Below are 111,335 nucleotides of genomic sequence, written 5' to 3' on the forward strand. Positions count from 1 at the left end.
GATGCCCTGACAGCGCCACGCAATTGTGCAGGATCTCGGTGACGCCAGCCCGGTCGAAGGGGATCGACATACGCAGCCGCTCCAGCCCGCTGAAAAAGCGCTCGATATGCAGGTCGAGCCGGAAGAAGGCGCCGTTCCAGACATGGACAGTGTCGTAGGTCGCGTCCGAATGCAGGAAGCCCCAATCGAGTACCGAGATCTTGGCTTCCGACATCGGCAGATATTGGCCGTCGAGGAAGGCGACGCCTTGGGGATAGGCATACGGATCCACGTGGCGGGGTTCGATCGCCGGCAATTGCTGTGGCTTGACGTCCATTGTCGCTGGTTCTCCGCGTCCAGGATGATCGACCGGAGTATGCCGCCTCGCGATACGCCATTTCGGTCAAAATGCCGGGCCAGATGACGCAGGCCGATCAAAATCCCGGCCTTGCTGAAACAAGATCAATGCAATCGAGCCGTTTGAAGAGCGAATGCAGTTATACGGCGACGCGCGGTTCGAACTTGACGCGGTCCAGCATGATCATCGAGCGGAACTTGCGTATGTTGGGATTGGAGTAGAGCCACTTGCGGGTAAATGCCTCATAGGCGTCGATGTCTTCGACGTTGACGATCACCACGAAATCGGCGCCGCCCGTCACCATGTAGCATTGGGTCACTTCGGGCGCTGCGCGCATCTGCCGCTTGAACGCTTCGACAAGATCGCGCTGCTCGGCCTCGAGGTCGATGTTGACCACCGCTGTCAGCGATTTGCCGACGGCTACAGGATCGAGGATCGAAACGTCGGCGATGATGACACCGGCATCGCGCAGACGCTTGACCCGTCGCATGCAGGAGGCTGCCGACGAGGCGACCCGCTCGGCAAGTTCGGCGAAGGACAGCCGGTTGTCCTGTTGCAGAGCGGCCAGGATACGGCGGTCGAGCTCGTCGAGCGGCACAGCACTTCTGCTGTTGGGTTGCGTTCCGGTCATTCCAAATCCTCGTCGGCGTCGAGCAGGCGGGTGGCGCGCCAGCGGGTGAGGGTGGCGTTGACCTGGTCGATGACGAAGAAGCGGGCGGAATCGCGGTCGTAACCCTCCGACAGCAGCTTCTCGTAGTCGGTATGGGCATGGCGGACATGGGCGACGGTCGCCAGCCACACGGCGATCGACGGCGGCAGCGTCTTCAGATGCACAGCGAGCGCGTCGGTGCGGATGGCTTCCGTGTCGGCATAGGGCGCGAGTGGCAGGAGCGCGGTCAGCGATTTGGCCACTGCACGTTGGCGGCCAGTGGAGGCTGGCATGCTCAGGCTTCCTTGTTCGGACGCGTCGCGTCGGGAATGGCGTCGACTGAAGCGAAGTAGGGTTTCAGGTCGATGACCGGTGTGCCATCCAACGCATCGATGGCATCGAGCTCGATCACGCCGTTTTCCATGTCAAGCGAGACGATCGCCGCGACGTGAAGGCCGATAGGGTTCGGTCGGGCAGGCGAGCGCAGGGCAAAAACGCCTTTCGCGTCAGAGGCATGGCGCGGTTTCTGGACAATCAGATTCCGCGGCGCCTGTTCGAACCAGCTAAGCACGACGACATGGCTGAAGCCGGCAAGACCGGCGAGCCCGGCACGGTAGGGGACGTCGACGGTGACGGTCGCGCCACCGCCACGCTCGCGGGCGGCGTTCATGTTCTTGGGGCAGTGCTCGCGCTGCTTCCAGGGCGAGGCGATGCGGCCGACATAGGCGAGGCGGGCGTCGTCGGCGTCAGCCGCCGGATCGCCGGCGAGCGGGATTTCGCCCTCGCGCTGTTCGAACATCTTCATGCCGCCTCCCACGGTCGCGCCATTTTCTTGCCCGCATGCGACATTGGGCGTTGCAATCATTCGCTGCGTCACATAAAGATATGTTTATGTCTTTTGGCGAGAACCAAAGCCGATGCATGTGACGCTCGACACCATGGTAGATACCTTGAAGGCGGCGGCCGAATCCAGCCGGCTTCGCATCCTGACGCTGCTTTCACGTGGCGACCTGACGGTCTCCGACCTGACCGAGATCCTCGGCCAGTCGCAGCCGCGCGTTTCGCGTCATCTCAAGCTGTTGCTCGAGGCGGGGCTGATCGATCGCTACCAGGAAGGATCCTGGGCGTTCTTCCGGCTTTCCGACGCCGACCAGGCGCGCGGTTTCGTGCAGGGGCTGGTATCAAGCATCGATACATCAGATAGCCAGGTGGTGCGCGATTTCGAGCGTCTTGATGACGTCAAGCACAAGCGCCAGGAGCGCGCGGCCCGTTACTTCAGCGCCAATGCCGCGAGCTGGGACGAATTGCGCTCGCTGCATGCACCTGATCGCGCCGTGGAAGCCGCACTCGTCAAGCTGGTCGGCAAGCGGCCGTTCCAGTCGATGCTCGACCTCGGTACCGGCACGGGGCGCCTGCTCGAAATTTTCGCCCCGATCTATCGCCGCGGCGTCGGCATCGATCAGTCGCGGGAAATGCTGGCCGTTGCCCGCGCCAATCTCGACAAGGCAGGAATTGCCAACGCGCAGGTGCGCCAGGGCGACATCTTCTCGCCGCCGGTCGAGCGCGATGCCTTCGACCTCGTGACCATCCACCAGGTGCTGCACTATCTCGACGATCCCGCCCGCGCCATCCAGGAGGCGGCGCGGCTCCTGCGCCCTTCGGGCCGGTTGGTGATCGTCGACTTCGCCCCGCACGGGCTCGACTTCCTGCGCTCCGAGCATGCGCATGCGCGCCTCGGCTTCTCCGATCGGCAGATCGAGGAGTGGCTGTCCGAGGCCGGGCTCGAACTCGAGGAGACTCAGGAATTCGAACCACGCGGCTCGGCCAAGGCCAGCCTGACCGTCAAACTCTGGCTGGCGCGCGACAAGCGCCTGCTGGTCGCCGATCCCAATCCTGAACTGCAAGCCCAAAGGGAAACTGCCTGATGAACCAATTTCCGCTCTCCAGGCGTTCCGACATCGGCAACAAGATCCGTGTTTCCTTCGAGTTCTTCCCGCCCAAGAACGACGACATGGAGGCGCGTCTCTGGGAGACTGTGACCCGGCTCGAGCCGCTGCGTCCGCAGTTCGTTTCGGTAACTTACGGTGCCGGTGGCTCGACCCGCGAGCGTACCGCCCGCACGGTCAAGCGCATCCTTGAGGAATCGACGCTGACGCCCGCCGCGCACATGACCTGCGTCGACGCGACCCGCGAGGAAGTCGACCAGGTGATCGCAGAGTTCGCCGCCATGGGCGTGAAGCGCTTCGTGGCGCTGCGCGGCGATCCCAAGGAGGGCGTAGGTGCTGCCTATCAGCCGCATCCCGGCGGCTACGCCAACGGCGCCGAGCTGGTCGGCGCGCTGAAGGCGCAGGGCGATTTCGACATCTCGGTTTCGGCTTACCCGGAAAAGCATCCGGAAAGCCCTGATTTCGTCACCGATTTCGACATGCTGAAGCGCAAGGTCGACAATGGCGCGACACGCGCGGTGACCCAGTTCTTCTTCGACAACGATCTGTACGAGCGTTACGTCGAGCGCGCCCGCAAGGCCGGCATCTACATTCCGATCGTGCCGGGTGTGCTGCCGATCCACAGCTTCACCCAGGTTGCCAACTTTGCCTCGCGCTGCGGCGCCCATGTGCCGGGCTGGCTGGCCGAGCGCTTCGAAGGCCTCGACAAGGATCCTCAGACCCATGCGCTGGTGGCGTCGGCCGTGGCGGTGGAACAGGTGCTCGACCTGGTCGAGCGCGGCGTCAACGACTTCCATTTCTACACCATGAACCGCGCCGACCTGGTGGTGGCGGTGTGCCACATGATCGGCATCCGGCCGCAGCCGGTTGTGCAGGGATCGGCAGCCGCCTGACGGCAAGTTGCAACCGACTGGGCGGAATCAAAAAAGGCCGGGAGGGTGATCCCGGCCTTTTCGAAGCTTCCACCTTGGAGGTGCTTTGGTCTTCCGCCGTTGAACGGCCTATGGAAGAACTCCGACAATAAGCGCGCCGATGAAGGCAAAGGCAGCGCAAATCATGACTGCATTGATTGACCTAGTCAGTCCCATGCATAGCCTCCTGTTTGCAAGCCACAGGCCGGAATCTAGGGTCATTTCGGTCACACACAAGCGAAAAATGTGCTGCATTGCGACAAGATTGTGGAAAATGCGACGCGTTTCTCACGCTTAGCCGTTGGATTTGCTTGGTAAACACACCGGCAAGGGTTGTGGAGAAATTGTGGCAAATCGATTAGCCACGACAGTGCCCAATCACCTTCGGAAGGCGAAAGACGGCGCTGCAGCAATCCCGAGCTGAGCATTGCTCTCCCCAATGGCGACCCGATTTCGCTCACGCGCCCGCCGGCTGGCGCCGCTTGAACAGACGTCCGTCGATGGTGACGAGCCCGAGCGCGATCAGCGCCATGCCGCCCAGTTCGAAGGCCTCGAGCCGCTCGCCGAGGAAACTTACCGACAAGAGCATGGCGCTCGCCGGCACGATCAGTGTCACCAGCGAGGTGTTGGTGGCGCCGGCCGAAGCCACCAGCTTGAAGAACAGGATGTAGGCGAAGGCGGTGGCGACCAGCGCCAAGGCAAACGTTGCCAGCCACGCATTGGTGCTGGCGGCAAACAGGCCAGAGGTGCCGTACAGTATCAGCACCAGCGGGATCATGATGACCGATGAGGCCGTCAACTGGCCGGTGGCGATGATTGCCGGCGGCACGCCCCTCAGCCGGCGCGCCACCATCAGCGCGAAGGCGTAGGAGAGAGAGGCGCCGACAAGGGCGAACTTGGCCCAGACCGGGCCGCCGAGCCCGGCGACGATGCCCGGGCCGACCATGATGGCGGTGCCGGCGATGCCCAGTCCTATACCGGCCAGCTTGTTCCAGTTCAATTTCTCGTCGTTGGTGACGATGTTGGCGATGACCAGCGTCCAGAATGGCGTCGTGGCGTTGAGCACCGAGGCCAGGCCCGCGCCGATCTCGGTCTGGCCGAGGCAGATCAGCGTGAACGGGATGACGTTGTTGAGCACTGCGAGCACGAACAGCGTACCGAGGTGGGGGAAAGCAAGGCGGAAGGAGGGGCCGCGGAGCAGCAGGAACAGCTGCAGTGCCGCTCCCGCGATGAGCACCCGGAACAGCACCAGTTTCAGCGGCGCGATCTCGGCGACCGCGATGTGCACGCAGAAGAACGACCCGCCCCAGATCGCCCCCAGGAGCAACAGCCTGGCCCAGTCGCGTGCACTCATGTCCGCTTCCTTCTTCGCTTCGTCACATTCGACAGCTACGCGCGATTCCTGGGTAGGGCCACCCGATTCCTTTGGCTGACGCAACACTCCTGCCAAGCCCTGTCGGGTTGCATCGCGGACCGCTTGGTTTAAATTTTGGCCGGCAAACGAGGAGCTTCCATGCAGCGATTCGAGAATGCACGCGAGGCAGCCCTCGCTCTTCGCCCTGATGCACCGGTCTATTGTTTCCGACCGGAAGTGCTGAAGACCGATGCACGCGCCTTCATGGAGATGTTCCCCGGCAGAACCGCCTATGCGGTGAAGACCAATGGCGAACTGATCGTGCTCAAGGCGCTTGTCGAGGCCGGCGTGACCATGTTCGACGTGGCTTCTCCAGGCGAATTCGCCGCGGTGAGGGAAGTCTCCACTGAGGCCGAGATGATCTACATGCATCCGGTCAAGGCGCAGTCCGACATCCGCCTGGCGCTTGAGACCTATGGCATCAGAGTGATCGCGGTCGACCACGAAGACGAGATCAACAAGCTGAACCGTGTCGTGCGGGCGCTCGACATCGACCCCGGCGCGATCACCGTCTTCGTGCGCGTCCAGACCAAGGGCTCGGCGGCATATGAGCTGTCGAAGAAGTTCGGCGCCGGGCCGGCCAATGCGGTCGAGCTGTGCGAGCGGCTCAACCGCAACGGCTACAAGGTCGGCCTGTGTTTCCATGTCGGCAGCCAGATCGAGGACCCCGATACCTATGAGCGGGCGCTCGCCTCGGTCGACTGGGTGCGTAATCGTGTGTCATTTGACCTCGCCGGACTCGATGTCGGCGGCGGCTTCCCGGCCGAATACGGCCACGATCCGAATTCCAAGAAGCCGGCCATGCCTTCGATCGGGCAGATCATGTCGCGCTTGCGCGGCGACCTCAAGGAATACAATTTCGACGAAATGCCGCTCGTTGCCGAGCCGGGTCGGGTGATCGTGGCGCGGTGCCTATCGCTGATCGTGCGGGTGCTGTTGCGCAAGGGCAGGCGGCTCTACATCAATGACGGCATCTGGGCGTCGCTGTCGGATTCATGGACGGGCAAGATCACGCTGCCGGCGCGCTTCATCCCCGATCCCGCGATACGCGCCCGCAACGGTGACGCCGATAAGATCGTTCCGTTCAAGGTCTGCGGCGCGACCTGCGATTCCGTCGACATCCTGTCACGGCCGTTCTGGCTGCCCGAGACCATCGACTCCGGCGACTGGATCGAAATCGGCCATATCGGCGCCTACTCTTTGTCGCTGCGCACCCGTTTCAACGGCTTCTATCCCGACACCTTCGTCGAGGTGACGACGCCGTTCGACGAAGGCGACGCGCCGCAAGGCTTCGCCAGCCTGGAGACGATGGCGGCGGAGTGAGGGAAGGGAAGAGCGAACAGGGAAACAATGATCGTGGCTTGAATAGCCTTGGGCGCGTTCCGATCTACGCATCTCACCACTCGTTGCCCACCATGCGCTAAGTGACTATTCCCATGGATGTTTTCCTTCTCGGCGGCACCGGCTTCATCGGTCGCCATATCCTGCAGCGCCTGGTCGAGGGCGGCCACGATGTGATCGGCCTCGCTCGTTCCCAAGCGTCGGCTGAACGCCTCAAGTCTGCAGGTGCCACGCCGCTGCTCGGCGACCTGCGCACTCCGCGCGAATGGGCCGGCAAGCTTCCACCGGTCGATGCCGTGATCCATGCCGCTGCCGACTTTGGCGACGACATGGGCGAGGTCGAGACGACCTTGCTTGACGCGCTGCTGCCGGTGCTCGGTGCGATGCCGAACCGGCCGCGCTTCGTCTATACCGGCGGCTGCTGGCTGTTCGGTGCGACTGGGGAGCGGGCCGCGACTGAAGACAGTCCATTCGATCCGCTGCCGGCCTTCGGCTGGATGATCGAGAACATGAACCGCGTGCTCTTGGCGCCGGAGGTGGAAGGCACCGTGGTTCATCCGGCGATGGTCTATTCCGGCGAGGGCGGGGTGTTCTCGTCCTACATGGATGCTCTGAGAAAGGACGGCACCGTCGATGTCATCGGATCGACAGATGTCGTCTGGCCGCTCGTCCATGCCGAGGACCTTGCCGACCTCTATATTCGGGTCATGGAGAAAGCGCGGCCGGGGTCCATCTACAACGGTTCGGCTATTGAAGGCATGAGCGTGGGCGACATCGCCTCAGCCGTGGCGCAGCACCTGGGAATGGGGCAGCCGGCAGTCCGCGCTACTGCCGTCGATGAGGCTGCGGAGCGGCTCGGCGAGTGGGCACGCGGCTATGCCATCAGCCAGCGGCTGGGCGGCGACAAGGCGCGAGCCGAGCTTGGCTGGAAACCAAGGCACGGCAGCGTGGCGGAGTTGTTTGGAAGCGACTAGCGAATAGAGAGGTTCCAACGGCAAGGCGTTGGTATCCCTCCCTATTCCCTTACAGGTCCGCCAGCAGCTCGTCGGTCGGCCAACCGTCGACGGGCAGCTTGAGGCGCATCTGCTCCTGGCGGATGGCTTCACGGGTGTTGGTGCCCAAAATGCCGTCGATGCCGCCGACGTCGTAGCCTCTGTCGTGAAGCTTCTGCTGTAACGCCTTCATGGCGTCGCCGGTCAGGCCGGCGTCGGGATTGCCGCGGTCGAAGGCCGGCTGGCCGGCGAGGCGGGCGGCGAGGTGGGCTGCCGTCAGCGTGTAGGTCGCCGACTGGTTCCACTCGAGATAGACGTCGTAATTGTCATAGGTCAGGAAGGCTGGGCCCTTGCGGCCCATCGGCAGCACGATGCCTGCCTTGAGGCCAGTGTCCTTGAGCGGCGTGCCGTCGCGCATTGTGACACCCATAGCCGCCCATTTCGACAGCGGCTGTTTGTTGGTGCGGCCGGTTTCTTCCCAGGCCATTTCGGCCGGTACCCGAACCTCTTCGATCCACGGCTCGCCGCGCTTCCAGCCGCGCGACTGAATCTTCTTGCCGGTCGTCAGGATGACGTCGGCGGGGGTGTTGCGCAGGTCGACGATGCCGTCGCCGTCACCGTCGACACCGCGCGCCAGATAGTCGGACGGCAGGATCTGAGTCTGGCCGATTTCGCCGGCCCAGGCGCCCTGGACGTCGGCCGGCAGCACGTTGCGGTCGATCAGCGTGATCAGCGGGATGACCTGCGGCCGGAACAGGTCCGGGCGGCGGCAGTCATGCGCCAGCGTCACCAGCGCGTTGAGCGAGTTGAAGTTGCCCTGCACCGCGCCGAAATCGGTCTCCAGCGCCCAGAAGGCGGCAATGACCGGGCCTGGCACGCCGAATTCCTGTTCGGCCATGGTGAAATACTGGCCGTACTTCTGCAGGTTGGCGGCACCATGCTTCAGTCGGTAGTCGCTGATCATGCGCTCGGAGAACTGGGTGAAGGTCTGGGCGAAGACGCCCTGGGCGCGGTCGCGCTCGAGCACCTTGGGGTCGAGGGTGGCATTCGCCAGAGCCGAAAGACCCTTTTCACCAACGCCTGCGGCCCGGGCTTCGTTGGCAAGGTTCTGTTTCCAGGTGGCGAAGTCGTCGCCGCATTCCAGTGTCGCTGCCGGCGCGGCAGGGGTGACGGCAGCGGTATTCTGCGCGTTTGCCGGCATAACGACGGTGGCGAAAAGGGCGGCGACCAGCGCCTTGCTCAGCAACTTCATGGGCAGCTCTCCTGCTTGACCGATCAGGCCTTCGCGGAACGGCGAAAGCAGGCAGACGGCCAGCTCAATGTCTTGCCGCGCCTTCTACAGAAACCGGGCGAGGGCCGCACCCCCTCTTCTTGTCGCATCTGCCATGCGAAATGCGCAGCCCGGAGGTGCAGTCCGGACTATCTGGTGTTGGCGGCGAGCCACTTCTTCCAGTGTGCTTCGCTGCCGTTGAAGACGTTGATGTCGGCGTCTCCCCTGATCCCAGGCACGACACCGGTGCCGGTGTACTGCCAGAAGGTGAAGGGGTGGCTGCCATAACGCGACGTCGGGTGACCGGCGACCGAGCGCAGCCAGTAGGGATAACCGCGGAACGTCGACAGGTTGTTGTCGTCGAAGAAATCGATCGAGGTGTAGATGATCGGCTTTTTGCCGTAGTGGTTCTCGACCATTTCGAGGAAGATCTTCATCTCGCTGCGCACGGTAGACGCGGGCGGACGCAGCTTGCAGCTCGGCGACTGCGGGTTCCATTCCATGTCAAGGATCGGCGGCAGCGACGAGCGCTCATTGGGTACGTTCTGGATGAACCAGCGCGCCTGCTCGGCGGCCGGCCGGCAGAAATAATAGAAATGATAGGCACCGCGCGGCACGCCGGCGGATTTTGTCTCGCGCCAGTGCTCGGCGAAATAGTCGTCGACGCGGTCGCCGCCCTCGGTGGCCTTGATGAAGGCAAACGAAATGCCGCTGCCCTTGGCCTGCTGCCAGTCGATCGAGGTCTGGTACTTGGAGACATCGGTGCCATGGATGGCGTAGGTCCACGGGGCGCCGCTTTCCCACTGGTGCGGATCGCTGTCGCTGAAGCGTGGGTTCTTGACCGAAACGGAGGCCATGTTGCCGGCATTGCCGACGGGGCCAAGCGACAGGGTGTCGGAGGTCGAGCAAGCGCCGAGGAAGGCGAGCAGCACAAGAGCCGAAGCGCGGCGCATTACTTCTCCTTGCGGCCGGCAGGAACCGGCCAGAGCATATCGTTCATGGGGCAGGCCCTGCGGCCCGGATACTATTCCGATGGATCAGCGGTTTCCCCGAGACACCGCACATCCCCCTCTGTGATCGCCGATCATGGTTGATAAACCGTTGATCGCGCTCGACAGCCTCAAAGATTTGGCGGAGGAATGACGGCAATTCCATGGCGGACGCATGACGTCGGGGGGCGGGGAAAGCTATGCGCATCATCGGCAAGATCCTGAAATGGCTGGTCGCCCTCATTGTCCTTGTGGTCGCCGGCTTGTCGGCCTGGTTGTACTTTGCGCCCCCGGCGCTGATCCGTGTCGGCTCCGGCTATGCCGCCAAGATCGTCTGTTCCAATGTCTTCCTCGCCGGCCGCGACGCCAATCAGGTGCTGGCCGACGATGTCCAGGCACCGGGTCATCCATTGCTCCGGCTGATGTCGGTGAGCGTCGACCAGAGCGCCGGCACGGTGCGCGCGGGCCTGTTCGGCGTCTTCGGCAGAGGACTTGCCGTTGCCCATGACGGCGCCGGTTGCAGCAACGTGCCGGACGGTGACATTGCCGCCGCTGCGCTGGGTTCCGTACCGGTCGCACCCGCGGCCGATGCCGAGGCGCTGTGGCCGGAGGGCGAGAAGGTCGATGCCTCGCAGAACCCGGCGATCACGGCCGTACTTGACGATGCGGCACTGGCCGGCCCCGGCATGCGCGCCATCGTCGTCGTGCAGAACGGCCGGATCGTCGGCGAACGTTATGGCGAGGGTTTTGCTTCTTCGACCCCGCTGCTCGGCTGGTCGATGACCAAGACTGTGACGGCCGCGATCATCGGCACGCTCGTCGCCGACGGCAAGATGTCGGTCGACAAGACGGATCTGTTCGAGCCGTGGAAGGCCGATGGCCGCGCCGAAATCAGCCTGGCCGACCTCATGGCAATGTCGAGCGGGCTGGAGTTCAACGAGGATTACGGCGACGTCACCGACGTCACGCGCATGCTCTATCTCGAGCCAGACATGGCAAGCTTCGCCGCGGCCAAGCCTCTGGCCGCCGAAGTCGGCAAGAAATTCTCCTATTCCAGCGGCACGACCTTGCTTTTGTCGCGCCTCTGGCAGGACGCCGTCGGCGATCCGGCCAAGGCCCTGTCCTGGCCACGCGAAAAACTGTTCGGTCCGCTCGGCATGACCAGTGCGGTGCTGGAGGCCGATGCGCGCGGCACCTTCGCCGGATCGTCCTATCTCTACGCCTCGGCGCATGATTGGGCGCGCTTCGGCCAGTTCCTGCTGCAGGATGGTGTCTGGAACGGCGCGCGCATCCTGCCCGAAGGCTATGTCGCATGGATGCGCGAGAAGGCGCCGGCAGCCCCGATTGGCGAGTACGGCCGCGGCCAGTTGTGGCTGCAGGGGCCGGAGGGCGGCACGCCGGAAGGCGAGGATCCCGATGTCGGCTTCGGCCTGCCCGAGGACATCTTCTGGATGCAGGGCCATGACGGCCAGACGGTGGCAATGGTGCCGTCGGCCAATCTGGTGGTTGTCCGGCTCGGCCTGACCCCGTCCAAACTGCGCTACAAGCCGCAGGCGATGCTGTCGGCTTTGGTGGCAGCACTCAGATAGGCTTGGCGCCGCCGACGACGATGAGCCAGGCATAACCGCGGTAGAGCGAGGTGAAGCGGCAGCTCTTTCCGGCGACGCGGGCCTGCGCGGCGATGTCGGAGGCGAGCGTCTCGCGCGGCGTGACGTGGAAACGCGCCAGCCAGCGACGCAGCAGCTTGCGGAACCAGCCGGGCAACCCTTCTTGCTGGCCGAAGTCGACGACATGGACGGAACCCGTGGAAGCGGCGAGGGCCGCCGACACCGAGCGCTCCCAGCCAGGGATCATCGACAGTGAATAGGAAACGAAGACGCGGTCGAAGCCGGCTCGACCGAACAGGGATGCGGCGTCGAACGAGGTCGCGTCGCCCTGCGCCAGCGAAATGCGATCCGACAGGCCGGCACGGGCGATCGATGCTCTGGCGGTGACCAGCATCTCGGCTGAAATGTCGAGGCCGTAGAAGTGGGCATCGGGAAACCGCCTCGCGGCAAGGATCAGGTTGCGTCCGGTGCCGCAACCGAGTTCGAGCACGGTGCCGCCCTTGGGCGGAGCAAGCTCCGAAATCATGCGGTCGCGGCCGAGCAGGTAGTATTTGCGCGTCAGGTCGTAGATGTGGCGTTGATGCCGGTAGACGCTGTCCATCAGCCCGGAATGGCCGGCCGAAAGCTCGGGCGTGCTCATCAGGATTTCTTCACATAAAGGTGGAAGCCGCCATAGATCGCCGAGCGGTCGCGGGCGGTGTAATCGCGCGAGGCCCGTTCCTCGTAGGTCCACTGGTCGAGCAATGCCGGCGACAGGCGGCCTGGCAGCAGGCTGGGTTCCGCCGCGGTGCGGAAGATGACGCGGGCGCCCGGCGCGGCCGTGCGCGTAATTTCGGTCCACAGCGCGTTGAGTTGCTCGTCGCTCATCCAGTCCTGGGCGTCGAGCAGGATGTAGCGGTCGACGGAACCGGCATCCTTGTCGGCCAGAAGTTCGGTGAAGTTGGCATGGTGGACGGTGACACGATCGACGCTCGCGCGGATCGTGGCGTAATTGTCCTGCTCGAGATAGGCGGGCAGGGCGGCTTCGCCGGGCTTGGGGTAGCGGCGAGCGAAGGCCTGCCAGGCGAAATAGTTGCTTTCGAGCGGGAAGTCGCAGGCGAGCTTTTCCAACCGCGCCTTGAGCACGCCGGCCATCGAGCCGTCGCCCGAAGTCAGAAGCGAGTCGTATTGCGCCGGCGGGATGCCGAGACCGAACAGCGAGGATTTGCGCGACGTGATGAAGCGCAGCATGCGGCGCTCGAACACCGGCGCGATCTTCTCGTCGAAGAAGCGGCGCTGCTCCTGCTGGCTGCCGGTGGCCATGATGGCGGCCGGGTCGACGCCGTAGAGTTTGGCGACGCGGTGACCGGCAGCGATGAACAGGCCAAGCAGGCCGGTCTTGTAGAAATTACCGTCGAAGGTGGCGATGCGGCGCTTGCCGCGCCAGCTGCGGCGCTCCCAATAGGCGCGGCTCGAAGCATCGAGATGTGGCGCGATGAAGCGGTCATAGGCATGTGAGTTGTGCTCGACATCGGTTTCGCCGAAGAAGCGGAACAGGTCGCCCTGCGTTGGCAGGTGGCGTACCGCGGCCAGCTTCATTCGGTTCAGCGCAATGTGGGCACCGTTGAGATCGACGGCGTCGATCCTGGTCGGCGAGCGAGTAAGATAGGCGAGAATGTTACAGCCGCCCGAGGCGATAGTGACGATCCTGTGGCCCTCGCCAAGCTGCATGGCCTCCATGTCGACGTCGGGATCTTCCCAGATCTGCGGATAGACGAGGCCCGAAAACAGCAGCGCAAACAGCCGCTCGGACAGGCCTTCCTTCGAAAGTGCGCGGTTCTGGTAAACCGCCTTTCCAACTTTCTTGCCGCGACGAAAGACAAGTTCTCCGGAAACGTCGGTCATGGAAATGCGATTCCCCGCTTCGTTGTTGGGCGCAGCGGGTAGCCTACCGGCGTGACAGCGCGGTGACGGTGCGATGACGGCGGCACGACAGGCGCTTATGTGTCAGGGCGCAACCGAACGTTACGAAACCGTGCGGGACCTCGCGCATTTCATCTCCGACGCCCGTTCAACGGGCCGTTCTCGAAAGGAGATTGTTATGAAGAAGTTCATTCTCGCGTCGGTTTCCGCCATTGCGCTGTTCGGCGTCGCCGCCTGTAGTGACAGCGGCACCGACAGCACGACCACTGAAAGCGTGAAACCGCCTGTGACCGAACAGCCGGCTCCTGTGAACCCGGCACCGGCCACGCCCGAGGCCTCGCCGCCGGCGACCGACAACACCACGACCAAGAGCATTACGCCGGCACCGGAGAGCGGCACGAGCGGCGAGATGCAGAACACCGATCCGATGCAGCCCAAGCCCGTCGAGCCGGCTGCACCCGCGCAGTAAAGTTGCGGGAGGAGGCAAGCCCGGAGCATCGCTCCGGGCTTTTCTTTTGTGTCGAGGTTAGCGCGTCACCCGGGCCCGGCGGCCAAGCGCCACGATCGCGATGACGGCGAGCGCGAAGATGAGAGTTCTTGCGCCGACATGTTCGCCAAGCAGGAAGGCGGAGACGGCGAGGGTGACGAAGGTCTGCAGCATCTGGACTTGGCTGACGCGGGCGATGCCGCCCATGCCGAGACCGACATTCCAGGCGAAGAAGCCGAGGAACATCGAGCCGAAGCAAAGATAGAAGAAGGCAGATGTCTGCGCCGAGGAGGCGGAGGCGAACTCCGGATGCCAGCTCAGCAGGGCTCCTGTTATGGAGATCGGCGCGGTCAGGATCAGCGACCAGCAGATGACCTCCCAGCCCGGCATGCGGCGGGACAGCTTGCCAGACACGACGTAGCCGAGGCTCGCCGAGAGGGCAGCGAGGAACAGGAACAGGTCGCCTGACGACAGCTGCATGCCGCTGTCGCTGATGGCGAAGGTGACGACGAGAGCGGCGCCCGCGACGCCGCAGGCCCAGAAAAACGAGGATGGCCGCTCGCCGCCGATGAGGGCGGCAAAGATGCCGGTGGTCAGCGGCAGTACGCCGAGAACCACCCCGCCATGGGACGCCGGTACCGTTTGCATGGCGATGGAGGAGAAGATCGGGAAGCCGAAGACCAGAAGCAGGCCGGCGAGTAACAATGCGGGCGCATCGTCCTTGGGGAACCGCTTGCGCAGGACGAGCAGCAGCGCGGCCGCAGCAAGCGAGGCCATTGCCGCGCGGCCGTTGGTGACGAACCAGGGCGAAAAGGTTGCAAGAGCCACGCGCGTCGCCGGCAGGGTGCCGCCGAAGATGACGACGCCGAGCGTGCCCAAGGCAAGGCCAATCGTCTCGCGGGAGACCGTGCGTGCCGGCTGGGTGGTGTTGCGTGCATCCATGACGCAGATCGATAGCGGCAGCTGGCTTTTGCGTCGTGAAATTCCATTGGGCCAGAATTTTGGTCCAGATGCCGGACTGTTGCCGACAAAGTTATGCGCGCGGCACCAAGGCATCTCGCATTTGCGAATGTTTCATCCTAAGAAGCGGCCATGTCGATTTGGGACCGTCTCGGCGACTTCATCGCGCGTATCTCTGCGTCGGCGGCAAATGGCGTCGCGGACGTCGTCGAGGCCGTGCGCACCGTCTTTTCCGGAGACGCGGAAACCCGCCGCCGCGTGGCGTTTTCAGTGGCGATGATCGCGCTGTCGGCGAAGATGGCCAAGGCCGATGGGGTTGTTTCCCAGGCCGAGGTGCGCGCCTTCTACGAAATATTTGCGGTCCCGCCCGAGCATGCGCGCGACGTCGCGCGGCTCTACGACATTGCCCAGCAGGACGTCGCCGGCTTCGAGTTTTACGCCGAACGCATGGCCAAGCTGTGCGGGTCCGGCCATTCCAATTGCGGAATGCTGGAGGACATCCTCGACGGCCTGTTTCACATCGCCAAGGCCGACGGCATGATGCACCAGTGCGAGGGCAGCTTCCTGCATCGGGTCTCCGAGATCTTCCGCATCGACGAGGTGCACTACCAGACCATCGTGGCGCGCCATCTCGATCTCGGCGACACCGATCCCTATCGTGTGCTCGGCATCGAGCGCGGCAAGCCGTTCGAAGATGTGCGCAAACACTACCGCAAGCTTGTCGCCAGCAATCATCCCGATAAGCTGATCGCGCGCGGCCTGCCGGAAGAGTTCATCAGGATCGCCACCACCCGCATCGCCGCGATCAATGCGGCCTACGAGATGATCGAAAGGGGACTCCGGCACGCATGAGCGGTTTTCAACCCGACCAACCGCATGCCGAGGTACGGCTTTCGCCCAATTTCGGGCAGCGGCGCGACGGGATGAAGCCCGACATGATCGTGCTGCACTACACCGGTATGGAAACCGGCGATGGTGCGGAGTCCTGGCTGTGCAATCCCGAAAGCGAAGTGTCGTCGCACTATCTGGTGCATGAGGACGGACGCATCGTTCAGATGGTGCGCGAAGGCGACCGCGCCTGGCATGCCGGCAAGAGCTCCTGGCGCGGCGAAACCGACATCAACTCCTGCTCGGTCGGCATCGAGATCGTCAATCCGGGCCATGCGCTCGGCTACCGCGCGTTTCCCAGGCGTCAGATGCGGGCGGTGATCGAGCTCTGCCTCGGCATCGCCGAGCGCCACAATGTGGCGCCGGAGCGCGTCCTGGCGCATTCCGACGTCGCCCTGGGACGCAAGGTCGACCCCGGCGAGAAGTTTTCGTGGCGGATGCTGGCCCAGTCCGGCATAGGTCATTGGGTCGCACCTTCGCCGCGCAAAGGGGGCGCGCTGCTGCAACCGGGCGACGGCGGGGCGGCTGTCGAGGAGCTGCAATCGATGCTCGCGCTCTATGGTTACGGCGTCGAGATCACCGGCCGCCTCGACGCGCAAACGGTTGTAACTGTTCAGGCTTTTCAACGTCACTTCCGCACCAGCTGCGTCGACGGCGTGGTCGATTCATCGACCGTGTCGACGCTGCGGCGGCTACTTGCGGCGCTTCCCGGCGGGCTTGACTAGCCCTGGGTTGGTGATTCGCCAGATTACAACCTGTCACGCATTGTGACTTGTCCGGTCATTTTTCCCGCCAGTTCCCCCGTCACATGCATTTCCGTGCAAGGCGCCGGCTAAGTCTGCCATGCCCCGTAAGAGGGCCCTCCGGCGTTTAGGAAGGGATGCTGCGCGACGGCTTTCGGCTGTCGTTCGGCCTGTTCGAGAACAAGGATAATATGAAGAATTTGACCGTTTTAGCGGTGGCATGTGCCGCCGGCCTGACCTCTTTTGCCGCTCACGCCCAGGACGGCGCAGTCAGGGCCTCGAAGGCGATCATCGAAACCAGCAAGAAAGCCAGTGCAGCCAAGGCAAACAAGATCGGCGACGATTGCCCATATCTGTTCGGCTGCAGCGCCAAAAAGGAAACCGCCGTCGACAATTTCACGACCGCCTCGATCGGCGCCAAGGGCGCGAAGTCGCTGAAGGAGCAGGCTGGCAAGTCGGCCAAGGCCGCCAAGGCGAACGCACCTTACGGTGAGATCGTCGCGCGCTACGCTTCGTCCTACGGCGTTCCGGTTTCGCTCGCCCATGCCGTGATCAGCGTCGAAAGCAACTACCGCCCCAACGTCCGCGGCAGCGCCGGCGAAATCGGACTGATGCAGATCAAGCCGTCGACTGCCCGCATGATGGGTTACAGCGGTTCGGCCAAGGGCCTGTTCAACCCCGAGACCAATATCAAGTTCGGCATGAAGTACCTTGCCAAGGCTCACGAGCTTTCCGGCGGCACGACTTGCGGCACAATCCTGAAGTACAATGCCGGCCACGGTGCCAAGCGCATGAACCCGGTTTCCGCCGCCTACTGCAAGAAAGTCCAGGCCCGCATCGGCGGATAACCGCTCGGGGATCCCGCCGCATCGGCTCGAAAATCGTTTGCGATTTTCGGAAAGCACGATGCGCAGATGTAGCGAGTTGGAGCGTCCGGGGTGCGTCCATTCGGACGCACAGTGCGCTGAAGGCGAATGTTTTCATTTGCCTTTTGCCGTGTGAACCATTCTATACGCCTTGCCAGCTGGCCGGGCGGCCGCACCCGCAATTGCCGAAAGGCAGCGGGTGAGGAAAGTCCGGGCTCCATGGATACACGGTGCCGGTTAATGGCCGGCGGGGGCGACCCCAGGGAAAGTGCCACAGAAAGCAAACCGCCGCGATTTTCGCGGTAAGGGTGAAAGGGTGGGGTAAGAGCCCACCGCGCGACTGGCAACAGGAGCGGCAAGGTAAACCCCACCGGGAGCAAAACCGAATAGGGGTGGTGCGAGGGGAAACCCTCAGGGCTGTTTCCGGCTCACCGCCCGGGTAGGTTGCGTGAGGCGCATGGCAACATGCGCCCAAGAAGAATGGTCGCCACGTTCCCGTGCTGCAAGGCGCGGGGGCCATACAGAACCCGGCTTACAGGCCAGCTGGCGCTTGCCTCTTTGCCCATGCCTTCAATCGCTTGTGGCCGATCTCGCGTGTCTTGATTCAAGGGCGCGGAGGCCGCGCCCCTGGGCATGTGATTGGCCGAGGTCGATCATGTCATTTTCTGTCGTGTTGGAGGCGGACGCGTAGACATCCTGTGCGTCCTTCATGGCCATAGCGGTATCTCGGTCGACGACGTTTCGTCGTCCTGACTGCCGTCAACCGTCCAGCCTGTCCAGCGATGCCTTCATCGCGGTCCACAGCTCCTCCACCGGCTCGCAGCCGACCGACAGCCTGACGAAGCCCGGCGTAACCGCGTCGCCGCGGCGCAGCCTGCGCTCGGCGACGGTGTGCACGCCACCGAAAGAGGTGGCAGCATGCATCAGTTCGCAGCCATTGATGAAGGCTTCCGCCCGCTCCTCGGAGCCGAGATCGAAGCTGATCAGGAAGCCGAAGCGGTCCATCTGGACACGGGCCAGATTGTGCGACGGGTCGCCTTCCAGTCCTGGGAAGCGCAAGCCGCTGACGGCCGGGTGCGCATTGAGGCGCGGCGCGATGATTTCGGCTGTCGAACACATGCGGTCGAAGCGCAACTCGAGCGTTTCCAGGCCGCGATGCACCAGCCAGGCCTCGAACGGGCCGGGAATGCCGCCGGCATTCTGCCGCCATTCGGTGACGGCGGCGACGATGTCCGGATCGCGGCTGGCGACATGGCCGAACAGCACGTCGGAATGGCCGTTGGGCGCCTTGGTGTCGGCGGCGACGACGATGTCGGCGCCGAGGTCGAGCGGGCGCTGGCCGAAGGGCGTCATCGTGGTGTTGTCGACGATAAGCAGGCCGCCGGCCTTGTGCACGGCATCCGCCACGGCCGCGATGTCGCAGATGTCGAGCGTCGGGTTGGACGGGCTTTCGATGAAGACGAGGCGGTAGCCTTGGAAGCCGCCATCGAGAAAGCTTGCCGTCGGCCGCACGTCGGTCTTGACGCCGAAGGCGCCGAGGAAGCGATCGGCCAGGATGCGCGTCGTGTGGTAGCCGTCCGAGGCGACGAGGATACGGTCGCCGGTCTTGAGCAAGGCGAAGAAGGCGGCCGAAATGGCCCCCATGCCTGAGGGAAATGCCACGCAAGGCGCCCCCTCCAGATGGCCGAGCATCTCTTCGGTGGCCGACCAGTTGGCGTTGCTGAAGCGGCCATACTGGTTGAAGCCCGTCGCGTCGCCGGGCGCGTGATAGATCGAGGCCATGGTCAGCGGCACCGGGATCGGGTCGCCGACGCCGAGTTTCGAACGGCGCAGATGGGCGAGGCTGGCAGCGCGGGCTTTCATGGTCTCGGACATGATTTGCTGTCTCTCCCTGGCAATGCAGATGACACCTCAACGCTAGGGGCTAGGTCCTTGCGCGGCAAGACGGAAACCGGGCCGCAGCGTTGGGCCACGTAAGACTTCGTTAGCCTTAAGGGATCATAAAAATCAGGAAGCCGCGAAAGGGTCCGAAAGGGCGCTGGTGACGGCCAAGTGTGCCCAGTTCCCGTTGACGCCCATATCACCCCATGTTATCCCAAATCGGTAACCATGATTTCGTTCCAGTAAAGGGTAAGGCGTTCGCCGATCCGGCAGCCGCGGCGGCTGCAGGTAGAAGTGCGCTGGCCCTGCGACGGAGGCATTTTTTGGGATTGATCCGGGCCATCGGGGCTCGGGTGGCATGACGAAGAGGGGCGCGGCCACGGAAGTGGCCGGATCAGTCGATGGATCGGTTTCTGTCAAACGCGGTGAACAGGATCGATGCGAAGGGGCGGGTCTCCGTTCCGGCGCATTTCCGTGCCGTATTGCAGAAGCGCGGCTACGCCGAGCTCTATGCGCTCAGGGCACTCGACGTGCCGGCGCTGGATGTTGGCGGCCTCGACCTGCTCGACCGTTACGAGCAGCGCATCGCCCAAGAAGATCCGTTCCTGCAGACGGCGGACGATATGTCCTTTTTCATCCATGGCGACAGCACCTTCCTCAAGCTCGATCAGGACGGGCGCATTTCGGTGTCGGATTTCCTGCGCGAGCATACGGGGATCACCACCGACGTGGCCTTTGTCGGGCGGGGGCAGTTTTTTCAGATGTGGGAGCCGGAGCGGCTGCGCAGCCATGGCGCGGACGTGCGCGCCCGGCTCCTGAAGCTTCGGCAGGGGACGAAGCCTGGGGAGCGACCGGAATGACGGCTGGCCACGGCGATGACCATCTTGCAGTCGGCGGACCGGCCCGCCACATTCCGGTCCTCCTCGCCGAAGTTCTGAAGGCGCTTCATCCGCAGCCGGGCGACGTGGTCGTCGACGGCACGTTCGGTGCCGGCGGCTATACCAGGGCTATTCTCGCGGCCGGCGCGTCGGTGGTGGCAATCGACCGCGATCCTGATGCCATTGCAGCCGGGCGCGAGCTCGAAGCGCAGTCGAGCGGCAAGCTCCGTCTCGTCCAGGCGCCATTCTCCAGCCTCGACGAGCATGTCGAGCTCGTCGACGGTGTCGTGCTCGATATCGGCGTGTCGTCAATGCAGCTCGACCAGGCGCAGCGCGGCTTTTCCTTTCGCGCCGACGGTCCGCTCGACATGCGCATGGCCCAGGCCGGTGCCAGCGCCGCCGACGTCGTCAACCGCTTCAAATCAGGCGATCTTGCCCGCATCTTCGGTTTCCTCGGTGAGGAGCGCCACGCCGGGCGTATCGCCCGTATGATCGAAAGCCGCCGCGAGCGCCGCCCGTTCGAGCGCACGCTCGACCTGGCAGACGCCATCGAGACCCATATCGGTCGCGCGCCGAAGGACAAGATTCATCCGGCGACGCGCGTGTTCCAGGCGCTGCGCATCTATGTCAACGACGAGCTTGGCGAACTGGCGCGGGCGTTGTTCGCAGCCGAGCGTGCACTGAAGCCCGGCGGGCGGCTTGTGGTCGTCACCTTCCATTCGCTCGAAGACCGCATCGTCAAGCGCTTCATCACCGACCGCTCGTCGAGCCCGTCGCGGTCGCGCTACATGCCGGAACTCGAAACCATCGCCACGACCTTCGACAAGGCCGGCGGTGCTGTCGGTCCGAGCGACGCCGAGACGGCAATCAATCCGCGTTCGCGTTCGGCCAAACTCAGGGCTGCCGTTCGCACGACGGCTGCACCGCGCGCCGAAGACTTTTCCATTTTCGGGCTTCCGAAGCTTCCCGACGTCAGCCAGTCGGGAGAAAGGTGAACCATGTTCCGCACCAGTGACATCGTGCTGATCGCCGTCATGGTTGGCGCAGCGGCGTTCACCTACAAGACCAAGGATGAGGCCGAGAACCAGCTCAAGGCCGTCAACAAGATCGAGGCGCAGATTCGCTTCGAGGAAGACACGATCGACCTGTTGAAAGCGGACTGGAGCCTGCTCACCCAGCCCGCGCGCCTGCAGAAGCTGTCACAGGTCTATGAGGCCGAACTCAAGCTGCAGCCGGTGGATGCGCGCCAGATTGTTGGCCTGAACGATCTGCCGGAACGCCAGTTGACCATCGAAGACATCACATCGGAGCGTTTCGGCGGCGTTGCCGAAGCCGCACCCGACCAGACCGTGACCGGAGGGATTGCCCGATGATCGGCTTGCTTGGCAGGAAGCGCGGCAAGGGTGAAGGCAAGCCCTCGATCGTCGTCGACAGCGCGCGCAAGGCGACCGGCGGCCGCACGCGCAACCGCGTCGTCATGACCATGGCGGTGTTCTTCGGCATCTATGCGACGATTGCCGGACGTCTCGTCTATCTCGGCATGCAGGACCCCGAGACGTCTTCGGGACCTGAATCGCGCGTCACGGCGTCGCGTCCCGATATCGTCGATCGCAACGGGGAGGTGCTTGCCACCGACATCAAGACGTCGTCGCTGTTCGCCGAGCCGCGTCGCATCGTCGATGCCGACGAGGCGATTGAGAAGCTCACCACCGTGCTGCCCGACCTTGAGGTCGAGCAGACCTATCTCAAGCTCAAGAGCGGCACCGGCTTTGTCTGGCTCAAGCGCCAGCTCACACCCAAGCAGCAGGCCGAGATCATGGCGCTGGGCATTCCCGGCATCGGCTTCCGAACTGAAAAGCGCCGCTTCTATCCCGGCGGTGAAACGGCTTCGCACATCGTCGGCCTGACCAACATCGACAACAAGGGCATTTCCGGCCTCGAGAAATACATCGACGATCAGGGTCTCGCCGACCTCCAGGCTTCGGGCCTGGCAATCGCCAAGGACCTCAAGCCGGTCAAGCTGTCCATCGACCTGCGTGTCCAGCACATCGTGCGCGACGAACTCGTCAGCGCCCTGGAGAAGTACAAGGCCATCGCCGCCGGCGCCGTCGTGCTCGACGTCAAGACAGGCGAGGTGCTGGCCATGGGCTCGGTGCCCGATTTCGATCCCAACAATCCCTACAACGCCCAGGACAAGGATCGACTGAACCGCATGTCGGCGGGCCTGTTCGAGATGGGTTCGACGATCAAGAGCTTCACCACCGCGATGGCACTCGATTCCGGCAAGGTGACGATGGACAGCACCTTCGACGCGCGCCGGCCGATCACCATCGGACGCCAGACCATCCGCGACTTCCACGGCAAGGGCAGGGTGCTGACCGTGCCTGAGGTGTTCATCTATTCGTCCAACATCGGCTCGGCGCGTGAAGCCGATGTTGTCGGCATCGAAGGCCACCGCGAGTTCCTGAAGCGCATGGGTCTGCTCGACCGCATGCAGACGGAGCTGCCCGAAGTTGCCCGTCCGACCGAGCCGAAGGTGTGGAAGAAGGTGCATTCGATCACGATCTCCTTCGGCCACGGCATGTCGACGACGCCGCTACAGACAGCGGTTGGCGCCGCCGCCTTGATGAATGGCGGCAAGCTGATACCGCCGACTTTCCTGACGCGGACCGAGGCCGAGGCCGACGCGGTTGCGACGCAGGTCATCAAGCCGCAGACCAGCGAGGATATGAGGTATCTCTACAAGCTCAACGCGACCAAGGGGTCGGGCGGTTCAGGCGCGCGAGCGCAGGTCGAGGGCTACCGTGTCGGCGGCAAGACCGGTACCGCCGAGAAGGTCGTCAACGGCCGCTACTCCTCCGACGTCCGTTTCAACGCCTTTCTTGCGGCATTTCCGATGGACAATCCGAAATACGTCGTGTTGACCATCGTCGACGAACCCAAGCGTGAACATCCGGGCGTGGGCGCAACGGCGGGCTTCAACGCGGCACCCATGGTCGCCAACATTATCCGCCGTTCGGCGTCTCTGCTTGGCGTGAAGCCAGAATTCGGCCAAGAAGCTGGGGCAACGCTGGCTTCCTACCCTTGATTCTGGGCGCGCAGAAGCGTCCTGCTTGTTTGTGACGAACGGAACTCGATGAAAATAGAAGACCTTGCTGGTGTCCTGCCCGTCGACGGGGTTCTGCCCCGGGATGTCGAGGTGAGCGGGGTTTCGTCGGATTCGCGGCAGGTAACGCCGGGGATCCTTTTCTTTGCCGTCTCCGGCAGCAAGGCGGACGGCGCGACCTATGCAGGCGATGCGGCCAGGCGCGGTGCAATTGCTGTCGTCGCGGCCAAGGGCGTCGATCTTTCTTCCGCCGGCCTGCCGGTGATCACGGTGGACGATCCGCGGCGGGCATTGGCGCTCGCGGCAGCGAAATTCTACGGCAGCCAGCCCGAAACCATGGTTGCCGTTACCGGCACCAGCGGCAAGACCTCGGTCGCGGCCTTCACTCGCCAGGTCTGGAAACATGCCGGCCTGGCCGCGGCCAGCATAGGTACGACAGGCGTCGTCGCGCCCGGTCGGGTCGAATACGGCCAGTTGACCACGCCCGATCCGGTCGCCTTGCACAAGCTGCTCGCTGAACTCGCCGCTTCAGGCGTGACCCACGCCTCGATGGAGGCTTCCAGCCATGGTCTCGACCAGCGCCGCCTCGATGGCGTGCGCCTCGCCGCCGCCGGCTTCACCAATCTTGGTCGCGACCACATGGATTACCATCCGACGGTCGAGGACTATCACCGCGCCAAGCTGCGCCTGTTCGACACGCTGTTGCCCAAAGGCGCGCCGGCGATCGTCTTCGCCGACGATGCCTGGTCCGCGCCGACGATCGGAGCGGCCCGCGCCGCGGGCCTCGACGTCTTGACCGTCGGCCGTAACGGCCAGTTCCTGGCGCTCAAGCGCGTCGAGCACGAACGCCACCGCCAGCGCGCCGAAATCGAATGCGGCGGCACCATCTATGAGATCGACCTGCCGCTGGCCGGCGATTTCCAAGTCTCCAACTCGCTCGTTGCCGCGGGGCTCGCGATCGCTACCGGCACCGACGTTGCCAAGGCGCTGGCAGCCCTCGAACATCTCGAAGGCGCGCCGGGCCGTCTCGACCTCGTCGGCACAACGGCGCAAGGTGCGCCCGTTTATGTCGATTACGCCCACAAGCCCGACGCGCTCGAAAACGTGCTGGCGGCTGTCAGGCCGTTCACCACCGGCCGCGTCATCGTCGTGTTCGGTTGCGGCGGCGACCGCGATCGCGGCAAGCGCCCGATCATGGGCGAGATCGCGACGCGACTGGCCGACGTCACCATCGTCACCGACGACAATCCACGTTCGGAGGTTCCTGAGACCATCCGCGCGGCCATCATGGCTGCGGCTCCCGGCGCCATTGAGATCGGTGACCGCCGCCGGGCGATCCACGAGGCCGTCGGCATGCTGCATGCGGGCGATACGCTGATCGTCGCCGGCAAGGGCCACGAGGAAGGCCAGACCATCGGCGCCGATACACTGCACTTCTCGGATCACGAGGAAGTCCGCAACGCGCTTGCCGGAGTAGCGGCATGAGTCTGTTGTGGACCTCCGAGGCGCTCGTTGAGGCGACAGGCGGCCGCCCGCTCGGCCAGATGCCGGAAGGCATTTCGGGCATTTCCATCGACAGCCGCAGCCTAAAACCCGGCGAGGCCTTTTTCGCCATCAAGGGCGACGCGATGGACGGCCACGACTTCGCCACCGCGGCGATCAAGGCCGGTGCCGGCCTGCTGGTCGTCGCCGAAGGCAAGCTGCCCGCCCTGGGGCGCCTGACGGCGCCCATGATCGTCGTGCCCGACGTGCTCGTTGCACTGGAGAAGGCCGGTATTGCGGCGCGTGCCCGCTCGCGGGCACGGATCATCGCGGTGACCGGTTCCGTCGGCAAGACCTCGACCAAGGAAGCCCTGCGCCACGCTTTGTCGTCGGTCGGCAAGGTCCATGCCTCGGCCGCATCCTTCAACAACCACTGGGGTGTGCCGTTGACGCTCGCCCGCATGCCCGAGGATTGCGACTACGCGGTCTTCGAAATCGGCATGAACCATCCCGGCGAGATCAGCCCGCTGGTGCGCATGGTCCGCCCGCACATCGCCATCGTCACCCTGATCGCGGCGGCCCATCTCGGCTTCTTTCGCAATCTCGACGAGATCGCCAAGGCCAAGGCCGAGATCTTCGAAGGCGTCGAGCCGGGCGGGGCGGTGCTGCTCAACCGCGACGACGGCCGCTTCAAGCTGTTGGAAAAGTTCGCTCGCGCTGCCGGCATCGACAATGTCATGAGCTATGGCGAGAACGCCCGTGCCAATTTCCGCCTGCTGAAATGCACGCTGGAAGCCGATCATTCGATGATCATGGCGCGCATCGGCGGCCGTGACGTGCCGGCCCGCATCGGTGCGCCAGGACGCCACATCGTCCAGAATGCGCTCGCCGTGCTGGGGGCAGCCCATCTCTGCGGCGCCGACGTTCCGACGGTCGCTACGGCGCTCGCCTCGATGACGGCCGAGAGCGGACGCGGCCAGCGCCACATTTTGCAGCTGCCGAACGGGCCGATCACGCTGATCGACGAGAGCTACAACGCCAATCCGGCCTCGATGAAGGCAGCGATCGAGCTGCTTGACGCGACGCCGATCCATGGCGCCGGCCGCCGCATCGCCGTGCTCGGTGATATGCTGGAGCTCGGCAGCCATTCGGCCAAGCTGCATCAGGCACTTGCCGAACTGATCGACTCGACCAGGACCGACATGGTGCTGATGGCGGGACCGGAAATGAAGGCGCTTGCCGATACGCTGCCCGAGGGGTTCAGGGCCGAATATCGCAGCGGCGTCGAGGAGCTGAAACCCGTGCTCCTCACCACGCTGCGGCCCGGCGACGCGGTCATGATCAAGTCGTCGAAAGGCATTGGCTTCAATCGCCTGGTTGAAGCGCTCATCAAGACATTCCCGGCTGAGGCCGGCAACACCACACCGACCTGACGAGGTCTCGGGGGACCGATACGCATGCTAACTTTGCTTGTCGACTTTGCGGACAAGGTGTCGTTCTTCAACGTCTTCCGCTACATCACCTTTCGCACCGGCGGCGCGTTGATCACGTCGGCGCTGATCGTCTTCATCTTCGGGCCGGCGATCATCAACGCCCTGCGCCTGAGGCAAGGAAAGGGCCAGCCGATCCGCGCCGACGGTCCGCAAACCCATTTCAAGAAGGCCGGCACGCCGACCATGGGCGGCCTGATGATCCTCAGCGGCATCGTCGGGTCGACGCTTTTGTGGGCCAACATCACCTCCGTCTATGTCTGGGTGGTGCTGTTCGTCACCCTCGGCTTCGGCGCCATCGGCTTCTATGACGACTATCTCAAGGTGACCAAGCAGTCGCATCTCGGCCTGTCAGGCAAGGCGCGCCTCGGCATCGAATTCGTCATCGCCGGCATCGCTGCATGGGTCATCATGCACAATGGCCAGGCGCCGTTCTCGTCGTCGCTGACATTCCCGTTCATCAAGGATTTCCTGCTCAATCTCGGCTGGTTCTTCATTCCCTTCGCCTGCTTCGTGGTCGTCGGTGCCGGCAATGCCGTGAACCTGACCGACGGCCTCGACGGTCTTGCCATCGTTCCGATCATGATCGCGGCGGCTTCCTTTGGCGTCATCGCCTATCTCTCGGGCAACGCGGTCTTCGCCGAGTATCTGCAGATTCACTTCGTGCCCGGCACCGGCGAACTCGCCGTCATCCTGGGCGCCGTCATCGGCGCCGGCCTCGGCTTCCTCTGGTTCAACGCGCCGCCCGCCGCCATTTTCATGGGGGACACCGGCTCGCTGGCGCTTGGTGGCCTGATCGGAACGGTTGCTGTCGCCACCAAGCACGAGATCGTCATGGCGATCGTCGGCGGTCTGTTCGTCATGGAGGCGCTTTCGGTCATCATCCAGGTCGGCTTCTTCAAGATGACCGGGAAGAGGGTGTTCCTGATGGCGCCGATCCACCACCATTTCGAAAAACTTGGCTGGACCGAAAGCCAGGTTGTCATCCGCTTCTGGATCATTGCTGTTATCCTGGCGCTGATCGGCCTTTCCACCCTCAAGCTGCGCTGAGGCTCCCATGATCCCCGCGACGTCATTTCAGGGAAAGCGAGTGGCGCTCTTCGGCCTCGGCGGCTCCGGGATCGCGACCGCGCGCGCGCTCGCGGAGGGTGGGGCCGACGTGCTTGCCTGGGACGACAATCCCGAAAGCGTGGCGCGGGCCGCTGCCGAGGGCATTTCGACCGGCGACCTGCGCGGCGCCGACTGGGCAGGCGTCGCGTCCTTCGTGCTGTCGCCGGGCGTGCCGCTGACGCACCCCAAACCGCACTGGACCGTGGAATTGGCGCGTGGCGCCGGCGTCGAGATCATCGGCGACATCGAACTTTTCGCGCGCGAACGCCTGGCGACGGCGCCGACCGCGCCCTTCATCGCCATCACCGGCACCAACGGCAAGTCGACGACGACGGCGCTGACAGCGCACATCCTGCAGTCGGCCGGTCGTGATACGCAGATGGGCGGCAATATCGGTCGCGCCGTGATGACGCTGGATGCGCCGCGGCCTGACCGCCACTACGTCGTCGAGTGCTCGTCCTACCAGATCGACCTCGCGCCATCGATCAACCCGACTGCCGGTGTCCTGCTCAACCTGACGCCCGACCATCTCGACCGCCACGGCACCATGCAGCACTACGCGTCGATCAAGGAGCGCCTGGTCGCCGGCAGCGACACCGCCATCATCGGCGTCGACGACATCTACTGCGCCCAGATCGCCGACAGGCTCGAACGCGCCGGCAAGGAAGTCGTGCGTATTTCGAAGCGTCTTCCTTTGACCGACGGCTATTTCGCCGACGGCAGCGACCTGATGGAAGCAATCGACGGCCGCTACAGCCGCATCGCCTTCCTCGAAGGCATCGGTTCGCTGCGCGGCCAACACAACGCCCAGAATGCGCTTGCGGCTGTAGCTGCCTGTCTCAAGGTCGGGCTCGACCTCGGCGAGATCCAGGCCGGTCTCGAAAGCTTCCCCGGCCTTGCCCACCGCATGGAGCAGGTTGGCCGCAAGGGGCATGTGTTGTTCGTCAACGATTCCAAGGCGACCAACGCTGATGCCGCGGCACCCGCTCTGTCGAGCTTCCCGCGCATCTACTGGATTGCCGGCGGCTTGCCCAAGGAGGGAGGCATCGAGCCGCTGCGCAGCCTGTTCCCGCGCATCGCCAAGGCCTATCTGATTGGCGAAGCGGCTCCGGCGTTTTCCGCGACGCTTGGCGAAGCGGTGCCCTATGAAATCTCGGGCACGTTGGCGGCAGCCGTCGAGCACGCGGCCGAGGATGCCGCCAGGGACGATACGAGCGAGGCCGTGGTGCTGCTGTCGCCAGCCTGCGCCAGCTTCGATCAGTTCAAGAATTTCGAAATTCGCGGCGAAGCCTTCAGGCAAGCTGTGAATGCTATTGATGGCGTCAGCGCTATCGGAGGGGCAAGATAATGGCCAGCCGTCTCGACAGAAGTCCCGTCGCCTTGTGGTGGTGGACGGTCGATCGATGGTTCCTCGCGGCATTCCTGTCGCTGATGGGACTGGGCATCGTGCTTTCATTCGCCGCAAGCCCGGCGGTTGCCGAGCGCATCGGCCTGGACGGGTTCCACTTCGCCACCCGCCAGATCATCTTCACCATCCCCGCCTTGGCGGTGATGATCGCGGTGTCGTTCCTCGACACCAGGCAGATCAGGCGCATGGCGCTGGTGATGCTCTGCATCATGCTGGTGATGATGGTGGCCGTGCTGTTCATCGGCGTCGAGGTCAAGGGCGCCAGGCGCTGGCTGTCGCTGGCCGGTGTCTCGATCCAGCCCTCCGAGTTTCTCAAGCCGGCCTTCGTGGTCATCTGCGCCTGGCTGTTCGCCGAGCACGAGCGCCAGCCCGACATCCCCGGCAACCTGTTTGCCATGATCCTGCTCGGCCTCGTCGTGGCATTGCTTGTGGCGCAGCCAGACCTTGGCCAGACCATGCTGGTGCTGGGCACCTGGGGCGTGATGTTCTTCATGGCCGGCATGTCATGGTTCTGGATCATCGCGCTTGGATGCGTGGGCGCCGGCGGCCTGTTTGCCGCCTATACGATTTTCCCGCACGTCGCCGGACGTATCGACCGCTTCATGACCGGCGAGGGCGACACCTTCCAGGTCGACATGGGCCGCGACGCCATCATCAATGGCGGCTGGTTCGGCGTCGGACCGGGCGAGGGCACCGTCAAGCGGGTCATCCCCGACAGCCACGCCGACTTCGTCTTCTCCGTCGCCGGCGAGGAGTTCGGCATCATCCTGTGCCTGATCATCATGGCGATCTTTGCCTTCATCGTGCTGCGCGGCCTGCGCACCGCGCTCAGGGAGCATGATGACTTCACCCGCTATGCTGTTGCCGGCCTCGTCGTCGTTTTCGGCTTCCAGTCGGTCATCAACATGGGTGTGAACCTGCAACTGATGCCGGCCAAGGGCATGACGCTGCCCTTCATCTCTTATGGCGGCTCGTCGCTGATCGCGATCGCCATGTCGATGGGCATGGTGCTGTCCTTGACCCGCAAGAAGCCGGAAAAACTCAGGCCGGGTGGTTTCTCCGCCATGCCGCGCCATGTGGTTGCGGCCGAATAACATGGCCAAGGGAACTGTCATGCTTGCCGCCGGCGGGACCGGCGGCCATCTCTTTCCGGCCGAGGCGCTGGCACATGAACTGACCGCGCGCGGCTGGCAGGTGCATCTCGCCACCGACGACCGCGCCGAACGTTTCGCCGGCAAGTTTCCGGCTGCGGCCATTCATCCGATTTCATCGTCGACCATCGGCTCGAAGAACCCGATTGCGCTCTTGCGCGCCTTCTGGAGCATCTGGCGCGGCGTGCGCCAGGCCTCGAAGGTCATTGCCCAGATCAAGCCCTCCGTCGTCATCGGATTCGGCGGTTATCCGACTCTGCCGCCGCTCTATGCCGCGACGCGGCGTTCCGTGCCGTCGATGGTGCATGAGCAGAACGCCGTGATGGGGCGCGCCAACAAGGCGCTTGCAGCCAGGGTCGATGCGGTCGCCGGCGGCTTCCTGCCCGAGAATGCCGGCGCCAATAGCGCCAAGGTCGTCGTGACAGGCAATCCGGTGCGCCCGGCTGTCATCGAGGCGGCGAAGACGCCTTACATTGCGTCGACCGGCGCGGATGCCTTCAATCTGCTGGTCTTCGGCGGCAGCCAGGGCGCGCAGTTCTTTTCCGACGCGGTTCCTGGTGCAATCGCGCTATTGAGCGAAGCGCAGCGCAAGCGCCTGTGTGTTACCCAGCAGGCACGCGTCGAGGATGCCGACAAGGTCAAGGCGGCCTATGCCAAGCTCGGCATCGCCGCCGACGTGTCGCCGTTCTTCGGCGACATGGCGCAGCGCATGGCGGCAGCGCATCTGGTGATCTCGCGCTCGGGTGCCTCGACGGTTTCCGAGATTGCGGTCATCGGCCGCCCGGCATTTCTGGTGCCTTATCCCTACGCGCTCGACCACGACCAGGCGGCGAACGCCGCGCGACTGGCTGCAGCCGGCGGCGGCGAAGTGCACCCGCAGGCAACGCTTTCGCCTGAGCGCATTGCCGGGCTGATCGGGGGTGCGATGGAGGATCCGGCGCGCATGGTGACGATGGCGGCTGCCGCCAAGTCAGTCGGCAAAGCGGACGCCACACGGTTGCTCGCCGACCTCGCAGAGGCTATTGCGTCCAAAACGCCCGTTTCGGAATTCAAGAAGGGAGTGCGGTCATGAAGATGCCGCAGACCATCGGCCTCGTGCATTTCATCGGCATCGGCGGCATCGGCATGAGCGGCATCGCCGAGGTGCTGCACAATCTCGGCTACAAGGTGCAAGGCTCCGACCAGTCCGAGAGCGCCAACGTCCAGCGCCTGCGCGACAAGGGCATCGAGTGCTTCGTCGGTCACAAGGCCGAGAACCTTGGCGACGCCGAGGTGATCGTCGTTTCGACCGCGATCAAGAAGACCAATCCCGAACTGCAGGCGGCACGCGAGAAGCTTCTGCCCGTCGTACGCCGCGCCGAAATGCTGGCCGAGCTGATGCGCTTCCGCAACGCGGTCGCCATCGGCGGCACCCACGGCAAGACCACGACGACCTCGATGGTGGCGACGCTGCTCGATGCAGGCGGGCTCGACCCGACCGTCATAAATGGCGGCATCATCAATGCCTATGGCACCAACGCCCGCATGGGCGAAGGCGAGTGGATGGTGGTCGAGGCCGACGAGAGCGACGGCACCTTCCTCAAGCTTCCGGCCGACGTCGCCGTCGTCACCAACATCGACCCCGAGCATCTCGACCACTACGGCACCTTCGACAAGGTGCGCGAGGCGTTCCGCCAGTTCGTCGAGAATGTGCCGTTCTACGGTTTTGGGGTGATGTGCACCGACCATCCCGAGGTGCAGGCGCTGGTCAGCCACATCGAGGATCGCCGCGTCATCACCTATGGCGAGAATGCCCAGGCCGACGTGCGTTTCACCAATCACCACATGGAAGGTGCCGTTTCGGTCTTCGACGTTGTCATCCGCAACCGCAAGTCGGCGACTTCGACCACCATCGAGGGCCTGCGCCTGCCGATGCCAGGCCGCCACAACGTCTCGAACGCCACAGCTGCCATCGCGGTTGCCACCGAACTCGGCCTTTCTGCCGAAGCGGTGAAGCGCGGGCTGTCGTCGTTCGGCGGCGTCAAGCGCCGCTTTACCCATACCGGCACCTGGAATGGCGTCGAGGTGTTCGACGACTACGGCCACCACCCGGTCGAGATCAAGGCCGTGCTGCGCGCGGCGCGCGAAGCCACCGCCGGCCGCGTCATCGCCATTGCCCAGCCGCACCGCTTCACCCGCCTGCGCGACCTGTTCGACGATTTCTCGGCCTGCTTCAACGACGCCGATACCGTCATGATCGCGCCCGTCTATACGGCCGGCGAGGATCCGATCGACGGCGTCAACTCGGAAGCCCTGACGTCCCGCATCCGTGCCGGCGGCCATCGCGACGCGCGTTACATCGATGGCCCGGCTGCCGTGGCGCCGGTCGTGCGCGAACTGGCCATGCCGGGCGACTTTGTCGTCTATCTCGGCGCCGGCAACATCACACAATGGGCCTACGCCCTGCCGGGCGAGCTCGCCGGGGGCGGATCGTGATCGGAGGCGAGGCGCTCATAGCCAAACTCGGCGACCGGCTAACCGGCCTGCGCGGACGCCTCACGCCCAGCGCCGAGATGGAGAAGATCACCTGGTTCCGTGCCGGCGGCCTTGCCCAGGCGCTGTTCCAGCCGGCTGACGAAGAGGATCTGGCTGCCTTCCTGAAGGCTGTGCCGGAAGAAATCCCTGTCATGGTCGTCGGCATCGGCTCCAACCTCCTGGTGCGCGAGGGTGGCATTCCTGGCTTCGTGGTTCGGCTGTCGGCCAAGGGGTTCGGCGAGGCCGAGGCAATTTCGGCGACCGGCATAAAGGCTGGTGCTGCGACGCCCGACAAGCGCGTGGCAGCCCTTGCGCATGACAACGGCATCGGCGGCTTTCATTTCTACCACGGCATTCCCGGCGCCATCGGCGGCGCCTTGCGGATGAATGCGGGCGCCAATGGCGTCGAGACGCGTGAACGCGTCGTCGAGGTCCGCGCGCTCGACCGCAAGGGCGACCTGCATCTGCTGTCGAATGCCGACATGGGCTACAGCTACCGTCAATCGGCTGCCGCAGCCGACCTAATCTTCACCTCGGCGACCTTCGAGGGTTATGCGGAGGACAAGGACGCCATCAAAGCGGCGATGGATGCGGTCCAGCACCATCGCGAGACGGTGCAGCCGATCCGCGAGAAGACGGGCGGCTCGACCTTCAAGAATCCCGAGGGAACCTCGGCCTGGAAGGAAATCGACAACGCCGGCTGCCGCGGACTGATGATCGGCGGCGCACAGATGTCGCCGCTGCATTGCAATTTCATGATCAACACCGGCAACGCCAGCGGCTATGATCTCGAGTATCTTGGCGAGACGGTGCGCAGCCGCGTGCTCGAGAATTCGGGCATCCGCCTGCAGTGGGAAATCAAGCGTCTCGGCAACTTCAAGCCCGGCCACGAAGTGCAGGAATTCTTGGGGCAATTGCTCTAGGCAGCGCGCTCCGCCGGAGCAGCAGGAGCCTGTCAAGGCCATCCGAAATGACGATCTTCGAAAGGCCTCGGCGCATCCTCGCCGGGGCCTTTTTTGCGACCCGAATTCCGCCTTTTCCTCTGGTCATCCTGCAGGTCAACGGAAGTCGCATTGGTCATGAAATTGCAACGAATTCCAATCGGCTCTTGCCACGGAATCAAGTCTCTGATTCTCTGACCTAAAGCGTTTCCTGATTTGAGTCGCGTGACGCGTAGCCCGCGTTTCCAGCCGGAGGTCCAACTTCCGGGTGCTCTTTTTTTGATCTTTGGAAACAAGGCGTTGTGTCCGAGTCGAGAGGGGATCTCAGGGGATGAAGTCAAAGCACGTCGCTGTCCTGATGGGCGGGTTTTCGTCCGAGCGGCCTGTGTCCCTGTCGTCTGGCAATGCCTGTGCCGAAGCGCTCGAGCAGGTCGGTTATCAGGTCACGCGAGTGGACGTCGATCGCGATGTCGGCGCAGTGCTTTCGGCGCTCAAGCCGGATGTCGCATTCAACGCCCTGCATGGCCCCTTCGGCGAAGACGGCACCATCCAGGGCATCCTCGAATATCTCGGCATTCCCTACACCCATTCCGGCGTGCTGGCCTCGGCACTGGCGATGAACAAGGAGCAGTCGAAGAAGGTGGCCAAAGCTGCCGGCATTCCGATTGCCGAATCCAGGGTTCTCGACCGTTTTGCCATCGGCAACCAACACCCGATGACGCCGCCTTACGTGGTCAAGCCGGTGTCCGAAGGGTCGAGCTTCGGTGTCGTCATCGTCAAGGAAGACCAGTCGCATCCGCCGCAGGTCATCTCCTCATCCGAGTGGCGCTACGGCGACACGGTGATGGTCGAGCGTTACGTCCATGGTCGTGAGTTGACCTGTGCCGTTATGGGTGATGTTGCGCTTGGCGTCTGCGAGATCGTTCCGACCGGTCACGCCTTCTACGATTATGATTCAAAATATGTCGCCGGCGGATCAAAGCACGAATGCCCCGCGAAAGTTTCACCGAATATTTACCAAAAAATACAAACACTGGCGCTCAAGGCTCACCAAGCGATCGGGTGCCGGGGCGTCTCCCGGTCTGACTTCCGGTACGACGACCGCCATTCCGAAAATGGAGAGGTCGTCTGGCTGGAGGTCAACACTCAACCCGGCATGACGCCGACGTCGCTGGTGCCTGAGATAGCCGCCCAAGCCGGGCATTCGTTTGGTGAGTTGTTGAGTTGGATGGTGGAGGACGCTTCGTGTTTGCGTTGAGGTCGGGACAGAACAGAACGATGGGTGGCTCGGCGCCGCGCGTCTTCGGGCTGCCCTTGTCCGCGGAGCATTTCGTGCTGCCGCGGCTGCTGCGCAAGCCGGTTCGCATGCTGTCGCGCTTCGGGCGTGGGGAGTTCACTCCTCCGCCCTATGCTGCGTCGATGCTGACGGCTGCCTTCCTTGCCGCAAGCTCGCTTTATGGCGCCTATCTCGGTGGTCACTTCCCGGCGATGGTCCAGGGTGTGACCGCTCGCAGCGGCTTTGCCGTCGACCAGATCAAGGTCTCGGGCAATCGTGAAACCTCCGAAATCGACATTCTCGACAAGCTCGAGCTTGATGGCTGGACTTCGCTCGTCGGCTTCAATCCGGAAGAGGCGCGCGAGCGTATCGTCAGCTTGCCCTGGGTGCGCGATGCCGCTGTTCGCAAGGTCTATCCCGATACGATCGAGGTTCGCATCGACGAGCGTGACGCTTTTGCGATCTGGCAGCACGGAAACCAGCTCAGCGTCGTCGAGAAGGACGGCAAGATCATCGCTCCTTATGCTGGCGGGCGCCAGGCCACGCTGCCGCTGGTCATCGGCTTTGGTGCCGCCGACCGTGCCGCCGACTTCGTCGCCAGGGTTCAGGCGTTCCCCGCGCTTGCGTCGCGGGTAAAAGGCTACATTCGCGTCGGCGAACGGCGCTGGGATCTGCGTCTCGACAACGGCATCACCGTCAAGCTGCCCGAGAATCAGGTCGATGCAGCGCTTGCCGATCTTGCCGATCTCGACCGCGAGAACGCGCTGCTGACCCGTGACATCGCGGCCGTCGACATGCGTTTCAGTGACCGGCTGGTCGTGCAGTTGACGCCGGAAGCTGTCGAGCGGCGCGCCGATCTGCTGAAAAACAAGCCGAAAGCCCTCAAGGCGAAGGCGGAGAAGAGAATATGAGCTGGCTGGGCGGTCAAAAGGATCCGGTTTCGCGTCGCTCGGGCATCCTTACGGTGCTCGATGTCGGTTCGAACAAGGTCTGTTGCGTGGTCGCCAAGCTGAAGCCGGCCGAAGGCAGTCAGCTGCTCAAGGGACGTACCCACCAGGCCCAGGTCATCGGCATCGGCCACCAGAAGTCGCAGGGCGTGAAGTCGGGCGTGGTCGTCGATCTCGACCGCGCCGAACATGCCATCCGTCTCGCCGTCGACGCCGCCGAGCGCATGGCAGGCCTTACCGCCGACTCACTGATCGTCAATCTGTCCGCCGGCCGCATCAAGAGCGAGGCGTTTTCGGCAACCATCAATCTCGGCGGCCATGAGGTCGACGAAGCCGACGTCCAGCGCGTGCTCGCCGCCGGTGCCAAGCAGGCGCTGAGGGCAGAGCGCGACGTCATCCACTCGCTGCCTGTCGCCTTCTCGCTCGACGCCGAGCGCGGCGTGCGCGATCCGCGCCGCATGGTCGGCGACACGCTTGGCGTCGACATGCATGTGCTGACCGGCGATTCGGCGCCGATGCGCAATCTCGAGCTCTGCATCAACCGCTCGCACCTGTCGGTTGAGCATATGGTGGCTACGCCTTACGCAAGTGGCCTTGCGGCACTCGTCGACGACGAACTCGAAATGGGTGCTGCCTGCATCGACATGGGCGGTGGCACGACCACGCTTTCGGTCTTTGCGGAAGGGCGCTTCGTCCATGCCGACGCCATTCCTGTCGGCGGTAATCACGTCACCATGGATATGGCCAAGGGCCTGTCGACGCGTCTCGACGATGCCGAGCGGCTCAAGGTCATGCATGGATCGGCGCTGCCCGGCACCACCGACGACCGCGACATGATCAGCATCCAGCCGATCGGCGTCGACGACAGCGAAGTTCCGCTGCAGATCCCGCGTTCTGTCATGACGCGCATCATCCGCGCCCGCATTGACGAGACGCTGGAACTGCTGCGCGACCGGCTCAACAAGTCGGGTTACGGCAATGCCGTCGGCAAGCGCGTCGTCCTCACCGGCGGTGCCAGTCAGCTCGTCGGCCTGCCCGAGGCAGCGCGACGCATTCTCGGCCGCAATGTGCGCATCGGCCGCCCACTCGGCGTGGCAGGTCTGCCGGAGGCGGCCAAGGGGCCGGCTTTCGCGACCGCCGTCGGGCTTCTCATCTACCCGCAGATGGCCGGCATCGAGAGCCAGTCTGCGAAAGGGATTTCCCGTTACAGGGCAACGGGAACTGGCGGAAAACTGCATCGCATGAGTCAGTGGTTGAGAGACAGTTTTTAGGAATTGACGGGGGCAGCCCCATTACCGGCCGCACGGCGAAGCGGTTCGAAAGGCAAAAAGGACGAGGACTATGACGATCAATCTGCAGAAGCCGGACATCACTGAGCTCAAGCCCCGCATCACCGTGTTCGGTGTCGGCGGTGGCGGCGGCAACGCTGTCAACAACATGATCACCGCTGGCCTGCGCGGCGTCGAGTTCGTCGTGGCCAACACCGATGCGCAGGCACTCACCATGTCGAAGGCCGAGCGCCTCATCCAGCTCGGCGCGCATGTCACCGAGGGCCTGGGCGCGGGTTCGCAGCCGGAAGTCGGTCGCGCCGCCGCTGAAGAGTGCATCGACGAGATCATCGACCACCTGTCGAACACGCATATGTGCTTCGTCACCGCCGGCATGGGCGGCGGCACCGGCACCGGTGCTGCTCCGGTCGTCGCCCGCGCCGCTCGCGAAAAGGGTATCCTGACCGTCGGCGTCGTCACCAAGCCGTTCCACTTCGAAGGCCAGCGCCGCATGAAGACGGCCGATTACGGAATCGAAGAGCTGCAGAAGTGCGTCGACACGCTGATCGTCATCCCGAACCAGAACCTGTTCCGTCTGGCCAATGACAAGACGACCTTCGCGGACGCCTTCGCCATGGCCGATCAGGTGCTGTATTCGGGTGTTGCCTGCATCACCGACCTGATGGTCAAGGAAGGCCTGATCAACCTCGACTTCGCCGACGTCCGTTCGGTGATGCGCGAAATGGGCAAGGCGATGATGGGCACCGGCGAAGCTTCGGGCGAGGGCCGTGCGATGGCCGCCGCCGAAGCAGCAATCGCCAACCCGCTGCTCGACGAAACCTCGATGAAGGGCGCCAAGGGCCTGCTCATCTCGATCACCGGCGGCCGCGACCTGACCCTGTTCGAAGTCGACGAAGCTGCCACCCGAATCCGCGAGGAAGTGGATCAGGACGCCAACATCATCCTGGGCGCCACTTTCGACGAAGACCTCGAAGGCGTCATCCGCGTGTCGGTCGTCGCCACCGGCATCGACAAGTCGGCTGCCGACATGGCTGCTGCACCGCTGACCATCCGTCAGGCGCCGAAGCCGGCACAGCGTCAGGTCGAGGCACCGCGTCCTGTCGTGCAGGCTGCTCCTGTCGAACAGCCGCGCATGGAAGTGCGCACCAACGATCCGGTTGCCGAGGCCATCCGCCTTGCCGAAGCCAATGCCGCCGCGATGGCGCAGCCGCGTCCGGCCGCTCCGGCTGACGACTTCCGTCCGCAGAGCAAGCTGTTTGCCGCTCCGCCGGCCCAGCCGCAGGTCCAGCAGTATCAGCCGCAGCAGTTCCAGCAGCCCGCACCGCAGCCGGTTGCCCAGCCGCAGATGGCACCGCAGCGCGAGATGATGCAGCCGGCCCAGGTTCAGCCGCGCATGCCGCGCGTCGAGGACTTTCCGCCGATGGTCAAGGCCGAGGTCGAAGCCAAGGCTCAGCCGGCCGAGCAGCATGAGGATCGTGGTCCGATGGGCCTGCTCAAGCGCCTGACCAGCGGCCTGACCCGCCGTGAGGAAGAACCGGCACGCCTGCAGCCCGCGCAGCCGCGCGAGCCCAAGCTGCGCCAGCCGGCGCCCGAGCAGCGCCGCATGACCAGCCAGGAATCGCAGATGTACGCGCCGCGCCGCGGACAGCTCGACGAACATGGCCGCCTGGCGCCGCAGGCACGGACTCAGGAGGACGATCAGCTGGAGATTCCAGCGTTCCTTCGCCGGCAAGCCAACTGATCTGTGAACGGCCGGTAACACTGTTTGAAAGGCGGGCGTCTCGACGCCCGCCTTTTGCTCTGAAAAGATAAGTTAAAACATGAGCTTGGCGGGGCGAGTCGAAGCGTCCCTGCAGTTACACAGAGTAAGAAACCGTGATTTGGAGTCTCTCACCCGGAAGACTATCTTCGCGCCGATTAAGGTCGCTGACGGGTATTGTGGGGATGAGGTCCCGTCTGGCGAGCATAAGAGCCGTGCGCCGTGGTGTGGCGAAGCGGACGTGGTGAGTACGGGCATATGGGGATCGACTTGCAGGACTATCAGACAACACTCAAATCGCGTGTCACCCTGTCGGGCGTTGGCGTTCACAGCGGCAAGCCGGTAGCCATCCATTTCGCGCCGGCAGACGCGGATACGGGCGTGGTGTTTCAGGTTGCTGACCGAGAATTTCGCGCAATTGTGTCAGAAGTGGGTGCGACCGATCTTTGCACCTTGCTCGGCGATCCCGCCGGCCAGCACGTTGCCACGATCGAACACCTGATGGCCGCTCTGTTCGGCCTCGGTATCGATAATCTGCTGATCGAAGTCGAAGGCGCTGAAATCCCGATCATGGACGGCAGTGCCGCGCAGTTCGTTGAGGCCATCGACCTGGCCGGCATCGAAGTGCAGGGCGTCAAGCGCCGCTACATCCGCGTTCTCAAGCCGGTACGAATCGAAAGCGGCGCCTCCTGGGCCGAGTTCCGTCCCTATGGCGGCACGCGATTCGAGGTCGAGATCGATTTCGAGAGCCCAGCGATCGGGCGCCAGTCCTTTGCTTCCGATATCAACGACGACATATTCCGCCGCGAGATCTCGCGCGCCCGCACCTTTGGTTTCATGAAGGACGTCGAGCGCCTGTGGGCAGCCGGCTATGCGCTTGGTTCGTCGCTCGAGAATTCAGTGGTCATCGGCGACGACAACCACATCATCAACATGGAAGGCCTGCGCTTCTCCAACGAGTTCGTGCGCCACAAGACGCTTGACGCGATGGGTGACCTGGCACTCGCCGGCGCGCGCTTCATCGGCTGCTTCCGTTCCTATCGCGGTGGCCACCGGCTGAACGCCGCTGCGCTGCGCCGCCTGCTTTCTGACAGGTCGGCTTTCGAAGTCGTCGAGACGTCGCGCCGCGAGCGCGGGCGCTCGGCCGAACTTATCGCTGTCAGCGCCGCAGTCCACGCGCCCTGGACCCTCTGACGGCCGGCAATCGCCTGGAGGTGGTGTGACCTTGTTGCACCACTTGGCCGGCGAAATGGCATGCGCCATTGCGTGCCACAAAATTGCGCGATTGGCGGCTGATAGCGTTGCCCGGCAAAGCCAGTTGTGATCTATGGCCATTGCCTAAAAGCGAAACAGCGCCAAAGGGGCGGAACTCTGTGATGTCATTGATACGAGCCGATCGATCGAAATTGCGCGTGAAGCCTCTGGTTGTGGCGCTTTCGCTCATCGCTCCGACGCTTGCACTGTCCGGCTGCATGTCCGGCGAAGCCGATGTCGATCTCGCGACCTATGTCGAGCAGACCGAGCCGGCCGATGTGCTCTACAATCAGGGCCTTGCCAACCTCAACGCCGGCCGCCTCAAGGAGGCCAGCCGCAAGTTCGAGGCCGTCGACCGTCAGCACCCCTATTCGGAGTTCGCCCGCAAGTCGATGGTGATGGGCGCATTCGCCAGCTATCGCCAGGGCTCCTATGAAGAGGCCATCAACTCGGCCAAGCGCTATCTCGCGCTTTATCCCTCGACCGACGACGCGGCTTACGCACAGTACATCATCGGCCTCAGCTACTTCCGCCAGATTCGCGACGTGACGCAGGATCAAAAGGAAGCTCGCCGCACCATCGAGGCGATGACCGAGGTGGTTCAGCGCTGGCCCGCATCGGAATATGTCGACGACGCAAACGCCAAGATCCGCTTCGCCCGCGACCAACTCGCCGGCAAGGAAATGCAGATCGGCCGTTATTATCTCGAGCGCCGCGAATTTATCGCCTCGGCAAAGCGATTCCGCAACGTGGTCGAGAACTATTCGAACACCCGCCACATCGAAGAAGCGCTCGCCCGCCTGGTCGAGACCTACTACGCGATGGGCCTGACCTCGGAAGCCCAGACAGCTGCCGCCGTGCTTGGCCAGAATTATCCTGACAGCCAGTGGTACAAGGATTCGTACAAGCTGCTGCAAACCAATGGCCTAGAGCCCCGCGAGAATGCCGGTTCCTGGATTTCCAAGGCCGGGAAGATGTTCTCCGGCGCCTGACCAGAAATAGATGCTCTCGCGCCTGTCGATCCGCGATATTGTCCTGATCGAACGGCTGGACATCGATTTCACGCCTGGCCTGTCGGTGCTGACCGGTGAGACCGGCGCGGGCAAATCCATCCTTCTCGACGCATTGTCGCTCGCGCTCGGCGCGCGCGGCGATGCATCGCTCGTCCGCCACGGTGCCACGCAAGGGCAGGTGAGTGCGGTCTTCGACGTGCCGCGCAACCATCCGGCGCGTACGCTGCTTGCCGACAATGCCATCGACGACGATGGCGACATTATCCTGAAACGCGTCCAGACCGCCGACGGGCGCACGCGCGTCTTCGTCAACGACCAGCCGTCCAGCGTCACGCTGATGCGCGACATCGGCCGCGCGCTTGTCGAAATCCACGGCCAGCACGACGATCGCGCGCTTGTCGACGCCGGGGCGCATCGCGATGTGCTCGATTCGTTTGGCGGTCATGTCGGCGAAGCCAAGGCCACTGCCGACGCGTGGAAGTTGTGGCGCGGTGCCGAGCAGGAGCTGTCACGCCATCGCGCCCGCGTCGATGCCGCCGCGCGCGAGGCTGAATATCTGCGTGCCTCGGTGACCGAACTCACCAAGCTCGATCCCCAGCCGGGGGAGGAGAGCGAACTCGCCGAGCTGCGTGCCGCGATGATGCGCGTCGAAAAGATCGCCTCCGAAATCCAGGATGCACAGGACGTGCTGTCGGGCTCGTCGTCGCCGCTGCCGCAGCTTGCCAGCCTGTTGCGCCGCCTGCAGCGCAAGGCGGCCGAGGTGCCGGGCCTGCTCGATGAGGTGGTGAAATCGCTCGACGAGGCGATGATCTCGCTTGATGCGGCGCAATCCGGCGTCGATGCCGCCCTTCGCGCCACCGAATATGACCCGCAGCGGCTGGAAAAGGCTGAGGAGCGGCTGTTTGCCCTGCGCGCGGCTGCACGCAAGCACAATGTTGCCGTCGACGACCTAGCCAGGCTGCGCGACACGATGGTTGCCGACCTCGCCGACCTCGATGCCGGCGAGGAGCGGCTGCAGGTGCTGGAAACGCAGGCGAGGACCAGCCGCGATGCCTATGATCGCATCGCTGCCAGTCTGTCGGAGCTCCGCAAGACTGTGGCCGAGAGCCTGCGCAAGACCGTCATGGCAGAGCTGCCCGAGCTCAAGCTCGAACGCGCCGAATTCATCGTCGAGATGTCGAGCGAAGCCGACAATCGCATGCAGGAAGGTATCGATCAGGTCGAGTTCTGGGTGCGCACCAATCCCGGCACCCGACCGGGCCCGATGATGAAGGTCGCCTCGGGTGGCGAGCTGTCGCGTTTTCTCCTCGCGTTGAAGGTGGCGCTTGCCGATCGTGGTTCGGCACCCACACTGGTGTTCGACGAGATCGATACCGGCGTGGGTGGCGCGGTTGCCGACGCCATCGGCCAGCGGCTGGCACGGCTGTCCCGCCGGGTGCAGGTGCTGTCGGTCACGCATGCGCCGCAGGTAGCGGCCCGCGCGGCGACGCATTTCCTGATCTCCAAGAAGGGCAACACCGACAAGGTGGCGACCGGTATCCACGAGATGGACCGTACCGCGCGCCAGGAGGAAATCGCGCGCATGCTGTCTGGCGCCTCGATCACCGAGGAAGCGCGCGCCGCCGCCGAGCGCCTGCTGCGCGAGAACACGGCTGTCCTTTCCTGACCACGCGATTGCGGCTCCCATGTCAGGAGCCTTCGCGATGCTGCTGATTTGACGTGGAATTCGGTCCGGGCGGCTCCCGCTCGACAGCGTCCTGATCTATGGTGGCCGCGTTTTCAGCCGGAGCCGTACCATGTCCGACAAGCCAGTCGATTCGCTGAGCGAGACTGAAGCCGCGGCGGAGCTTGCGCGGCTGGCCGAAGAAATTGCCGGCCACGACCTGCGTTATCATGCCGAGGACGCGCCGACGATTTCGGACGCGGATTACGATGCGCTGCGCCGCCGCAACCTCGCCATCGAGCAGCGTTTTCCGCAACTGGTGCGTGAGGACTCGCCGTCCAAGTGGGTGGGCGCCGCCGTCTCCGAGAAATTCGGCAAGGTCACCCATGTCGTGCCGATGCTGTCGCTGGACAACGCCTTTGCCGACGAGGACGTCAGCGAGTTCGTCGGCCGCATCAGGCGCTTCCTCAGGCTGTCCGCCGACGAGCCGGTGGTAATCACCGCCGAGCCCAAGATCGACGGCCTGTCGCTGTCGATCCGCTACGAGAACGGCCGGCTGGTGACGGCGGCGACGCGCGGCGACGGCCAGGTCGGCGAAAACGTCACGGCGAACGCCCGCACCATCGCCGACATTCCGAACGTGCTGAAGGGCGACTTTCCCGAGGTGCTGGAAGTGCGCGGCGAGGTCTATATGAGCCACGCCGACTTTGCCGAACTCAACCGGCGCAATGCTGAAGCTGGCAAGCAGATTTTCGCCAATCCGCGCAATGCGGCCGCCGGTTCGCTGCGCCAGCTCGACACGTCTATCACTGCCAGCCGTCCGCTGCGCTTTTTCGCCTATGCCTGGGGCGAGGTCAGCGACATGCCGGCCGACACCCAGATGGGCATGGTCGAGGCTTTCAAGACCTACGGCTTCAAGACCAATCCGCTGATGAAGGTGTTCGACAGCGTCGACGGCCTTTTGTCGCAGTACCGGATGATCGAGGCCAATCGCGCCGGGCTCGGCTACGACATCGACGGCGTCGTCTACAAGGTCGACCGGCTCGACCTGCAGCAGCGGCTCGGCTTCGTCTCGCGTTCGCCGCGCTGGGCCATCGCGCACAAGTTCCCGGCTGAAAAGGCGACGACGACACTGCTCGGCATCGACATCCAGGTCGGCCGCACCGGCTCGCTGACGCCGGTGGCGCGGCTGCAGCCGGTGACGGTGGGCGGTGTGGTGGTCACCAACGCCACGCTGCACAATGAGGACTACATCAAGGGCCTCGGCAACAGCGGCGCGGCCATTCGCGACGAGGATCATGACATCCGCGTCGGCGACACCGTCATCGTACAGCGGGCAGGTGACGTCATTCCGCAGATCCTCGACGTCGTCCTGGAGAAGCGCCCGGCAGGAGCGCAGCCCTATCTGTTCCCGACGCGCTGCCCGGCCTGTGACAGCCATGCTGTCCGCGAGGAGGGTGAGGTGGTGCGCCGCTGCACCGGCGGCCTGATCTGTCCGGCACAGGCCGTGGAGCGCCTTCGCCATTTCGTCTCGCGCAATGCCTTTGACATCGAGGGCCTGGGCGAGAAGCAGATCGAGTTCTTCTTCCAGTCGCAGGACCCGGCATTGCATGTCGGCTCGCCGGCGGACATCTTCACGCTGAAGCGGCGACAAGAAGGATCGCTCACCAAGCTCGAGAACATCGATGGCTTCGGCGCGACATCGACTCGCAAGCTGTTTGCGGCCATCGACGACCGCCGCCAGGTCGAGTTCTCGCGCTTCCTGTTTGCGCTCGGCATCCGCCACATCGGCGAAACCAATGCCAAGCGCCTGGCGCGCCACTACATCAATTTCGAGACCTTCCGCGCCGCTGGTGTTGCTGCCGTGATGCCTGAGGGCAAGGGTGACAAGGGCAATGCCGCTTGGCAGGAGCTGACCGGCGTCAACGGCATCGGCGCCATCGTCGCCGAGGCGGTGGTCGAGTTCTTCGCAGAGGAGCACAACAGGCAGGTGCTCGATGCGCTGCTTGCCGAAGTGACGCCGCTTGACGAGGAGCGTATCGGCGACGTGTCGTCACCCGTTTCGGGCAAGACGGTGGTATTCACCGGCTCGCTCGAAAAGATGTCGCGCGACGAGGCCAAGGCGATGGCCGAGAAGCTTGGCGCCAAGGTGGCGGGCTCGGTGTCCAAGAAGACCGACCTCGTTGTGGCCGGCCCAGGTGCTGGCTCGAAGCTCAAGGCGGCGACCGATCTGGGTATCGAGGTGATCACAGAGGACCAGTGGTTCGAACGCGTCGGGCAGGCGGGCTGACAGACGTCATGCGAGCACTTGCCATCGACTTCGAAACTGCCAATGAGCAGCGGAGCAGCCCGTGCTCCATTGGCCTTGCCTGGATCGAGGACGGCGCGGTCATCCGTGTCGAGGAGCGACTGATCCGCCCCCGGGACATGCGGTTCTCGCGCTTCAACATTGCCGTTCACGGCATACGGCCCGAATATGTCGAGGACGCGGCCGAATTTCCCGAGGTGATGGAGGAGTTCGAGGACGATCTCTCAGACACGCTTGTGATCGCTCACAACGCGTCCTTCGACATGAGTGTGCTCAGGGCGAGCTATCAGCTGTATGGCACTGTCAGTCCTGACATCGACTACATCTGTACGCTCAAGATGGCGAAGAAGGTGTGGCAGGAGCTAACCTCCCACCGGCTCAACGAGGTGTCGCGCCATATCGATTTCTCCTTCAGGCACCATAATGCTGCAGAGGACGCGCATGCCTGCGGCGAGGTGGCGCTGGCAGCCGCGCGCAAGCTGAACGTCTCGGCGCTGCGCGACCTGCCGATCAAGCTCGACATGACGATGGGCCGGCTTCATGCCGGCGGTAATGTGCCGTGCTCGGTGAAGCGGCCGCCGAAGGCCAAGAAGCGCTGATCGTTGGCTCAACCGAATTGATGTGACACGCCAAGCCGGCTGACTTATTCAGACCCCGCGCAAGCTATGGAGCCTTGGCCGAACTCGTTCGGCCTGTATCGTGCATTCCAACGCTCAAAATTCGATCTGGGGCCGATGCGCCACGGAGGCCTAATGTCTGATCGTCGCGGTGAATTCTTGCAGGGCATGCGATTGAGCGTGCCGGTGGTGGTCGCGTCGGCGCCCTTTGCCATCCTGTTCGGGGCGTTGGCCGTCGACAACGGCTTCTCCGTCGTCGAGGCGACACTGATGAGCGCCTCGATCTATGGCGGCGCCAGCCAGCTGGTCGGCATCGAGTTGTTCGGCCAGCATGTCGCGCCGTGGCTGGTGGTGCTATCGATCTTCGCCGTCAACTTCCGCCACGTTCTCTATTCGGCTGCTGTTGGCAAGCACATCGACCATTGGCCGTTCCTGAAGCAGGCCATCGGCTATTTCTTCCTGGTCGATCCGCAATATGCCGAGGCCGAGCGCAAGGGCGAGAATGGCGAGCAGGTGACCTTTGCCTGGTACATGGGCATGGCGCTGCCGATCTATGTCTTCTGGGTCGCCGAAAGCGCGCTCGGCGCGCTGTTCGGGCGGCTGATTCCCAACCCCCATGCCATCGGGCTCGACTTCCTGCTGCCGATCTATTTTCTCGGTTTGGTGATGAGCTTCCGCAAGCGCCCGCGCTGGCTGCCGATCGTCGTTGCCAGCGCCGTTGCCTCGATGATCGCCTACAAGACCGTAGGCTCACCCTGGCATGTTTCCATTGGGGCGCTGGCCGGCGTGCTGTTTGCGGCGGCGATGCCGGTCAGGTCCGACGAGAGCCTGACGAGCGAAGAAACGGCGGAGGTGGTGTCATGAGCACGACGCTTTGGATCATCATTGCCGGCGCTGTCGCCACCTATCTGACCCGTATCGGCGGCCATCTCGTCATTTCGCGTTTCGAGCGCATCCATCCGCGCGTCGAGGCGGGCCTGAACGCGGTGCCGGCTGCGGTTCTGACGACGCTCGTGGCACCCGCGGCACTCTCGGCCGGTCCGGCTGAGCTGGCAGCGCTTGCCGTGGCAGCCGTTGTTGGACTGCGTGGTGGCCTGATGACGATGTTTCTGGCAGGCGCTGCCGTGTTGATTGCCATGCGGCATTTCATCGGCTGAACGAAAACCGGCCGCATGAAGCGGCCGGTCGTTTTCATTACACGCTGATCAGGCGATCTGCGCCGTCGCCTTTTCCAGCCACGCCAGCGTTTCGCCGTCGAGCATCGGTCCGATCTCGGCCAGCACGCGGGCATGGTAGGCATTGAGCCAATCCAGCTCTTCGCGGGTCAGCAGGTCGGCGCGCAGCAGGCGCTGGTCGAAAGGCGCCAGCGTCAACGTCTCGAAGCCGTGCATGGCGATGTCGCCGCCGGGCAGCTCGGCGGTTGGCGTCACCAGGATCAGATTTTCCAGCCTGATGCCGTAATGGCCTTCCTTGTAGTAGCCGGGCTCGTTGGACAGGATCATGCCGGCGAGCAGCTTTTCCATGCCGGTCTTGGCGATGCGCTGCGGGCCTTCATGAACAGCGAGATAGGACCCGACGCCGTGGCCGGTGCCGTGGGCGTAGTCGAGGCCGTTCTTCCACAGTGCGATGCGGGCGAGCGCGTCGATGTCGGCGCCACGCGTGCCTGCGGGAAACCGCGCCAGCGAGATCGCGATCATGCCCTTGAGCACCAGGGTAAAACGCTCGCGCATCTCCTCGCTCGGCTTGCCGACCGGCATGGTGCGAGTGATGTCGGTGGTGCCGTCCTGATATTGCGCGCCCGAATCGAGCAGGAACAGTTCACCCTCGGCCAGCACCCGGCTCGTCGCTTTCGAGACGCGGTAATGCATGATCGCGCCATTGGCGCCGGCACCCGAGATGGTGTCGAACGAGACGTCGCGGAGCGGCATCTGCGTTTCCTCGCCGGTCTGGCGGCGGCATTCCTCCAGCTTGGTCACGACGGCGATCTCGTCGAGGCTGCCGGGATTCTGCCGGTCGAGCCAGCACAAAAGCTTGGCGACAGCAGCGCCGTCACGGCGGTGGGCAGCGCGCGAACCGGCGATCTCCTGGGCATTCTTGGTGGCGCGGGGCAGGCGGGCCGGGTCGGGCGCTTGCACCACCGTGCCGCCATTGTCCTCGATCAGGGCGCGCAGCCTGTCGGCGGCAAGCACCGGGTCGAGCGCGATCTTCGCACCAGATTTGGCAAGGGCCGCGACCGCGTCGTCGAGCTTGCTCGGTGCCTTGATGTCGGCAAGCTGGGTGAGATAGGCCTCCTCGGTGCGGCCAAGCTTGCGCTTGTCCATGAACACGGCATGGCTGCCGTCGGCGGAGAGGATGGCGAAGCCAAGGGCAAGCGGCGTGTGGGGTACGTCGCCACCACGGATGTTGAACGCCCAGGCGAGCGACGACGGGTCGGTCAGGATCGCATGGGTGGCGCCGTCGTTCTCGATCGCTGCGGCGAGCCGTTTCAACTTGTCCTTGGCCAGTTCGCCGGCAAAGGCCTCCGGATGGATCTCGACCGGGGCCAGCGGTGCGTCGGGCTGATCTTCCCAGATCGCGTCGATGGGGTTGCGGGCGAGGGGGACAAGCACGGCGCCGACCTTTTCGGTTGCCGTTGTCAGCGCCTTGACCTCGCCCATGGTGTGCAGCCACGGGTCGATGCCAAGCCTTGCGCCCTTGGGCAGGCTTTCCTTGATCCACACCGATGGCGGGTTGTCGATCAGGCTTTCGACGGTGAAGATGTCGAGATCGACCTCGTCGCGCACCTGCAGCGTGTAGCGCCCGTCGACGAAGATGTGGGCGCTGCGGGCGAGCACGATCGCCACGCCGGCCGAGCCGCTGAAGCCGGTCAGCCACCGCAGGCGATTCGAACGTGGCGGGACATACTCGCCCTGGTGCTCGTCGGCGCGGGGCACGACGAAGCCGTCGAGCCCGTTTTCCTTGAGCCATTGCCGGAGCAACGCCACGCGCGGCTTGCCGACGGTGGGATCGCCGGCTGAATCAAAGGACTGGAACATGGTGGTTTCCCGAAAGCTGGATGTCGGGCGAACCTATCCGCGCCGGCCGTTGCTGGCAACGCCGCCGGCTTGTGCCAGCGGGCTCAGTTCTTGAGGTGGATTGTCACCCAGCCTTCCCTGTGGAAGGTCTCGATGTGGCGGAAGCCTGCCGCGACATAGGCTTCGAGCACGGCGTCGTGCTGACGGTCGAGGATACCCGACAGCACGAGGGAGCCGTCGACCGCAAGGTTCGTGGCCATTTCGGGCGCCAGCAGCATCAGCGGCTGCGCCAGGATGTTGGCGACGATCAGGTCGAAAGGGCCGCGCGCGGCGAAGATCGGGTCGTCGAAGCCTGCGGCGGTGACCGTCTCGACGTGGTCGGCAGCACCATTGAGGCGGACATTCGCGGCGGCAACGTCGGTTGCGACCGGGTCGATGTCGGTTGCCAGTACCGGGATCGGCGCCAGCTTGGCGACTGCGATCGCCAGTACGGCGCTGCCGGTACCAAGGTCGAGCGCCTTGGCCGGTTTTTCCGCGGCCATCACCTTTTCGATCATCGCGAGGCAGCCTGCCGTGGTGCCGTGATGGCCGGTGCCGAAAGCGAGGCCGGCCTCGATCTCGATGGCGATCTGTCCGGGGCGCACGTCCTCGCGGTCATGGCTGCCATGAACGATGAAGCGTCCTGCCTGCACCGGCTTCAGGCCTTCGAGCGACTTCGCCACCCAGTCGACGTCGGGCAGCACCTCACGGCCCAGCGGGCCCTTGTGGCCTGCTTCTGCAACCACCTCGGCCATGCGGCGGGCAACGTCCTCGACATCGCCATCCGTGTAGAGCGAGACCTCATGGATATCGCGGTCCTCGTCGACCTCGATCACGGCGATCGGCCAGCCATCTTCCTCGAAGGCGGTTTCGAGGGCAGCGAAGATGCGGTTGGCGGCTTCGCGGCCGGTGGTAAAGTGCAGCCGTGTCTGGGTCATATCGGGTCCGGGAGAGGAGGGTCAGCCTTCCTTGGCAAGCCGCTTGAGCTTGGCAAGTGCGGTCTCTGGGTTCTCCTCATAGGCGATCGTGCCGAAGAAATCACCCTTGCTGTCGAGCAGCAGCACCGACGCCGTGTGATCCATGGTGTAGTCGCCGCCTTCGGTCGGCACCTTCTTGGAATAGATACCGAAGGCCTTGGCCATGGCTGCGATCTTGTCGGGCGAGCCGGTGATGCCGGTGATGCGGTCGGAGACGTTGCTGACGTAGCTGTTCATCACCTCGGGCGTGTCGCGCTCGGGATCGACCGAGACGAAATAGGCGCGGAGGTTCTTGCCTTCGTCGCCCATCTGCTTGAGCAGGCCGTCGAGCTCGAACAGCGTGGTCGGGCAGACCTCGGGGCAATGGGTGAAGCCGAAGAAGACAGCACTTGGCTGGCCGCGGAACGCCGCTTCGGTGATCTCGGCGCCCTTCTGATCGACAAGCACGAAGGGCGCACCGAAAGCCTGGGCGCTGGTCTTGCTGCTGTACCAGTCGAAGGTCAGCCAGCCGACGCCGGCGGCCATCAGGATCAGAATGCCGGCAAGGATCGTGCGCATCATCGATTGTGATTCCATGGTGTTATTGATGACCGGTTCAGAAGCACCAGGACATGCCGGCCTCGACCAGCGACATGAAGATGCCGGCGTCCTTGTCCAGCCAGGAGGCGAAGGCGAGGCCCGAAGCTGCCGCAAACGCCATCATGCCGAGCGCGATCCACGCGGTCGCCGAAAGCGATATGGGCAAGGCCTGTTTCATCAACCCTACATAGCGCGGCGCGTGATTTGCCAAAAGGGACATGTTGACGCTCTCATTCGTCCACAAAACACCTTTTCGCGAGCAGGATGCAGCGTCTCTGGCTTGCAAGGCGGGCGCGGGCGACCCAAGTGTGGACGACTGCAGCCAATTCAGGAGGCTTTCATGCGGCTTGCCCTTTCCGTCCTTGCGACCACCCTTGCGCTCGGCGCAGCATTGCCCGCCATGGCCCAGCAGGTGGGTGAGGTCGGCGTCGACTGGCTCGGCAACGACATCATCGTCGAGGCGATCAAGGACCCCAAGGTCGAGGGCGTCACCTGCCACGTCTCCTATTTCGACCGCGGCGTGATCGACCGGCTGCAGAAAGGCAACTGGTTCGAGAACCCGTCGGACACCGCAATCTCGTGCCAGCAGACCGGACCGATCACCATTGGCGAGATCGACCTCGGCCAGGAGGGCGAGGAGGTCTTCAAACAGGGCATCAGCCTGATCTGGAAGGAGCAGGTGGTGAACCGCATCTACGACCAGAAAAACGAGACACTGATCTATCTCGCCCATTCGCGCCAAGTGCAGGACGGCTCGGCCAAGATGTCGATGACCACGGTGCCGCTCTATGGCCAGAACGTCGTCTGGGCCAAGGGCAAGCCGCAATAGCTTGCGGGCAGTGTGGCGCGGGCGTACATCCGCGTCATGGACGATCAAGCAGACCTTCGCTTCAAGGATGACGAACCGCGAATCCACCCGACGTCGGAGCTGAAAGGCTGCCGGCTTGGCCGCCATGTGATCGTCGGCGAGCGCGTCGTGTTGCGCGAGGTGGTGGTCGGCGACTACTCCTATTTCGAGCGCCACGCCGAGGCGATCTACACCACGATCGGCAAGTTCTGCTCGATCGCCGCCAATACGCGCATCAACGCGCTAGAGCATCCGATGGAGCGGCTGACCACGCACAAGCTGAGCTACCGGCCGAACGAGTATTTCCGCTATCTCGGCGTCGACAACGATTTCCGCGAGCGTCGCAGGGCTAAGCCCGTGATTATCGGACACGATGTGTGGGTCGGACATGGTGCGGTGATCATGCCCGGTGTGAGCATTGGCAATGGAGCGGTGGTCGGGGCGAATTCCGTGGTGACGCGCGACGTCGCGCCGTTCGAGGTTTTTGCCGGCGTGCCCGCAAAGAGGCTGAAGATGCGGTTCCCCGTCGAGGTTATCGCCCGCATCGAGGCGCTGGCCTGGTGGGATTGGCCGCGCGAAAGACTGTTCGAGGCGATCCCCGACATGCAGAGCCTGCCGATTGAGGCCTTTCTCGACCGCTGGGAAGCGAGGCAGGCCTAAGCGCCGGCTGCGGAACCCGAAGCGGGGCACGGTTGTTTCCTTCGCACCGAAGGGATGTGGCCATGTTCGAGAAGATTTTCACCAAGATCGCCAATAAGGTAGCGTACGCCGCCGGCCTGCCACTGACCTTTCTCGGCTGCTGCATTGTCGTGTTGGCCTGGGCGGTATCAGGTCCGGTGTTCGGCTTTTCCGACACCTGGCAGTTGGTGATCAACACCGGCACGACCATCATCACCTTCCTGATGGTGTTCCTGATCCAGAACACCCAGAACCGCGACGGTGCTGCGATCCAGGCCAAGCTCGACGAGCTGATCCGGGTCAGCACCGGCCACAACCATTTCATCGGCATCGAGCATCTGACCGAAACCGAGGTCGAGGAAATCCGCAAGAAATGCGAGCAAGCGGCCAAACGGCATGATGTCCGACCGAAAGCGAAGGGGTGAGTGCAGCGTCTCCTCGCAGACGAAGAAGTCCCTGCGCGTCGCATGCCTGGCGCTGCGTATGCTGCAGCGTCTTCATGCAGGCGCTTGGGATTTGGGAACAAAAACCACCGCGCGCAATTCCTGCGGCAGGCGTGAAAGTACTGTCCTCCGCTGCTCCCGGGCGGTTGACGATTGCCGCGGTCCGGAACAAGATTGTGGCGGGTAGGGTATGGCGTGGCGTGACTGACTGGCTGGATATCCTCAGAGAGCAGGCCGAGACCGGCGCCGAGATGGCGCGCGAGGTTCCGGCGACGCTCGCCAATCCCGACATCAGCCGCGATCAGGTCAAGAAGCTGTTTGCCGCGCTCGAACAGCAGGCCGAATTTGTCGAAAAGCTGAGGCAAGTGCTTGAGGCCAATGACTTCGAGCCGGAGGTGCTGGTTGCCGCCGAGGCTCTGGAGGACCGCTACGCCGAACTGGCGGCGTCGGCCGCCGAACGGCTGAAGGCAATGCGCAGCGGCGAGCCTGTGCGCCGGCAGTAGGACAGGGCATCACCACTCGCGATGCGTTGCTGAGCCCTGCATCAGCACCGGCAATATGTCACGAGCATCAAATCAGGCCGGCGGCGAGCCTATATGGATGGCTTTCCTGACCTCCGCGCGGAAATCCGGTGTGTCATGCTCGCCATGGACGGCGACCGCATGCTGGACGGCGGCGTTGACCAGTTCGTCCTCGTTGTCGGCTGCGATCGCCACGGTGCACTTCATTTCGCTCGGGAATTCACGGCAATCGATATATCTGCGCATCGTCTTCGCCTCCCTGCGATCCACAATTAGCGCAAACCTGATGTTATTCCTGCGCATGCGGGGCGGCAACCGGTAAGTGGCGGCCGCGGCGGTGGCTCTCGCCGACGTGATTGCCGGCAAGAGGCTGATCGTGGCAGTCCTATGCCGCCGGCAGCCTGATCTCGAAGCGGGTGCCCTTGTCGGCGCCGGCAAGCCTAATCGTTCCGTCATGGGCGTTGAGCAAGGCCGAGACGATGCCGAGGCCAAGGCCGGTGCCGCCGGTTTCACGCCGTGTGGTGAAGAACGGCTCGAAGATGCGGGCGCGGTTGTTGGGCGAGATGCCGCAGCCATCGTCGGTGGCAGCTATGGTGACAGTGTCGTCAAAGCTGCTGGCCTCCAGCACGAAACGGCCGGCGCCATGGCGCAGCGCGTTGTCGACGAGATTGGACAGGATGGCCGCGCCATTTTCAGCCGACATGGCAAAGCGGATGTCAGCGCCAGACAAGATCGACAGGTCGACACCTTCGACAGGAGCGAGATAGCCGAGAATCTCAGTGAGCGACGTGCTCTGGCCTGGCAGCGCTGCCTTGTCGGCGCGCGCCAGTTCGATCAGGCGGCGAACCAGGCGGTTCAGCCTGTCGGTGTCGGCGACGATGTTGTCGAGGAAGCGCGTTCTTGTGGCCGGATCCATGTCGTCGCTGGCGTCGCGCAGCAATTCGGCGGCGCCCTGGATCGCGGTCAGCGGCGATTTCAGCTCATGCGAGACGTGGGTGGCAAAGGTGCGAATCGTTTCGTTGCGGATCTGCAGCTTGCGCGCCATGTCGAGGAAGGCTTTGGACAACTCCGCCATCTCGCGCGTGCCGTGATGGGCAAGTGGCTGGAGGGCGTCCGCTTGCCCCTCGGCGATGCGCGCGGTTCTTTCCATCAGATCGTGCATGGGACGGGAGATGGTGCGGATGAAGACGAAGCCGATCAGCAGCGTGACGCCTGTTACAAGGGCCGCTGCGGCGACCGCGCCATGCGATAGAACGGCGGGCTCGGTGGCCGGTTCGAAGCGCTGCTGATAGAGCTGGAAGCTGAACAGCCCCAGTAGCGGCAGCGTCATGACGGTGGCAAGGATGGCCAGCACGACGAGGCCGAGGGGCGGGCGCCATTTTTCAGTCACGCGCCGCACCGCCCGAGGCGGAAGCCCATGCCATGGACGGTCTCGATCGCGTTGGAGCAACCCAAAGTTGCGAACTTCGCGCGGATGTTGCGGATGTGGCTGTCGACCGTTCGCTCCGAGACGTGGATGTTGGCGGCATGGCTGGCATCGATCAGCTGACTGCGGTTGAGGACATGCATCGGTTTCGTCATCAGCGCCTTGACGATGGTAAATTCGGTCGCGGTGAGGTCGATGTCTCGGTCATCGTAATTCACCGCGCGCCGCAAAGGATCGAGCACAATCAGGCCGTGACTGAGGCGTGCCGAGACGAATTCCGCCGGAGCCGGCCGTGCACGGCGAAGGATGACGTTGACGCGCGCCACCAGCTCTCGCGGGCTGAACGGCTTGGTGACATAGTCGTCGCCGCCCATCTCAAGCCCGAGGATGCGGTCGATTTCCTCGTCGCGGGCAGACAGGAACAACACGGGCACGTCGGAGGTTCGCCGAAGCCTGCGGCACAGTTCCAGCCCGTCCATCTCGGGCATGCCGACATCGAGCACGACCAGGTCGGGCATGCGGCGCTCTATGCGCGCCAGCGCTGCCATACCGTCGCCGACCGGCTCGGTCTCCATGCCGGCCTTGTCGAGGGCAAAGCAGATCACGTCGCGTATATGAGGGTCGTCGTCGACGACGAGGATATGGCGCGGCATCGTCGTCACTGCGGCTCTGTGCCGGAAGGCAAAGGCGAAGGCTGGTCGAGATACGCTGCCAGCCGGAAGTTCCGAAAACTCCAGGCACGCCAGTTCTGCAACTGCTCGCGAAACCGATCCGCCTCATAGTGGCGCGAGACGAGGCTTGTGCGCGCGACCGCGCCGGTATCACCCATGTGGTTCAGCACCACGTCGATTGCCGGGATGGCCTGGGGACCAAGCGAGCGCAGATAATACCAGTCCAATTCCGATCCTCCATCCATTGCGCGGCTGTGGCTGACATTGTAGTGGGCGATGATTGCGGCGAAGTTGATGAAGCAACTGACGTAGAGAACTGCAGAAAGCGTCAGCATGTTGGCACCGAAAAGCCATTCGTTCGACTTGTCGAGAGCGATGCGGGACATGATCAGGACGATGCCGATAGCGACCAGTCCCATCCAGACAAAGGCGGCAACGCGCCAGTAGGTCAGTGAATATGCGTCGATGTAGAGGTCGAGCCGCAGGATGGACGAGATGACCAGGACAAAGTTCTGCGCCGACCAGAGATAGACCAGGGCGCGGACGCGCCGATCGGCCGAGGTCGTGCTGCCCGGCCTCAGTGTGAGCAGCACGAAAATCGCCGCCAAGAGTGCCGTGACGATGAGAGCGTAGGCACCGCGATGGGCATAGGCGGCATAGGTGAGCCCAGCGGGCAATGCCACGCCGCCCCAGAGATAAGCGCCGTCGAGGACGGTCTGCAGCGCGAAGATAAGGTTGAACACGACAAGCGCGCGCAGGATCGCCGCCTTGCCGAAGAGCGACTGGTGCAGTCTGGCGGGCGGTTCCAAGTCTGCCTGTGCTTCGGCGATCGGCCGCGGTGTAAAGAGGCGCCATTTGGGTAGCCAACGCGGTAATCTTGGCCTGAGGAAGCTCCAGACGCTGCCAGCCACGACGAGCCAGAAGGCAATCCGCCAGACGTCAAGAAGGTTGAATATGGCCCGGACGTCGATCAGCGACATCCAGTAGCCGATGACGGGATTGGCGATGCCGAACAACGCGACGAACACCATGCCCAGAGCGACAGCCAGCGTCCAAGCGGTAAGGCTGCCAAGGCGCCAGATCTTGCGGCGTCCGGCCAGTTTCCGTAGCCGCGCGATGTCGAATGGCAGCCGGCCGGGGATTGTCAGGATAAAGCCGGCGATGCGCTTGAGGCAGTTTACCGGGCCGGATCGCAGGCGGGCCGAGACCGACAGAGCGAAGGCCGCCAGGCAAAGGGTCGCGACCGTCACCGAAAGCGGGCTGACATTTTCGGCGAGCGGGGCGAGAGCGAGCGCGGCGAGCACAATTTTGAGCGCGAGCGGGCGGGGACGGGGTCCCCGAGAATGAAATGCGATCATTGCACCAGCAGCCAGTGCGGCGAAGATGAAAAGCGAAATGTCCAGCGGCTGCCGGAACAGCAGAAAATCGGCTGCAAGGGTCAGCAGCAATGCGGCGCCAACCTTGGCGGAGATGGTGGACGGGGCATGGCGGAAGTTCATGCCCTACGCTCCAGCTTGCGGGGGAGTCCTGCCGGGCTGCAATATGTGCCAGGGAAGGGCGTGATCGCCTGAGGTGGCGCTGGATCAACCAGCCACCATGCTTCAGTGAGCAGCCGTTTGGGCAGCTGGCGGGGCGTGCGGTGCGTGGGGCTCGATGTCGTTTGCATATGACATCAATGCCGTTGCAGCGGGTGGGTATGGTGGCTGGAACGAGGAGATATTCAGGAGTTTCGTGCAGATTTCGTGCAGAGGGTTGAAGGTCGACCTGGCAAGTGAATCAGCTGCGGCCGCCTGTTGCGGGAGCGATACCAATGGGTCAAACCCGGCGACTGCCTGCCAAGCCCTGGATCACGGCGTCCGGTGGGAAAGGGCGTGGGCCGGCGGTGCGCGGTGCATTAACGCGTCTTTCGGTGAAATGGCCAGAGCAGTTGGCGCCCGAACTCTTCCGGTATGGGGTCGTTATGGATGCCGACATTTTCGGGCCAGGCATCGGCCGGCAGATAGAATGTACCAAAAAGCCTGTCGATCCAGGGGAAATGCACGGCGAAATTCTTGTCGATCGGCCTGACCGCATGGTGCCAATGGTGAAAACGGGGTGTGACCAGCAACTGTTCCAGCCAGCCGAGCCGTATGCGCATGTTGACGTGGTTGAAGGTGGCTTGTGCTGCCACGATGGCCAGCCAGATGTAGAGGGCGGCTTCGGAAAAGCCGAACAGGAACACGGGCACCAGAATGAGTGCCCGTGTGACGACGATATCGACCACATGCAGCCTGGAACCCGCCAGCCAGTCCATCGCGCGCGAGGAATGATGGATGGCATGAAACGGCCAGGCGAAACCTATACGGTGAAAGCTGCGATGTACCCAGTACTGCGTCAGGTCGGCAACGAGCATGATCAGCAGGACTTGCGCAATGAGTGGCATGCTCTTGACCTGGGCACTCATGGTATCGGCCTGCCAGGCTTGGGAGACAATCGTCGCAGGTAACAGCGTGAAGAAGGTCAAAAGCTCGACCAGCACGTGACTGACGATGAAATAGAGCCCGTCGGTCGTCCAGCCGGCACGGAACGTTCCATGCTCGGGACGCAGCGGAAACAGGCGCTCCAACGGCACGAAGACGAGTGACAACAACACGACATTGAGGACCAGCCAGTCCAAGCCGACATGAATCGGCGCGTCGCCGTCGTAATCGACATTGACGCCGGTGCCACCCAGAATGATGGCCAGCGTGGCAAAACCGATACCGGCAAGGCCCAGCTTCTTCGACGGCCTGAGCAGGATGTTCAGAGCGGAGAAGAAGAAACCGGCAATGATGGCGAGTACGAGCAGCCCGCGCATGAACTCGACCGGATAGGAGCTGCGCAGTTCGGACGTGGTCAACCATTCCGGAAACCGGAACACCAGGACCGCACAGAAACTTCCGAGGGACAACAAAAGCCCCAGCAGACCGGAAAACCAGCCGGATCCGAAACCTTGTGGTCCATGATCACCGAGCATGCGTTCGAACCAGCGGTCAAGCGCCGTGTGGCGGGACGTTGGCTCTGGCGCCGGGTCTGTCAAATGCCCTCACACTGGGTTCACGAACCCGTCCAGTACCTTCTTCTGGCCGGCCTTGTCGAAGTCGATGGTGAGCTTGTTGCCATCGATGTTGGCGATGTTGCCGTTGCCAAATTTCTGGTGGAAGACGCGGTCGCCGACCTCGAAGCGCGAGGGCTCCGTCGCGACCGACTTGGCGACCAGTTCGCCGTCGATTGTGCGGCCCTTGACCGAGCCGCGGCCGGCGCCGAAGCCGGAATCGGTCTCGCCATAGCCTATGCGTTCGACCGAATGACCGGAGCGGGAACCCCAGTTGCGGTCGGTGGCTTCGGTGCGGTTCTGCTGGGCACGCTGCCAGCCCGGCGTGGCGTAGGTGTTGGAGAAGGACTTTTCACCGACGCTGTCGAAACGCGAGGCACCGTAGGGGTTCTGGCGGCCGCCGCCATAGCCGCCATAGGAATTGCCGGCATCAGCCACTTCGACATGCGCCTCGGGCAGTTCGTCGAGGAAGCGCGAGGGAATCGTCGACTGCCACAAGCCATGGATGCGGCGGTTGGAGACGAACCACAGATGCAGGTTCTTCTTGGCGCGGGTCAGGCCGACATAGGCGAGGCGGCGTTCCTCCTCGAGACCCGAGCGGCCGCCTTCGTCGAGGGCACGCTGGTGCGGGAACAGGCCTTCCTCCCAGCCGGGCAGGAAGACGGTCTCGAATTCGAGGCCCTTGGCCGAATGCAGCGTCATGATCGAGACGGCGTCGAGCTGCTCGTCCTGCTCGGCGTCCATGACAAGGGCGACATGTTCAAGGAAGGAACGCAGCGACTCATATTCCTCCATGGAGCGGATCAGCTCCTTGAGGTTTTCAAGTCGGCCCGGCGCTTCGGCCGAGCGGTCGTTCTTCCACATATCGGTATAGCCGCTCTCTTCGAGAATGATCTCGGCGAGCTCAGTATGCGGGGTGTTGTCGAGCGCCTTCTGCCAGCGCTCGAAATTGGCCGCGACTTCGCGCAGGGCGGCGCGAGGCTTGGGCTTGAGTTCGTCGCTCTCGGCGAGCTGGGCGGCTGCCTGCAGCATCGGCACGCCAAGGGCTTTCGCGGTATCGTGGACCTGGCGGATGGCGGCTTCGCCGAGGCCGCGCTTGGGCACGTTGACGATGCGCTCGAAGGCGAGATCGTCGGCACCTTGGGCGACGACGCGGAAATAGGCCATGGCGTCGCGGATTTCCTGGCGCTCGTAGAAGCGCGGGCCGCCGATGACGCGGTAGTTGAGGCCAAGCGTGACGAAGCGGTCTTCGAACTCGCGCATCTGGAACGAGGCGCGCACCAGGATCGCCATGTCGTTGAGATTGTGTTTCTGACGCTGCAGCTGTTCGATGGTCTCGCCGACGGCGCGGGCTTCCTCCTCGGAATCCCAGGCGGCATGGACATTGACCTTGCCGTCTTCGGGATCGTTGCGATCGGTGAACAGCGTCTTGCCGAAACGGCCCTCATTGTGGGCGATGAGGTGGGCGGCGGCACCCAGTATGTGCGCGGTCGAGCGGTAGTTGCGCTCGAGCCGGATGACGACGGCACCGGGGAAATCCTTGTCGAAGCGCAGGATGTTGTCGACCTCGGCGCCGCGCCAGCCATAGATCGACTGGTCGTCGTCGCCGACGCAGCAGACATTCTTCTGCCCCGGACCACCCGTTTCCTGGGCCAGGAGCCGCAGCCACATATATTGCGCGGTGTTGGTGTCCTGGTACTCGTCGACCAGAATGTATTTGAAGCGCTTGTGGTATTCCTTGAGCACGTCAGGGTAGGCGCGGAAGATGCGGATCGGATGACACAACAGGTCGCCGAAGTCGCAGGCGTTCAGCGTCTGCAGCCGGTCCTGATAGGCCTTGTAGAGCTCGCGGCCCTTGCCGTTGGCAAAGGAGCGGGCGTCGCCCTCGGGGATCTCGGCTGGACCGAGGCCCTTGTTCTTCCAGCCGTCGATCATCATGGCGAACTGGCGCGCCGGCCAGCGCTTGTCGTCGAGGCCCTCGGCCTGGATCAACTGCTTAATCAGGCGGATGACGTCGTCGGTGTCGAGGATGGTGAAGTCGGAGCGCAGCCCTGCCAGTTCGGCATGGCGACGCAGCATCTTGACGCCGATCGAATGGAAGGTGCCGAGCCACGGCATGCCCTCGACCGCTTCGCCGACAAGGTGGCCGATGCGCTGCTTCATCTCGCGCGCGGCCTTGTTGGTAAAGGTGACGGCGAGGATCTGGCTGGGGTAGGCGCGGCCCTGGCTGAGGATATGGGCGATGCGGGTGGTGAGCACACGCGTCTTGCCGGTGCCGGCGCCGGCGAGCACCAGAACCGGGCCTTCGGTGGTCTCGACAGCCTGGCGCTGCTCGGGGTTCAGGCCGTTGAGGTAATCGGGCGCTGACGGCGCTTGGCGCGCGGCCATGGCGCGCGCAGCGATACCGCTGGGCGCAGGCGTGCTGGCGGCCCGGGGCGGCATCCCGCCGGGCTCGTCGAAAAAGGGCATGTCGTCCGGAAAGTCTGACATTTGCCCCGAATGTAGTGATTCGGGGCGGAAAGGCCAGAAGTGTCTCTGTTTTGTTCTGGTTTTGCCGGGAAAAGCGAGCGGTGTTGACCCTGCCGCAGGCGCTTTGCTAGCGTGGCTGACGGCTTGATGTGGCCGGCAGTCCGCGCCCTCCGGGGGTATGGCGAACACATCGGACGCCTCCGTCACCTGATCCCATGGGATGGTGAGAGCATCGGCAATGCGGGCACTGATGGGATTTCTCGCCACAACCAGAGGATCGGAAGATCATGCGAACCTATCGTGACGCAAAGGCGATGGCGAAGGCCATGCGCGAGGCGCTTGCCCAGAAGAACCTCGAAGTCAGCCACAGCGAGGCGCTCGAGATCGTCGCCAGACAATTCGGCGTGGAGACCTGGAACATCCTGTCGAGCAAGCTCGAGAAGGCGGAAGAGCCGACAGCCGGTGCGGTGAGTTTCACCCAGCCGGTGCCGATCTTCCGCATATTCGACGAAGACAAGGCGAGGGGCTTTTACGAGGGTTTCCTCGACTGCACTTTCGACTGGGAGCACCGCTTCCACCCCGGCGCACCGCTCTATTGCCAGGTGTCGCGCGGCGACCTGAAGCTGCATCTGTCGGAGCATTCGGGCGACGCCAGCCCGGGTGCGACGGCTGTCTGCTACATGAAGGGCGTCGAGGCCTTCCAGAAGGGGCTGATTGCCAAGAACTACAAGTACAACCGCCCAGGCCTGGAGCGGCAGGACTGGGGGCTGGAGTGCCAGGTGATCGACCCGTTCGGCAACCGCATCCGTTTCATGGAAAGCGAAGACTGAGCGCTTGTCGAAGCGCCCGCGCCGACCTCGCGCGGGCGCTTTTTTCGTGGCCGCGGCGATCACGCAACAGTGAAACCAACTACATTTGCATACGTTAAACTCCCGGCCTCGGAACCAGACAGGGAGCGAGAAATGACACGACCTGCCATTACCCAGGCGATGATCGACGCCTATGACGAATACACCCACCTGACACTCGACCGGCGCGGCTTCATGGAGAAGCTGACCAGGCTTGCCGGCTCAGGCGCTGCCGCGGCGGCGATCGTGCCGTTGCTTACGACCAACCAGGCGCGGGCGGCGATCGTCGCCGACGACGACAAGCGGCTGAAGGCTGAGGACATTACCTATCCCGGCGGCGCGGGAGAAATGAAGGGCTATCTGGTCCGGCCGGCCGACGCCACAGGCAAGCTGCCGACTGTCATCGTCATTCATGAGAACCGCGGCCTCAACCCGCATATCCGCGACGTGGCGCGGCGGGTCGCGCTCGAAGGCTTCGTGGCGCTGGCGCCCGATTATCTGTCGCCGCTCGGCGGCACGCCGGCGGATGAAGAAAAGGCACGCGAAATGTTCGGCCAGCTCGATGCGGCGCAGACAGTGGCCAATGGCGTCGCCACGGTGGCGTTCCTGAAGGGCCATGAAAGCGGCAATGGCAAGGTTGGCGCCATGGGCTTCTGCTGGGGCGGTGGAACCGTCAACGCGCTGGCCGTCAACGCGCCCGATCTCGCCGCCGGCGTCGCCTATTATGGCTCCCAGCCGAAGGACGAGGCCGATATAGCCAAGATCAAGGCAGCCCTGATGCTGCATTATGCCGGCAAGGACGACCGCATCAACGCCGGCATAGACGCCTACAAGGCGGCACTGGAGAAGGCCGGCAAGGAGTTCCAACTGTTCGTCTATGACGGCGCCCAGCACGCCTTCAACAACGACACCTCGGAAGCCCGCTACGACAAGGCGGCGGCGGAACTGGCCTGGGGGCGAACGGTCAACTTCTTCAAGGAGAAGCTTGCCTGATCAGGCAAGCGGTGAAGGCGCGCGGCTGGCGCGCCTTTCGGCCGGCTCAGGCCACGCCGCGCTTGGAGCGGGCCTGGCGCAGGATTACGCGCCAGCGCAGCATTTCGATCGGGATCGGCCGGTTGTTGTTGGCGATCTCAAAAAGTTCGTTGTTGATGTTGCGAAGCGAACGCCAGAAATCATAGTCGCTGATGCGAGGGTCGCAGGCGAGTTTGTTGGCCGTTGCTTCGATGTCAGTGTGCATGCCTTGCCTCAAAGCCGTCCGGTGCCCGCCGCCGCGACTCAACTTCGCTTGCATGGGATTGTCGGAGGGCAGCGAGGGGCGATCAACGAACCTCAGGCTGTGGCGCAGGTTATAAACAGGTAAGGTTAATCGCCTGTGGCCTTGAAGCCACTATGCGGGCTTGCGTTTGATGCCGATCGAGCGACCGGCACGCTCGGGCGTCGGCAAGGCGGCATGGGCGGCGCGCATAGCGTCGAGGCTCGCCATGATGTCCTGAGGGAAGGGCGCGACCTTCGGGCCGTTCATGTCGACATGCAGCGACAGCGTCTCTGACGTCGCCGACAGCCAGCCGTCGACATGATGCAGTTCCTGGTAGACGCGGAAGCGCTTTTCGTCGTGGTCGAGCAGGTGGAAGGTGGCGGTGACCTTGTCGCCAAGATGCAGCTCCCTGACGTAACAGACATGGATCTCGGCGGTGTAGGTGGTGAGCTTGCGGTCGCGGGCATAGGCCGCGCCCAGCCCAAGCAGGTCGAGCGCTTCTTCACCGCCGCGGTCGAACAGCACGTTGTAATAGGCCATGTTCATGTGGCCGTTGTAGTCGAGCCAGGCTTTCTCGACCTCCATGACGCTCGAGACGAACGGTGCAGGCATGGACGATCCTCTTGACCTTAAAGCGCCGCGCGTCCGTCAGGACGCGCAAAGGACGCTGTTAAACTTAGTTTTGTGCATGATCCTTTCCGATAATCCCGATTTTCGGGGTCATGCACGGTGGTGCTGGACAAACTGTCGGGGCTGGCAGATTACCGCAGCATAAGGCGCCGGCAAGGCGCCAGGCTGTTCCAAACGCGGAGGAAAACATGGCTCTGAGCGACCTGAAGGCGATGGCGCGGAACGAGGAGGGGATCGCGGCTGCGCTGGGCATCCTCAAGCAGCAGTTCGGCGAGCGCTTCCAGACCGGCCAGGCGATCCGCGAGCAGCATGGCCACACCACCACCTATCTGCCCAACCAGGCGCCCGATGGCGTGGTGTTCGCCGAAAGCACAGCCGACGTGCAGGACGTTGTGCGGGTCTGTGCCGCGCATCACGTGCCGGTCATCGCCTTTGGCACCGGCACCTCGCTGGAAGGCCATGTCAACGCTCCGGCGGGCGGCATATCGCTCGACATCTCGCGTATGGACAAGGTGGTGTCGGTCAATGCCGACGATCTCGACTGCACCGTCGAAGCGGGTGTGACGCGTGAGGCGCTGAACAATTATCTGCGCGATACTGGCCTGTTTTTCCCGATCGATCCCGGGGCGAACGCCAGCCTCGGCGGCATGGCGGCGACCCGCGCCTCCGGCACCAACGCGGTGCGCTATGGCACGATGCGCGAGAACGTGCTGTCGCTCAGGGCTGTCATGGCCGATGGCAGCGAGGTCGTGACCTCGCATCGGGCGCGCAAGAGTTCGGCGGGCTACGACCTGACGCGGCTTCTCGTCGGTTCGGAAGGCACGCTCGGCATCATCACCGAGGTGACGCTCAGGCTGCAGGGCATTCCGCAGGCGATCTCGGGCGGGGTCTGCCCGTTCCCGACTGTCGAAGCGGCATGCCAGGCCGTCATCACGACGATCCAGATGGGCATTCCGGTGGCGCGGATCGAGCTGGTCAACGCGCTGCAGATGCGGGCGATGAAGAATTACTCCAAGCTCGACTATCCCGAAAGCCCGTGCCTGTTTCTCGAATTTCACGGTTCCGACGCCAGCGTGGCCGAGCAGGCGGAGAGCTTTGGCGAGATTGCGACGGAGTATGGCGGCGGGCCGTTCCTGTGGACCACTGTCGCCGAGGAGCGGGCGAAATTGTGGAAGGCGCGCCACGATGCCTATTGGGCGTCGCAGACGCTCAGGCCGGGCGCACGCGCCCTGTCGACGGATGCCTGCGTTCCGATCTCCCGCCTTGCCGAATGTATCGCCGAGACAGAGGCCGACATAGCGCGGCTGGGCCTGATCGCACCGATCGTCGGCCATGTCGGTGACGGCAATTTCCACACGCTGGTGCTGATGGATCCGAACGACCCCGCCGACATCGGCAGGGCGGAGGAATTCGTCAAGAGGCTGGCCGAGCGGGCGATTTCGATGGACGGCACCTCGACCGGCGAGCATGGCATAGGCCAGGGCAAGATGGGTCTGATGGAGCGCGAGCACGGCCATGGCGTGCAGGTGATGCGGGCGATCAAGGCCGCACTCGACCCGCAGAATATTCTCAATCCCGGCAAGGTGTTACCCGCGGCGGAACAATCGACAGGGCATTGACGTGGCGTGAGCGGTGCTGCTACTGCGGCGCCGTCCAACCAGGAATATTATGCGTAGAGACTTCCATCGCTGAAGCGTCGGCCCCAGTGCCGATGAGGCCGAAAGGCCAATACAGACGCTTATGCGTCTTTCTCTGCTACGCAAAATTCCAAGGATATTCCCATGATACACGCTCATGGCGCGACGATCCGCGCCTATTGCGCCGCCGATTGCGATCGGCTGGCTCACGTCTGGCTCGAGGCTTCGCGCATCGGCCATCCCTTCATGTCCGAGGCTGACCTGCTGGAGCAGCAGGGCCGGGTCCGCGACATCTATCTGCCCCAGGCCGAGAACTGGGTGATCGAACTCGACGGTGAGCCGGCCGGCTTCATCGGCCTGATCGAGGACTTCATCGGCGGCCTGTTCGTCGATCCCGCAGCACATGGCCATGGGCTCGGCAAGGCGCTGGTGCTGCATGCCGTGGCGCTGAAGGGCGCGCTCGAGCTGGAAGTCTATGCCGAGAACGAGACGGCTGTCGGCTTCTACCGCAAGCTCGGCTTCGTCGAAACGCTGAGGCGCAACGCCGACGATGACGGGCGGCCGCAGGAGGTGATCCGGATGCGCCGCCCGGCATAGCCGGCTTGACCCCGCTCCGGTTCGGGCGGACAGTCCGGGTTGCCCAGGTCTTGTTACCTAGGTCTTGGGCAACCGTACTGTGACAGGCGAGGACCAGAACATGGCGGTTTCCAGGAAGCAGGAAGAACGAGCCCTCAGCGAAGACGAGTGGAAGCTGGTGCAGAACTCGCACCACCCGGTGGTGCAGGATCTCTCGGACGCCGAACTGCGCGACCTGCTGAAGGCGGTGCGCGAACGACGCGACCGGGCGCAGGGCGAAGCCAACCGCAAGCGCCGCGAGATGCGCGGCAAGGCAGCCGCCAAAGGCGCGCAGCCGGCGACCAAGGATCACGGCACCAAGGCAAAGCTCGGCGTGCTGGCGATGAGCATGCGCCGGCTCAACGGCGAACATGAGCGGCGGCGGCAATTGGCGGCGCGCATCGATCTCGTCGAGAACGCGCGCCACGCACTGGCGTTGAGCAAGGAAAAGAAGCCGGCCCGCGCCGCCGATTTCAACACCCGACAGGCGCATCTCGGCATGCGGGCGGTGGACAACGCCAAGGCCAAGAGCCTGGTCAGGCCGATGGAACGTGGGCGCCTGCGCAAGACAGCGGCAGTAGCCCAGGCCAAGCGCGACTCAAAATAGCGGAGATTCAGGTGAGGCCGGCCTGCAAATGCCGGACACCTGCGCTTCCGGTACTCGCGTACCCGAATGTACGCTCCGTTCCGGTTCTCGGTCTCCACCATTTTCGGCTCGGCCTGACCTGAATCTCCGCGTCTTCGTTGGTCCGCTTGCAGGGACGGCGACGAATGCCGTGATGACGCGGCGCGACCGTTTTTCACGGGACAGGTTGCCGGGCGGCGTTGACGTGCTGCAGCGCACAGCCCAACATGCCACCAAATGACCACGCTCCTGCGCTTAGTCGCCTGGGACGCATGAAAGATTTGCCCAGAGGCAATGCTCGCACGCCTGTTTGTCATATTCGGTGGACTTTTCGTGCTGGCGCTGTGTGCGGCGCTGGTGGGGCCGTATTTCATCGACTGGTCGGGCTACAAGGCCGATTTCGAGCGCGAGGCCAGCGCAATACTCGGCCGCAAGGTTGCGGTGCAGGGAGAGGTGACGGCGCGCATCCTGCCGTTTCCATCGGTGACCTTCTCGGACGTCACCGTCGGCGGCCGGGCCGGCGGCAACGATGCGATGACCGTCGAGACGTTTTCGATGGATGCGGAGCTCGCGCCGCTGCTGAGCGGCGAGTTCCTGATCTACGACATGCGGCTGGTGCGGCCGAAGGCGATCATCGATGTCGCCGCCGACGGCGTCGTCGACTGGGCGATCCGCCCGTCTGCGCCGTTCGACGCCAAGCAGATCTCGATCGAAAAGCTGACCATCACCGAGGGACAGGTGCGGCTGCGCCGCGCCGCCAGCGGGCGCGACCACTTGTTGTCGGAGATCAACACCGAGGTCTCGGCAAAGTCGCTCGCCGGGCCGTGGCGCGTCGACGGTTCGCTGCGCGTCGACGGGCTGAAAACCCAGCTTTCGGTGTCGACCGGCTCCGTCGATCCGGCCGGACAGATGCGGCTCAGGATACGCGCGACGCCCGATCGCTACGGCGTGGTCATCGAAGGCGACGGCAATGCTTCGATGGACAAGGGCAAGGCCCTCTATGCCGGCGGCTTCACCGTGATCGAGGCGCAGCCTGAGCCCGTGGCCACGGCCGACGGCGAAAAGCCGAAGGCGCCAGTCAAACCAGTTGAACCCGGCTTTCGGGTGAAGGGCAAGTTCGCGCTCGACCATGCCCGACTGGGCGTGGAGGAGTTCCGCTTCGAAAGCGGGCCACTTGAGGATCCCTATACCGCCGAAGGCACGGCCGAGGTCGATCTCGGCGCCAACCCGCATTTCACCATTACGGCCAATGGCGCCCAGGTGCGTTTCGACGAAGCGGTTGGGGGTGATCAGACCGGCACCGGCTTTTCGGTTTCCGAACGGCTGACGGCGCTTGAAAAGGTGCTGGTCGACTTGCCGCGGCCGACGATCCCCGGCACCGTCGACGTCGACCTGCCCGCGGTCGTCGCCGGCGACACCACGGTGCGCGACGTCAAGATGTCGGCGCAGCCGGGCGAAGGCGGCTGGGTGCTGAAGTCGCTGGCTGCGACCTTGCCCGGCCGCACGCGACTCGAGGCCGACGGTTTCCTGCGCACCGAAAACACGCTCGGCTTCGACGGCCAGATGCTCTTGGCCGTGGGTCAGCCCTCGGGCTTCGCCGCCTGGGTCGCCAAGGATGTCGATGAGGCGGTGCGCAAGCTGCCGGCGGCGGGCTTCAAGGCCAAGGTGAGGCTGACCCGCGAGCAGCAGACATTCGATGCCGTCGAGCTGATCCTCGGCAAAGCCAAGTTCACCGGCGAGCTGGACAGCATGCTTCCCGACGATGCCAGGGCGTCGATGACGATGAAGCTCGACGGCGGCGAGCTCGATCTCGACGGGTTGCGCGCCTTTGCCTCGCTGTTCGTGACCGACCAGGGCGCCAACCGCTTCAGCGACGCCGACCTCGATCTCGCGGTGAAGGCCGGGCCGGTGAATTTTGCCGGCCTCAGCGCCGAAACCGTCGATACCGCGCTCAGGCTGCGCGAGGGCGTGCTGGAAATCGACAAGCTGTCGGTCGGCGGACTGGCAGGCGCCTCGCTCAGTGCCACCGGGCGGATCAAGGATTTTCCCAAGGCGCCGACCGGCAATCTCGACGCCTCGGTGATATCAGTCGACCTCGCGCCGCTGGTCGCGCTGGCAGCTAAACAGACGCCCGAGAACCGGCTGCTGAACGAGCTGGCAACCCGTGCTGCGGCCTATCCCGGCCTGCTGGCTGACGCGCGCATCGACTTCGTCGCCAGTGCCGTCGACAATGGCGACAAGACGACGAGCGTTGCGCTCAGCGGGCAAGGCGAGGCCGGCGGCTCCGATCTTCTGGCGACGCTGTCGGCGCAGGCGATATCGAGCGCGCTTGCCAGCTCGCAGCTGAAGCTCGAATTCTCCGCCCGCAACGAGGATGCGACCAGCCTGCTGGCGCTGGCCGGCCTGCCGGTGCTGCCGCTTGGAGTGACCGGCCCGGGTGAGCTAGCCATTGCCGCGAAAGGTGCCGTGCAGAATGGCCTCGACGTGACCGCAAGCCTCAAAGGTGACGATTCTTCGGCCGGCTTCACCGGTACGGTGGCGGTGCGCGACGGTATGCCCAGCCTGACGGGCCGGGCGACGCTGCAGGCTGCCGACCTGGAGCCGTGGCTGATGACCTCGGGCGTGAGCCTGCCGGGCATGGGCACCGGCACCGAGGTGGAGCTCGCCGCAGATGCCAGCCTTGCCCTAGGCGTTCTTGCGCTCGACAGGCTCGACGGCACCGTCAACCAGGATGCGGTGGTCGGCAATCTCAAGGCCGAGCTGAACGAGGGGCTGCCGCATCTCAGCGGTTCGCTGACGCTTGACGAACTGAATCTCCGGCCGTTCGCCGAAATGACCCTGGGCGTCGCGGCGCTGGAAAGCGGCAACGGCGGGTGGCCTACGGCGGCATTCGCGCCGAAACCGATTGCGCCCTTCAGCGCCGACCTCGAAATCATCGCCGGCACACTTTTGGCCGAACCGCTGGCGACCGCCAATGATGCGGTGCTGGCGTTGCAGATCGACAGCCAGGCGCTCAGGCTGTCCAACATCAAGGCCAAGCTGTATGGCGGCGACCTTGGCGGACTTGTCGAACTCAAGAACAACGATGGCACGGCCTTCGTGTCGGGCCAGTTGATGCTCGACGGCGCCGATGTCGCTGCGGTCCCGGTGGCCAGCGAGATCGGCGGCAAGGGCAATTTTTCGGCGACGCTTTCAGGCAGTGGCAAATCGGTCGAGGGCCTTGTCGCCTCGCTGGCCGGGTCGGGCACGGCCGATATTGACGGGCTCGTCCTGCCCGGCTTCAACCCCGACGCGTTTGCCGCGCTGATCGCCAAGGCCGACGCGCTTGGCCGAGATATCAATGCGGCGCGCGTCGCAGAATTCGCGCCTGACCTGGCCGGCGAGGGCAGTTTTGCCGCCGGGAAGGCCGACATCGCGTTTACCGTTGCCGGCGGCATCGTGCGGGCGCCGCCACTGACGTTGAAAAACCCGGCTGCGATGCTGAACGCCGATTTGCGCACCGACCTCAACGCCGGTGTGATCTCGGCCAATGGCTCGATCACATACGCGCCCGGCAAGGAGCAGCTGGTCGGCTCGGAGCCGGCGATGAACTTCCAGATCGACGGCGAGCCGGGTGCGACGGTCAAGCTGTTCGACAGCGCGCCGATGGCGCAGTTCCTGACCCAGCGCGCCCTGGAAAAGGAACAGGCCCGCGTCGAGGCGATGCAGGCGGTGTTGCTGGAAAAGCAGCGGCTACGACGCGAGACGCGGTATTTCGCAGCACTCCAGGCCGAGCGCGAGCGTATCGCCGAAGAGGCGCGGCTTGCCGAGGAGGCCCGGATCCGGGCCGAGGAAGAGGCCAAGGCGAAAGCCGAGGCCGAAAGGCTGAAAGCCGAAGAGGAAGCCAAGGCAAAGGCGGAAGCGGAACGCTTGCGCGCCGAAGAAGAAAAACGCGCCGCGGAAGCCGCCGCGAAGGCCAAAGCCGAGGCGGACAAGGAAACGGCGCGCCAGGAAGCTGAGAAGGCACGCCAGGCAGCGGAAGAAAAGTTGCGGCACGAGGCCGAGCAGAAGGCGAGGCGCGAGGCTGAGGCTGCCAAGCCCAAACCAGCGGCTGAGATCGAGCGGGCGCCGTTGCCGGAAGTCCGGCCGATGGATGCGCCAGTCGACGCCGTGCCGGCGCCACCCGCCGATGCGCCGGTGAAGAAAAAGCTCGAACCGCTCAGTCTCGACGATTTCTTCAAGTCGCTGCAGAGCCAATAGGCAAGCGATGCTGGCCCGATGTGGTGGCGCTGTCGCGCCAGCCCGCCCTCTGCCTTTTCAGAACCTCGTTGATGCCTGTGCTCCAGCCTTTGGCAGTGGCCTTTGACTGGGCAATGACATCGGGATCGAGGCGGATGGAGACGACGCGCCTCAGGTCTGTCTCACGCCGCGCTTGGCTTGCTCCAGCACGAACAGCCTGAGCGCGGAGGAAAGGTTTGCCTCGCGCGGGCGCTGGGTGTCGACTTCGGCGACGAGGGCGGCCAGCGTCATGTCGCGCGCCGCCGATATGGCCAAGAGGTCGTCGTAGAACGGCTTTTCGAGCGAATAGCTGGTGCGGTGGCCGCGGATCGTCACCGAGCGCTTTTCGACCAGGCTCACCGGTCGGATTTCTCTGGATCGCGCTCGCGGCGATGGTCGTCGACGAATTTGTCGGCGCGCTCCGAGGTCAGTTGGTCGCGCTGTTTTTCGGCCTTGGTGCGACCGTGCAGGGCGCGGTTGCGGTCGGCAAGCGTCTCGCGCTCGGCCCGCGCCTTCTGTTTCTTGAACTGGCGAAGATTGACGATGTCGGCCATGCGACCTCGTCCTGGCTACTTCTTGCGGAACGCGTCGAGCGATACGACATCCGCGCCCTTGCCGTGAGCGGGCTCTTCGACGGCTTCCTTCTCAGTCGCGTCGGCTTTCTTTTTGGTCGCAGGCTTGCGCTCGGCAGGCTTGACCACCGCGATCGGCTCCGGCTTGGCGGCAACCTCTTCGGGGGCTGCAGCTGCTTCGGCCTTGACCTCGAATTCGAGTTCGAAGTTGACCGAGGGATCGTAGAAGCCGCGCACGGCAGAGAAGGGGATTTCGAGCTTCTCCGGAACATCCGAGAAGGACAGGCCGACTTCGAAGCCGGTGTCGGTGACCTTGAGGTCCCAATACTGGAACTGGATGACGATCGTCATCTGTTCGGGATAACGTTCATGCAGGCGCGAGGAGATGCGCACGCCCGGCGCGCCGGTCATGAAGGTGATGAAGAAATGGTGGTTGCCCGGCAGGCCGGTGCGCGCGACTTCCGCCAGGACCTTGCGCATGACCCCACGCAGTGCCTCCTGGGCGAGAATGTCGTAGCGGATCTGGTCTTCGGCCATATGTAGATGCGGGTCCGATTGAATCGTCTCCCTACCTGTAATCAAGCTTTTGGCCGGCGTAAACCGGATATAACGCGGTATGGAATGTTTGGGATTCGAGCAGGCGCCACGATGCCTGCCGCAGGTCCGGACGGCCGTCCATTCCCTAGGAATCAGACCGGGCGCGGCTTGCCGTAGGCGCGCAGGAAACAGCGCACGGCATTGCTTGCTGCTGTGCGCAGTTGTTCTTCCGAGACGGTGTCGCCGAAGATCAGCGCCATCTGCAGATCGGCATTGACCAGCGCCAGGAACTGGCGCGCTGCGACATCGGGATCGTCGAGATCGAGCCAGCCTGACAAAGCGAGGCGGGCGAATCGCGCGGCAAGGGCCGCCCAGGTCTTGGCCGGGCCATGTTCACGCCAGCCGGCAAACAATTCGGGATAGCGCTCGCCTTCGGTCTGCAGCAGCTTGCGCAGGAATTTGCCGTCGCGGTTGCACATGCAGTTCTGGTTGAGCCGCACGGCGAACTCGACGAGCTCGGCCTCGAGGTCGATCGGCTTGTCGGGGAAGGTGGCCAGAGTTTCGAACACACCAGCGTTGATGCGTTCGGTGATTTCCCGGACTACCGCGACGAGCAGGTTCTCCTTGTCGCCATGGTGGTTGTAGACGGTCTGGCGCGACACGCCGGCCTCGGCGGCGATGAGGTCGATATTGGCGCCGGCGAAGCCCTCGCGGCAGAAGACGCGTGCAGCGGCGTCGAGGATCGAGAGCCGCTTGGCGGTGTGGCTGCGGGCGACCGCAATGTCAGGAGCGATGGCAGGTGTCATGGAATTTTTATATACAGGTGATTGACGATTTGGACAAGTCTGTCTAAAAAACTGGACGCAATGGCGAGATGCCGGTTCGGGAGGAGTCGGAATCTCATGTTGCCAAACGTCCTTGGATTACACGTCGCCGTGGCTTCACGGCGGAAACCCGATCCGAAAGAACCACATCATGACACCCCAATTTCTCCGCGTAGCGGTCGTGCTCGGCCTTTTGTCGGCCATCGGCCCGTTCGCCATCGACATGTATCTTCCCGCTCTGCCGACGATCGGCGCCGATCTCAACGCCGGCACCGCCGCCGTGCAGATGAGCCTGCTTGTCTTCTTCCTGGCCATGGGTCTGGCGCAGATCGTCGTCGGCCCGATCTCCGACATGATAGGCCGCAAGGCGCCGCTCTATATCGGCCTGGTGCTGTTTGCCATTGGCGGCCTTGGGGCGGCGCTTGCGCCCAACATCGAATGGTTGATCTTCTTCCGCGTCATCCAGGGCCTGGGTGCCTCTGCCGGCATGGTGGTGCCGCGCGCCATCGTGCGTGACCTGCATACCGGCACCGAAGCGGCGCGGCTCATGTCATTGCTGATGCTGGTGTTTTCGGTGTCGCCTATCCTTGCGCCGCTGACCGGTTCGCTTGTCATCGAAGGCTTTGGCTGGCGCGCCGTATTCTGGGTGGTGACTGCTGCTGCAGTACTTGCCATCGTGCTGTTGTCGACGTCGCTCAAGGAAACGCGCCCCGTCGAGCATCGCGCCGAAAGCTCGGTCGGCAGCGCGCTCAGCGGCTACCGCTTCCTGCTCGGCGACCGCAACTTCCTCGGCCTGACCTTCATCGGCGGCTTCGGCATTGCCAGCTTCTTCGTCTATCTCGCCAATTCGTCCTTCATTCTGATCGACCATTACGGCCTGTCGCCGTCGGTCTACAGCGTGTTCTTCTCGATCAACGCGGTAGCCTTCATCGGCATGTCGCAGCTGACCGGCTTGCTGACCGAGCGCTTCGGCCTGCACCGGGTGGTGCGGGTGGCAGTGGTCGGCTACGCCACGATGATGGTCATTCTGCTGGCGGTGTTTTCCGCAGGCGTCGACCGCCTCGACGTACTGGCCGTGCTTCTGTTCATCGGCTACGGCTTCCTCGGTCTCGTCATCCCGACGACCTCGGTGCTGGCGATGGAAGAGCATGGCGAAATCGCCGGAACGGCATCCGCACTGATGGGCACGCTGCACTTTGCCACCGGCGCCGTCGCCATGGCGGTGGCTGGCCTCTTCTTCGACGGAACGCCGCTGCCGATGGTGTTCGGCATCACCATCTCCGCCGTCGTCGCCTTCGCGCTGGCGCAGGTGACGCTCGGCCGCAGGCGCGAAACGGCCGTCGGCGCGCCGGCGGAGTGAGTTTTGTCGAGGCCGGGCATCCGCCCGGCCTCGTTTCACATCATCGTGACGCAGGTCAGGCGCTGTCGCCGTCGCCTCACAATGCCTCGATATCGTTTGTTTACACTCGGCCGGTAAGTCGTTGCGAAGACACCGGAAGCAGAACCGAGACGTCGAGGCGACAAAAGATCTTGAAATTCATCCCTTCCGTCCTGTTGCTGTTGTTTGCGGCAACGTTCCTGTGCATCTGGCTGCTCGATCGCCGAAACAGGCACTTGCTGCTGTTTGCGCTGGCGTTCCTGACGATCAGTGCCGCAACCGTCGTCCAGTTCGCGCTGTGGCCGGCCGACGTCGGCTACAACACCATTGCGTGCGCGGTGCTTTATTCGGCGGCGCCGCTCTTTCTTGTGCAGGGCGTGCTGATGCGCTCGGGCAAATCGATGGCACGGGCCGAGCAAGCGCTGTGGTTCGGCGGTATCGTCGCCATCCTGACCTTCTTCTATTACGTCCACAACGATCTCGCCGTCCGCGTCTATGCCCTCAATTTCGGCATGGGCGGCATTTTGCTGAGCGGGGCGTGGAAGCTCAGGCATCTCGTGCTCGGCAATGTCGTCGACCGGGGCATGCTGTGGCTGCTGCTGGGCCTGGGGGCGACCTTTGTCGGCCGTACCTTGCTGACGGGCGGTACGGTGCCGAGCCGCGATGTCGATGCCTTCTTCCAGTCCGCCTTCTGGGTCTGGGCGCAGTTTGCCATGTCGGTGCTGGGCGTGGCGATGGGGCTTGCGTTGGTGGTCGTCGCCTGTGCCGACGTCATTCTGGCGCTGAAGGCGGAGCGCGACAGCGATCCTATGACCGGGCTGCTCAACCGCCGCGGCTTGCAGGGCAAGACCCAGCGCCTGTTCGCCAAGGGCGTAGGCAAGCCGTTGAGCATCGTCGCCTGCGACATCGACCGATTCAAGTCGATCAACGACAGCTTCGGCCATGCCGGCGGCGATGTCGTGCTGTCGAGCCTTGCCAGGGTCATCAAGTCGAAACTCAGGGCGGGCGACATCGCGGCACGCACCGGCGGCGAGGAATTCGTCATCGTGTTGAAGGATGCACCGGTGGACGATGCCTTCGGCCTGGTCGAGACGCTGCGCCGGGAGATCGCGAATGTGCGATTTGCCGGCATGCCCGGCGATTTCGCGGTGACATGCAGCTTCGGTATCGCCAAGCTGCATGCCGGAGAGGGCCTCTGGGACGCCATCGGCCGCGCCGACAAAGTGCTCTATGCCGCCAAGCGGGCAGGCCGCAACCGCACCTTCGCCGAAGGGCTGCAACTGCCGCACGCGGCGTGATTCGTCACGCCTGACGGACGTTTTCGAGAATGAAAGCGAGACGGTCTTCGACCGGTGCCGTGGGGACCTCGACAAGATCATAGCCGCAGGCAGCGTAGGTCGCGACCATGCTGGCATGGGTGCGCCGCGCCTCGTCCTCGTCCTGCCTGCGCTCGTTGTCCTGGGTGAAGATCTCGGGCCAGTGCGGCAGGACGAACACCTTGCGGTTGTAGCGAAATTCCCGGGCCGCCTGTTCGATATGGATCGGTACCGGCAGGCCGACGAGCCTGAGATAACCAATGACATCAGGGACGCCCCGATCGAAGAACGCCGGGCCGGGCGTAGCCTCGGCGATGGTATGCGAGCGCATTTCCCATGACAGCATGAGCTCGGCGAACAGCGCGCGGTCATGCCAGGGCAGGGCGGTGCCGGATATTGCGGCCTGGTCGCGGATGATGCTGCGACCGGCTTCGACCGAAGTGGCGTGGCCGGCTGCGGCAAGGCGTTCGATCAAGGTCGTCTTGCCCGATCCGGGGCCGCCGGTGAGCACGAAGAAGCGGTTGGAATTGCGAGGCATGTAGGTCTCCGGATGGAACGGGACCGGCCATGGCAGGCCGACGCTGCAGGGGTCGGCCGGAGCGCGTCTCGGGCACCCGTCAGGACGCGCGGCGCACCGGCAAAAAAACAGGCAACGGCAAACCGGCATTGGCCGGCGATGACAATGTCTTGGGAGATTTTGATCTTGGAAGATTTTGGGGGAGAGAAGTGGAGGTTTCTGTTGCCAGGTACCTCCGAACCCCGCCTAGAAGTGCGAACCTCTAGGGCTTAATTTGAAGCTATCGCACTGCATTAAGCAGCGAGACGTGCTTCCGCATAGTTGTCGTTTGCAACTACAAGTTTAGCCCGATAACGGTGGTACAATGCCGGGCAAAAGTCCGATCTTTACACCCTCGTCGATCCTATTTCGCCCCCAGCAAAAATCGTCGTTCGACTGTGCGACGACTTTTGGTGGAGGCGCCGGGTACCGCCCCCGGGTCCGAATGGCTTATTTCATCGGCAGTTTATCGCCATAGTCAGTCAAGCTGACGACCCCAATATAGGGAGGCCGGCTGCAAAATGGAAGGTGGGAACGGCAAGTCCTAACAGCCATTCGCAACAGATTCATGAAGCCACGCGAATACGCAGGGTTGACTCGCGTGATGCGCGAACCGAAGCTTCGGCCCGCTGGGGATGCCCGTGAAGTACCTGAACCGGTCTAAGCCGGGCCCCTGCGGGAGATGAGATCAATTCGTCGACGAGGGGAATTCACATGACCGACTATCTTGCAGACGTGAAGAAGCACGACGCCGGCGCCAAGGAAGAGGTGGTGACCAAGATCGTCAAGCACCTGGGCATCGCGCTCCGGAACCGCGACTCTTCGCTTGTCTCGTGCACCGACCCCAAGGAACTCGATCGCGTCAAAGCCGGCTGGATTGCCAAGAAGCTCGGCGTCGAGGATGCGAAGAAGGCGGACGGCGCGCTGGAAAAGGTCTGCAAGGCGATGTCGGCCGACAACACCAAGAACCGCGTGACGTTCTATTATCTTGTGGCCAAGGAACTGGGCAAACTCGGTTCGCTCTGAGCTGTCTTTCCGGCAAGTCCATCTGCTGGCCAATCATTAGCCTGACCCTAACCGGATCACCTGATTGTGTAGCGAGGCGCGCGGCAGATGGGGCCGCGGGCTGCTATGATTACGGTGGCTTGTCGAGGGAAACCGGCGATGGACAGACGCCGTCTCATTCTGACCGCAATGTTTCTGCCGCTCGCCGTGAGCGGGGCGCTCGGACCGGGCGTTGCGCGAGTGAAACAGGCTATGGTTTACACCGGTAAACCGCCCGGTGTCGGCGCGGGCGGCTATGACGTGGTCGCTTATTTCACCGCCGGCAAGGCGACCAAGGGGTTGCCTGCGCACGTCGCGGTGCATGACGGCATCACCTATCGCTTCGCCAGTGCCGCCAACCGGGGGACGTTCCTGCGGTCTCCGGCTCGATACCTGCCGCAATATGGCGGCTATTGCGCCTATGCCGTCAGCCAGGGTGCAACCGCTTCCTCAGACCCGAATGCCTGGACAGTGGTGGGCGACAAGCTTTACCTCAACTACTCCAAGAGCGTTCGCTCGTTGTGGCGGCAGGATGTCGAGGGCAACATTGCAAAGGCTGAGAGGAACTGGCCTGGCGTGCTGAAATAGGATCGGACGAGCGACCAGCCGCGTGTCCCGGCGTTTGCCGGGGCAGCGGAATGGGCTACGCTTGCGGCCAGCGAATCTCGCCAATCCGACCGGACGTCCTTCATGCGCCAGTATCTCGACCTTCTCAGCCATGTCCTTGAAAACGGCAGCGACCGTGGCGACCGCACCGGCACCGGCACACGCTCGGTCTTCGGCCATCAGATGCGGTTCGACCTGGGGCATGGCTTTCCTGTTGTCACCACCAAGAAGCTGCATCTGAAGTCGATCATCCACGAGCTTTTGTGGTTCCTCGCCGGCGACACCAACATCAAGTATCTCAAGGACAACGGGGTATCGATCTGGGATGAATGGGCCGACGAGAATGGCGATCTCGGCCCGGTCTATGGCAAGCAGTGGCGGTCGTGGCCGACGCGCGACGGCGACGAGATCGACCAGATCGCACTTTTGCTCAAACAGATCCGCAAGAACCCCAATTCGCGCCGGCTGATCGTCTCGGCCTGGAACCCGGAAGAGGTCGATCACATGGCGCTGCCGCCGTGCCACTGCCTGTTCCAGTTCTATGTTTCCGACGGCAAACTGTCATGCCAACTCTACCAGCGCTCGGCCGACATCTTCCTCGGCGTGCCGTTCAATATCGCGTCCTATGCGCTGCTGACGATGATGGTGGCGCAGGTGACCGGGCTGAAACCTGGCGACTTCGTCCACACGCTGGGTGACGCACACATCTACCACAACCATTTCGACCAGGCGCGCGAGCAACTGACGCGTAGCCCGAAGACGCTGCCGACGATGTGGATCAATCCCGAGGTGAAGGACCTGTTTGCCTTCCGCTTCGAGGATTTCAGGCTCGAGAACTACGTCGCCGACGCCACCATCCGCGCGCCGATCGCGGTGTAAGGGCTACCGGATGGCACGCCGTGACGGACTGATCGCCCTGAGCGTTGCCGGCATGTCGGCGATGTCTGCTCCCGCATCCGCCAACGACACGACGGCGCAGCTTGGCGCCGGCGGGTTGATCATCGGTCGCAGCGACCAGATCGCCATGGAAAGCGAGGATCTGTTCATCTCCCCGGAGAAGGTGACGGTCGACTACGTGTTCCGCAACAATTCGGACAAGGATGTCGAGACGCTGGTGGCGTTTCCGATGCCCGACATCGAGGGCAGTCCCTACGCCAATGTCGACATTCCGGTGGATGCGTCCGACAATTTCCTCGGCTTCTCGGTTTCGATCGACGGTCAGGAGGTGAAGCCTGAGTTGCAGCATTCGGCTTTTGCCGTGGGGCTGGATATCGGCAAGGAGCTGGACGCCAACGGCGTACCTTATTTTCCGTTCGGCGACGCGACGTTGAAGGCGTTGGAGAAGCTGTCGTCGGAAGTGGCGGCCGACTGGCAAAACCGCGGGCTGATCGCACTCAATGAGTATGACGACGGTTCGGGCATGAAGAGCGTGCGCGAGCCGTTGTGGCAGCTGCACTCGGCTTATTGGTGGAGGGCCAGCTTTCCGGCGGGCAAGCCGGTGAAGGTCGCGCACAGCTACAAGCCGAGTGTTGGCGGCACGGCTGGTGTCAGCTTCTACACGGATGGCAAGTTTCAGGGGCAATACGACGGCTACAAACGCAAATACTGCCTCGACGAAAGTTTTGAACGCGCTGTCGAGAAGGCGGCCAAGAATTCCGGTGACGGCTTCCCACCCTATACAGAAACCTGGCTGTCCTATGTGCTCACCACGGGCGGCAACTGGGCATTGGGCACGATAGGCAAGTTCAGGCTGACCATCGACAAGGGCGATCCAGCCAACATTGTCAGCTTCTGTGGCGCTGGCGTGAAGAAAGTGGGGTTGACCACCTTCGAGATGACTGCCACCGATTTTTATCCCGAGCGCGATATCGAAATTCTGATCCTGCAGCCCTACGATAGCCCACGGTAAGCGACCGGGCGCAGATTCGCCTGGGTGGGAAGGGCGTCCGATGGAAGTTGCGATCTACGTGGCGATAGCCGAAAACGGTGTCATCGGCCGCGACAGCGGCTTGCCGTGGCGGCTGTCGAGCGATCTCAAGCGCTTCAAAGCAGACACGATGGGCAAGCCGATCATCATGGGGCGCAAGACCTGGGAGAGTTTCCCCAAGCGCCCTCTGCCGGGACGGCTGAACATCATCGTTACCCGTGACAAGGCGTTTCGCGCCGAGGGTGCGGAGGTGGTGCATTCGCTGGAAGACGCCATCACGCTTGGCACTGCCAAGGGTCGCTGCATGCCTGGCGTCACCGAAATCTGCGTCATCGGTGGGGGCGAGATCTACCGCCAGGCGCTGCCGCTCGCCGACCGGCTGCATGTTACCCATGTCATGGCGTCTCCCGACGGCGACACGCGCTTTCCCGATATCGATCCGGAGATCTGGGCGGTTGCACACGCCGAAGATTTTGCCGCCGGCGAAAAAGACAGCCATGCGACACGCTATACCGTTTACGAAAAGCGCCACGACGTGCATTGATGGTGTGAATTCATACATTTGTAGTGGAATCCGAGGCACTTCAAGGGCATCGCGTTGAAAGCGCTTGCCCGCATCCCTATAGATGGTGTCAGTAATTGTGCGGCCGTCTCAGGCGTGGCTGCCATGGTTTCGTAGTCGAAAGGACATTCATGCCCTGGAACAATCAAAGTGGAGGCGGCGGCGGTGGCCCTTGGGGTGGCGGCGGCGGCAATAATGGCGGCGGCGGCCCCTGGGGGCAGGGACCACGTCCAAGCGGGCCGCAAGGTTCGCCTCCCGATCTCGAGGACATCATTCGCCGGGGCCAGGACAAGCTGAAGCGCGCGCTGCCCGGTGGCGGTGGCTCGACCGGCGTGCTGTTCGGCCTTATCGGCGCTGGCCTTGTCGCTTTCCTGGCGTTTCAGTCGGTCTACACCGTGCAGCCGGATGAACTGGCGGTTGAACTGCGTTTCGGCAAGCCCAAGCAGGAATTGTCGCAGCCCGGCCTGCATTTCCACTGGTGGCCGATCGAGACTGTCGAGAAGGTCAACACGGCTGAAAAGCTGGTCAATATCGGCGAAGTCCGCGGCAGCACGTCTTCCGGCCTGATGCTTTCGGGCGACCAGAACATCGTCGACGTCAAGTTCTCCGTCGCCTACCAGGTTTCGGATCCCCAGGCCTATCTGTTCAAGGTTTCCGAGCCCGACATCATGGTTCGCCAGATTGCCGAGAGCGCGATGCGCGAAGTCGTCGGCCGCCGTCCGGCGCAGGACATCTTCCGCGACGACCGCCAGGGCATTGCCGCTGGCGTGCGCGACATCATCCAGTCGACCCTCGACCAGTATGGCGCCGGCCTTGCCGTCAACGCGATCTCGATCGAAGACGCCGCACCGCCACGCGAAGTGGCCGACGCGTTCGACGAGGTGCAGCGCGCCGAGCAGGACGAAGACCGCTTCGTCGAGGAATCCAACCAGTACTCGAACCAGAAGCTCGGCCAGGCGCGAGGCGAGGCGGCGCAGATCCGCGAAGACGCCGCCGCCTACAAGAACCGCGTCGTTCAGGAAGCCCAGGGTGAGGCGCAGCGCTTCATCTCGGTCTATGACGAATATGCCAAGGCGCCCGACGTGACCCGCCAGCGCCTCTATCTCGAAACGATGGAAAAGGTGCTTCAGGGCTCGAGCAAGGTGATCGTCGAGCAAGGCAACGGCCAGGGCGTTGTGCCCTATCTGCCGCTGCCTGAATTGCAGAAGCGCGCTCCGGCGGCGGGAGGCAACTAATGTCCAATCGTCTTCCCATCATCGGCGTTCTCGCCGCTATCATTCTGTTCTTGATCTGGTCGTCGATCTTCGTCGTCAACGAACGCCAGCAGGCCATCGTGCTGCGCTTCGGCGAGATCGTCGACGTCAAGACCGAGCCGGGCATCTACTTCAAGGCGCCGTTCTCGATGTTCGAGGCCGACAACGTCCAGGTCATCGAGGACCGCGTGCTGCGCCTCGACCTCGACGACATCCGCGTCCAGGTTTCTGGCGGCAAGTTCTACGACGTCGATGCTTTCATCGCCTATCGCATCAACGACGCCCGCAAGTTCCGCTCGACGGTGTCGGGCAGCGTGGAACTGGCCGAGCAGCGCCTGCGCACCCGCTTCGACGCGGCCCTGCGCCGGGTCTACGGTGTGCGTGGTTTCGAATCCGCGCTCTCGGAAGAGCGCGCGGCGATGATGCGCGAGGTTCGCGACCAGCTGCAGCCTGATGCAACGTCGCTTGGCCTTGAAATCCAGGATGTCCGCATCCGCCGTACGGATCTCACCCAGGAAGTGTCGCAGCAGACCTTCGACCGCATGAAGGCGGAACGTCTGGCCGAGGCCGAAAGGCTGAGGGCACGCGGCCGCGAAGCTGCGCAGCGCATCCGCGCCCGCGCCGACCGCGAAGTGGTCGAGATCGTCGCCGAAGCGCAGAAGGAATCGGAAATCCTGCGCGGTGAAGGCGAAGCTGAACGCTCGGCGGTGTTTGCCGACGCCTACAACCGCGATCCCGAGTTCTTCGACTTCTACCGGTCGATGAGCGCATACGGCACGGCTCTGAACGCCGATGGCACAACCATGGTGCTGTCGCCGGAATCGGAGTTCTTCCGCTACTTCCGCGGCCCCGAGGGCGGTGCCGCAAAGGCTGCGCCGGCGCCTGCCGCCGGTGCTGCCGCTCCCGCCGCCAGCAACTAAGCAGTGCGGGACTTCATCGTCGCCATCGGCCTGGTCCTCGTCATCGAGGGCCTGGTCTATGGCGGCTTTCCAGCCGCGGCCAAGAGGATGGCTGCGCAGGCGGCCGATATGCCTGAGGCCGTGCTCCGGACAATCGGTCTTGCCGCCCTTGCCATGGGCGTCGGCATCGTCTGGCTCGTCAGGGGATAACGGACGATTTATCCCGTGCCCGTAGCAATGGTCGCAAACAGGCCTTATTTGTTTCCATCATGACGCTTCGCGTCCGGACGGCCCGGGCGCGATCTATGCCATGACAGCCCCGGGAGGCTTCCCTATGATTTCCACGCCCCTTTTGCGCGCCATGCGAAAGGCCTCTCTGGCCGCCACCACGGCGCTGATGATCGGCGCCTCCGTCGCCCCGTCCTTCGTGACGCCGGCGCTGGCGCAAGGACCGGAGTCGGTCGCCAACCTCGCTGAGGGCCTGCTGGGCGCGGTTGTCAACATCTCGACGTCGCAGACCGTCAAGGGCAGCGAGGGCGGTGAGGACGAGAACGCGGTTCCGATGCCGCAGCTTCCCGAGGGCTCGCCGTTCCAGGATTTCTTCGACGAGTTCTTCAAGAACCGCGAAGGCCAGAACAATGGCGGCTCGCAGAAGGTGCAGTCGCTCGGCTCCGGCTTCGTCATCGATGCCGAAAAAGGCATCGTCGTCACCAACAACCACGTCATCGCCGACGCCGACGAGATCGAGGTCAATTTCTCCGACGGCTCGAAGCTGAAGGCCGAGCTGGTCGGCACCGACACCAAGACCGACATTGCGGTGCTGAAGATCGACCCGAAGGCCAAGAAGCTGACCGCGGTGAAGTTCGGCGATTCCGACAAGATGCGCATCGGCGACTGGGTGATGGCGATCGGCAACCCGTTCGGGCTTGGCGGCACGGTCACCGTCGGCATCATTTCGGCGCGTAACCGCGACATCAATTCCGGCCCCTATGACGACTTCATCCAGACCGACGCTGCGATCAACCGCGGCAATTCGGGCGGGCCGCTGTTCAACATGGATGGCGAGGTCATCGGCATCAACACGGCGATCATCTCGCCCTCGGGCGGTTCGATCGGCATTGGTTTCTCGATCCCGGCCGAGATCGCGGTCGGCGTTGTCAACCAACTCGCCGAGTTCGGCGAAACCCGTCGCGGCTGGCTCGGCGTGCGCATCCAGCCTGTCACCGACGACATTGCTGAGAGCCTGGGCATGGCCACCGCCAAGGGCGCGCTGATTGCCGGCATCATCAAGGGCGGACCGGTCGACAAGGGCCAGATCCTGCCCGGCGACGTGGTGATCAAGTTCGACGGCAGGGACGTCGTCGAAATGCGCGACCTGCCGCGCGTCGTCGCTGAAAGCCCCGTCGGCAAGGCCGTTGACGTGGTGATCGTGCGCAAGGGCGTCGAGCAGACCGTCAAGGTGACGCTCGGTCGGCTCGAGGACGGCGAGAAGCTGGCTGAAGGCGAGGCCACCAAGCCGGAAGAGGGCGCCGACAAGGGTGCCGAGGTCGCCACGGCAAGCGTGCTCGGCATGACCATCGGCGAACTCGACAGCGACGCGCGTGCCAAGTTCGGCATCGCTGCCGAGGTGTCAGGCGCGGTGGTCACTGCCGTTGCCAAGGATTCAGCTGCCGCAGAGCGCGGAATCGTCGCCGGCGAGGTGATCACCGAGATCGCCCAGGAATCGGTGTCGACGCCGAAGGAAGTGACCGACCGGATCGCCGCGCTCAAGGAGCAGGGTCGCAAGAACGCGCTGCTGATGCTGGCGTCCAAGACGGGTGAACTGCGCTTCGTGACGATCCGGATGGATTGAGTCAGGAGATTCAGGCAAACCCCTGAAAGACAAGGAAAAGGCGGCTAGTTGGCCGCCTTTTTCCGTTCTTGCCACTGGTTCCGCTTGAGATTGTAGAAGACGTGGCGCTTGAGCTCTGGATGGGCGTCGGGAACGCGCGGGTGGTCGAAATTGCGCGACGGCTCCGCCCGCATTCCGAGGCGCTGCATGACCGCCGTCGAGCGATTATTGTTCCAGACAGCGAACGAGACGACTTCATCGTCGCCGATCGCCTCGAAAGCAAAATCGAGCCAGGCATCCGCCGCCTCGGTGACATAGCCTTTGCCCCAGAACTCTGGTGCAAGACGCCAGCCGATTTCGAGCGTGCCCTTGGGGATGAACGGTTCGAGGTCGGTGCGCAGCAGGCCGACGAAGCCGATGCATTCGCCTGTTCCGGCAATTTCGGCGGCGGCGAAGCCAAAGCCGTCGCTGTCGATGCCGGCGCGCAGCTTGTCCAGCAACCCGTCGCTTTCTGCGCGGCTGCGGCGCATGCCGAAGAACTCCATCACCAAGTCGTCGGAGTTGATGCGGTGGAAGAGGGCACGGTCGCGCTCTTCCCAGTTGCGCAGGATCAAACGCTCAGTACGAATCTCCTTCATCGCGCGAATTCGCGCGCGCTGTAGCCCTGGAGGTAGAGCAGGGCGGTAAGATCGGAATTGTCGACGCGGATCTTGGCTTGGGCGGCCACCGACGGCTTGGCATGAAGAGCAACGCCCGAGCCGGCGAGGCGGATCATGTCGAGATCGTTGGCGCCATCACCGACGGCCATCGCGTCGGTCGGGGTGAGGCTGAGGCGGGTAGAAATCTCGTTGAGCGCAGCGGCCTTGGCGGCGCGGCCGAGGATCGGCTCGGAAACCTTTCCGGTGAGCTTGCCGTCGGCCTCGATCAGGTGGTTGGCGCGGTTTTCGTCGAAGCCGAGCTTGGCGGCGATGCGCGAGGTGAAGACGTCGAAGCCGCCGGAGACGAGGGCGGTATAGGCACCATGCGCCTTCATGGTGGCGACCAGCGTCTTGCCGCCGGAGGTGAGTGTCAGCCTGGTGTCGATGATGCGGTCGATGACTGCGGCGTCGAGACCGGCAAGCAGCGCGACACGCTCGCGCAGCGCCGGCTCGAAGGCGATCTCGCCATTCATCGAGCGCGCGGTGATGTCGGCGACACGATCCTTGACGCCGATCTCGTCGGCGAGCTCGTCGATGCATTCCTGGTCGATCATCGTCGAATCCATGTCGGCGATGAGGATCTTTTTCCTACGTGTCGCGTTATCCTGGATGGCAAAATCGATGGCTTCGCCGGAGAGGGCGGCGGCAAGCGAAGCATGGGCATCGTCGGCCGAAAGTCCCGCTGGCAGGGCGATGTCGCAGGCAACGGCCTCGGCCAGCCACACAATGGCGCTTGCGCCCAGGGCGCGAGAGGCCTTATCGGCAAGGGACGGAGCCAGCAGAGCGCGGTCCGGATGGGAAATCAGCGTGGCGATCAGCGGCATCAAAAATTCCGGGACTAGCGAGGGGCGCATCAAGAACGCGACCCTGATAGCCGGGCCGACCGCCAGCGGCAAGTCGGCGTTGGCGCTCGAACTCGCCGAGCGTGACGGCGGCGTCATCGTCAATGCCGATTCGATGCAGGTCTATGGCGTGCTCGACGTGCTGACGGCGCGCCCGAGCGCCGACGATCTGACACGCGTGCGCCACTTCCTCTACGGCCATGTCTCGCCGGCGACGGCCTATTCGACCGGCAACTGGCTGCGCGACGTCGCCGTGCTGGCCGACAGCGGACTGTTTGCCGAAAAGCCGCCTGTGTTCGTCGGCGGCACCGGGCTTTATTTTCGGGGGCTCGCCGAGGGTATTTCGGAGATGCCCGAAATCCCAGCCGAGATCAGGGATCGCTGGCGCTGGCGTCTCAACGAGGAAGGCGCGCCGCGGCTGCATCGCGTGCTGATGCACGTCGACAGCGAGGTGGCGATGCGGCTGAAAGCCAGCGACGGCCAGCGGATCGTGCGCGCGCTGGAGGTGCTGGAGGCGTCGGGCCGCTCGATCCTGAAATGGCAGGCCGACAAGGGCCATCCGCTGATCGACTTCGCCACGGCGCGCTTCATCGTCATCGCGCCGGAACGGGACCTTCTGATCAAGCGCATAGACCAGCGTTTCGACAGGATGATCGAGGGCGGCGCGCTGGACGAGGTCAAGGAAATCATGGCGATGCGGCTTGCGCCCGAATTGCCGGCGATGAAGGCGATCGGTGTGCGCGAACTGGCGGCGGCCATAGCCGGCGAGATGAGCTTCGACGAGGCGATCGAACGTGCCAAGATCGCCACGCGCCAATATTCGAAGCGGCAATCGACGTGGTTCCGCAACCAGTTCGGGCCGGAGTGGCAACGCATCGGCGGCGAGGCCGGACGGACGTCCGGAGGCGCCGATGCATCGGAAGTGGCGGCAGGGATTAACCGTCCGTAAGGCGCAGCCATGACATAACCCGCGCAGGGGTTCCACTAGGATCATCATGCGCTTTCACCGGGCTGAAACCGCGTTTTTCATCTTCAGTGCGCTGATTTTGTCGGCAGCGCTGGGGATTTTCTACGCCTGGGGCCAGGTGCAGGGGGCCGCGGAGGCGCTTTACACGCCCGGCTGGGTGCAGAGCGTCGAGGCCGTCGAGCGGCTGCTGTTCATGATCGCACTGCTTTTGAGCGGTACGCTTGTCTACGGCGTGTTCTTCATTTTTCCGCAGATCCGCACGCAGGTGAAGGAAGGCGGCGAGCTGCGCCAGATGACGGCGTCGCTGAGCGAGCGGTCGCGCACGCTTGAACAGGCGGCACTCACCGACGGTCTGACAGGCATGCAGAACCGGCGCTATTTCGACGATGCATTGCGGGAATATCTCGGCGAGTTTGGCCGCATCGACAGGCCTGTCGGGCTGATGATCCTTGATCTCGACCACTTCAAGCAGGTCAACGACACCTATGGGCACGACGCCGGCGACGAGGTTCTGCGCTCTGTCGCCAAGTGCCTCAAGAGCATGACGAGATATCACGACGTGGTGGCGCGGCTGGGCGGCGAGGAATTCGCCATCGTCGCGCCCAACATGGACATCGAGCTTCTGCAGCGCTTCGCCGAGCGCATGCGCAAGGCGATCGCCGGCATGGCGATCGAGGCTGGCGGCGCGCACCTCAACGTCACCTCGAGCTTCGGCCTCGCCTTGTGGGACCGCGAGGAAACGGCCGAAGAGTTCTATCGCCGCGCCGACAAACAACTCTACGAAGCCAAGCGGCAGGGCCGCAACCGCGTCTGCGCGTGAATTCCTATCGCTGAATTCGTGATGCCGGCCGCCTGACGCGGTTTTCTCCGCTTCCCGTGCTCACGGACTTGGTGTCCGCTCCGCTCCGGTTCTCGAAACCCACGCCATTCGGCACGACCTGACGAATTCCCCGATAGCAATAGGCACTGCGGAGCCGTTAGAGAAAGCCCTCCAGGCTGGCCAAGAAACGTTTGGGCGCTTCCAGCTGTGGCATGTGGCCAATATAGGGAATCGGTTCGAAACCTGCCTGCGGCATAAGCGCGTGAAGGGCCTTCGCCCGCTCAAGCGGGATCCAGGGATCGTCTTCTCCCCAGATGATCTGCACCGGGCAGCGCACATTTCCAAACAGGGGCTCGACCTCTGCCGTGTAACGCTCGTCGGCCTGGGCAAACTGCCTGTAAAAGCTGGCAGATCCGTCGTCCGTCAGCCATGGCTCGACCAGGCCGCGGATGTCGTCATCGGCGACCGTGCCGACCAGGGCGCCCCTGATATAGGCCTCCACAAGCGCCCGGTGGATGTGGGTCGGCAGACCCTGGAAGGCCTCGACGTGCTTGCCCATGTGATCGAAGAATGCCGAGCCCCAGGGGCGCATCGCCACAACGTTCATCAGGACGTAGCGGTCGTAGTCGCAGCCAAGCAGAAGGTGCGCTCGCAAGGTGGTGGCACCACCGAAGTCGTGGGCAATGACCGAGGGGCGCACGAGTTGCCAGTGGGCAAGCATCTCGGCGAAAATCTCACCCTGGACATCGAGTGAAGTCCGCTGCGTGGCGACCTTGTCCGATTGCCCGTAGCCTGGCATGTCGTACCAGTGCACCCGGTATCGCCGCGCCAGATCAGGGATGACCCGGTGCCAGGAGAAGGACGACCAAGGCCAGCCATGCGCGAGCACGAGGTCGGGGCCATCGCCGGCGCGGCCGGCGCTGATACGGCCGGCGCTGGTCGAGACCGATTCGGAAAGCGTCCATTCGGCCATGCGCTTTTCTCCACGGTATGCCGGCTCTCATGGTCGCGGCTGCGGCGGCAGATGTCATGGCTCAGCGCCGGATGGCGACTGCGCCAGGGCGACGGAATTCATCTGCCATAGACCTTGGCTCTAACTTGCCGCTGGACGTCCTCGTCGAACGACGCAACACTGATCCTGCCGCCGTCTGAATGGCTGCGGCCGCATCAGGGCAGAGGAGGACGACGAATGGACGATTCAGACCGGTGGCGGAACATGGCGAGCGCGCCAAAGGACGGCAGCCGGATTCTGGTCACCGTGCGGCCTTCCGAACAGGGACCGGCGGAGGTCGACGTGGCCTACTGGGCCCGGCCCGACGCATTCGGCATCGAAGGCTGGCGCGCCGGCGATTCCTACCCGGGCTGCATCATCGGCTATGCTGATCCGGAACTGAAATGCTGGATGCCGCTTCCTACAGCCAATCTGAGCAAGAATTCCCCTGAAATGCCGACGCCCTGGGAAGGCGATGACGAGGAACAGCTGGACGGTTCGGGAATCTGAACTTGAACAGCCATTCTTGAGCCCGTTCAGTCCTGTGGCGGACGGCCGCCGAAGGTCGAGGGGCGCAGGCCGAAGCGGGTATCGAAATCGTCGTCCGGCTGCGGCCTCGGCGCTGCCGGTTTGCGGTAGTCGCTGTCGCCTGCCTGGCGCTGGACGTCGACGACTTCGGCGAAGCCGAGTGCCGTTGCTTGCGGTTTTGGCACGTTGCGCAGGCGCTCGACGACGGCGGCCAGATCGACGTCGTCGCCGCTGCTCGTCGGCGCCTCGGCGGCACGCTTGCCGGTGCCGGGGATAAGTTCGTCCGAAAGCTTTTCGAACTTCAGGCGCATTGTGGTGGCGACGCCTTCGCCAAAGGCGATGGCCTCACGCTGGCCCATCGACGACAGGAAAGAGAGTGTCGAGGCGGAGGAATCGGCGATGGCCGAGCGGATGATCGCCTGGTCCTGTTCGTTGGCGAGGCGCATGGCGAAAACGGTCGAGCATTGCGACAGGATTGTGGGGTCAAGTTCGCCCGGGCGCTGGGTGACGACGCCGAGGTAGCAGCCATATTTGCGGCCCTCCTTGGCGATGCGCGACAGCGCGTGGCGCGTCGGCGCAAAGCCGAGCCTGTGGTCGGCGGGCATGTAGCGATGGGCTTCTTCGCACAGCAGCAGCAGCTTGAGGCGCCCTTCGCTCCACAGCGCAAGGTCGAAAGCGAGGCGGGCGAGCACCGAACAGACCGAATTGACGACTTCCGACGGCATGCCTGCCATTTCGAAGCAGGTGACCGGACGGCCATGCGTCGGCACGCGGAAGATGTTGCCGATGGTCTCGTGGATGGTGTCCTCGATCAGCCTGGAATGGAACATGAAGCGGTAGCGCGGATCGGCCAGCGCCGACTCGATGCGGGTGCGCAGCGACTTCAGGATCGGACGCTCGTTCTTCGATTCGAGCAGCCCCATGCGTTCGTCGATCTGCTTGATCAGGTCTGCGATGCGGTAGGGCACGGGCGTGTCCGCGGTCAGGGCGTCGACGCCACGGCGCAGGAAGGCGCCGCCTTGGGGACTGCGGTAGAGGTTCTTGGCGACGGGAATGAGGTCGCGCAGCACGTCGATCTCGTCGGCGTCGGTCTCGCGGCCGCGAAACAGCACTTCCGAGAACTCCTCGAGGCGGAACAGCCAGAAGGGCAGGTCGAGCGAATTGGTGTCGACCTTGACGCAGTGCTCCGGCAGCGATGCAGCGAACTCGTTGTGCGGGTCCATGATTAGGACGCGCAAATCGGGCCGTGCCGAAATCGCCTTGCGCAGCAGGAGCGAGACGGCAGTCGATTTGCCGACGCCTGTCGTGCCGACGACGGCGAAATGGCGGGCAAGGGTCTCGTCGATCGCGATACAGGCGTCGATAGCATCGTCCTGGGAAAGCTGGCCGATGGTGACGGTGCGGCGTCCGGCAAGGTCGTAGACCGCCTGCAGGTCGCGGCTGCGTATGCGATGGGCGATGGCGCCGATATAGGGATAGGCGGTGATGCCGCGGTCGAACACCGGGTACTTGTCGGTGCCCACGTCACGAACCTCTCCGATCAGCTCGACATTGACCTCGATGGGGTTGTCGCCTTCGCTGCTCCACGAGCGGTCGGACTTGGCGATGGAATAGACCAGGCCGATGGTGCGGGTTTCGCCGAGATTGATGCAGATCATGCGGCCGACGGTCCACAGGCCGACTGCGGCCGAGGCTCCCTCTGCATAGGCGCTGATGACCGCGCGGGCACCATCGCACTGCACGACATGGCCAAGGATGCGGGCGTCGTCCTGTTTCGGGTCGCGCCGCTCTTGCGAGGTGGTTTCTCCGCCCTCGGCCTGACGTTCGAAGTACATCGCAGTAATTCCCCCAAATCTGGCCAAGAGAATAGCGCTGCGCAGTTAAGGTGGGGTGATGGTTGATGGTGTAGCGATCGTTAAACGAAACGGTCGAATTGGAATTTCCAAGGGGCGGGTGACGCTGCGGAAAAAGTTGTCCCGCCCGGTTGACAGGGCGCGGTGTCGCGCACTAACGTCCGCGCCCATGAACAAGACACTCATTCTCGTAGTAGGAAGGCGCGTGGGCAAGGCGGTGTGACCGCCGGGCGAAATCCCCCCATGCGCAAATGTGAAGGCTCCCTCGGGGGCCTTTTTTATTGCCCGAAACAGGACTAAACGAGCAGCAACCGCCGAAAAACGGCGAAGGAAAGACGGGACGGACCGATGAGCGGACATAGTGACAGCGGACGACGCGAAATGACCGGCGCCGAGATGGTGGTGCAGGCGCTGAAGGACAATGGCGTCAAGCACCTCTTCGGCTATCCCGGCGGCGCCGTACTTCCGATCTATGACGAGCTGTTCCAGCAGGACGATGTCCAGCATATATTGGTGCGCCACGAGCAAGGCGCGGGCCATGCCGCCGAAGGTTATGCGCGCTCGACCGGCAAGGCCGGGGTGATGCTGGTGACCTCGGGACCGGGCGCCACCAATGCAGTGACGCCGCTGCAGGACGCGCTGATGGATTCGATCCCGCTGGTCTGCATCACCGGCCAGGTGCCGACCTCGCTGATCGGCTCCGACGCCTTCCAGGAATGCGACACCGTCGGCATTACCCGGCCGTGCACCAAGCACAACTGGCTGGTGAAGGACGTCAACGAACTGGCCCGCATCCTGCACGAGGCCTTCCATGTCGCCACCACCGGCCGTCCCGGCCCGGTCGTCGTCGACATCCCCAAGGACGTGCAGTTTGCCCGGGGCACCTACACACCGCCGCAGACTGCGCCGCGCACCTCCTACCAGCCCAAGGTCCAGGGTGACCTGGAGAAGGTCAAGGAAGCCGTTGCCCTGATGGCCACCGCCAAGCGGCCGATCATCTATTCCGGCGGCGGCGTGGTGAATTCCGGCGCGGAAGCCAGCCATCTGCTGCGCGAGCTGGTCGATCTCACCGGCTTCCCGATCACCTCGACGCTGATGGGCCTGGGCGCCTATCCGGCATCGGGCAAGAACTGGCTCGGCATGCTGGGCATGCACGGCAGCTACGAAGCAAACATGGCGATGCATGACTGCGACGTCATGGTCTGCATCGGTGCGCGTTTCGACGACCGCATCACCGGTCGCCTCAATGCGTTCTCGCCGAACTCGAAGAAGATCCACATCGATATCGACCCGTCGTCGATCAACAAGAACGTGCGTGCCGACGTGCCGATCCTGGGCGATGTCGGCCGCGTGCTGGAAGACATGGTGCGGCTGTGGCGGGCGACCGCCAAGGCGGACAAGAAGACGCTGTATCCGTGGTGGGAGCAGATCGCCAAATGGCGCGCCCGCGACAGCTACGCATACAAGCACAACAGCGACGTGATCATGCCGCAATACGCGATCCAGCGGCTCTACGAGAACACCAAGCACCTCGACACCTACATCACGACAGAGGTCGGCCAGCACCAGATGTGGGCGGCCCAGCATTACGGCTTCGAAAAGCCGAACCGCTGGATGACGTCGGGCGGCCTGGGCACGATGGGTTACGGCCTGCCGGCAGCGCTCGGCGTGCAGATCGCGCATCCTGAATCGCTTGTCATCGACATCGCCGGCGACGCGTCGGTGCAGATGTGCATCCAGGAGATGAGCGCCGCCCTTCAGTACAATGCGCCGATCAAGGTGTTCATCCTCAACAATTCCTACATGGGCATGGTGCGCCAGTGGCAACAGCTGCTGCACGGCAATCGTCTGTCGCACTCCTACACCGAGGCGATGCCCGACTTCGTCAAGCTGGCGGAAGCCTATGGCGGCCACGGCATTCGTTGCGACAAGCCGGACGAGCTCGACGACGCGATCAAGGAGATGATCTCAGTGAAGAAGGCGGTGATCTTCGATTGCCGCGTGGCAACGCTCGCCAACTGCTTCCCGATGATCCCATCGGGCAAGGCGCATAACGAGATGCTGCTGCCGGACGAGGCGACCGACGAGGCTGTGGCCAACGCCATCGACGCCAAGGGCCGCGAACTGGTGTGACGGACCGCGTGCGGCCTTCGGGGAGGGCCGCACAATCAACGAGTTGGCGCAAACGCCTGAGATCGAGATTCATCTTATGAACGCACAGCTACAGCCCACCGGTTCGGCCTATTTCATCGCCAAGGAAACCGAGAAGCCGGAAACCCACACGCTATCGGTGCTGGTCGACAACGAACCGGGCGTGCTTGCCCGGGTCATCGGCCTGTTTTCCGGCCGCGGCTACAACATCGAAAGCCTCACTGTCTCCGAAACCGAACATGAGAAGCACCTGTCGCGCATCACCATCGTCACGCGCGGCACGCCGCATGTGCTCGAGCAGATCAAGCACCAGCTCGAGCGCATCGTGCCGGTGCACCGCGTCGTCGACCTGACGGTTACGGCGCAGGAACTGGGCACCGGCGGCGCATTGGAACGCGAGCTGGCGCTGGTCAAGGTGTCGGGCACCGGTGACGCCCGCGTCGAGGCGCTGCGCCTGGCCGACGCCTTCCGCGCCAAGGTGATCGACGCCAACACCGAGCATTTCATCTTCGAACTGACCGGCAAGGTATCGAAGATCGAGCAGTTCATCGCCATCATGAAGCCGCTCGGCCTGGTCGAGGTCTGCCGTACCGGCGTGGCGGCAATGAACCGCGGCCCGCAGGGGATGTGAGGGCAGGGCGCGGTTCCGGCCGACGCCCTACCTGCCCTGGCCAAGCGATCGTTGTGGCGGGGTCAGTCGTTGGCAGCCTCTGGTTGCTGAGGGTGATTGCAGCAACGTCCGGGAAGTGTGAGGTCCGGACGTTCAAGCTCAACTTCCCGGCCTCAAGATGAACGACCTGACCAACAACGACCTCTGGAACAAGATAGCCGGCTTCGACTTCGACGATCCGCAAGCCGAAGCTCCGTTTTCGGTGCGGCTGGCACGGGAGAATGGCTGGACGCTCGAGCGGTCGAAGGCGGCCATCGATCAGTACCGCCGCTTCATCTATATGGTCTGCATTTCCGATGACATGCTCAGTCCGTCGCCCGACGTCGACAAGGTCTGGCACCTGCATCTGATCTACACCAAGGACTACTGGAAACGCTTCTGCGACGAGACGTTAGGGCAGGAGGTGCATCATGTTCCGAGCAGAGGAGCGGACGAGAGCCAGGGGCCGCTGCGCGAAGCCTATGCCAGGACCCTCGAATTGCTGACCGAGGAGTTTGGCGAGACCCCTGATGCGAGCTTTGTGGCCTGGATTGGATGCTGCGCGGCCGCTTGCTACCGGGGCGCTTGGCCTCGGATCCGCAGTCCTGCCTGCGGCGGAGATCACCTTCGGGATCGCCTTGGCACTGATCGTGATTACGGTTTCACTGCTCTGGAGTGCCGGAAAAGCGACGCCGGAGACGCTCCAAAGCCGGTGACAGTGGCTGCGGCGGCGGTGCCAGCGCCGGAGATGGCGACGGTGGCGGCTGTGGTGGCGGCGATTGAGCCAGCAGCCATTGAGGCGTTTATGCATCTGGCTTAGCGCTTGAGCGTCGCTGGTTCGTTGTCGAATCTTTCAATTAAGGTCAGTAATACTGACATAAAATTGCCCGACGGGAGGGATCGATGACCTACGACGCATTCCTTGCACTGCTGGTCTATGCGTTCGTGACCTCGATCACGCCGGGACCGAACAATTTCATGCTTTTGGCCTCGGGCGTTAATTTTGGTTTCGTGCGCACGATCCCGCATATGCTGGGCATCGGCTTCGGTTTCCTGTCGCTGCTGCTTGGCGTCGGCTTCGGGCTGGGCGCGGTGCTGACGGCATTTCCGGCGCTGCACCTGGTGCTCAAGTTCGCCGGCGGGGCCTATCTGCTCTATCTCGCCTGGCGCATCGCCATGTCGCGCTCGCTCGGCAAGGATGGCGAAAGCAAGGGCCAGCCGATGACCTTTCTCGAAGCGTCCGCCTTCCAGTGGATCAACCCGAAGGCCTGGGTGATGGCCGTCACCGCGATGGCGCTTTACACCAGCACCGAAGCGCCGTTCCTGTCGGTGCTGATCATTTCGGGCGCCTTTGCCGTGGTCAACGTGCCGAGCGTGTCGTGCTGGGCCGGCTTCGGCATGGCGCTGCGCGGTTTCCTTGCTGACCCGGTGCGGCTGAAATGGTTCAACATCGCTATGGGCGTGCTGTTGGCAGCCACGCTGTGGCCGATGCTGAAATAGTCAGAACAGCTCGATCGCCGGCCGGGTCAGCATCAGCCAGAAGATGGCGATGACACTGAAGAAGGCCGGGAAACCGCAGGCGAACCAGAGGCGGTAGAGCCTGAAGTAGCTGTCGGGCAGGCGCTTGCCCCTGGCGGCGGCATCGCGCGCGAGGTTGCGCAGCTTGATCTGGATGAACACCACAGGCAACCAGAACAGACCGGTCAGGGCGTAGAGCGCGAGCGACAGGGCTATCCAGCTCTCAGTCAGCGGCCAGCCGACCTCGTGTGCGAGCCAGGCGCCAGTGATCGGCTGCAGGATGACCGCAGTGGCGGTGAACATTGTGTCGGCGACGACCACCGTGCCGGCGACATGGGCGATGGTCGCGGGATCGTGGGTGCGGTGGGCCACGGCCATGAAAAAGGCGATGCCGGCTCCCGTGCCGAACAGCACCGCGGCACCAAGGACGTGGGCGAGACGGAGGATTTCTTCCATGGTTCAACGCTCGTCCAGTATGGCAAGCGCCACAAGCGCCAGCACGATCGATGGCAGCACCTTGACCAGCGGACCGAGTGGATCAGCCCAGAGGCCTGAAACAAGCACCGTGGCTGAGGCGAGATAGGCGACAGATAGTCCGACCATGCCGATCAGGGCCGGTTTGGCGTAACGGCGGATAGCAACGCCCAGGCCGAGCGCGATGTCGGCGAGGCTGGTGACCAGGGTGATGGCATATGCAAATCCCACTGGCGCGCCGGCAGCGGCAAGATGCGCCGCCGAGGTCTCGAAACGCAGCAGGGCGACGAGACCGGAGAGCAGCCAGAACAGGCAAAGCGTGCCGAGCACCAGCGGCTTCAGCAGATAGAGCCGGGCGAACCACAATTCCTGAACGCCGGCGGGACTTGCGGCAAGCGTCTGGTCGAGGGAGTGGAGCTTGCGGCCGGAGCCGGTAGCATGGCCGCTAATGCCGCCGGCCGCGACCTCAAGTGCTGTCGAGCGCAGGGGCGAGCGCCAGCCGAGCCGGCCAAGCAGGTCGGCAGCACCGGCGGCAATGCCGGCGAAGATGCCGGGAAGGGCAAGCACGCGTGCCGGCGGCAGGCCGAGCCATTGGCGGTGGCGGGCGACGGCTTCAGCGAGCGTCATCGTCTCAGGCGCTGCCAGGTCGAGGTCGGTGCCCGCGGGGATTGAGCCTGACAAGGCATCGACGACGGCACAAGCGACGTCGTCAAGCGCAACGAACTGCATGTGGCTGTCGCCGAAGATCAGCGGCGTGATCAGCGGAGAGGCTGCCAGTGCCCGCAGCAATGCCGAGCCGCCATGGGCAGCACGGCCGATGACGATGGCAGGGCGCAGGATGACGAAGGCCAGGCCGGAGGCGCGGAGGGCAGCATCGGCCCGCCGCTTGGTGGCGAAGAAGGGGCTGTTTGCCGCGACGTCGTCGGTACGCGCCGAAATCTGGACGATGAGGCGCGGCGCCGCGACCTGGTAAAGCGCGTTCATGGCGCCGAACTGGACAGCAGCGACATCGTCGCGCGGACCATCCTGCAGCGCGCCGGCGCAATTGACTACGGCATCAATGCCTTGAAGCAGCGGGCGCCAGTCCGCGGGCTGAGACAGCTGCGCAATGTCGGCCTTGACCCAGTCGAAGTCGGGATAGCGGCGGGCGGCAGTTTCGGTGTCTCGTGCCAGCGCAACGACCGAATGCCCGCGCGCGGCAAGCGACCTTGCCACCGCTGCACCGATGAAGCCGTTGCCGCCGAGAATCAGAACCCGCATGGCGCGACGATAGCGAGCTTCGGGGCGACACGGCAAACGTCGGCTGGCCCAAGGCGAGGATGCTTGCGTGGCGCCGTGCAGGCGCTTAGCCTCCTGCCATGTCACACGATCATGACCACGACCACCATCACGACAACGAGCTTGATCCAATGGCCGCCCGCGTGCGGGCGCTGGAGACCATCCTGACCAGGAAGGGCCTGATCGACCCCGAGGCGATCGACGTCATCGTCGATACCTACGAGACCAAGGTCGGCCCGCGCAACGGTGCGCGCGTCGTGGCCAGGGCGTGGTCCGATCCCGAATTCGCCGACTGGCTGAAGCGCGACGCGACTGCCGCTATCGCCTCGCTCGGCTATAGCGGGCGGCAGGGGGAGCATATGCAGGCGGTGTTCAACACTGCCGAGACGCACAACCTCGTCGTCTGTACTTTGTGCTCCTGTTACCCGTGGTCGGTGCTGGGCCTGCCGCCGGTCTGGTACAAGGCGCCGCCCTATCGCAGCCGGGCGGTGATCGACCCGCGTGGTGTGCTTCAGGAATTCGGGCTCACCTTGGCGGCGAACAAGAAGATTCGCGTCTGGGATTCGACCGCCGAGCTGCGCTATCTCGTCGTGCCGCAGCGACCCGCAGATACCGACGGCTGGAGCGAAGACAAGCTCGCTGAGCTGGTGACGCGGGATTCGATGATCGGCACGGCGCTCGCGCGGGAGGCCGCATGAACGGACCGCATGATCTCGGCGGGCAGATGGGTTTCGGGCCTGTCGCGCCGGAAAAGGACGAGCCCTATTTCCACGCCGAATGGGAAAAGCGTGCGCTGGGCGTGACGCTGACGGCGGGCGCCATGGGCGCCTGGAATATCGATGAGAGCCGGCACGCGCGGGAGAGCCTGCACCCGGCCGACTATTATGCGTCTAGCTACTACGAGATCTGGATCAAGGCGCTGGAAACGCTGCTCAAGCGACACAACTTTGTCACTGAGAATGATTTCAAAGCTGGTGATGCGGTCGACCCGGCCGCGACGCCCAAGCGGGTGCTGAGAGCAGAAAATGTGCCGGCGACCCTTGCCAAAGGCGGACCCTGCGATCGGCCGGTGGCGGGGCCGGCGCGGTTTTCGCTTGGTCAGCGCGTGCGGACGAAGAATTTTCATCCGACCGGTCACACCCGCCTGCCGCGTTATGCCCGCGGCAAGGAGGGGGTGATCGACGCGGTGCGCGACGGATTTGTCTTCCCCGACAGCAATGCGCCCGGCCAGGGCGAAAACCCGCAACGGGTCTACACCGTGGTGTTTTCCGGCGGCGAATTGTGGGGCGAGGGCGCGGATTCGACGCTTGAAGTCAGCATCGACGCCTGGGAGAGCTACCTTGAGCCGGCATGAGGCGGGGATTCCGGCAGGAACAGGGGCGCCCGATGCGCCTGTTTTCGCCGAGCCCTGGCAGGCCGAGGCCTTTGCCATGGTGGTGGCGCTGCACGAGCGCGGTCTGTTCGGCTGGGCGGAGTGGGCCGAGCGGCTGTCGGCGGAGGTTAGGCGGCCGGAGGCAGCAGCCGATGGAAGCGACTATTACGAGCGCTGGCTGGCGGCGCTTGAGAGGCTGTTGGCGGAAAAGGGGCTTGCCGGCCATGACGAGGTCGATGCTGTCGCCGCCGCATGGGCGCGGGCCGCGCACGCCACGCCGCACGGCCAGCCGATCGTGCTGGAGAACGATCCGGAAAGCGCACATTCGCTGAGTGCAGCTACGCCTTAGAGTGGCCGCCACATGCGGTGCACGACATGTGTTTTCAGGCCGATCTTGAAGTTCGGGATGCTCTGGACCAGCCGAAAGCCTTCGCGCTCCCAGAAGGCGCGGCCGCGGGTGTTTTCGTCGAGCACGGCAATCAGAAGCCGTGTCCCGTTGCGCGCCTGTGCTGTGGCGGTCAGGTGGTCGAGGAAAGTGCGACCGAGGCCCACACCACGGCAGTTCTGATCGATCAGCAGCAGCCCGATATAGGCGTCGTCGGTTTCAGGATAGCCGAAGGCCATGTCGGCTATGGCGACAAGCGTTCCGCCGGGCAAGAACATGCCAAGTTTGCAAGACGCCGCGAGATCGCTGCCGGGCGGATGGTCGGTGAAGAAGTCCGCCACCATCTGATCGGTGGGTTCCGCGCCGGATTCCAGCAAGACGAAGTCGGCGGCGCGATCATAGAGGTCGCGCACGGCGGAAGCGTCGGCTGGGATCAGCGGTCGGATTCCAAGGGGCTCTGGATCTGTCTTCAAGGCAGGCGCTTTCTTCGATCCTGAGCGGCGTAAAGGCAGCCTTATGGAAACTCAATGGCAGGGGCGGGCAAATTGACAGGCCAGCCGATCAGGCTCGGGACAAGTCATCTCGTGGGCGCGAAGAGCTCATTTGGGGAGCTGTCGTTGATGCGCTTGCCGGCCAGAGCCGAGCGTGACAGCGGCTCAATCGCCGTCGAAGAACCTGCGGATCGCCGCTTCCAGCCTTTCGATGAACGGGTGGTCGTGCCCGCTTCCGGCCCAGATCAGGGCGTTCAGCCTGACGTCCTTGTTGAGGAAGTTCAGTTTGCCTGTGGCCAGCAGATACTCCGCGATCGCGTAGTGACGTCCCTTGATGGCCTCGATGAGGGCGTTGTTTCGACCGCTCTTGTCGGTGGAGTTGACGTCGGCGCCGCGCTCCACAAGCAGCCTGACGGCATCAAGATGGCCGTTCTTCGCGGCTTCGATCAGGGCCGTCCTGCCGTAATATTCCGCCTTCGCGTCGATGTCCGTTTGCGGGTGCCCGACGATGGCGAGAATACAGGCGTAGTGGCCCTTGGCCGAGGCCAGGCTAAGCGGCGTACTTTTCCATCTGTTCCTGCAGTTCGCGTCGACTTCCGGATGCCCGACCAAAGCTTCGACTACCGAGGCATGGGCATTGAGAGCTGAGAGGTGAAGCGCCGTCCAGCCGTCGTCGTCCGATTGATTGACGTCGGCGCCGGCGGCAAGCTCCGCGTTGGCGGCGTCCACGTCGCCACGCTCTGCCGCCACCAGCAGGGCAGGCCAAGCGCTGGCCTCATTGAATTGCAGGCTTCTGGTCACGTCAGTCGCCTTCATGGAGATGCACGCGCCACGATATCACAATTTGCCAGGTTTCTCGCGGTCGGCTGATGAGCGAGGGTTCCCTTTCCGAGGAAGACTGCACCTTATTGGGCCAACTTGTCAGCTTATGTGGCGCTTCGGGACGCAATCTCTTGCCCTTGGCCGCCGAATCCTGTCAGTCGAAACGATGGATTTTTCACCTCAGCAAGACGAAGCGCTGCAGGCAGTGGCGCGCTGGCTCAAGTCCGGAAGGCCGCAGATATTCCGGTTGTTCGGTTATGCCGGCACCGGCAAGACGACGCTTGCGCGCTATTTCGCCGAGCATGTCGACGGCCAGGTGCAGTTCGCTGCCTTCACCGGCAAGGCAGCGCAGGTGCTGCGCTCGAAGGGTGCCACCAATGCGCGCACCATCCATTCGCTGATCTACCGGCCGAAGGGCGAGGAGGCGATTGCCGACGAGGCGACCGGCAAGACCTCGATGTCGCCGACATTCTCGCTCAACCGGCAGAGCCCGATCGCCAAGGCCAAGCTCGTCGTCATCGACGAATGCTCTATGGTCGACGAGCAGCTCGGGCGTGACCTTCTGACCTTCGGCACGCCGGTTCTCGTCCTGGGCGACCCGGCACAGTTGCCGCCGATTTCGGGCGGTGGTTTCTTCACCGAACACGAGCCGGATTTCCTGCTGACCGAAATCCATCGCCAGGCGCGCGACAACCCGATTCTGAGGCTGGCGCTTGACGTGCGCGAGGGCCGTGAATTCATGCGCGGCGACTATGGCACGGCGCAGGTGATCGGCAAGGAGGACGTCACCCAAGATCTGGTGCTCGATGCCGACCAGGTGCTTGTCGGTACCAACCGGACACGGCGGCGCTACAACCAGCGGCTGCGCGAGCTCAAGGGTTTTACGGCAGGATACCCACAGGCGGGTGACAAGCTTGTCTGCCTGCGCAACGACCCGGCCAAGGGTCTGCTCAACGGCTCGTTGTGGAAGGTGATGACCTCGTCGCGCGAGACGGTGAAGCCCGGCATTAACCTGCTGGTCGCGCCCGAGGAGGACGATCCCGATCGTGGCGTCGCCAAGATCAAGCTATTGAAACAGACTTTTGAGAGCCCCGACGAGGAGATCCCGTGGGGCACCAAGAAGCGCTACGACGATTTCGACTACGGTTACGCGCTGACGGTGCACAAGGCGCAAGGCTCGCAGTGGAACAATGTCGTGCTGTTCGACGAGAGTTGGGCATTCAAGGACACGCGCCAGCGCTGGCTCTACACGGCGATCACGCGTGCGGCCGAACGGCTGACGATCGTCCGCTAGAGCATTGGGCCGGCTGGCAACCCGCCGATGCGCGCGTTCTCGAGCGCGAGGATGCGCATCGAGACGGTTCTGCAATAATTTGCCGCAGTTGGCTTTACCTGAGCCGAGCCGCCTTGCTTGCCGTCAGGCGACGATCTCGAACAGCACTGCCGTGGCGTCGTCCGAGATCTTGAAGCGCGGGAATTGCTGGCCGTCGGGGTCGTCGACCCGTTCGATATGCCGAAGCTCCTGCAGGAGCGGGGCAAGGCCTGTGCTGGCAGCGGCGCGGACCAGGTCGGAGACGCCATAGCGGCCATACTGGTCGGCAAGGGCGGCGAAGCCGTCGGAGCACAGCAAGCCCCTGGCCGGCAGGGCAACGTCGAGCTGCTCGGAGGCGAGATGATCGGCGGCGGCGGGCTCGATGCCGAGGGTCCAGACCGATCCGCCGGGCTGGTTGTAAGCGGCGCGGCGGCGGCGCAACTCGTCGCGCACAACGGGCTCGTCGGCGAGCGCCTGATGCGTCGCGAATCCACCAGACTGTGCAATCGCCCGCCGGGCGCCGTCGCGCTCATTGGCGTAGGCGGCCTTGATGGCAGAGGTTTCGACGATCTTGCCATCGGCGTCGACCAGGAACAGGCGGCAATCGCCCAGGCCGTGCGTGACCAGCCGGTCGCCTTCAACATGAACCATCTGGAAGCTCGCGATCGGCAGATTCCAGGCCTCGATCGGCAAGGCGTGGGCCGCCTCGTGCACGACATTGGCGGCGCGCTGGTTGAGCTCGCGCACGACCTCGGCGACCTTGCGGCCATTACGAACGAGTTCCTCGAAGGTGCTCTGGGCAAAACGCGCGAGCCAGGCGGCATCCGAACCGTGCAGGCCGACGATGCTGGTGCCGCCGAGGCCAGTGGCGCCGTCGATGACAAAGGCGCAGCTGGCATTGCCACCGGCGCTGTCTTCGTTGGGACGCGAGGCAGAGCCCGGGTCAGTGATCGAATCGATAATGCGGATGTTTGGCATGATGATCGCTGTGTGGCGCGCGCCGATGACCGGAGTGTGACCGCGGCAAGGTGTGTGAAGGTTGCAGTTTGCACAGTCCGTGGCAGATTGTCAGGTCAGGCAACCGAACCTTTGTTGGTCCATGGCAGTCTTTCAACAGATCGTCAGTCTCGGCCCGAATTGCCGCGCAAAGTTCCATATCCGGAAGATTTTCGGCGAGCGCATCTCGAGGCGGGGTGTGTTCGACTGGCAGGTGACGCCTGTTCCAGCCGTTGCCGAATACATCAGGCGCGACTTCAACGGCTTGTTCGAGCGGGACGATCTCCATGTCGTCGATGGCGTCGTCTTCAACAAGCGCTTCGGCACCAGCCACATGCACGAGTTTCCCAAAGACATCGCCGAGAATACGCTCGACGCGCTCTATGCCAAGGCGCGCGAAGGCCATGACATCTGGTGCGCTGTCAGCAGGATGGCGCTGAACAACGATCTCTCGACATTGTTCGTACTGGCCCGTCCGGTGTCGGCGGGCGATATGGCCGAGATTTCCGGTCTCATCGAAAAGGCGCGTCCCGGGCGACGTTTCCTGCTTCTTGCAGCGCCTGAGGGCGATCATGACGACCACTGGAGCGGCGATCACGAGGTCTGGAAAGCGCATCTGTCGTCGTTTCAGATCAGGTGGCCGCTGTCGGCCATCTTGGCCGAGCAGATGCGGCGCCTGCGCAAGAATGTCCGCTATCTGAGGCCACGCTCGATGAGGGCCTAGCCGGCGTCGGCCGGCTTTGCGCCGAGCCATTCCCACGCCTTGATTTCGTCGGCATCGGTGAAGTGTTTTGTTTCGATCGAGGTGAGTGGAGCAAACAGGCCGACGACCGGGCCCATCCAGACAGGGCCACCGACGAGCGCATAGCGCCTGATGTGATGCAATGCCTTCCACTTGCCCCTGAAGGTCAAGGGATCGAACAAGGCCGACCAGTCGAACCCGTCATATCCGCTCGCGCGCAGCAGGACGTCGATCTTGTCATGGCCTTCATAGGCGGCATCGAGCAGGCCATAGGCGTTTTCGATGTCGGCCTGGGTGAAATGGCCGACGATCTCAAAGGCAAAGACCTCCGCATTGTCGGTGTCGATGCGCCGGAAGGGCGGTGGAGCATCCATGGAGCTCATCGGGTTGTCCTCGTCGATGCGGCTTCAAGCTGTACATGATCCTTTCCGACAATCGATTCCGATTGTCGGCGTCATGCATCCGTATCGTCACTGGAACACATAAAAGCGCTCTCTGTTCCCGACCAAGCCGTGATAGGTGGCGTGGGTGTCGCCTTTGCTGAGAGTTGCCGATGCCTGCCAAGCTGTCCGTGAACGTCAATGCCATCGCCATGCTGCGCAACCGCCGCGATCTGCCGTGGCCGAGCGTCACCGGCCTGGGGCGCATCGCACTCGCCGCCGGCGCACACGGACTGACCGTGCATCCGCGCCCCGACCAACGCCATATCCGCTTTTCCGACGTACCTGAAATCCGGGCGCTGATCGACGACGAGTTTCCCAAGGCCGAATTCAACATCGAGGGCTATCCGACGGAAGATTTCCTCGAACTGGTCGAGAAGCACCAGCCTGAGCAGGTGACGCTGGTGCCGGACGATCCGTCGCAGGCAACCTCCGACCATGGCTGGGATTTCGTTGGACAGGCCGGCCTGCTCAAGCCGGTGGTGGCGCGCCTGAAGAAGGGTGGCTTCCGCGTTTCGCTGTTTTCGGATGCCGACCCGTCAGGCATGAGTGCAGCGCGCGATACCGGCGCGGACCGGATCGAACTCTTCACCGGACCCTATGGCGCTTGCTTCGATGACAAGACAAAAGCTGCCAAGGAATTGGAAAAACTGACAAAAACCGCAGAGACAGCTCTGGCAGTTGGCCTCTCCGTCAATGCTGGGCACGACCTCGTCGTCGACAATCTGCCGCTGTTGATGAAGAGCATTCCGAAACTGGCCGAGGTGTCGATCGGCCACGGATTGACTGCCGATGCGCTGGAGCATGGTATGGCCGGCACGATCGGGCGATATCTCAAGGCTTGCGGGTGGTAATATCCGTGCTAGCCATGCGTTGCCTGCATGGGCTCAACATTAGCTGTCGCAAAACAGCTGTTGCTTTTGCGACAGGGCAAGCGTAGAGCCCCGCGGCTTCACGGAGAGTCGTTCATGACCGATGCCGGCGCTGACAAGGCGGCAAATAGCGGGCAGGCGGTCCAGGCGGACGGCCATTCCCACGACATCAGACTGCTCGTCATCGGCGCGCTGGGTGTCGTCTTCGGCGACATCGGCACCAGCCCGATCTACGCCTTCCGCGAGGCGCTGGTGGCGTCGGCTGGTGGCCAGGTGGCATCGCGCGAGGACATCCTCGGCGTGCTCTCGCTGATCATCTGGGCGCTGACGATCATCGTCACGGTCAAATATGTCATGTTCGTGCTTCGGGCGCACAACAGGGGCGAGGGCGGTACGCTGTCGCTGATGGCGCTGGCACGGCGCAGCCTGCCCAAGCGCTCCGGCATCATCCTGGCGCTCGGCATGGTCGGTGCTTCGCTGTTTTATGGCGACGCGGTGATCACCCCGGCGATCTCGGTGCTGTCGGCAGTCGAGGGTATGAATGTCGTGACACCGGCGTTCCAGCCTTACGTGGTGCCGCTGACCCTAGTAATCTTGGCAGCGCTGTTTTCGGTGCAGCGCTTCGGCACCAGCGGCGTGGCGATCGTCTTCGGTCCGATTACGCTCGTCTGGTTCATCGCCATCGGCTATTCGGGGGTCGTCCATATCCTCGACGACCCGGAAATCCTCTGGGCGGTCAATCCGATCTACATCGTCAACTTCCTCGCCAACCAGCCGGAAGTGTCGTTCGTCACCATCGGCGCCATCTTCCTGGCGGTGACGGGTGCCGAGGCGCTTTATGCCGACCTCGGACATTTCGGCCGCAGGCCGATCGTGCTGGCCTGGCTGTGCATCGTCTTTCCGTGCCTGCTGCTGAACTATGTCGGTCAGGGTGCTTTCGTGCTCAGCCACAACGGTACCGTCGGCCATCCGTTCTTCGAGATGAACGAAGGCTGGATGCTGATCCCGATGGTGGTGCTGGCGACGGCCGCGACCGTCATTGCCAGCCAGGCGGTCATAACAGGTGCCTATTCGCTGACACGCCAGGCGGTCCAGCTCAACATGCTGCCGCGCCTTGAGATCCAACACACCTCCGAGACGACACTGGGGCAGATCTACATGCCGCGGGTCAACCTGATCCTCGCGCTGGTGGTGATGCTGCTGGTTGTCGGCTTCGGCGAGTCGAGCGCTTTGGCTTCAGCCTACGGCATCTCAGTCACCGGCAATATGCTGGTGACGACGCTGCTGCTTTCGGTGGTGATGCTGCGCATCTGGCGCTGGAAGGCGGCTGCAGCGATTGTTGCGACTGCGATATTCGGCCTGATCGACATCGGCTTCTTCGCCTCCAACATCGTCAAGGTGTTCGAGGGCGGCTGGGCCTCGCTGGCGGTGGCCTTCACCATCGTCTTGATCATGTGGACCTGGGTGCGCGGCAGCCGCTATTTGTTCGACAAGACGCGCAAGAACGAGATCCCGCTCAACTTCCTGGCGGAGAATCTGGGCAAGAAGAAACCGCATCTTGTGCAGGGCACTGCCGTGTTCCTGACCAGCGATCCCGACAGCGCGCCGACTGCGCTGATGCACAGCCTCAAGCACTACAAGGTGCTGCACGAGCAGAACGTCATCTTGTCGGTGGTGACGGCCCAACAGCCGGTGGTCCCCGACAGCGAGCGGGTCAAGATGGAGCAGGTCAACGAGCTGTTCATGCGGGTGAAGCTGAAATTCGGCTACATGGAGCAGCCGAACATCCCCAAGGCGCTGGCCATCTGCCGCAAGCAGGGCTGGAAGTTCGATATCATGACGACGTCGTTCTTCCTGTCGCGGCGCTCGCTGAAGGCGTCGCCCAACTCGGGCATGCCCTTGTGGCAGGACAGGCTGTTCATCGGCCTGGCACGCACGGCGGCGGATGCGACCGAATATTTCCAGATCCCGACCGGCCGCGTGGTCGAGGTTGGCACGCAGGTGTCGATCTGAGACCGGCGCGGGGCAAAAAGTAGCATTGCCAATACATGTTCCGTCCGTGAACCATGCGTCATGGACGGAAGGCAGATGGGCACTCGAAAACTTCACATCGCAATCGCCGGAGCCGGGCCTGCGGGACTGGCAGCGGCACTCTATCTCAAGCGCGACGGGCACCGGGTCACTGTCTATGATCGCTTCGTCGAGCCGAAGCCGCTGGGCTCCGGGCTGATCCTGCAGCCGACCGGACTTTCGGTGCTGGCCGATCTCGGCCTGTTGGGCGAAATCTCACAACTAGGAAGCCGGATCGACCGGTTGCACGGCACCGATGCGGTGAGCGGTCGCACGGTGCTCGACGTGCGTTACGATGCGCGGCCTGGTGGGCGGTTTGGTCTGGCCGTCCACCGTGCGGCGTTGTTCGGCGTGCTGTACCGGGCGGTGTTGGGCGAAGGCATCGACATCGTCACCGCTGCCGAGCTGGAGGCCGTGGTTCCGGGCGAGCAGACACGGCTTGTCGACGCCGCAGGGCGGGAGCTTGGATCATTCGACCTCGTTGTCGATGCCACCGGCGCAAGGTCGAAGATCCGGCGTAGCGCCGGCCTCGCGGGCGAGCCGAAACCGCTGGCCTATGGCGCGTTCTGGGCTTCGTTGGACTGGCAGGGCGAAGGCTTCGACAAACACTCGCTGACCCAGCGCTATCGCCGTGCCAGCATCATGATCGGGGTGCTGCCGATCGGCCGCGCCGAGCCAGGCGGGCGCAAGATGGCGGCGTTCTTCTGGAGTCTGAAGCCGGCGCATGCCGAGCGCGTGCAGGCCCTTGGGCTGGACGCCTGGAAGGCCGAGGTGGCAGGGCATTGGCCTGAAAGCCAGTCCTATCTCGACCAGATCGAGGATTTCGACCAGTTGACACTGGCCCGCTATGGCCATCACACGCTACTGCCGCCGGCGGCGCGGGGCCTTGCCGTCATCGGCGATGCCGCGCATTCGACCAGCCCACAACTGGGTCAAGGTGCCAACATGGCCTTGCTGGACGCTGCTGCACTTGGGCACGCCTTGCGGCAGGCAAGCAACACGGAGGCAGCGCTTACGGCCTATGTTCGCGCCCGGCGCCGGCACCTCAGGCTGTTCCAGGCGCTGTCGCTGGCCTTTACGCCATTCTACCAGTCCGACTCGGTGCTGCTGCCATTCCTGCGCGACCGGCTGGTGGCGACGGTCGCCAAGCTGCCGCCGGCGCCGCAACTGCTGGCCTCGATTGTCGCCGGCACGCTGATCGATCCGTTCGCGTCAGCCGGACTCAAGGAAGCGGACTGGACGGAGCGCAGCGAAGAAAGGCAAGTTCGCATCCTTGCTTGAGCCATGCTGCGGTTGTGGCTACCTTGCGTCACATTCAACCGGGGAGCGTGCGATGCGGGGACTTATGGTGCGTGGATTTCGAAAGGCAGCGGCAGGCTTGGCATTGCTCGCCGTCAGCTGCATGCCAGCGCTTGCCGATGCGACGGTGCCCTCCGCCGACATCGAAGGTTCCGCCGACAACGCGCTTGCCAAGCGCTACGAAGGCTCGTTCATCGTCTACCACCAGAAGCTCGACTACACTGATTTCAGCGTGCCGCTTTCGCCGCTGAAGGCCGATCCCGATCAGGACAAGCGCGACAAGAACAACAACAGGGTGTTCAAGCCGGAGAAGGCTGAAGAGATCGAAGGCACGCTCACCCGGCTGTTCTATGTGCTGCCGGACAGCCGTTCGCCGCTCGAGGTGCTGCGCAACTACCAGGACGTGGTGCAGGCGGCCGGCGGCGAGGTCGTGTTCGAATGCAAGAAGGAGGAATGCGGTGGCGACGCTTCGCGCTCGGCCTCGAGCGGCGGCGGCGACATGAGCCTGATGATGAACTTCTTCTACGACAGCGACCTCGGCGTCGAGGCGTTCTCCAATGCCGCCTGCGTGGCCTCGTCTGGGGTTGCCGACCAGCGCTATCTCAGTGCCAAGGTGCCGCGTGACGGCGGCGACGCCTATGTCACGGTGCAGACCTTCCAACTGCTCGACGACCTCTACTGCAAGGCGCTGAATGCGCGCACCATCGCCATCGTGCACGTGGTGGAGCCCAAGGCGCGCGACAAGAAGATGGTTGTGGTGGAGGCAGCCAAGATGGCTGATACACTGTCGACCAGCGGCGGCATTTCGCTCTACGGCATCTTTTTCGACACCGACAAGGCCGACATCAAGCCGGAGTCAGAACCGACGCTGAAGGAGATCGCCAAGCTTCTGGGTGACAACCCGGCGCTGGCGGTGGCCGTTGTCGGGCATACCGACAACCAGGGCAAGTTCGACTACAATATCGACCTGTCCAATCGCCGAGCGGCTGCGGTGAAAGCAGCGCTTGTCTCGCAATTCGGCATCGACGGCGGACGGCTGACTGCAGCGGGTGCCGGCATGATGGCGCCGGTCGCCAGCAACGACAATGACGAAGGCCGGGCCAAGAACCGGCGCGTGGCACTGGTCAAGCTGAACTGATCAGGCATTCTGCAGCATTGCGGCCGACGATGCGGCGGCCGACTGAGGGGGATGAATGGAAGATCTACCGGCGCGCCCGAGGCTGCGCGGCCTGCATCGCGCGTCGGCGCTGTTCATCGGCCTGTTCGTGCTGCTGCACATGGCCAATCATCTTGCCGGCCTGAGCGGGCAGGAGACCCACATCGCCTTCATGGCCGAAGCACGGCAGCTCTATCGACAGCCCTTCGTCGAGGTGGCGCTTGTCTGCCTCATCCTGTGGCAGGTCGGCAGCGGGCTCACCATGCTGGCGCGCGGTTGGGCGAGGCGAAAGGGAACCGTCGCCTGGCTACAGGCGGCATCGGGTGGCTATCTCGCCTTCTTCCTGGTCAACCATATCGGGGCCGTCATCGCCGGACGCACAGTCTTTGGTCTCGACACTGACTTTCGCTTTGCCGCCGCTGGCTTCTTTGCGCCGCCCTGGTACTGGTTCTTCGCGCCCTACTATTTTCTCGGGGTTCTCTCGCTATTCGTCCATGTCGGTTGCGCGGCATACTGGAGCTCCCTGGCCAGCCGTCCCGCGCTGGGGACGGCCTTGCTTGGAGGTGCTGCCGGAGTGGGCGCGCTGTTGGCGGCGCTGATTGTCATGGCGTTGTCCGGCGCCTTGTATCCGGTAGCCATTCCTCCGCACTATCTCGCAACCTACGGACAGTAGGCGGCGGCCCGTCGGATCAGGGGATGATCCGGCGCTGGCGCAATTCGCTGAAGGTGCGCATGAACATCTCCTCGGTGTCGACGAAGTCGTGGAAGCCGAAGCGCTGCGCCTTGGTGCCGTCGGCGAAGAAATCGTAGTCCCAACCAAAAACGAAGTCAGCGAAGCGCCATGACGACACATCGGCATAGGGTGTGTCGGCGAGGCCGTGGCGGGCCTTCATCTTGTCCCACAGCGGCTGCTTGTCGGCCATGATGGTGTCGAGCGACATCGGCAAGGGCGGGGCTGTCTCGATGCCGAAGCTCGAGGCGATCTTCGGCCACATCTCGTTCCAGCGGAACAGGTCGCCATTGGTGATGTTGAACGCCTGATTGGCGCAGCGTTCGTCTGTCGCGGCCCAGATGGTGGCGCGTGCCAGCAGGCCGGCGTCGGTCATCTCGATGATCTTGTCATAGGCGTCTGCCTTGCCGGGAAAGCGCAGCGGCAGGCCAAGCTCCCTCGACATCGAAGCATAGACGGCAATGGCGATGGCGAGATTCATCGGGTTGCCAAGCGCCTGGCCTATGACCACCGAAGGACGCAGCGCCGACCAGCCCCAGCTCTTGCCCAACTGCCGGTCTTCGAGAAGATCCTGCTGGTCAGCGTTGAACTCCGGCGGCATGTGGTTGGCGTCGGTCTCGCGTGCCGGCGTCTTGAACGGCCCAAGATGCGCACCATAGACCTTGTAACCGTGCATCAGGCTGATGTGGCGCAAGTTCCTGGCGATCGGTTCGACCGTGTCGACGACATTGCGCAGCATGGCGACGTTGGGCTCGACGAGCTCGGCCCAGCTCGGCCGATCCTGATAGGCGGCGTAGAAGATGTGAGTGACGTCGTGGAGGCCGCCGAGCGTTTCCCTGGCGTCCCTGATATCGAGCAGATCGACAGCGATGTGACGGACTGAGCCTTGGCTCGAACCGCCGCGCCGAGACAGTCCGACAATGTCCCAGTTGCCGAGTGCTGCCAGGTGGCTGGCGAGATTGCTGCCGATGACGCCATGGGCGCCGACGATCAGTGCAGTGTTCTGTTTCATCATCCAAGTCTCCGGTGAGAGCCTTGATATGGACGCGGCCAATTAGATGAAGTAGACGTCGGTCTGGCGAAGGATATGTGACGTGAATTCACAATGATGCGCGTGGACGTCAACCGCTTCGGCGAAATGGAAGTGTTTGTCCGGGCTGTGGAGAGCGGTGGCTTTTCGGCTGGGGCACGCGCGCTTGATATGTCGCCTTCGGCGGTGAGCAAGCTGGTGTCGCGGCTGGAGAACCGGCTCGGTACGCGGCTGGTCAACCGCTCGACGCGGCGGTTGCAACTGACGCCTGAGGGCTGTGCCTTCTATGAGCGCAGCGTCGTCATCCTTGCCGACCTCAAGGAGGCGGAACAATGCGCGGCAGCCGGCGAGGCGCCGCGTGGGCGCCTGCGCGTCAACGCCAACGTGCCGTTCGGCAAGCATTTCCTGCTGCCGCTGTTGCCGCAGTTCCTGGCAAGATATCCCGAGATCTCCGTCGATATCGCCCTGTCCGACATTGTCGTCGATCTACTGGAAGCACGCGCCGATGTGGCGATCAGAGCCGGACCGATGAAAAGCTCGAGCCTTGTCGCACGCAAGCTTGGCGCGACGCGGATGATGATCGTCGGAGCGCCCGCCTATTTCGCAATGCGAGGCATGCCGCGCAGCGCTGACGAACTGAAGCGGCACAATCTGCTCGGGCCGTCCTATGCCCGAACCATGCCGGCATGGCCGGTGCTGCAGGGCGGCGCTGTCGTGGACGTCACGCCCACAGGCAACGTCCAGGCCAGCGACGGCGAGGCGTTGCGCGAACTGGCGCTGGCCGGAATCGGACTGGCGCGCATTGCCGCGTTCCAGGTGCGCGACGATCTGGCGGCAGGCAGATTGGCCAACGTTCTCGAAGAGGCCAATCCCGGCGATCTCGAGGATGTGCACGCGGTGTTTCTTGGCAATGGCGGCCCGGTGCCGGCGCGGGTGAGGGCGCTGCTCGATTTCCTGGCCGAGACCGTCGATCTCGGTGGTTCCTGAGGCGGCCAGACGGCAAGTTTCCGCAGGGGCGGCTTCCGTCAAGGCGGTCGCCAGATAATTGCAAGCGATGCGAAGAATCCGATTGCAGGGCTGCCTTCAATTGCGCTATCAACCGAACCGTAACGTACGGTACGGCTTGTTCGAAGCGAGCCGGCGTGACGTGGCAGGCTTGGAACGATGTTGCAGACGACAACCGAGATGATGGAAGGCGAGGGACCGACGGCACGTCAGCAGGACGTGCTCGACGCGGTGCTGCGCCTGCTCGTCGAGGAGGGCGACAGGCTGACGATGACGGCCGTTGCGCGCCGCGCCAGCTGCTCCAAGGAAACGCTGTACAAGTGGTTCGGCGACCGTGACGGGCTTTTGACCGCGACCGTGCAGTGGCAGGCTTCGAAGGTGCGTGTGCCGCCGGTCGACCGCAAGGGACTGGACCTGGCGTCGCTGACGTCGAGCCTCGAACGTTTCGCTTCCGACTGGCTGCGGGTGATTTCGAGCGACACTTCGATCGCGCTCAATAGGGTTGGCGTTGTGCATGCCGGATCGGACAAGCGCGACCTTGGCGCC

Annotated in this window: 112 protein-coding genes and 2 other RNA genes (2 of these 114 only partly in view); 73 read left to right on the forward strand and 41 right to left on the reverse strand. The window is 63.7% G+C overall.

What is annotated here, in order from left to right; all coding sequences use genetic code 11:
- The 4 genes from IG197_RS24660 to tsaA all read right to left on the reverse strand — a co-directional run.
- On the reverse strand, positions 1 to 316 hold the 5' portion of the coding sequence (locus IG197_RS24660; RefSeq protein ID WP_192315516.1) for an aminotransferase class IV. Its footprint begins 632 nt before the window's first position; 316 of the gene's 948 nt are visible here — the first part of the coding sequence; its start codon is at positions 314 to 316; its stop codon lies off the left edge, out of view.
- Positions 317 to 476: 160 nt separating this feature from the next.
- Positions 477 to 968, reverse strand: coding sequence for an Lrp/AsnC family transcriptional regulator (locus IG197_RS24665; RefSeq protein WP_192315518.1), 492 nt, complete (start codon positions 966 to 968; stop codon positions 477 to 479).
- Positions 965 to 1,279: a DUF2293 domain-containing protein gene (locus IG197_RS24670; protein WP_192315520.1), complete on the reverse strand. Its 315-nt coding sequence runs from the start codon at positions 1,277 to 1,279 to the stop codon at positions 965 to 967. The genes IG197_RS24665 and IG197_RS24670 overlap by 4 nt, the downstream gene beginning before the upstream one ends.
- Before the next feature lie 2 nt (positions 1,280 to 1,281).
- On the reverse strand, positions 1,282 to 1,785 hold the full coding sequence (gene tsaA / locus IG197_RS24675) for a tRNA (N6-threonylcarbamoyladenosine(37)-N6)-methyltransferase TrmO (RefSeq protein WP_192319958.1): 504 nt from the start codon (positions 1,783 to 1,785) through the stop codon (positions 1,282 to 1,284).
- A 118-nt stretch (positions 1,786 to 1,903) separates the two neighbouring features.
- Between tsaA and IG197_RS24680 the strand changes: the two genes are divergently transcribed.
- Both IG197_RS24680 and metF read left to right on the forward strand, forming a co-directional pair.
- Positions 1,904 to 2,911 (forward strand): metalloregulator ArsR/SmtB family transcription factor, encoded by a 1,008-nt coding sequence (locus IG197_RS24680; protein ID WP_192315522.1) that lies wholly within the window; start codon positions 1,904 to 1,906, stop codon positions 2,909 to 2,911.
- Complete coding sequence (gene metF, locus IG197_RS24685) at positions 2,911 to 3,825, forward strand: methylenetetrahydrofolate reductase [NAD(P)H] (protein ID WP_067960329.1); 915 nt, start codon at positions 2,911 to 2,913, stop codon at positions 3,823 to 3,825. The genes IG197_RS24680 and metF overlap by 1 nt, the downstream gene beginning before the upstream one ends.
- A 475-nt stretch (positions 3,826 to 4,300) precedes the next feature.
- Here metF and IG197_RS24690 read toward each other — a convergent pair whose 3' ends face one another.
- The gene (locus IG197_RS24690) at positions 4,301 to 5,197 is read right to left on the reverse strand and encodes a DMT family transporter (RefSeq protein ID WP_067960332.1); all 897 of its coding nucleotides are present in this window, start codon (positions 5,195 to 5,197) and stop codon (positions 4,301 to 4,303) included.
- A gap of 159 nt (positions 5,198 to 5,356) precedes the next feature.
- Between IG197_RS24690 and IG197_RS24695 the strand changes: the two genes are divergently transcribed.
- The gene (locus tag IG197_RS24695) at positions 5,357 to 6,580 is read left to right on the forward strand and encodes an alanine racemase (RefSeq protein ID WP_192315524.1); all 1,224 of its coding nucleotides are present in this window, start codon (positions 5,357 to 5,359) and stop codon (positions 6,578 to 6,580) included.
- 113 nt (positions 6,581 to 6,693) lie between these two features.
- On the forward strand, positions 6,694 to 7,572 hold the full coding sequence (locus tag IG197_RS24700) for an NAD-dependent epimerase/dehydratase family protein (protein WP_192315525.1): 879 nt from the start codon (positions 6,694 to 6,696) through the stop codon (positions 7,570 to 7,572).
- A 49-nt stretch (positions 7,573 to 7,621) separates the two neighbouring features.
- Here IG197_RS24700 and IG197_RS24705 read toward each other — a convergent pair whose 3' ends face one another.
- Positions 7,622 to 8,842: a lytic murein transglycosylase gene (locus tag IG197_RS24705; protein ID WP_192315527.1), complete on the reverse strand. Its 1,221-nt coding sequence runs from the start codon at positions 8,840 to 8,842 to the stop codon at positions 7,622 to 7,624.
- Between the two features lie 167 nt (positions 8,843 to 9,009).
- Complete coding sequence (locus IG197_RS24710; protein ID WP_192315529.1) at positions 9,010 to 9,813, reverse strand: GH25 family lysozyme; 804 nt, start codon at positions 9,811 to 9,813, stop codon at positions 9,010 to 9,012.
- A gap of 236 nt (positions 9,814 to 10,049) precedes the next feature.
- Here IG197_RS24710 and IG197_RS24715 point away from each other — a divergent pair, with 236 nt between their 5' ends.
- The gene (locus IG197_RS24715) at positions 10,050 to 11,438 is read left to right on the forward strand and encodes a serine hydrolase (protein WP_192315531.1); all 1,389 of its coding nucleotides are present in this window, start codon (positions 10,050 to 10,052) and stop codon (positions 11,436 to 11,438) included.
- On the opposite strand, the gene IG197_RS24720 is transcribed toward IG197_RS24715, so the two are convergent.
- The gene (locus IG197_RS24720; protein ID WP_192315533.1) at positions 11,431 to 12,096 is read right to left on the reverse strand and encodes a class I SAM-dependent methyltransferase; all 666 of its coding nucleotides are present in this window, start codon (positions 12,094 to 12,096) and stop codon (positions 11,431 to 11,433) included. The genes IG197_RS24715 and IG197_RS24720 overlap by 8 nt on opposite strands.
- On the reverse strand, positions 12,096 to 13,340 hold the full coding sequence (locus IG197_RS24725) for a DUF3419 family protein (protein ID WP_192315535.1): 1,245 nt from the start codon (positions 13,338 to 13,340) through the stop codon (positions 12,096 to 12,098). The genes IG197_RS24720 and IG197_RS24725 overlap by 1 nt, the downstream gene beginning before the upstream one ends.
- A gap of 196 nt (positions 13,341 to 13,536) precedes the next feature.
- Here IG197_RS24725 and IG197_RS24730 point away from each other — a divergent pair, with 196 nt between their 5' ends.
- Entirely contained in the window at positions 13,537 to 13,827 is a 291-nt protein-coding gene (locus IG197_RS24730; protein ID WP_154386692.1) for a hypothetical protein, read from the forward strand.
- 57 nt (positions 13,828 to 13,884) lie between these two features.
- Here the strand turns inward: IG197_RS24730 and IG197_RS24735 are convergent, their stop codons facing one another.
- On the reverse strand, positions 13,885 to 14,787 hold the full coding sequence (locus IG197_RS24735) for a DMT family transporter (protein ID WP_192315537.1): 903 nt from the start codon (positions 14,785 to 14,787) through the stop codon (positions 13,885 to 13,887).
- Positions 14,788 to 14,937: 150 nt separating this feature from the next.
- On the opposite strand from IG197_RS24735, the gene IG197_RS24740 reads away from it, so the two are divergent.
- From IG197_RS24740 to rnpB, 4 genes are all read left to right on the forward strand, one after another.
- A complete protein-coding gene (locus IG197_RS24740; RefSeq protein ID WP_115731414.1) occupies positions 14,938 to 15,657 on the forward strand; it encodes a DnaJ family molecular chaperone in 720 nt (239 codons plus the stop codon).
- On the forward strand, positions 15,654 to 16,418 hold the full coding sequence (locus tag IG197_RS24745; RefSeq protein WP_192315539.1) for an N-acetylmuramoyl-L-alanine amidase: 765 nt from the start codon (positions 15,654 to 15,656) through the stop codon (positions 16,416 to 16,418). Before IG197_RS24740 ends, IG197_RS24745 begins: the two co-directional genes overlap by 4 nt.
- A 155-nt stretch (positions 16,419 to 16,573) precedes the next feature.
- Positions 16,574 to 17,284, forward strand: a complete 711-nt coding sequence (locus tag IG197_RS24750) for a lytic transglycosylase domain-containing protein (protein WP_083948550.1) — start codon at positions 16,574 to 16,576, stop codon at positions 17,282 to 17,284.
- A 172-nt stretch (positions 17,285 to 17,456) separates the two neighbouring features.
- Positions 17,457 to 17,853: RNase P RNA component class A (gene rnpB, locus IG197_RS24755), an RNA gene on the forward strand.
- Positions 17,854 to 18,061: 208 nt separating this feature from the next.
- Here the strand turns inward: rnpB and IG197_RS24760 are convergent.
- On the reverse strand, positions 18,062 to 19,177 hold the full coding sequence (locus tag IG197_RS24760) for a cystathionine gamma-lyase (RefSeq protein ID WP_192315541.1): 1,116 nt from the start codon (positions 19,175 to 19,177) through the stop codon (positions 18,062 to 18,064).
- A gap of 407 nt (positions 19,178 to 19,584) precedes the next feature.
- Here IG197_RS24760 and mraZ point away from each other — a divergent pair, with 407 nt between their 5' ends.
- The 23 genes from mraZ (at position 19,585) to IG197_RS24875 (ending at position 46,546) form a co-directional block, all read left to right on the forward strand.
- Positions 19,585 to 20,043: a division/cell wall cluster transcriptional repressor MraZ gene (gene mraZ, locus IG197_RS24765; protein WP_055969736.1), complete on the forward strand. Its 459-nt coding sequence runs from the start codon at positions 19,585 to 19,587 to the stop codon at positions 20,041 to 20,043.
- Positions 20,040 to 21,056, forward strand: a complete 1,017-nt coding sequence (gene rsmH / locus IG197_RS24770) for a 16S rRNA (cytosine(1402)-N(4))-methyltransferase RsmH (RefSeq protein WP_192315543.1) — start codon at positions 20,040 to 20,042, stop codon at positions 21,054 to 21,056. The genes mraZ and rsmH overlap by 4 nt, the downstream gene beginning before the upstream one ends.
- 3 nt (positions 21,057 to 21,059) lie before the next feature.
- Entirely contained in the window at positions 21,060 to 21,434 is a 375-nt protein-coding gene (locus IG197_RS24775) for a hypothetical protein (RefSeq protein ID WP_067960370.1), read from the forward strand.
- Entirely contained in the window at positions 21,431 to 23,149 is a 1,719-nt protein-coding gene (locus tag IG197_RS24780; RefSeq protein WP_192315545.1) for a penicillin-binding protein 2, read from the forward strand. Before IG197_RS24775 ends, IG197_RS24780 begins: the two co-directional genes overlap by 4 nt.
- A gap of 48 nt (positions 23,150 to 23,197) precedes the next feature.
- Positions 23,198 to 24,652 carry a UDP-N-acetylmuramoyl-L-alanyl-D-glutamate--2,6-diaminopimelate ligase gene (locus IG197_RS24785; protein WP_067960378.1) on the forward strand — a complete coding sequence of 485 codons (1,455 nt, stop codon included), beginning with the start codon at positions 23,198 to 23,200 and terminating at the stop codon, positions 24,650 to 24,652.
- Positions 24,649 to 26,082 (forward strand): UDP-N-acetylmuramoylalanyl-D-glutamyl-2,6-diaminopimelate--D-alanyl-D-alanine ligase, encoded by a 1,434-nt coding sequence (locus IG197_RS24790; protein ID WP_192315546.1) that lies wholly within the window; start codon positions 24,649 to 24,651, stop codon positions 26,080 to 26,082. Before IG197_RS24785 ends, IG197_RS24790 begins: the two co-directional genes overlap by 4 nt.
- Positions 26,083 to 26,106: 24 nt before the next feature.
- Entirely contained in the window at positions 26,107 to 27,189 is a 1,083-nt protein-coding gene (gene mraY / locus IG197_RS24795) for a phospho-N-acetylmuramoyl-pentapeptide-transferase (RefSeq protein WP_067960384.1), read from the forward strand.
- A gap of 7 nt (positions 27,190 to 27,196) precedes the next feature.
- The gene (murD, locus tag IG197_RS24800) at positions 27,197 to 28,597 is read left to right on the forward strand and encodes a UDP-N-acetylmuramoyl-L-alanine--D-glutamate ligase (RefSeq protein WP_154386686.1); all 1,401 of its coding nucleotides are present in this window, start codon (positions 27,197 to 27,199) and stop codon (positions 28,595 to 28,597) included.
- The gene (ftsW, locus tag IG197_RS24805; protein WP_192315548.1) at positions 28,597 to 29,751 is read left to right on the forward strand and encodes a putative lipid II flippase FtsW; all 1,155 of its coding nucleotides are present in this window, start codon (positions 28,597 to 28,599) and stop codon (positions 29,749 to 29,751) included. The genes murD and ftsW overlap by 1 nt, the downstream gene beginning before the upstream one ends.
- A gap of 1 nt (position 29,752) precedes the next feature.
- Positions 29,753 to 30,880 carry an undecaprenyldiphospho-muramoylpentapeptide beta-N-acetylglucosaminyltransferase gene (gene murG, locus IG197_RS24810; protein WP_192315550.1) on the forward strand — a complete coding sequence of 376 codons (1,128 nt, stop codon included), beginning with the start codon at positions 29,753 to 29,755 and terminating at the stop codon, positions 30,878 to 30,880.
- Positions 30,877 to 32,283 carry a UDP-N-acetylmuramate--L-alanine ligase gene (murC, locus tag IG197_RS24815; RefSeq protein ID WP_067960396.1) on the forward strand — a complete coding sequence of 469 codons (1,407 nt, stop codon included), beginning with the start codon at positions 30,877 to 30,879 and terminating at the stop codon, positions 32,281 to 32,283. Before murG ends, murC begins: the two co-directional genes overlap by 4 nt.
- The gene (murB, locus tag IG197_RS24820) at positions 32,280 to 33,245 is read left to right on the forward strand and encodes a UDP-N-acetylmuramate dehydrogenase (RefSeq protein WP_192315552.1); all 966 of its coding nucleotides are present in this window, start codon (positions 32,280 to 32,282) and stop codon (positions 33,243 to 33,245) included. Before murC ends, murB begins: the two co-directional genes overlap by 4 nt.
- 349 nt (positions 33,246 to 33,594) lie before the next feature.
- Positions 33,595 to 34,521: a D-alanine--D-alanine ligase gene (locus IG197_RS24825; RefSeq protein ID WP_192319960.1), complete on the forward strand. Its 927-nt coding sequence runs from the start codon at positions 33,595 to 33,597 to the stop codon at positions 34,519 to 34,521.
- The gene (locus tag IG197_RS24830; RefSeq protein WP_305866572.1) at positions 34,509 to 35,450 is read left to right on the forward strand and encodes a cell division protein FtsQ/DivIB; all 942 of its coding nucleotides are present in this window, start codon (positions 34,509 to 34,511) and stop codon (positions 35,448 to 35,450) included. Before IG197_RS24825 ends, IG197_RS24830 begins: the two co-directional genes overlap by 13 nt.
- Positions 35,447 to 36,757 (forward strand): cell division protein FtsA, encoded by a 1,311-nt coding sequence (gene ftsA, locus IG197_RS24835; RefSeq protein ID WP_192315555.1) that lies wholly within the window; start codon positions 35,447 to 35,449, stop codon positions 36,755 to 36,757. Before IG197_RS24830 ends, ftsA begins: the two co-directional genes overlap by 4 nt.
- Before the next feature lie 70 nt (positions 36,758 to 36,827).
- Positions 36,828 to 38,516, forward strand: a complete 1,689-nt coding sequence (gene ftsZ, locus IG197_RS24840) for a cell division protein FtsZ (protein WP_067960410.1) — start codon at positions 36,828 to 36,830, stop codon at positions 38,514 to 38,516.
- A gap of 276 nt (positions 38,517 to 38,792) precedes the next feature.
- On the forward strand, positions 38,793 to 39,728 hold the full coding sequence (gene lpxC / locus IG197_RS24845; RefSeq protein ID WP_115731432.1) for a UDP-3-O-acyl-N-acetylglucosamine deacetylase: 936 nt from the start codon (positions 38,793 to 38,795) through the stop codon (positions 39,726 to 39,728).
- A gap of 182 nt (positions 39,729 to 39,910) precedes the next feature.
- Positions 39,911 to 40,780: an outer membrane protein assembly factor BamD gene (locus IG197_RS24850; RefSeq protein WP_067960420.1), complete on the forward strand. Its 870-nt coding sequence runs from the start codon at positions 39,911 to 39,913 to the stop codon at positions 40,778 to 40,780.
- A gap of 10 nt (positions 40,781 to 40,790) precedes the next feature.
- Positions 40,791 to 42,467: a DNA repair protein RecN gene (recN, locus tag IG197_RS24855; RefSeq protein ID WP_192315557.1), complete on the forward strand. Its 1,677-nt coding sequence runs from the start codon at positions 40,791 to 40,793 to the stop codon at positions 42,465 to 42,467.
- Positions 42,468 to 42,597: 130 nt separating this feature from the next.
- On the forward strand, positions 42,598 to 44,754 hold the full coding sequence (gene ligA / locus IG197_RS24860; RefSeq protein WP_192315559.1) for an NAD-dependent DNA ligase LigA: 2,157 nt from the start codon (positions 42,598 to 42,600) through the stop codon (positions 44,752 to 44,754).
- A gap of 8 nt (positions 44,755 to 44,762) precedes the next feature.
- Positions 44,763 to 45,371 (forward strand): 3'-5' exonuclease, encoded by a 609-nt coding sequence (locus IG197_RS24865; protein ID WP_192315561.1) that lies wholly within the window; start codon positions 44,763 to 44,765, stop codon positions 45,369 to 45,371.
- Positions 45,372 to 45,524: 153 nt separating this feature from the next.
- Positions 45,525 to 46,253 carry an AzlC family ABC transporter permease gene (locus IG197_RS24870; RefSeq protein WP_246340994.1) on the forward strand — a complete coding sequence of 243 codons (729 nt, stop codon included), beginning with the start codon at positions 45,525 to 45,527 and terminating at the stop codon, positions 46,251 to 46,253.
- Positions 46,250 to 46,546: an AzlD family protein gene (locus IG197_RS24875; protein ID WP_192315563.1), complete on the forward strand. Its 297-nt coding sequence runs from the start codon at positions 46,250 to 46,252 to the stop codon at positions 46,544 to 46,546. Before IG197_RS24870 ends, IG197_RS24875 begins: the two co-directional genes overlap by 4 nt.
- Before the next feature lie 48 nt (positions 46,547 to 46,594).
- On the opposite strand, the gene IG197_RS24880 is transcribed toward IG197_RS24875, so the two are convergent.
- From IG197_RS24880 to IG197_RS24895, 4 genes are all read right to left on the reverse strand, one after another.
- Positions 46,595 to 48,424 (reverse strand): aminopeptidase P family protein, encoded by a 1,830-nt coding sequence (locus IG197_RS24880; RefSeq protein WP_192315565.1) that lies wholly within the window; start codon positions 48,422 to 48,424, stop codon positions 46,595 to 46,597.
- Positions 48,425 to 48,507: 83 nt separating this feature from the next.
- Complete coding sequence (locus IG197_RS24885; RefSeq protein WP_192315567.1) at positions 48,508 to 49,380, reverse strand: 50S ribosomal protein L11 methyltransferase; 873 nt, start codon at positions 49,378 to 49,380, stop codon at positions 48,508 to 48,510.
- A gap of 21 nt (positions 49,381 to 49,401) precedes the next feature.
- Positions 49,402 to 49,980 (reverse strand): SCO family protein, encoded by a 579-nt coding sequence (locus IG197_RS24890; protein ID WP_154386678.1) that lies wholly within the window; start codon positions 49,978 to 49,980, stop codon positions 49,402 to 49,404.
- Between the two features lie 34 nt (positions 49,981 to 50,014).
- Entirely contained in the window at positions 50,015 to 50,218 is a 204-nt protein-coding gene (locus IG197_RS24895) for a hypothetical protein (RefSeq protein ID WP_154386677.1), read from the reverse strand.
- Between the two features lie 120 nt (positions 50,219 to 50,338).
- Here IG197_RS24895 and IG197_RS24900 point away from each other — a divergent pair, with 120 nt between their 5' ends.
- The 4 genes from IG197_RS24900 to IG197_RS24915 all read left to right on the forward strand — a co-directional run bounded on the left by IG197_RS24900 (position 50,339) and on the right by IG197_RS24915 (position 52,469).
- Entirely contained in the window at positions 50,339 to 50,827 is a 489-nt protein-coding gene (locus IG197_RS24900) for a CreA family protein (RefSeq protein WP_182575652.1), read from the forward strand.
- Between the two features lie 36 nt (positions 50,828 to 50,863).
- A complete protein-coding gene (locus tag IG197_RS24905) occupies positions 50,864 to 51,505 on the forward strand; it encodes a DapH/DapD/GlmU-related protein (protein WP_154386675.1) in 642 nt (213 codons plus the stop codon).
- 62 nt (positions 51,506 to 51,567) lie between these two features.
- Entirely contained in the window at positions 51,568 to 51,948 is a 381-nt protein-coding gene (locus IG197_RS24910; protein ID WP_192315569.1) for a low affinity iron permease family protein, read from the forward strand.
- 218 nt (positions 51,949 to 52,166) lie between these two features.
- Positions 52,167 to 52,469: a hypothetical protein gene (locus tag IG197_RS24915; protein ID WP_192315571.1), complete on the forward strand. Its 303-nt coding sequence runs from the start codon at positions 52,167 to 52,169 to the stop codon at positions 52,467 to 52,469.
- A 72-nt stretch (positions 52,470 to 52,541) separates the two neighbouring features.
- Here the strand turns inward: IG197_RS24915 and IG197_RS24920 are convergent, their stop codons facing one another.
- From IG197_RS24920 to IG197_RS24945, 6 genes are all read right to left on the reverse strand, one after another.
- A complete protein-coding gene (locus IG197_RS24920) occupies positions 52,542 to 52,733 on the reverse strand; it encodes a DUF1059 domain-containing protein (RefSeq protein WP_154386673.1) in 192 nt (63 codons plus the stop codon).
- A gap of 139 nt (positions 52,734 to 52,872) precedes the next feature.
- Positions 52,873 to 53,877: a HAMP domain-containing sensor histidine kinase gene (locus IG197_RS24925; protein ID WP_246765240.1), complete on the reverse strand. Its 1,005-nt coding sequence runs from the start codon at positions 53,875 to 53,877 to the stop codon at positions 52,873 to 52,875.
- Positions 53,874 to 54,566, reverse strand: coding sequence for a response regulator transcription factor (locus IG197_RS24930; protein WP_192319962.1), 693 nt, complete (start codon positions 54,564 to 54,566; stop codon positions 53,874 to 53,876). Before IG197_RS24930 ends, IG197_RS24925 begins: the two co-directional genes overlap by 4 nt.
- Before the next feature lie 5 nt (positions 54,567 to 54,571).
- Complete coding sequence (locus tag IG197_RS24935) at positions 54,572 to 56,083, reverse strand: DUF4173 domain-containing protein (RefSeq protein WP_192315573.1); 1,512 nt, start codon at positions 56,081 to 56,083, stop codon at positions 54,572 to 54,574.
- A gap of 395 nt (positions 56,084 to 56,478) precedes the next feature.
- Positions 56,479 to 57,513 (reverse strand): sterol desaturase family protein, encoded by a 1,035-nt coding sequence (locus IG197_RS24940; protein ID WP_192315575.1) that lies wholly within the window; start codon positions 57,511 to 57,513, stop codon positions 56,479 to 56,481.
- A gap of 135 nt (positions 57,514 to 57,648) precedes the next feature.
- The gene (locus IG197_RS24945) at positions 57,649 to 60,147 is read right to left on the reverse strand and encodes an ATP-dependent helicase (RefSeq protein ID WP_192315577.1); all 2,499 of its coding nucleotides are present in this window, start codon (positions 60,145 to 60,147) and stop codon (positions 57,649 to 57,651) included.
- Positions 60,148 to 60,413: 266 nt separating this feature from the next.
- Between IG197_RS24945 and IG197_RS24950 the strand changes: the two genes are divergently transcribed.
- Both IG197_RS24950 and IG197_RS24955 read left to right on the forward strand, forming a co-directional pair.
- Complete coding sequence (locus IG197_RS24950; RefSeq protein WP_192315579.1) at positions 60,414 to 60,956, forward strand: glyoxalase superfamily protein; 543 nt, start codon at positions 60,414 to 60,416, stop codon at positions 60,954 to 60,956.
- 132 nt (positions 60,957 to 61,088) lie between these two features.
- Positions 61,089 to 61,967: a dienelactone hydrolase family protein gene (locus IG197_RS24955; RefSeq protein WP_246340995.1), complete on the forward strand. Its 879-nt coding sequence runs from the start codon at positions 61,089 to 61,091 to the stop codon at positions 61,965 to 61,967.
- 46 nt (positions 61,968 to 62,013) lie between these two features.
- Here the strand turns inward: IG197_RS24955 and IG197_RS24960 are convergent, their stop codons facing one another.
- Together IG197_RS24960 and IG197_RS24965 are read right to left on the reverse strand one after the other, a co-directional pair.
- A complete protein-coding gene (locus IG197_RS24960; protein ID WP_067960475.1) occupies positions 62,014 to 62,211 on the reverse strand; it encodes a hypothetical protein in 198 nt (65 codons plus the stop codon).
- 150 nt (positions 62,212 to 62,361) lie between these two features.
- Positions 62,362 to 62,841: a thioesterase family protein gene (locus tag IG197_RS24965; protein ID WP_067960478.1), complete on the reverse strand. Its 480-nt coding sequence runs from the start codon at positions 62,839 to 62,841 to the stop codon at positions 62,362 to 62,364.
- 206 nt (positions 62,842 to 63,047) lie between these two features.
- Between IG197_RS24965 and IG197_RS24970 the strand changes: the two genes are divergently transcribed.
- From IG197_RS24970 to IG197_RS24985, 4 genes are all read left to right on the forward strand, one after another.
- Positions 63,048 to 64,478, forward strand: coding sequence for an FAD-binding oxidoreductase (locus IG197_RS24970; RefSeq protein WP_192315581.1), 1,431 nt, complete (start codon positions 63,048 to 63,050; stop codon positions 64,476 to 64,478).
- A 162-nt stretch (positions 64,479 to 64,640) separates the two neighbouring features.
- Positions 64,641 to 65,093 carry a GNAT family N-acetyltransferase gene (locus IG197_RS24975; RefSeq protein ID WP_192315582.1) on the forward strand — a complete coding sequence of 151 codons (453 nt, stop codon included), beginning with the start codon at positions 64,641 to 64,643 and terminating at the stop codon, positions 65,091 to 65,093.
- A 100-nt stretch (positions 65,094 to 65,193) separates the two neighbouring features.
- A complete protein-coding gene (locus IG197_RS24980) occupies positions 65,194 to 65,718 on the forward strand; it encodes a hypothetical protein (RefSeq protein ID WP_192315584.1) in 525 nt (174 codons plus the stop codon).
- A gap of 312 nt (positions 65,719 to 66,030) precedes the next feature.
- Positions 66,031 to 69,975, forward strand: a complete 3,945-nt coding sequence (locus IG197_RS24985; protein WP_192315586.1) for an AsmA family protein — start codon at positions 66,031 to 66,033, stop codon at positions 69,973 to 69,975.
- On the opposite strand, the gene IG197_RS24990 is transcribed toward IG197_RS24985, so the two are convergent.
- The 5 genes from IG197_RS24990 to IG197_RS25010 all read right to left on the reverse strand — a co-directional run bounded on the left by IG197_RS24990 (position 69,953) and on the right by IG197_RS25010 (position 71,908).
- A complete protein-coding gene (locus tag IG197_RS24990; protein ID WP_169808380.1) occupies positions 69,953 to 70,129 on the reverse strand; it encodes a BrnA antitoxin family protein in 177 nt (58 codons plus the stop codon). The genes IG197_RS24985 and IG197_RS24990 overlap by 23 nt on opposite strands.
- Positions 70,126 to 70,353, reverse strand: coding sequence for a ribbon-helix-helix domain-containing protein (locus IG197_RS24995; RefSeq protein ID WP_067960490.1), 228 nt, complete (start codon positions 70,351 to 70,353; stop codon positions 70,126 to 70,128). The genes IG197_RS24990 and IG197_RS24995 overlap by 4 nt, the downstream gene beginning before the upstream one ends.
- Positions 70,350 to 70,547: a DUF4169 family protein gene (locus tag IG197_RS25000; RefSeq protein WP_154386667.1), complete on the reverse strand. Its 198-nt coding sequence runs from the start codon at positions 70,545 to 70,547 to the stop codon at positions 70,350 to 70,352. The genes IG197_RS24995 and IG197_RS25000 overlap by 4 nt, the downstream gene beginning before the upstream one ends.
- A 15-nt stretch (positions 70,548 to 70,562) precedes the next feature.
- Positions 70,563 to 71,102: an SspB family protein gene (locus tag IG197_RS25005; protein ID WP_067960496.1), complete on the reverse strand. Its 540-nt coding sequence runs from the start codon at positions 71,100 to 71,102 to the stop codon at positions 70,563 to 70,565.
- 152 nt (positions 71,103 to 71,254) lie between these two features.
- A complete protein-coding gene (locus IG197_RS25010; protein ID WP_067960499.1) occupies positions 71,255 to 71,908 on the reverse strand; it encodes a TetR/AcrR family transcriptional regulator in 654 nt (217 codons plus the stop codon).
- A 169-nt stretch (positions 71,909 to 72,077) separates the two neighbouring features.
- Here IG197_RS25010 and IG197_RS25015 point away from each other — a divergent pair, with 169 nt between their 5' ends.
- Entirely contained in the window at positions 72,078 to 73,286 is a 1,209-nt protein-coding gene (locus tag IG197_RS25015; protein WP_067966336.1) for a multidrug effflux MFS transporter, read from the forward strand.
- 170 nt (positions 73,287 to 73,456) lie between these two features.
- Positions 73,457 to 74,602 carry a diguanylate cyclase gene (locus tag IG197_RS25020; RefSeq protein ID WP_157097060.1) on the forward strand — a complete coding sequence of 382 codons (1,146 nt, stop codon included), beginning with the start codon at positions 73,457 to 73,459 and terminating at the stop codon, positions 74,600 to 74,602.
- Positions 74,603 to 74,606: 4 nt separating this feature from the next.
- On the opposite strand, the gene IG197_RS25025 is transcribed toward IG197_RS25020, so the two are convergent.
- Both IG197_RS25025 and ssrA read right to left on the reverse strand, forming a co-directional pair.
- Positions 74,607 to 75,158, reverse strand: a complete 552-nt coding sequence (locus tag IG197_RS25025) for an AAA family ATPase (RefSeq protein WP_154386664.1) — start codon at positions 75,156 to 75,158, stop codon at positions 74,607 to 74,609.
- Positions 75,159 to 75,345: 187 nt separating this feature from the next.
- Positions 75,346 to 75,707: a transfer-messenger RNA gene (gene ssrA / locus IG197_RS25030) on the reverse strand.
- A gap of 183 nt (positions 75,708 to 75,890) precedes the next feature.
- On the opposite strand from ssrA, the gene IG197_RS25035 reads away from it, so the two are divergent.
- The 9 genes from IG197_RS25035 to IG197_RS25075 all read left to right on the forward strand — a co-directional run bounded on the left by IG197_RS25035 (position 75,891) and on the right by IG197_RS25075 (position 83,319).
- Positions 75,891 to 76,202, forward strand: coding sequence for a DUF2853 family protein (locus IG197_RS25035; RefSeq protein WP_192315588.1), 312 nt, complete (start codon positions 75,891 to 75,893; stop codon positions 76,200 to 76,202).
- 138 nt (positions 76,203 to 76,340) lie between these two features.
- The gene (locus tag IG197_RS25040; RefSeq protein ID WP_192315590.1) at positions 76,341 to 76,808 is read left to right on the forward strand and encodes a YHS domain-containing (seleno)protein; all 468 of its coding nucleotides are present in this window, start codon (positions 76,341 to 76,343) and stop codon (positions 76,806 to 76,808) included.
- Positions 76,809 to 76,910: 102 nt separating this feature from the next.
- On the forward strand, positions 76,911 to 77,705 hold the full coding sequence (locus IG197_RS25045) for a thymidylate synthase (protein ID WP_192315592.1): 795 nt from the start codon (positions 76,911 to 76,913) through the stop codon (positions 77,703 to 77,705).
- Positions 77,706 to 77,715: 10 nt separating this feature from the next.
- Positions 77,716 to 78,735 (forward strand): DUF4424 domain-containing protein, encoded by a 1,020-nt coding sequence (locus IG197_RS25050; RefSeq protein WP_246765241.1) that lies wholly within the window; start codon positions 77,716 to 77,718, stop codon positions 78,733 to 78,735.
- 40 nt (positions 78,736 to 78,775) lie between these two features.
- Positions 78,776 to 79,297 (forward strand): dihydrofolate reductase, encoded by a 522-nt coding sequence (locus tag IG197_RS25055; RefSeq protein WP_192315594.1) that lies wholly within the window; start codon positions 78,776 to 78,778, stop codon positions 79,295 to 79,297.
- A gap of 149 nt (positions 79,298 to 79,446) precedes the next feature.
- A complete protein-coding gene (hflK, locus tag IG197_RS25060) occupies positions 79,447 to 80,550 on the forward strand; it encodes an FtsH protease activity modulator HflK (protein WP_067960518.1) in 1,104 nt (367 codons plus the stop codon).
- The gene (gene hflC, locus IG197_RS25065) at positions 80,550 to 81,488 is read left to right on the forward strand and encodes a protease modulator HflC (protein ID WP_067960521.1); all 939 of its coding nucleotides are present in this window, start codon (positions 80,550 to 80,552) and stop codon (positions 81,486 to 81,488) included. The genes hflK and hflC overlap by 1 nt, the downstream gene beginning before the upstream one ends.
- Before the next feature lie 3 nt (positions 81,489 to 81,491).
- The gene (locus tag IG197_RS25070; protein WP_192315596.1) at positions 81,492 to 81,677 is read left to right on the forward strand and encodes a DUF2065 family protein; all 186 of its coding nucleotides are present in this window, start codon (positions 81,492 to 81,494) and stop codon (positions 81,675 to 81,677) included.
- A 124-nt stretch (positions 81,678 to 81,801) separates the two neighbouring features.
- Complete coding sequence (locus tag IG197_RS25075) at positions 81,802 to 83,319, forward strand: DegQ family serine endoprotease (RefSeq protein WP_192315598.1); 1,518 nt, start codon at positions 81,802 to 81,804, stop codon at positions 83,317 to 83,319.
- 44 nt (positions 83,320 to 83,363) lie between these two features.
- Here the strand turns inward: IG197_RS25075 and IG197_RS25080 are convergent, their stop codons facing one another.
- Positions 83,364 to 83,936 carry a GNAT family N-acetyltransferase gene (locus IG197_RS25080; protein ID WP_192315600.1) on the reverse strand — a complete coding sequence of 191 codons (573 nt, stop codon included), beginning with the start codon at positions 83,934 to 83,936 and terminating at the stop codon, positions 83,364 to 83,366.
- Complete coding sequence (gene serB / locus IG197_RS25085; protein WP_192315602.1) at positions 83,933 to 84,820, reverse strand: phosphoserine phosphatase SerB; 888 nt, start codon at positions 84,818 to 84,820, stop codon at positions 83,933 to 83,935. Before serB ends, IG197_RS25080 begins: the two co-directional genes overlap by 4 nt.
- Here serB and miaA point away from each other — a divergent pair.
- On the forward strand, positions 84,810 to 85,787 hold the full coding sequence (miaA, locus tag IG197_RS25090; protein WP_185910400.1) for a tRNA (adenosine(37)-N6)-dimethylallyltransferase MiaA: 978 nt from the start codon (positions 84,810 to 84,812) through the stop codon (positions 85,785 to 85,787). The genes serB and miaA overlap by 11 nt on opposite strands.
- A gap of 46 nt (positions 85,788 to 85,833) precedes the next feature.
- On the forward strand, positions 85,834 to 86,625 hold the full coding sequence (locus IG197_RS25095; RefSeq protein ID WP_154386658.1) for a GGDEF domain-containing protein: 792 nt from the start codon (positions 85,834 to 85,836) through the stop codon (positions 86,623 to 86,625).
- Positions 86,626 to 86,782: 157 nt separating this feature from the next.
- On the opposite strand, the gene IG197_RS25100 is transcribed toward IG197_RS25095, so the two are convergent.
- A complete protein-coding gene (locus tag IG197_RS25100; RefSeq protein WP_192315603.1) occupies positions 86,783 to 87,598 on the reverse strand; it encodes an alpha/beta fold hydrolase in 816 nt (271 codons plus the stop codon).
- A 216-nt stretch (positions 87,599 to 87,814) separates the two neighbouring features.
- On the opposite strand from IG197_RS25100, the gene IG197_RS25105 reads away from it, so the two are divergent.
- Positions 87,815 to 88,126, forward strand: coding sequence for a hypothetical protein (locus IG197_RS25105; RefSeq protein ID WP_067960538.1), 312 nt, complete (start codon positions 87,815 to 87,817; stop codon positions 88,124 to 88,126).
- Positions 88,127 to 88,152: 26 nt separating this feature from the next.
- On the opposite strand, the gene IG197_RS25110 is transcribed toward IG197_RS25105, so the two are convergent.
- On the reverse strand, positions 88,153 to 89,979 hold the full coding sequence (locus tag IG197_RS25110; protein WP_067960541.1) for an ATP-binding protein: 1,827 nt from the start codon (positions 89,977 to 89,979) through the stop codon (positions 88,153 to 88,155).
- Positions 89,980 to 90,345: 366 nt separating this feature from the next.
- On the opposite strand from IG197_RS25110, the gene IG197_RS25115 reads away from it, so the two are divergent.
- The 4 genes from IG197_RS25115 (at position 90,346) to IG197_RS25130 (ending at position 94,297) form a co-directional block, all read left to right on the forward strand.
- Positions 90,346 to 92,130: an acetolactate synthase 3 large subunit gene (locus tag IG197_RS25115; RefSeq protein WP_256441225.1), complete on the forward strand. Its 1,785-nt coding sequence runs from the start codon at positions 90,346 to 90,348 to the stop codon at positions 92,128 to 92,130.
- Positions 92,131 to 92,206: 76 nt separating this feature from the next.
- The gene (gene ilvN, locus IG197_RS25120) at positions 92,207 to 92,779 is read left to right on the forward strand and encodes an acetolactate synthase small subunit (RefSeq protein ID WP_067960547.1); all 573 of its coding nucleotides are present in this window, start codon (positions 92,207 to 92,209) and stop codon (positions 92,777 to 92,779) included.
- A gap of 157 nt (positions 92,780 to 92,936) precedes the next feature.
- Positions 92,937 to 93,617: a hypothetical protein gene (locus IG197_RS25125; protein ID WP_192315604.1), complete on the forward strand. Its 681-nt coding sequence runs from the start codon at positions 92,937 to 92,939 to the stop codon at positions 93,615 to 93,617.
- An 83-nt stretch (positions 93,618 to 93,700) separates the two neighbouring features.
- Positions 93,701 to 94,297: a LysE family translocator gene (locus IG197_RS25130; RefSeq protein WP_192315605.1), complete on the forward strand. Its 597-nt coding sequence runs from the start codon at positions 93,701 to 93,703 to the stop codon at positions 94,295 to 94,297.
- Here IG197_RS25130 and IG197_RS25135 read toward each other — a convergent pair whose 3' ends face one another.
- A complete protein-coding gene (locus IG197_RS25135; RefSeq protein WP_192315606.1) occupies positions 94,298 to 94,771 on the reverse strand; it encodes a DUF2269 domain-containing protein in 474 nt (157 codons plus the stop codon).
- A 3-nt stretch (positions 94,772 to 94,774) separates the two neighbouring features.
- The gene (locus IG197_RS25140; protein WP_192315607.1) at positions 94,775 to 96,049 is read right to left on the reverse strand and encodes an SDR family oxidoreductase; all 1,275 of its coding nucleotides are present in this window, start codon (positions 96,047 to 96,049) and stop codon (positions 94,775 to 94,777) included.
- 98 nt (positions 96,050 to 96,147) lie between these two features.
- Here IG197_RS25140 and nthA point away from each other — a divergent pair, with 98 nt between their 5' ends.
- Genes nthA through IG197_RS25155 form a run of 3 tightly spaced genes read left to right on the forward strand, consistent with a single transcriptional unit; the run spans position 96,148 to position 97,788 of the window.
- On the forward strand, positions 96,148 to 96,765 hold the full coding sequence (gene nthA, locus IG197_RS25145) for a nitrile hydratase subunit alpha (protein WP_067960562.1): 618 nt from the start codon (positions 96,148 to 96,150) through the stop codon (positions 96,763 to 96,765).
- On the forward strand, positions 96,762 to 97,421 hold the full coding sequence (gene nthB / locus IG197_RS25150) for a nitrile hydratase subunit beta (protein WP_192315608.1): 660 nt from the start codon (positions 96,762 to 96,764) through the stop codon (positions 97,419 to 97,421). The genes nthA and nthB overlap by 4 nt, the downstream gene beginning before the upstream one ends.
- A complete protein-coding gene (locus IG197_RS25155; RefSeq protein WP_192315609.1) occupies positions 97,408 to 97,788 on the forward strand; it encodes a nitrile hydratase accessory protein in 381 nt (126 codons plus the stop codon). Before nthB ends, IG197_RS25155 begins: the two co-directional genes overlap by 14 nt.
- On the opposite strand, the gene IG197_RS25160 is transcribed toward IG197_RS25155, so the two are convergent.
- Both IG197_RS25160 and IG197_RS25165 read right to left on the reverse strand, forming a co-directional pair.
- Positions 97,785 to 98,297, reverse strand: coding sequence for a GNAT family N-acetyltransferase (locus IG197_RS25160; protein ID WP_192315611.1), 513 nt, complete (start codon positions 98,295 to 98,297; stop codon positions 97,785 to 97,787). The genes IG197_RS25155 and IG197_RS25160 overlap by 4 nt on opposite strands.
- A 183-nt stretch (positions 98,298 to 98,480) precedes the next feature.
- A complete protein-coding gene (locus tag IG197_RS25165) occupies positions 98,481 to 99,116 on the reverse strand; it encodes an ankyrin repeat domain-containing protein (protein ID WP_192315613.1) in 636 nt (211 codons plus the stop codon).
- 187 nt (positions 99,117 to 99,303) lie between these two features.
- On the opposite strand from IG197_RS25165, the gene IG197_RS25170 reads away from it, so the two are divergent.
- Positions 99,304 to 100,431, forward strand: coding sequence for an ATP-dependent RecD-like DNA helicase (locus tag IG197_RS25170; protein ID WP_154386649.1), 1,128 nt, complete (start codon positions 99,304 to 99,306; stop codon positions 100,429 to 100,431).
- Positions 100,432 to 100,554: 123 nt separating this feature from the next.
- Here the strand turns inward: IG197_RS25170 and IG197_RS25175 are convergent, their stop codons facing one another.
- A complete protein-coding gene (locus IG197_RS25175) occupies positions 100,555 to 101,427 on the reverse strand; it encodes a protein phosphatase 2C domain-containing protein (protein ID WP_192315615.1) in 873 nt (290 codons plus the stop codon).
- Positions 101,428 to 101,548: 121 nt separating this feature from the next.
- Between IG197_RS25175 and IG197_RS25180 the strand changes: the two genes are divergently transcribed.
- Positions 101,549 to 102,169 (forward strand): hypothetical protein, encoded by a 621-nt coding sequence (locus IG197_RS25180; RefSeq protein WP_192315617.1) that lies wholly within the window; start codon positions 101,549 to 101,551, stop codon positions 102,167 to 102,169.
- On the opposite strand, the gene IG197_RS25185 is transcribed toward IG197_RS25180, so the two are convergent.
- On the reverse strand, positions 102,166 to 102,570 hold the full coding sequence (locus IG197_RS25185) for an STAS/SEC14 domain-containing protein (RefSeq protein WP_067960583.1): 405 nt from the start codon (positions 102,568 to 102,570) through the stop codon (positions 102,166 to 102,168). The genes IG197_RS25180 and IG197_RS25185 overlap by 4 nt on opposite strands.
- 170 nt (positions 102,571 to 102,740) lie before the next feature.
- On the opposite strand from IG197_RS25185, the gene IG197_RS25190 reads away from it, so the two are divergent.
- From IG197_RS25190 to IG197_RS25210, 5 genes are all read left to right on the forward strand, one after another.
- Positions 102,741 to 103,481, forward strand: a complete 741-nt coding sequence (locus IG197_RS25190) for a pyridoxine 5'-phosphate synthase (protein WP_192315619.1) — start codon at positions 102,741 to 102,743, stop codon at positions 103,479 to 103,481.
- Between the two features lie 114 nt (positions 103,482 to 103,595).
- A complete protein-coding gene (locus tag IG197_RS25195) occupies positions 103,596 to 105,512 on the forward strand; it encodes a potassium transporter Kup (protein ID WP_192315621.1) in 1,917 nt (638 codons plus the stop codon).
- A gap of 75 nt (positions 105,513 to 105,587) precedes the next feature.
- Complete coding sequence (locus IG197_RS25200; protein ID WP_192315623.1) at positions 105,588 to 106,850, forward strand: NAD(P)/FAD-dependent oxidoreductase; 1,263 nt, start codon at positions 105,588 to 105,590, stop codon at positions 106,848 to 106,850.
- Positions 106,851 to 106,902: 52 nt separating this feature from the next.
- Entirely contained in the window at positions 106,903 to 108,006 is a 1,104-nt protein-coding gene (locus tag IG197_RS25205; protein ID WP_246765242.1) for an OmpA family protein, read from the forward strand.
- Between the two features lie 55 nt (positions 108,007 to 108,061).
- A complete protein-coding gene (locus tag IG197_RS25210; protein ID WP_192315625.1) occupies positions 108,062 to 108,697 on the forward strand; it encodes a hypothetical protein in 636 nt (211 codons plus the stop codon).
- A gap of 16 nt (positions 108,698 to 108,713) precedes the next feature.
- Here IG197_RS25210 and IG197_RS25215 read toward each other — a convergent pair whose 3' ends face one another.
- A complete protein-coding gene (locus IG197_RS25215) occupies positions 108,714 to 109,769 on the reverse strand; it encodes an SDR family oxidoreductase (RefSeq protein WP_192315627.1) in 1,056 nt (351 codons plus the stop codon).
- Between the two features lie 90 nt (positions 109,770 to 109,859).
- Here IG197_RS25215 and IG197_RS25220 point away from each other — a divergent pair, with 90 nt between their 5' ends.
- A complete protein-coding gene (locus IG197_RS25220) occupies positions 109,860 to 110,771 on the forward strand; it encodes a LysR family transcriptional regulator (protein ID WP_067960604.1) in 912 nt (303 codons plus the stop codon).
- A gap of 177 nt (positions 110,772 to 110,948) precedes the next feature.
- Positions 110,949 to 111,335, forward strand: partial view of a TetR/AcrR family transcriptional regulator gene (locus IG197_RS25225; RefSeq protein WP_067960605.1) — the 5' portion only. Its footprint extends 267 nt past the window's final position; 387 of the gene's 654 nt are visible here — the first part of the coding sequence; the start codon lies at positions 110,949 to 110,951; its stop codon lies beyond the right edge, outside the window.

The sequence above is a fragment of the Aminobacter sp. SR38 genome (genome assembly GCF_014843375.1).
In the GTDB taxonomy this organism is placed as follows: domain Bacteria; phylum Pseudomonadota; class Alphaproteobacteria; order Rhizobiales; family Rhizobiaceae; genus Aminobacter; species Aminobacter ciceronei.

Excerpts from the sequence above, each read along its gene's own strand:
- IG197_RS24665 (WP_192315518.1), bottom strand. The coding sequence starts at position 968 with ATGACCGGAACGCAACCCAACAGCAGAAGTGCTGTGCCGCTCGACGAG.
- IG197_RS24670 (WP_192315520.1), bottom strand. The coding sequence starts at position 1,279 with ATGCCAGCCTCCACTGGCCGCCAACGTGCAGTGGCCAAATCGCTGACC.
- tsaA (WP_192319958.1), bottom strand. The coding sequence starts at position 1,785 with ATGTTCGAACAGCGCGAGGGCGAAATCCCGCTCGCCGGCGATCCGGCG.
- IG197_RS24680 (WP_192315522.1), top strand. The coding sequence starts at position 1,904 with ATGCATGTGACGCTCGACACCATGGTAGATACCTTGAAGGCGGCGGCC.
- metF (WP_067960329.1), top strand. The coding sequence starts at position 2,911 with ATGAACCAATTTCCGCTCTCCAGGCGTTCCGACATCGGCAACAAGATC.
- IG197_RS24690 (WP_067960332.1), bottom strand. The coding sequence starts at position 5,197 with ATGAGTGCACGCGACTGGGCCAGGCTGTTGCTCCTGGGGGCGATCTGG.
- IG197_RS24695 (WP_192315524.1), top strand. The coding sequence starts at position 5,357 with ATGCAGCGATTCGAGAATGCACGCGAGGCAGCCCTCGCTCTTCGCCCT.
- IG197_RS24700 (WP_192315525.1), top strand. The coding sequence starts at position 6,694 with ATGGATGTTTTCCTTCTCGGCGGCACCGGCTTCATCGGTCGCCATATC.
- IG197_RS24705 (WP_192315527.1), bottom strand. The coding sequence starts at position 8,842 with ATGAAGTTGCTGAGCAAGGCGCTGGTCGCCGCCCTTTTCGCCACCGTC.
- IG197_RS24710 (WP_192315529.1), bottom strand. The coding sequence starts at position 9,813 with ATGCGCCGCGCTTCGGCTCTTGTGCTGCTCGCCTTCCTCGGCGCTTGC.
- IG197_RS24715 (WP_192315531.1), top strand. The coding sequence starts at position 10,050 with ATGCGCATCATCGGCAAGATCCTGAAATGGCTGGTCGCCCTCATTGTC.
- IG197_RS24720 (WP_192315533.1), bottom strand. The coding sequence starts at position 12,096 with ATGAGCACGCCCGAGCTTTCGGCCGGCCATTCCGGGCTGATGGACAGC.
- IG197_RS24725 (WP_192315535.1), bottom strand. The coding sequence starts at position 13,340 with ATGACCGACGTTTCCGGAGAACTTGTCTTTCGTCGCGGCAAGAAAGTT.
- IG197_RS24730 (WP_154386692.1), top strand. The coding sequence starts at position 13,537 with ATGAAGAAGTTCATTCTCGCGTCGGTTTCCGCCATTGCGCTGTTCGGC.
- IG197_RS24735 (WP_192315537.1), bottom strand. The coding sequence starts at position 14,787 with ATGGATGCACGCAACACCACCCAGCCGGCACGCACGGTCTCCCGCGAG.
- IG197_RS24740 (WP_115731414.1), top strand. The coding sequence starts at position 14,938 with ATGTCGATTTGGGACCGTCTCGGCGACTTCATCGCGCGTATCTCTGCG.
- IG197_RS24745 (WP_192315539.1), top strand. The coding sequence starts at position 15,654 with ATGAGCGGTTTTCAACCCGACCAACCGCATGCCGAGGTACGGCTTTCG.
- IG197_RS24750 (WP_083948550.1), top strand. The coding sequence starts at position 16,574 with ATGCTGCGCGACGGCTTTCGGCTGTCGTTCGGCCTGTTCGAGAACAAG.
- IG197_RS24760 (WP_192315541.1), bottom strand. The coding sequence starts at position 19,177 with ATGTCCGAGACCATGAAAGCCCGCGCTGCCAGCCTCGCCCATCTGCGC.
- mraZ (WP_055969736.1), top strand. The coding sequence starts at position 19,585 with ATGGATCGGTTTCTGTCAAACGCGGTGAACAGGATCGATGCGAAGGGG.
- rsmH (WP_192315543.1), top strand. The coding sequence starts at position 20,040 with ATGACGGCTGGCCACGGCGATGACCATCTTGCAGTCGGCGGACCGGCC.
- IG197_RS24775 (WP_067960370.1), top strand. The coding sequence starts at position 21,060 with ATGTTCCGCACCAGTGACATCGTGCTGATCGCCGTCATGGTTGGCGCA.
- IG197_RS24780 (WP_192315545.1), top strand. The coding sequence starts at position 21,431 with ATGATCGGCTTGCTTGGCAGGAAGCGCGGCAAGGGTGAAGGCAAGCCC.
- IG197_RS24785 (WP_067960378.1), top strand. The coding sequence starts at position 23,198 with ATGAAAATAGAAGACCTTGCTGGTGTCCTGCCCGTCGACGGGGTTCTG.
- IG197_RS24790 (WP_192315546.1), top strand. The coding sequence starts at position 24,649 with ATGAGTCTGTTGTGGACCTCCGAGGCGCTCGTTGAGGCGACAGGCGGC.
- mraY (WP_067960384.1), top strand. The coding sequence starts at position 26,107 with ATGCTAACTTTGCTTGTCGACTTTGCGGACAAGGTGTCGTTCTTCAAC.
- murD (WP_154386686.1), top strand. The coding sequence starts at position 27,197 with ATGATCCCCGCGACGTCATTTCAGGGAAAGCGAGTGGCGCTCTTCGGC.
- ftsW (WP_192315548.1), top strand. The coding sequence starts at position 28,597 with ATGGCCAGCCGTCTCGACAGAAGTCCCGTCGCCTTGTGGTGGTGGACG.
- murG (WP_192315550.1), top strand. The coding sequence starts at position 29,753 with ATGGCCAAGGGAACTGTCATGCTTGCCGCCGGCGGGACCGGCGGCCAT.
- murC (WP_067960396.1), top strand. The coding sequence starts at position 30,877 with ATGAAGATGCCGCAGACCATCGGCCTCGTGCATTTCATCGGCATCGGC.
- IG197_RS24825 (WP_192319960.1), top strand. The coding sequence starts at position 33,595 with ATGAAGTCAAAGCACGTCGCTGTCCTGATGGGCGGGTTTTCGTCCGAG.
- ftsA (WP_192315555.1), top strand. The coding sequence starts at position 35,447 with ATGAGCTGGCTGGGCGGTCAAAAGGATCCGGTTTCGCGTCGCTCGGGC.
- ftsZ (WP_067960410.1), top strand. The coding sequence starts at position 36,828 with ATGACGATCAATCTGCAGAAGCCGGACATCACTGAGCTCAAGCCCCGC.
- lpxC (WP_115731432.1), top strand. The coding sequence starts at position 38,793 with ATGGGGATCGACTTGCAGGACTATCAGACAACACTCAAATCGCGTGTC.
- IG197_RS24850 (WP_067960420.1), top strand. The coding sequence starts at position 39,911 with ATGTCATTGATACGAGCCGATCGATCGAAATTGCGCGTGAAGCCTCTG.
- recN (WP_192315557.1), top strand. The coding sequence starts at position 40,791 with ATGCTCTCGCGCCTGTCGATCCGCGATATTGTCCTGATCGAACGGCTG.
- ligA (WP_192315559.1), top strand. The coding sequence starts at position 42,598 with ATGTCCGACAAGCCAGTCGATTCGCTGAGCGAGACTGAAGCCGCGGCG.
- IG197_RS24865 (WP_192315561.1), top strand. The coding sequence starts at position 44,763 with ATGCGAGCACTTGCCATCGACTTCGAAACTGCCAATGAGCAGCGGAGC.
- IG197_RS24870 (WP_246340994.1), top strand. The coding sequence starts at position 45,525 with ATGTCTGATCGTCGCGGTGAATTCTTGCAGGGCATGCGATTGAGCGTG.
- IG197_RS24875 (WP_192315563.1), top strand. The coding sequence starts at position 46,250 with ATGAGCACGACGCTTTGGATCATCATTGCCGGCGCTGTCGCCACCTAT.
- IG197_RS24880 (WP_192315565.1), bottom strand. The coding sequence starts at position 48,424 with ATGTTCCAGTCCTTTGATTCAGCCGGCGATCCCACCGTCGGCAAGCCG.
- IG197_RS24885 (WP_192315567.1), bottom strand. The coding sequence starts at position 49,380 with ATGACCCAGACACGGCTGCACTTTACCACCGGCCGCGAAGCCGCCAAC.
- IG197_RS24890 (WP_154386678.1), bottom strand. The coding sequence starts at position 49,980 with ATGATGCGCACGATCCTTGCCGGCATTCTGATCCTGATGGCCGCCGGC.
- IG197_RS24895 (WP_154386677.1), bottom strand. The coding sequence starts at position 50,218 with ATGTCCCTTTTGGCAAATCACGCGCCGCGCTATGTAGGGTTGATGAAA.
- IG197_RS24900 (WP_182575652.1), top strand. The coding sequence starts at position 50,339 with ATGCGGCTTGCCCTTTCCGTCCTTGCGACCACCCTTGCGCTCGGCGCA.
- IG197_RS24905 (WP_154386675.1), top strand. The coding sequence starts at position 50,864 with ATGGACGATCAAGCAGACCTTCGCTTCAAGGATGACGAACCGCGAATC.
- IG197_RS24910 (WP_192315569.1), top strand. The coding sequence starts at position 51,568 with ATGTTCGAGAAGATTTTCACCAAGATCGCCAATAAGGTAGCGTACGCC.
- IG197_RS24920 (WP_154386673.1), bottom strand. The coding sequence starts at position 52,733 with ATGCGCAGATATATCGATTGCCGTGAATTCCCGAGCGAAATGAAGTGC.
- IG197_RS24930 (WP_192319962.1), bottom strand. The coding sequence starts at position 54,566 with ATGCCGCGCCATATCCTCGTCGTCGACGACGACCCTCATATACGCGAC.
- IG197_RS24935 (WP_192315573.1), bottom strand. The coding sequence starts at position 56,083 with ATGAACTTCCGCCATGCCCCGTCCACCATCTCCGCCAAGGTTGGCGCC.
- IG197_RS24945 (WP_192315577.1), bottom strand. The coding sequence starts at position 60,147 with ATGTCAGACTTTCCGGACGACATGCCCTTTTTCGACGAGCCCGGCGGG.
- IG197_RS24950 (WP_192315579.1), top strand. The coding sequence starts at position 60,414 with ATGCGAACCTATCGTGACGCAAAGGCGATGGCGAAGGCCATGCGCGAG.
- IG197_RS24955 (WP_246340995.1), top strand. The coding sequence starts at position 61,089 with ATGACACGACCTGCCATTACCCAGGCGATGATCGACGCCTATGACGAA.
- IG197_RS24960 (WP_067960475.1), bottom strand. The coding sequence starts at position 62,211 with ATGCACACTGACATCGAAGCAACGGCCAACAAACTCGCCTGCGACCCT.
- IG197_RS24965 (WP_067960478.1), bottom strand. The coding sequence starts at position 62,841 with ATGCCTGCACCGTTCGTCTCGAGCGTCATGGAGGTCGAGAAAGCCTGG.
- IG197_RS24970 (WP_192315581.1), top strand. The coding sequence starts at position 63,048 with ATGGCTCTGAGCGACCTGAAGGCGATGGCGCGGAACGAGGAGGGGATC.
- IG197_RS24975 (WP_192315582.1), top strand. The coding sequence starts at position 64,641 with ATGATACACGCTCATGGCGCGACGATCCGCGCCTATTGCGCCGCCGAT.
- IG197_RS24980 (WP_192315584.1), top strand. The coding sequence starts at position 65,194 with ATGGCGGTTTCCAGGAAGCAGGAAGAACGAGCCCTCAGCGAAGACGAG.
- IG197_RS24985 (WP_192315586.1), top strand. The coding sequence starts at position 66,031 with ATGCTCGCACGCCTGTTTGTCATATTCGGTGGACTTTTCGTGCTGGCG.
- IG197_RS25000 (WP_154386667.1), bottom strand. The coding sequence starts at position 70,547 with ATGGCCGACATCGTCAATCTTCGCCAGTTCAAGAAACAGAAGGCGCGG.
- IG197_RS25005 (WP_067960496.1), bottom strand. The coding sequence starts at position 71,102 with ATGGCCGAAGACCAGATCCGCTACGACATTCTCGCCCAGGAGGCACTG.
- IG197_RS25010 (WP_067960499.1), bottom strand. The coding sequence starts at position 71,908 with ATGACACCTGCCATCGCTCCTGACATTGCGGTCGCCCGCAGCCACACC.
- IG197_RS25015 (WP_067966336.1), top strand. The coding sequence starts at position 72,078 with ATGACACCCCAATTTCTCCGCGTAGCGGTCGTGCTCGGCCTTTTGTCG.
- IG197_RS25025 (WP_154386664.1), bottom strand. The coding sequence starts at position 75,158 with ATGCCTCGCAATTCCAACCGCTTCTTCGTGCTCACCGGCGGCCCCGGA.
- IG197_RS25035 (WP_192315588.1), top strand. The coding sequence starts at position 75,891 with ATGACCGACTATCTTGCAGACGTGAAGAAGCACGACGCCGGCGCCAAG.
- IG197_RS25040 (WP_192315590.1), top strand. The coding sequence starts at position 76,341 with ATGGACAGACGCCGTCTCATTCTGACCGCAATGTTTCTGCCGCTCGCC.
- IG197_RS25045 (WP_192315592.1), top strand. The coding sequence starts at position 76,911 with ATGCGCCAGTATCTCGACCTTCTCAGCCATGTCCTTGAAAACGGCAGC.
- IG197_RS25050 (WP_246765241.1), top strand. The coding sequence starts at position 77,716 with ATGGCACGCCGTGACGGACTGATCGCCCTGAGCGTTGCCGGCATGTCG.
- IG197_RS25055 (WP_192315594.1), top strand. The coding sequence starts at position 78,776 with ATGGAAGTTGCGATCTACGTGGCGATAGCCGAAAACGGTGTCATCGGC.
- hflK (WP_067960518.1), top strand. The coding sequence starts at position 79,447 with ATGCCCTGGAACAATCAAAGTGGAGGCGGCGGCGGTGGCCCTTGGGGT.
- hflC (WP_067960521.1), top strand. The coding sequence starts at position 80,550 with ATGTCCAATCGTCTTCCCATCATCGGCGTTCTCGCCGCTATCATTCTG.
- IG197_RS25075 (WP_192315598.1), top strand. The coding sequence starts at position 81,802 with ATGATTTCCACGCCCCTTTTGCGCGCCATGCGAAAGGCCTCTCTGGCC.
- IG197_RS25080 (WP_192315600.1), bottom strand. The coding sequence starts at position 83,936 with ATGAAGGAGATTCGTACTGAGCGTTTGATCCTGCGCAACTGGGAAGAG.
- serB (WP_192315602.1), bottom strand. The coding sequence starts at position 84,820 with ATGCCGCTGATCGCCACGCTGATTTCCCATCCGGACCGCGCTCTGCTG.
- IG197_RS25095 (WP_154386658.1), top strand. The coding sequence starts at position 85,834 with ATGCGCTTTCACCGGGCTGAAACCGCGTTTTTCATCTTCAGTGCGCTG.
- IG197_RS25100 (WP_192315603.1), bottom strand. The coding sequence starts at position 87,598 with ATGGCCGAATGGACGCTTTCCGAATCGGTCTCGACCAGCGCCGGCCGT.
- IG197_RS25105 (WP_067960538.1), top strand. The coding sequence starts at position 87,815 with ATGGACGATTCAGACCGGTGGCGGAACATGGCGAGCGCGCCAAAGGAC.
- IG197_RS25110 (WP_067960541.1), bottom strand. The coding sequence starts at position 89,979 with ATGTACTTCGAACGTCAGGCCGAGGGCGGAGAAACCACCTCGCAAGAG.
- IG197_RS25115 (WP_256441225.1), top strand. The coding sequence starts at position 90,346 with ATGAGCGGACATAGTGACAGCGGACGACGCGAAATGACCGGCGCCGAG.
- ilvN (WP_067960547.1), top strand. The coding sequence starts at position 92,207 with ATGAACGCACAGCTACAGCCCACCGGTTCGGCCTATTTCATCGCCAAG.
- IG197_RS25125 (WP_192315604.1), top strand. The coding sequence starts at position 92,937 with ATGAACGACCTGACCAACAACGACCTCTGGAACAAGATAGCCGGCTTC.
- IG197_RS25130 (WP_192315605.1), top strand. The coding sequence starts at position 93,701 with ATGACCTACGACGCATTCCTTGCACTGCTGGTCTATGCGTTCGTGACC.
- IG197_RS25135 (WP_192315606.1), bottom strand. The coding sequence starts at position 94,771 with ATGGAAGAAATCCTCCGTCTCGCCCACGTCCTTGGTGCCGCGGTGCTG.
- IG197_RS25140 (WP_192315607.1), bottom strand. The coding sequence starts at position 96,049 with ATGCGGGTTCTGATTCTCGGCGGCAACGGCTTCATCGGTGCAGCGGTG.
- nthA (WP_067960562.1), top strand. The coding sequence starts at position 96,148 with ATGTCACACGATCATGACCACGACCACCATCACGACAACGAGCTTGAT.
- nthB (WP_192315608.1), top strand. The coding sequence starts at position 96,762 with ATGAACGGACCGCATGATCTCGGCGGGCAGATGGGTTTCGGGCCTGTC.
- IG197_RS25170 (WP_154386649.1), top strand. The coding sequence starts at position 99,304 with ATGGATTTTTCACCTCAGCAAGACGAAGCGCTGCAGGCAGTGGCGCGC.
- IG197_RS25175 (WP_192315615.1), bottom strand. The coding sequence starts at position 101,427 with ATGCCAAACATCCGCATTATCGATTCGATCACTGACCCGGGCTCTGCC.
- IG197_RS25180 (WP_192315617.1), top strand. The coding sequence starts at position 101,549 with ATGGCAGTCTTTCAACAGATCGTCAGTCTCGGCCCGAATTGCCGCGCA.
- IG197_RS25185 (WP_067960583.1), bottom strand. The coding sequence starts at position 102,570 with ATGAGCTCCATGGATGCTCCACCGCCCTTCCGGCGCATCGACACCGAC.
- IG197_RS25190 (WP_192315619.1), top strand. The coding sequence starts at position 102,741 with ATGCCTGCCAAGCTGTCCGTGAACGTCAATGCCATCGCCATGCTGCGC.
- IG197_RS25195 (WP_192315621.1), top strand. The coding sequence starts at position 103,596 with ATGACCGATGCCGGCGCTGACAAGGCGGCAAATAGCGGGCAGGCGGTC.
- IG197_RS25200 (WP_192315623.1), top strand. The coding sequence starts at position 105,588 with ATGGGCACTCGAAAACTTCACATCGCAATCGCCGGAGCCGGGCCTGCG.
- IG197_RS25205 (WP_246765242.1), top strand. The coding sequence starts at position 106,903 with ATGCGGGGACTTATGGTGCGTGGATTTCGAAAGGCAGCGGCAGGCTTG.
- IG197_RS25210 (WP_192315625.1), top strand. The coding sequence starts at position 108,062 with ATGGAAGATCTACCGGCGCGCCCGAGGCTGCGCGGCCTGCATCGCGCG.
- IG197_RS25215 (WP_192315627.1), bottom strand. The coding sequence starts at position 109,769 with ATGATGAAACAGAACACTGCACTGATCGTCGGCGCCCATGGCGTCATC.
- IG197_RS25220 (WP_067960604.1), top strand. The coding sequence starts at position 109,860 with ATGATGCGCGTGGACGTCAACCGCTTCGGCGAAATGGAAGTGTTTGTC.